The organism is Candidatus Palauibacter sp., assembly GCF_965222475.1.
Taxonomy (GTDB): Bacteria; Gemmatimonadota; Gemmatimonadetes; order Palauibacterales; family Palauibacteraceae; genus Palauibacter.
The window spans coordinates 519045-634387 of sequence record NZ_CBDCUB010000008.1; the positions used below are offsets into that span (position 1 = coordinate 519045).

Annotated in this window: 105 protein-coding genes, 1 tRNA gene and 3 pseudogenes (2 of these 109 cut by a window edge); 60 read left to right on the forward strand and 49 right to left on the reverse strand. The window is 69.1% G+C overall.

The window, feature by feature from the left end; genetic code table 11:
• On the reverse strand, positions 1-838 hold the 5' portion of the coding sequence (locus ACOQPP_RS17720) for a saccharopine dehydrogenase family protein (protein WP_419167449.1). Its footprint begins 236 nt before the window's first position; the window shows 838 of its 1074 coding nt (coding positions 1-838); it begins with the start codon at positions 836-838; its stop codon lies off the left edge, out of view.
• 76 nt (positions 839-914) lie between these two features.
• On the opposite strand from ACOQPP_RS17720, the gene ACOQPP_RS17725 reads away from it, so the two are divergent.
• The 7 genes from ACOQPP_RS17725 (at position 915) to ACOQPP_RS17755 (ending at position 8594) form a co-directional block, all read left to right on the forward strand.
• Positions 915-1517 (forward strand): metallophosphoesterase family protein, encoded by a 603-nt coding sequence (locus ACOQPP_RS17725; RefSeq protein WP_419167448.1) that lies wholly within the window; start codon positions 915-917, stop codon positions 1515-1517.
• 203 nt (positions 1518-1720) lie between these two features.
• Positions 1721-4219, forward strand: coding sequence for a DNA gyrase subunit A (gyrA, locus tag ACOQPP_RS17730; RefSeq protein ID WP_420637109.1), 2499 nt, complete (start codon positions 1721-1723; stop codon positions 4217-4219).
• Positions 4216-5214 (forward strand): threonine ammonia-lyase, encoded by a 999-nt coding sequence (locus tag ACOQPP_RS17735; protein WP_419167446.1) that lies wholly within the window; start codon positions 4216-4218, stop codon positions 5212-5214. Before gyrA ends, ACOQPP_RS17735 begins: the two co-directional genes overlap by 4 nt.
• Positions 5214-5927 carry an HAD family hydrolase gene (locus tag ACOQPP_RS17740; protein WP_419167992.1) on the forward strand — a complete coding sequence of 238 codons (714 nt, stop codon included), beginning with the start codon at positions 5214-5216 and terminating at the stop codon, positions 5925-5927. The genes ACOQPP_RS17735 and ACOQPP_RS17740 overlap by 1 nt, the downstream gene beginning before the upstream one ends.
• A complete protein-coding gene (locus tag ACOQPP_RS17745; protein ID WP_420637110.1) occupies positions 5924-7336 on the forward strand; it encodes a hypothetical protein in 1413 nt (470 codons plus the stop codon). The genes ACOQPP_RS17740 and ACOQPP_RS17745 overlap by 4 nt, the downstream gene beginning before the upstream one ends.
• A gap of 53 nt (positions 7337-7389) precedes the next feature.
• Positions 7390-8157 carry a DsbA family protein gene (locus ACOQPP_RS17750; RefSeq protein ID WP_419167444.1) on the forward strand — a complete coding sequence of 256 codons (768 nt, stop codon included), beginning with the start codon at positions 7390-7392 and terminating at the stop codon, positions 8155-8157.
• Positions 8154-8594, forward strand: a complete 441-nt coding sequence (locus tag ACOQPP_RS17755) for a vitamin K epoxide reductase family protein (RefSeq protein ID WP_419167443.1) — start codon at positions 8154-8156, stop codon at positions 8592-8594. Before ACOQPP_RS17750 ends, ACOQPP_RS17755 begins: the two co-directional genes overlap by 4 nt.
• A gap of 156 nt (positions 8595-8750) precedes the next feature.
• On the opposite strand, the gene ACOQPP_RS17760 is transcribed toward ACOQPP_RS17755, so the two are convergent.
• From ACOQPP_RS17760 to ACOQPP_RS17770, 3 genes are all read right to left on the reverse strand, one after another.
• Positions 8751-8912, reverse strand: coding sequence for a hypothetical protein (locus ACOQPP_RS17760; RefSeq protein WP_419167442.1), 162 nt, complete (start codon positions 8910-8912; stop codon positions 8751-8753).
• Between the two features lie 89 nt (positions 8913-9001).
• On the reverse strand, positions 9002-9928 hold the full coding sequence (locus ACOQPP_RS17765) for a creatininase family protein (protein ID WP_419167441.1): 927 nt from the start codon (positions 9926-9928) through the stop codon (positions 9002-9004).
• A 40-nt stretch (positions 9929-9968) separates the two neighbouring features.
• Positions 9969-11555 carry a M20/M25/M40 family metallo-hydrolase gene (locus tag ACOQPP_RS17770; protein ID WP_419167440.1) on the reverse strand — a complete coding sequence of 529 codons (1587 nt, stop codon included), beginning with the start codon at positions 11553-11555 and terminating at the stop codon, positions 9969-9971.
• A 55-nt stretch (positions 11556-11610) separates the two neighbouring features.
• Here ACOQPP_RS17770 and ACOQPP_RS17775 point away from each other — a divergent pair, with 55 nt between their 5' ends.
• On the forward strand, positions 11611-11970 hold the full coding sequence (locus ACOQPP_RS17775; protein ID WP_420637111.1) for a hypothetical protein: 360 nt from the start codon (positions 11611-11613) through the stop codon (positions 11968-11970).
• A gap of 24 nt (positions 11971-11994) precedes the next feature.
• On the opposite strand, the gene ACOQPP_RS17780 is transcribed toward ACOQPP_RS17775, so the two are convergent.
• From ACOQPP_RS17780 to ACOQPP_RS17800, 5 genes are all read right to left on the reverse strand, one after another.
• The gene (locus ACOQPP_RS17780; RefSeq protein ID WP_419167438.1) at positions 11995-12885 is read right to left on the reverse strand and encodes a sigma-70 family RNA polymerase sigma factor; all 891 of its coding nucleotides are present in this window, start codon (positions 12883-12885) and stop codon (positions 11995-11997) included.
• A gap of 160 nt (positions 12886-13045) precedes the next feature.
• Entirely contained in the window at positions 13046-13198 is a 153-nt protein-coding gene (locus ACOQPP_RS17785; RefSeq protein WP_419167437.1) for a heme exporter protein CcmD, read from the reverse strand.
• Positions 13195-13869, reverse strand: coding sequence for a cytochrome c biogenesis protein CcsA (ccsA, locus tag ACOQPP_RS17790; protein ID WP_419167436.1), 675 nt, complete (start codon positions 13867-13869; stop codon positions 13195-13197). Before ccsA ends, ACOQPP_RS17785 begins: the two co-directional genes overlap by 4 nt.
• Positions 13870-13921: 52 nt before the next feature.
• The gene (locus tag ACOQPP_RS17795) at positions 13922-14602 is read right to left on the reverse strand and encodes a heme exporter protein CcmB (protein ID WP_419167435.1); all 681 of its coding nucleotides are present in this window, start codon (positions 14600-14602) and stop codon (positions 13922-13924) included.
• The gene (locus tag ACOQPP_RS17800; RefSeq protein WP_419167434.1) at positions 14599-15249 is read right to left on the reverse strand and encodes an ABC transporter ATP-binding protein; all 651 of its coding nucleotides are present in this window, start codon (positions 15247-15249) and stop codon (positions 14599-14601) included. Before ACOQPP_RS17800 ends, ACOQPP_RS17795 begins: the two co-directional genes overlap by 4 nt.
• A 104-nt stretch (positions 15250-15353) precedes the next feature.
• Between ACOQPP_RS17800 and ACOQPP_RS17805 the strand changes: the two genes are divergently transcribed.
• The 9 genes from ACOQPP_RS17805 to ACOQPP_RS17845 all read left to right on the forward strand — a co-directional run bounded on the left by ACOQPP_RS17805 (position 15354) and on the right by ACOQPP_RS17845 (position 25579).
• On the forward strand, positions 15354-16559 hold the full coding sequence (locus ACOQPP_RS17805) for a 2,3-bisphosphoglycerate-independent phosphoglycerate mutase (RefSeq protein WP_419167433.1): 1206 nt from the start codon (positions 15354-15356) through the stop codon (positions 16557-16559).
• Between the two features lie 276 nt (positions 16560-16835).
• Positions 16836-18152, forward strand: coding sequence for a hypothetical protein (locus tag ACOQPP_RS17810; RefSeq protein ID WP_419167432.1), 1317 nt, complete (start codon positions 16836-16838; stop codon positions 18150-18152).
• Positions 18153-18865: 713 nt separating this feature from the next.
• Positions 18866-20467 (forward strand): DUF6850 family outer membrane beta-barrel protein, encoded by a 1602-nt coding sequence (locus tag ACOQPP_RS17815; RefSeq protein WP_419167431.1) that lies wholly within the window; start codon positions 18866-18868, stop codon positions 20465-20467.
• Between the two features lie 91 nt (positions 20468-20558).
• Complete coding sequence (locus ACOQPP_RS17820; protein WP_419167430.1) at positions 20559-21698, forward strand: hypothetical protein; 1140 nt, start codon at positions 20559-20561, stop codon at positions 21696-21698.
• Positions 21699-21831: 133 nt separating this feature from the next.
• A complete protein-coding gene (locus ACOQPP_RS17825; RefSeq protein ID WP_419167429.1) occupies positions 21832-22434 on the forward strand; it encodes a hypothetical protein in 603 nt (200 codons plus the stop codon).
• A gap of 20 nt (positions 22435-22454) precedes the next feature.
• The gene (locus tag ACOQPP_RS17830) at positions 22455-23543 is read left to right on the forward strand and encodes a hypothetical protein (protein WP_419167428.1); all 1089 of its coding nucleotides are present in this window, start codon (positions 22455-22457) and stop codon (positions 23541-23543) included.
• A gap of 131 nt (positions 23544-23674) precedes the next feature.
• A complete protein-coding gene (locus ACOQPP_RS17835) occupies positions 23675-23923 on the forward strand; it encodes a hypothetical protein (protein WP_419167427.1) in 249 nt (82 codons plus the stop codon).
• Complete coding sequence (locus tag ACOQPP_RS17840) at positions 23908-24933, forward strand: hypothetical protein (RefSeq protein ID WP_419167426.1); 1026 nt, start codon at positions 23908-23910, stop codon at positions 24931-24933. The genes ACOQPP_RS17835 and ACOQPP_RS17840 overlap by 16 nt, the downstream gene beginning before the upstream one ends.
• 307 nt (positions 24934-25240) lie before the next feature.
• A complete protein-coding gene (locus tag ACOQPP_RS17845; protein ID WP_419167425.1) occupies positions 25241-25579 on the forward strand; it encodes a hypothetical protein in 339 nt (112 codons plus the stop codon).
• A 27-nt stretch (positions 25580-25606) separates the two neighbouring features.
• Here the strand turns inward: ACOQPP_RS17845 and ACOQPP_RS17850 are convergent, their stop codons facing one another.
• From ACOQPP_RS17850 to ACOQPP_RS17860, 3 genes are all read right to left on the reverse strand, one after another.
• On the reverse strand, positions 25607-25948 hold the full coding sequence (locus ACOQPP_RS17850) for an SPW repeat domain-containing protein (protein WP_419167424.1): 342 nt from the start codon (positions 25946-25948) through the stop codon (positions 25607-25609).
• An 89-nt stretch (positions 25949-26037) separates the two neighbouring features.
• Positions 26038-28347 (reverse strand): heavy metal translocating P-type ATPase, encoded by a 2310-nt coding sequence (locus ACOQPP_RS17855; protein WP_419167423.1) that lies wholly within the window; start codon positions 28345-28347, stop codon positions 26038-26040.
• 15 nt (positions 28348-28362) lie between these two features.
• On the reverse strand, positions 28363-28668 hold the full coding sequence (locus tag ACOQPP_RS17860; RefSeq protein WP_420637112.1) for a metal-sensitive transcriptional regulator: 306 nt from the start codon (positions 28666-28668) through the stop codon (positions 28363-28365).
• A 143-nt stretch (positions 28669-28811) separates the two neighbouring features.
• Here ACOQPP_RS17860 and ACOQPP_RS17865 point away from each other — a divergent pair, with 143 nt between their 5' ends.
• On the forward strand, positions 28812-29480 hold the full coding sequence (locus ACOQPP_RS17865) for a hypothetical protein (protein ID WP_419167421.1): 669 nt from the start codon (positions 28812-28814) through the stop codon (positions 29478-29480).
• Between the two features lie 57 nt (positions 29481-29537).
• Positions 29538-31037 (forward strand): sodium:solute symporter family protein, encoded by a 1500-nt coding sequence (locus ACOQPP_RS17870; protein WP_419167420.1) that lies wholly within the window; start codon positions 29538-29540, stop codon positions 31035-31037.
• Between the two features lie 30 nt (positions 31038-31067).
• Here ACOQPP_RS17870 and ACOQPP_RS17875 read toward each other — a convergent pair whose 3' ends face one another.
• Complete coding sequence (locus ACOQPP_RS17875; RefSeq protein WP_420637113.1) at positions 31068-32102, reverse strand: potassium channel family protein; 1035 nt, start codon at positions 32100-32102, stop codon at positions 31068-31070.
• Positions 32102-33613, reverse strand: coding sequence for a DbpA RNA binding domain-containing protein (locus tag ACOQPP_RS17880; RefSeq protein WP_419167418.1), 1512 nt, complete (start codon positions 33611-33613; stop codon positions 32102-32104). The genes ACOQPP_RS17875 and ACOQPP_RS17880 overlap by 1 nt, the downstream gene beginning before the upstream one ends.
• 241 nt (positions 33614-33854) lie before the next feature.
• Between ACOQPP_RS17880 and ACOQPP_RS17885 the strand changes: the two genes are divergently transcribed.
• A complete protein-coding gene (locus tag ACOQPP_RS17885; protein WP_419163165.1) occupies positions 33855-35195 on the forward strand; it encodes an alanine/glycine:cation symporter family protein in 1341 nt (446 codons plus the stop codon).
• Positions 35196-35207: 12 nt separating this feature from the next.
• On the opposite strand, the gene ACOQPP_RS17890 is transcribed toward ACOQPP_RS17885, so the two are convergent.
• From ACOQPP_RS17890 to ACOQPP_RS17905, 4 genes are all read right to left on the reverse strand, one after another.
• On the reverse strand, positions 35208-35492 hold the full coding sequence (locus tag ACOQPP_RS17890; RefSeq protein WP_419163166.1) for a hypothetical protein: 285 nt from the start codon (positions 35490-35492) through the stop codon (positions 35208-35210).
• A gap of 13 nt (positions 35493-35505) precedes the next feature.
• Positions 35506-36174, reverse strand: coding sequence for a hypothetical protein (locus tag ACOQPP_RS17895; protein ID WP_419167417.1), 669 nt, complete (start codon positions 36172-36174; stop codon positions 35506-35508).
• A gap of 212 nt (positions 36175-36386) precedes the next feature.
• Positions 36387-37472, reverse strand: coding sequence for a hypothetical protein (locus ACOQPP_RS17900; protein ID WP_420637114.1), 1086 nt, complete (start codon positions 37470-37472; stop codon positions 36387-36389).
• Between the two features lie 113 nt (positions 37473-37585).
• On the reverse strand, positions 37586-38035 hold the full coding sequence (locus ACOQPP_RS17905; protein ID WP_419167415.1) for a hypothetical protein: 450 nt from the start codon (positions 38033-38035) through the stop codon (positions 37586-37588).
• A 317-nt stretch (positions 38036-38352) separates the two neighbouring features.
• On the opposite strand from ACOQPP_RS17905, the gene ACOQPP_RS17910 reads away from it, so the two are divergent.
• Genes ACOQPP_RS17910 through ACOQPP_RS17925 form a run of 4 tightly spaced genes read left to right on the forward strand, consistent with a single transcriptional unit; the run spans position 38353 to position 41869 of the window.
• Positions 38353-39453 carry a pyridoxal-phosphate-dependent aminotransferase family protein gene (locus ACOQPP_RS17910; RefSeq protein WP_419167414.1) on the forward strand — a complete coding sequence of 367 codons (1101 nt, stop codon included), beginning with the start codon at positions 38353-38355 and terminating at the stop codon, positions 39451-39453.
• A complete protein-coding gene (gene serA, locus ACOQPP_RS17915; RefSeq protein WP_419163169.1) occupies positions 39450-41060 on the forward strand; it encodes a phosphoglycerate dehydrogenase in 1611 nt (536 codons plus the stop codon). The genes ACOQPP_RS17910 and serA overlap by 4 nt, the downstream gene beginning before the upstream one ends.
• Before the next feature lie 48 nt (positions 41061-41108).
• Positions 41109-41456, forward strand: coding sequence for a hypothetical protein (locus ACOQPP_RS17920; protein WP_419167413.1), 348 nt, complete (start codon positions 41109-41111; stop codon positions 41454-41456).
• On the forward strand, positions 41453-41869 hold the full coding sequence (locus tag ACOQPP_RS17925; RefSeq protein ID WP_419167412.1) for a type II toxin-antitoxin system VapC family toxin: 417 nt from the start codon (positions 41453-41455) through the stop codon (positions 41867-41869). Before ACOQPP_RS17920 ends, ACOQPP_RS17925 begins: the two co-directional genes overlap by 4 nt.
• A 42-nt stretch (positions 41870-41911) precedes the next feature.
• Here the strand turns inward: ACOQPP_RS17925 and ACOQPP_RS17930 are convergent, their stop codons facing one another.
• From ACOQPP_RS17930 to tdh, 6 genes are all read right to left on the reverse strand, one after another.
• A complete protein-coding gene (locus tag ACOQPP_RS17930; protein ID WP_419163172.1) occupies positions 41912-42844 on the reverse strand; it encodes a cobalamin-binding protein in 933 nt (310 codons plus the stop codon).
• Positions 42844-44028, reverse strand: a complete 1185-nt coding sequence (moeB, locus tag ACOQPP_RS17935) for a molybdopterin-synthase adenylyltransferase MoeB (RefSeq protein ID WP_419167411.1) — start codon at positions 44026-44028, stop codon at positions 42844-42846. Before moeB ends, ACOQPP_RS17930 begins: the two co-directional genes overlap by 1 nt.
• 7 nt (positions 44029-44035) lie before the next feature.
• Positions 44036-44713, reverse strand: a complete 678-nt coding sequence (gene rpe / locus ACOQPP_RS17940) for a ribulose-phosphate 3-epimerase (protein ID WP_419167991.1) — start codon at positions 44711-44713, stop codon at positions 44036-44038.
• A 66-nt stretch (positions 44714-44779) separates the two neighbouring features.
• Positions 44780-46009, reverse strand: a complete 1230-nt coding sequence (locus ACOQPP_RS17945; RefSeq protein ID WP_419167410.1) for a glycine C-acetyltransferase — start codon at positions 46007-46009, stop codon at positions 44780-44782.
• Positions 46010-46026: 17 nt separating this feature from the next.
• A complete protein-coding gene (locus tag ACOQPP_RS17950) occupies positions 46027-46683 on the reverse strand; it encodes a hypothetical protein (RefSeq protein ID WP_419167409.1) in 657 nt (218 codons plus the stop codon).
• 10 nt (positions 46684-46693) lie between these two features.
• Positions 46694-47725 (reverse strand): L-threonine 3-dehydrogenase, encoded by a 1032-nt coding sequence (gene tdh / locus ACOQPP_RS17955; RefSeq protein WP_419167408.1) that lies wholly within the window; start codon positions 47723-47725, stop codon positions 46694-46696.
• Positions 47726-47907: 182 nt separating this feature from the next.
• Between tdh and ACOQPP_RS17960 the strand changes: the two genes are divergently transcribed.
• The 3 genes from ACOQPP_RS17960 (at position 47908) to ACOQPP_RS17970 (ending at position 52314) form a co-directional block, all read left to right on the forward strand.
• A complete protein-coding gene (locus tag ACOQPP_RS17960) occupies positions 47908-48591 on the forward strand; it encodes an energy transducer TonB family protein (protein WP_419167407.1) in 684 nt (227 codons plus the stop codon).
• A gap of 1668 nt (positions 48592-50259) precedes the next feature.
• Positions 50260-50571: a hypothetical protein gene (locus ACOQPP_RS17965; RefSeq protein WP_419167406.1), complete on the forward strand. Its 312-nt coding sequence runs from the start codon at positions 50260-50262 to the stop codon at positions 50569-50571.
• Positions 50572-51216: 645 nt separating this feature from the next.
• Positions 51217-52314 (forward strand): carboxypeptidase regulatory-like domain-containing protein, encoded by a 1098-nt coding sequence (locus ACOQPP_RS17970; RefSeq protein ID WP_420637115.1) that lies wholly within the window; start codon positions 51217-51219, stop codon positions 52312-52314.
• Positions 52315-52932: 618 nt separating this feature from the next.
• Here ACOQPP_RS17970 and ACOQPP_RS17975 read toward each other — a convergent pair.
• The 3 genes from ACOQPP_RS17975 to ACOQPP_RS17985 are packed head-to-tail and all read right to left on the reverse strand — an operon-like array spanning position 52933 to position 56103.
• On the reverse strand, positions 52933-53928 hold the full coding sequence (locus tag ACOQPP_RS17975) for a tyrosine-type recombinase/integrase (RefSeq protein ID WP_419167404.1): 996 nt from the start codon (positions 53926-53928) through the stop codon (positions 52933-52935).
• Entirely contained in the window at positions 53921-54874 is a 954-nt protein-coding gene (locus ACOQPP_RS17980; RefSeq protein ID WP_420637116.1) for a tyrosine-type recombinase/integrase, read from the reverse strand. Before ACOQPP_RS17980 ends, ACOQPP_RS17975 begins: the two co-directional genes overlap by 8 nt.
• Positions 54871-56103 carry a tyrosine-type recombinase/integrase gene (locus ACOQPP_RS17985; protein ID WP_419167402.1) on the reverse strand — a complete coding sequence of 411 codons (1233 nt, stop codon included), beginning with the start codon at positions 56101-56103 and terminating at the stop codon, positions 54871-54873. Before ACOQPP_RS17985 ends, ACOQPP_RS17980 begins: the two co-directional genes overlap by 4 nt.
• Positions 56104-56319: 216 nt before the next feature.
• Here ACOQPP_RS17985 and ACOQPP_RS17990 point away from each other — a divergent pair, with 216 nt between their 5' ends.
• From ACOQPP_RS17990 to ACOQPP_RS18105, 24 genes are all read left to right on the forward strand, one after another.
• Positions 56320-56763, forward strand: coding sequence for an energy transducer TonB family protein (locus ACOQPP_RS17990; protein ID WP_419167401.1), 444 nt, complete (start codon positions 56320-56322; stop codon positions 56761-56763).
• 85 nt (positions 56764-56848) lie between these two features.
• Positions 56849-57574 carry a ComEA family DNA-binding protein gene (locus ACOQPP_RS17995; protein ID WP_419167400.1) on the forward strand — a complete coding sequence of 242 codons (726 nt, stop codon included), beginning with the start codon at positions 56849-56851 and terminating at the stop codon, positions 57572-57574.
• Positions 57571-59151 carry a GspE/PulE family protein gene (locus ACOQPP_RS18000; RefSeq protein WP_419167399.1) on the forward strand — a complete coding sequence of 527 codons (1581 nt, stop codon included), beginning with the start codon at positions 57571-57573 and terminating at the stop codon, positions 59149-59151. Before ACOQPP_RS17995 ends, ACOQPP_RS18000 begins: the two co-directional genes overlap by 4 nt.
• Positions 59148-60269: a type IV pilus twitching motility protein PilT gene (locus tag ACOQPP_RS18005; RefSeq protein WP_419167398.1), complete on the forward strand. Its 1122-nt coding sequence runs from the start codon at positions 59148-59150 to the stop codon at positions 60267-60269. The genes ACOQPP_RS18000 and ACOQPP_RS18005 overlap by 4 nt, the downstream gene beginning before the upstream one ends.
• Positions 60266-61384, forward strand: coding sequence for a type II secretion system F family protein (locus tag ACOQPP_RS18010; protein WP_419167397.1), 1119 nt, complete (start codon positions 60266-60268; stop codon positions 61382-61384). Before ACOQPP_RS18005 ends, ACOQPP_RS18010 begins: the two co-directional genes overlap by 4 nt.
• A gap of 58 nt (positions 61385-61442) precedes the next feature.
• Entirely contained in the window at positions 61443-61883 is a 441-nt protein-coding gene (locus ACOQPP_RS18015; protein WP_419167396.1) for a hypothetical protein, read from the forward strand.
• 117 nt (positions 61884-62000) lie between these two features.
• Complete coding sequence (locus ACOQPP_RS18020) at positions 62001-62411, forward strand: type IV pilin protein (RefSeq protein WP_419167395.1); 411 nt, start codon at positions 62001-62003, stop codon at positions 62409-62411.
• A gap of 152 nt (positions 62412-62563) precedes the next feature.
• Positions 62564-63001, forward strand: coding sequence for a GspH/FimT family pseudopilin (locus tag ACOQPP_RS18025; RefSeq protein WP_419167394.1), 438 nt, complete (start codon positions 62564-62566; stop codon positions 62999-63001).
• Entirely contained in the window at positions 62998-63390 is a 393-nt protein-coding gene (locus tag ACOQPP_RS18030; protein ID WP_419167393.1) for a type IV pilus modification PilV family protein, read from the forward strand. Before ACOQPP_RS18025 ends, ACOQPP_RS18030 begins: the two co-directional genes overlap by 4 nt.
• On the forward strand, positions 63387-64238 hold the full coding sequence (locus tag ACOQPP_RS18035) for a PilW family protein (RefSeq protein ID WP_419167392.1): 852 nt from the start codon (positions 63387-63389) through the stop codon (positions 64236-64238). Before ACOQPP_RS18030 ends, ACOQPP_RS18035 begins: the two co-directional genes overlap by 4 nt.
• A 1-nt stretch (position 64239) precedes the next feature.
• The gene (gene pilM / locus ACOQPP_RS18040) at positions 64240-65370 is read left to right on the forward strand and encodes a type IV pilus assembly protein PilM (RefSeq protein WP_419167391.1); all 1131 of its coding nucleotides are present in this window, start codon (positions 64240-64242) and stop codon (positions 65368-65370) included.
• Complete coding sequence (locus ACOQPP_RS18045) at positions 65367-65981, forward strand: PilN domain-containing protein (protein WP_419167390.1); 615 nt, start codon at positions 65367-65369, stop codon at positions 65979-65981. Before pilM ends, ACOQPP_RS18045 begins: the two co-directional genes overlap by 4 nt.
• Entirely contained in the window at positions 65981-66571 is a 591-nt protein-coding gene (gene pilO, locus ACOQPP_RS18050) for a type 4a pilus biogenesis protein PilO (RefSeq protein ID WP_419167990.1), read from the forward strand. The genes ACOQPP_RS18045 and pilO overlap by 1 nt, the downstream gene beginning before the upstream one ends.
• Positions 66568-66993 (forward strand): hypothetical protein, encoded by a 426-nt coding sequence (locus ACOQPP_RS18055; protein WP_419167389.1) that lies wholly within the window; start codon positions 66568-66570, stop codon positions 66991-66993. The genes pilO and ACOQPP_RS18055 overlap by 4 nt, the downstream gene beginning before the upstream one ends.
• Complete coding sequence (locus ACOQPP_RS18060; RefSeq protein ID WP_419167388.1) at positions 66990-68774, forward strand: secretin N-terminal domain-containing protein; 1785 nt, start codon at positions 66990-66992, stop codon at positions 68772-68774. The genes ACOQPP_RS18055 and ACOQPP_RS18060 overlap by 4 nt, the downstream gene beginning before the upstream one ends.
• Before the next feature lie 134 nt (positions 68775-68908).
• Positions 68909-70147 carry a chorismate synthase gene (gene aroC, locus ACOQPP_RS18065; protein ID WP_419167387.1) on the forward strand — a complete coding sequence of 413 codons (1239 nt, stop codon included), beginning with the start codon at positions 68909-68911 and terminating at the stop codon, positions 70145-70147.
• Positions 70148-70149: 2 nt separating this feature from the next.
• Complete coding sequence (locus ACOQPP_RS18070; RefSeq protein WP_419167386.1) at positions 70150-70710, forward strand: shikimate kinase; 561 nt, start codon at positions 70150-70152, stop codon at positions 70708-70710.
• A gap of 57 nt (positions 70711-70767) precedes the next feature.
• Positions 70768-73326 carry a type I DNA topoisomerase gene (gene topA / locus ACOQPP_RS18075; protein ID WP_419167385.1) on the forward strand — a complete coding sequence of 853 codons (2559 nt, stop codon included), beginning with the start codon at positions 70768-70770 and terminating at the stop codon, positions 73324-73326.
• Positions 73323-74276, forward strand: coding sequence for a tyrosine recombinase XerC (locus ACOQPP_RS18080; protein WP_419167384.1), 954 nt, complete (start codon positions 73323-73325; stop codon positions 74274-74276). Before topA ends, ACOQPP_RS18080 begins: the two co-directional genes overlap by 4 nt.
• Positions 74273-74842, forward strand: coding sequence for an ATP-dependent protease subunit HslV (gene hslV / locus ACOQPP_RS18085; RefSeq protein WP_419167383.1), 570 nt, complete (start codon positions 74273-74275; stop codon positions 74840-74842). Before ACOQPP_RS18080 ends, hslV begins: the two co-directional genes overlap by 4 nt.
• 54 nt (positions 74843-74896) lie before the next feature.
• Positions 74897-76369 carry an ATP-dependent protease ATPase subunit HslU gene (gene hslU, locus ACOQPP_RS18090; RefSeq protein WP_419167382.1) on the forward strand — a complete coding sequence of 491 codons (1473 nt, stop codon included), beginning with the start codon at positions 74897-74899 and terminating at the stop codon, positions 76367-76369.
• 32 nt (positions 76370-76401) lie between these two features.
• Positions 76402-77319, forward strand: a complete 918-nt coding sequence (argF, locus tag ACOQPP_RS18095; protein WP_419167381.1) for an ornithine carbamoyltransferase — start codon at positions 76402-76404, stop codon at positions 77317-77319.
• Positions 77316-78932: a glycine cleavage system aminomethyltransferase GcvT gene (gcvT, locus tag ACOQPP_RS18100; RefSeq protein ID WP_419167380.1), complete on the forward strand. Its 1617-nt coding sequence runs from the start codon at positions 77316-77318 to the stop codon at positions 78930-78932. Before argF ends, gcvT begins: the two co-directional genes overlap by 4 nt.
• Positions 78932-80542, forward strand: a complete 1611-nt coding sequence (locus ACOQPP_RS18105) for a sigma-54 interaction domain-containing protein (protein WP_419167379.1) — start codon at positions 78932-78934, stop codon at positions 80540-80542. Before gcvT ends, ACOQPP_RS18105 begins: the two co-directional genes overlap by 1 nt.
• Positions 80543-80568: 26 nt before the next feature.
• On the opposite strand, the gene ACOQPP_RS18110 is transcribed toward ACOQPP_RS18105, so the two are convergent.
• From ACOQPP_RS18110 to dnaK, 11 genes and pseudogenes are all read right to left on the reverse strand, one after another.
• Positions 80569-81009 (reverse strand): SRPBCC domain-containing protein, encoded by a 441-nt coding sequence (locus ACOQPP_RS18110; RefSeq protein WP_419167378.1) that lies wholly within the window; start codon positions 81007-81009, stop codon positions 80569-80571.
• A 46-nt stretch (positions 81010-81055) separates the two neighbouring features.
• The gene (locus ACOQPP_RS18115) at positions 81056-82096 is read right to left on the reverse strand and encodes an SDR family NAD(P)-dependent oxidoreductase (protein ID WP_419167377.1); all 1041 of its coding nucleotides are present in this window, start codon (positions 82094-82096) and stop codon (positions 81056-81058) included.
• Between the two features lie 59 nt (positions 82097-82155).
• Positions 82156-82917: a DUF1295 domain-containing protein gene (locus ACOQPP_RS18120; protein ID WP_419167376.1), complete on the reverse strand. Its 762-nt coding sequence runs from the start codon at positions 82915-82917 to the stop codon at positions 82156-82158.
• Positions 82914-83711 (reverse strand): SDR family NAD(P)-dependent oxidoreductase, encoded by a 798-nt coding sequence (locus tag ACOQPP_RS18125; protein WP_419167375.1) that lies wholly within the window; start codon positions 83709-83711, stop codon positions 82914-82916. The genes ACOQPP_RS18120 and ACOQPP_RS18125 overlap by 4 nt, the downstream gene beginning before the upstream one ends.
• Positions 83711-84331, reverse strand: a complete 621-nt coding sequence (gene yihA / locus ACOQPP_RS18130; protein WP_419167374.1) for a ribosome biogenesis GTP-binding protein YihA/YsxC — start codon at positions 84329-84331, stop codon at positions 83711-83713. Before yihA ends, ACOQPP_RS18125 begins: the two co-directional genes overlap by 1 nt.
• Positions 84332-84337: 6 nt before the next feature.
• Positions 84338-85582, reverse strand: a complete 1245-nt coding sequence (gene clpX / locus ACOQPP_RS18135) for an ATP-dependent Clp protease ATP-binding subunit ClpX (RefSeq protein ID WP_419167373.1) — start codon at positions 85580-85582, stop codon at positions 84338-84340.
• A gap of 124 nt (positions 85583-85706) precedes the next feature.
• Positions 85707-86294, reverse strand: a pseudogene (locus ACOQPP_RS18140) (ATP-dependent Clp protease proteolytic subunit); the annotation flags it as partial.
• 34 nt (positions 86295-86328) lie between these two features.
• Positions 86329-87597 (reverse strand): trigger factor, encoded by a 1269-nt coding sequence (gene tig / locus ACOQPP_RS18145; RefSeq protein ID WP_419167371.1) that lies wholly within the window; start codon positions 87595-87597, stop codon positions 86329-86331.
• A 55-nt stretch (positions 87598-87652) separates the two neighbouring features.
• A tRNA-Leu gene (locus tag ACOQPP_RS18150) sits at positions 87653-87735 on the reverse strand.
• Positions 87736-87850: 115 nt separating this feature from the next.
• Positions 87851-89419: a S1C family serine protease gene (locus tag ACOQPP_RS18155; protein WP_419167370.1), complete on the reverse strand. Its 1569-nt coding sequence runs from the start codon at positions 89417-89419 to the stop codon at positions 87851-87853.
• 215 nt (positions 89420-89634) lie between these two features.
• Complete coding sequence (dnaK, locus tag ACOQPP_RS18160) at positions 89635-91584, reverse strand: molecular chaperone DnaK (RefSeq protein WP_419167369.1); 1950 nt, start codon at positions 91582-91584, stop codon at positions 89635-89637.
• Between the two features lie 313 nt (positions 91585-91897).
• Here dnaK and ACOQPP_RS18165 point away from each other — a divergent pair, with 313 nt between their 5' ends.
• On the forward strand, positions 91898-93340 hold the full coding sequence (locus tag ACOQPP_RS18165; protein WP_419167368.1) for a NupC/NupG family nucleoside CNT transporter: 1443 nt from the start codon (positions 91898-91900) through the stop codon (positions 93338-93340).
• The gene (locus ACOQPP_RS18170; RefSeq protein WP_420637117.1) at positions 93337-94203 is read left to right on the forward strand and encodes a purine-nucleoside phosphorylase; all 867 of its coding nucleotides are present in this window, start codon (positions 93337-93339) and stop codon (positions 94201-94203) included. The genes ACOQPP_RS18165 and ACOQPP_RS18170 overlap by 4 nt, the downstream gene beginning before the upstream one ends.
• 424 nt (positions 94204-94627) lie before the next feature.
• Here the strand turns inward: ACOQPP_RS18170 and ACOQPP_RS18175 are convergent, their stop codons facing one another.
• Positions 94628-95980: a transposase gene (locus ACOQPP_RS18175; RefSeq protein WP_420637118.1), complete on the reverse strand. Its 1353-nt coding sequence runs from the start codon at positions 95978-95980 to the stop codon at positions 94628-94630.
• Positions 95981-96009: 29 nt separating this feature from the next.
• A complete protein-coding gene (locus ACOQPP_RS18180; RefSeq protein ID WP_420637119.1) occupies positions 96010-97170 on the reverse strand; it encodes an IS30 family transposase in 1161 nt (386 codons plus the stop codon).
• A gap of 665 nt (positions 97171-97835) precedes the next feature.
• Here ACOQPP_RS18180 and ACOQPP_RS18185 point away from each other — a divergent pair.
• Positions 97836-98399: a hypothetical protein gene (locus ACOQPP_RS18185; RefSeq protein ID WP_419167365.1), complete on the forward strand. Its 564-nt coding sequence runs from the start codon at positions 97836-97838 to the stop codon at positions 98397-98399.
• A gap of 207 nt (positions 98400-98606) precedes the next feature.
• Here ACOQPP_RS18185 and ACOQPP_RS18190 read toward each other — a convergent pair.
• Positions 98607-98879: pseudogene (locus ACOQPP_RS18190) on the reverse strand (IS1380 family transposase); the annotation flags it as partial.
• 132 nt (positions 98880-99011) lie between these two features.
• Between ACOQPP_RS18190 and ACOQPP_RS18195 the strand changes: the two are divergent.
• Positions 99012-99941, forward strand: coding sequence for a hypothetical protein (locus tag ACOQPP_RS18195; RefSeq protein ID WP_419167364.1), 930 nt, complete (start codon positions 99012-99014; stop codon positions 99939-99941).
• Between the two features lie 241 nt (positions 99942-100182).
• Here ACOQPP_RS18195 and katG read toward each other — a convergent pair whose 3' ends face one another.
• Complete coding sequence (gene katG / locus ACOQPP_RS18200; protein WP_419167363.1) at positions 100183-102312, reverse strand: catalase/peroxidase HPI; 2130 nt, start codon at positions 102310-102312, stop codon at positions 100183-100185.
• A 172-nt stretch (positions 102313-102484) separates the two neighbouring features.
• On the reverse strand, positions 102485-102781 hold the full coding sequence (locus ACOQPP_RS18205) for a HigA family addiction module antitoxin (protein ID WP_419167362.1): 297 nt from the start codon (positions 102779-102781) through the stop codon (positions 102485-102487).
• A gap of 316 nt (positions 102782-103097) precedes the next feature.
• Here ACOQPP_RS18205 and deoC point away from each other — a divergent pair.
• Together deoC and ACOQPP_RS18215 are read left to right on the forward strand one after the other, a co-directional pair.
• Positions 103098-104049, forward strand: a pseudogene (deoC, locus tag ACOQPP_RS18210) (deoxyribose-phosphate aldolase).
• Between the two features lie 40 nt (positions 104050-104089).
• Complete coding sequence (locus ACOQPP_RS18215) at positions 104090-106495, forward strand: aldehyde dehydrogenase family protein (RefSeq protein WP_419167361.1); 2406 nt, start codon at positions 104090-104092, stop codon at positions 106493-106495.
• Between the two features lie 7 nt (positions 106496-106502).
• Here ACOQPP_RS18215 and thiD read toward each other — a convergent pair whose 3' ends face one another.
• A complete protein-coding gene (thiD, locus tag ACOQPP_RS18220; RefSeq protein ID WP_419167360.1) occupies positions 106503-107300 on the reverse strand; it encodes a bifunctional hydroxymethylpyrimidine kinase/phosphomethylpyrimidine kinase in 798 nt (265 codons plus the stop codon).
• An 87-nt stretch (positions 107301-107387) separates the two neighbouring features.
• On the opposite strand from thiD, the gene ACOQPP_RS18225 reads away from it, so the two are divergent.
• Positions 107388-108155 carry a TrmH family RNA methyltransferase gene (locus ACOQPP_RS18225; RefSeq protein WP_419167359.1) on the forward strand — a complete coding sequence of 256 codons (768 nt, stop codon included), beginning with the start codon at positions 107388-107390 and terminating at the stop codon, positions 108153-108155.
• The gene (locus tag ACOQPP_RS18230) at positions 108152-108916 is read left to right on the forward strand and encodes a prepilin peptidase (protein ID WP_419167358.1); all 765 of its coding nucleotides are present in this window, start codon (positions 108152-108154) and stop codon (positions 108914-108916) included. Before ACOQPP_RS18225 ends, ACOQPP_RS18230 begins: the two co-directional genes overlap by 4 nt.
• Positions 108917-108998: 82 nt before the next feature.
• Here the strand turns inward: ACOQPP_RS18230 and ACOQPP_RS18235 are convergent, their stop codons facing one another.
• The 5 genes from ACOQPP_RS18235 to ACOQPP_RS18255 all read right to left on the reverse strand — a co-directional run bounded on the left by ACOQPP_RS18235 (position 108999) and on the right by ACOQPP_RS18255 (position 114738).
• Positions 108999-109703, reverse strand: a complete 705-nt coding sequence (locus tag ACOQPP_RS18235; protein WP_419167357.1) for a hypothetical protein — start codon at positions 109701-109703, stop codon at positions 108999-109001.
• 166 nt (positions 109704-109869) lie between these two features.
• A complete protein-coding gene (locus ACOQPP_RS18240) occupies positions 109870-110895 on the reverse strand; it encodes a hypothetical protein (RefSeq protein ID WP_419167356.1) in 1026 nt (341 codons plus the stop codon).
• A gap of 186 nt (positions 110896-111081) precedes the next feature.
• The gene (locus ACOQPP_RS18245) at positions 111082-111984 is read right to left on the reverse strand and encodes a hypothetical protein (protein WP_420637120.1); all 903 of its coding nucleotides are present in this window, start codon (positions 111982-111984) and stop codon (positions 111082-111084) included.
• A 64-nt stretch (positions 111985-112048) separates the two neighbouring features.
• Positions 112049-113713, reverse strand: a complete 1665-nt coding sequence (locus tag ACOQPP_RS18250; protein WP_419167354.1) for a hypothetical protein — start codon at positions 113711-113713, stop codon at positions 112049-112051.
• Between the two features lie 470 nt (positions 113714-114183).
• The gene (locus ACOQPP_RS18255; RefSeq protein ID WP_419167353.1) at positions 114184-114738 is read right to left on the reverse strand and encodes a transporter associated domain-containing protein; all 555 of its coding nucleotides are present in this window, start codon (positions 114736-114738) and stop codon (positions 114184-114186) included.
• A gap of 136 nt (positions 114739-114874) precedes the next feature.
• On the opposite strand from ACOQPP_RS18255, the gene ACOQPP_RS18260 reads away from it, so the two are divergent.
• Positions 114875-115343: the 5' portion of a prepilin peptidase gene (locus tag ACOQPP_RS18260; RefSeq protein ID WP_419167352.1), read on the forward strand. 239 nt of this gene lie beyond the right edge of the window; 469 of the gene's 708 nt are visible here — the first part of the coding sequence; it begins with the start codon at positions 114875-114877; the stop codon falls past the right edge of the window.

Sequence of the window (115343 nt, forward strand, 5' to 3'; positions counted from 1 at the left end):
CATAGCTCCCGCGGCGCTCCGATTCGCTCGGCCCCTCGGGGGCGAGGTCGACCAGGCGGTTCAGCAGGCGCTGTGACATGCGCCGCGAGAGCAGCGGCCCGAACCTGCGGCTGATCCGCGTCATGCGCCGGAAGCCGCGGCTCGCCTGGCCATAGCTCTCGATATTCGCGATCCCGGTCGACCGCCACGCGGTCGAGACGTCGCCCAGGACGCTCACCAGCGCGGCAGCGGGGGCCGTTCCGAAGTCGAACTCGTGCCGCAGCTGGCCGGGCCGGACCCTCGTGATCGCGCCGTTGCGCCGGATGCGAAGGTTGTCGGCGCCCTCGAGGATCGTGCGGGCGGTACCCCGCGACACACGGCTACGGGTCGCGAGGCCGAGCCTCACACGGCGACCCCCGGGATGTCGCGCGGCCAGATCCGCGATCAGGCAGTCGCTCGGGACGACATCGAACCCGACCCCCGGCAGGAGCATGACTCCCGCCTCGCGCGCCGCCGCATCGCGGGCCGCGAGCGCCTCGAACACATCGATTTCCCCGGTGATGTCGAGATAGTGGACGCCCACCTTCAGGCAGGCCTCACACATCGGGAGGGCCGTGCGCGAGAACGGACCGGCGCAATGGAGGACGACGGCCACATCCCCCAGGGCCGCGGCGAGCGGCGCCGGGTCATCCAGCCCGAAGACCCGTGTCTCCAGGCCGAACGTCCGCGCCGCGGCGGCCAGCCTGGAGGGATCCCGTCCAGCCAGGACGGGCCGCAATCCGGAGCGTATCGCTTCGGCCGTGACGAGCCGTCCCGTATAGCCGGTGGCGCCGTAGATCAACAGCTTCGATGGATGCATGGCAGCTTCCCTGTACGCGGGTCGGCGCATACTAATCGATGCGAACCCGAACCGCCCCGTAACCCGGACGTACGCCATGCGACTCCTGCTCGTCAGCGATCTGCACACCGATCTCGAGGCGGCGGCCGCCATCGTCGCGAGGGCGCCCGACTTCGACGCCGTCGTGGGGGCGGGCGACTTCGCCGTGAAGCGACGCGGCCTGCGGAAGATCATCCCGGTCCTCGCCGCGATCGAAACCCCGACCATCCTCGTCCCCGGAAACGGCGAATCCGTCGAGGAACTAGCCGGCGCGTGCGCCGGCTGGCCCGCCGCGCACGTGCTTCACGGGGACGGCGTGGAGCTTGGCGGGATCCCCTTCTTCGGGCTCGGCGGGGGCGTGCCCGTGACCCCGTTCGGCGCCTGGAGCTACGACTTCACCGAGGACGAGGCGAGCGGCCTCCTCGCGGACTGCCCCCCCGGCGCCGTGCTCGTGACGCACTCCCCTCCGCTCGGCCACGCGGACGTCGATCGCGCGGGGCGTCACATCGGCAGCCTCGCGGTGCTCGAGGCGGTCGAGCGAACGCGCCCGCGGCTGGTCGTGTGCGGGCACATCCACGACTCCTGGGGCGTCCGGTCCCGGGTCGGCGACACGCCCATCGCGAACGTCGGCCCCCGGGGGACCGGGTGGCCCCTCGAGTGAGAGGATCGCCCTCCCGCGAACCGGCCCCCGGCGCCTGCGGGAACGGCGCGCGGAGAGTCGCGCAGAGGGTCGCGCGGAGAGTCGCGAGAAGCCCCGGAAACCCGTAAGTTGTACGGGCTTTCCGAGCGTGGCCGGGCTCCTCCGGAGACCCGTGGCCGCCGCGCCCGCAGGGATCCCGAAAACCCCGATTCCAACGGGAATTCATGACTACCGACAGCGTGGAACGCGTCGAGCCGCGACGGCTCGAAGACGAGATGCGCGACTCGTTCATCGACTACTCGATGAGCGTGATCGTCCAGCGTGCCCTTCCCGACGTCCGCGACGGTCTGAAACCCGTCCACAGGCGGATCCTGTTCGCGATGCACGAGGCGGGGCTGGGTCCGACACGGCCCTATCGAAAGAGCGCGACGGTCGTCGGCGACGTGATCGGAAAATACCACCCGCACGGCGATGGGGCGGTCTACGACTCGCTTGTCCGCATGGCGCAGGAGTTCTCGCTCCGGTATCCGCTCGTCGACGGCCAGGGCAACTTCGGGTCGATCGACGGCGACTCCGCGGCCGCGTACCGATACACGGAGGCTCGGCTGGCGGGCTTCGCGAGCCAGATGCTCGGCGACATCGACAAGGACACGGTCGACCACACGCCGAACTTCGACGACCGCCTGCGCGAGCCGACCGTGCTCCCCTCGGCGCTCCCGAACCTGCTCGTCAACGGGTCATCGGGCATCGCCGTCGGCATGGCGACCAACATCCCGCCGCACAATCTCCGCGAGGTCGCGGCCGCGTGTCAGCTGCTGATCGACGAGCCCGAAACGACGCTGGATGAACTCACGGACATCATCCGGGGCCCCGATTTCCCCACCGGGGGGACCATCTTCGGCGGCGCGGGGATCCGCGAGGCCTACCGCGACGGCCGGGGCCGCATCGTCATGCGCGCCAAGGCGGAGGTCGAGGAGGGAAGAGACGGCCACGACCGGATCATCGTGCGCGAGATCCCGTTCATGGTGAACAAGACCCGGGTGATCGAACAGATCGCCGGGCTCGTGCGCGACAAGAGGGTCACGGACATCCGCGATCTTCGCGACGAATCCGACCGCGACGGCATCCGCATCGTGATCGAACTGAAGCGCGACGCCGTGCCGCAGATCGTGCTCAACCAGCTGTACAAGGGCACCCAGCTGCAGTCGACGTTCGGCGTCATCATGCTCGCGCTCGTCAACGGCGAGCCGCAGGTGATGGATCTCAAGACGATGCTGGAGCACTTCCTCGAGCACCGTCACGAGGTCGTCGAACGTCGCACCCGGTTCGAGTTCGAGGTGGCGAAGGACCGGGAGCACGTCCTCGAGGGCCTGAAGATCGCCGTAGACCACATCGACGAGGTCATCCGGATCATCCGCGCGTCGGCCGAGACCGAGGTCGCGTCGGCCCAGCTCCGATCAGCGTTCGGACTCAGCAAGCGCCAGGCCGACGCGATCCTCAACATGCGCCTCGCGCGCCTCACCGGCCTCGAGATCGAGAAGCTGGAGGAGGAACTGGGACAGGTTCGCCGCCGAAGGAAGGAACTCGGGGGGATCCTCGCGTCACGGCCGCGGCGGATGGAGATCGTCGGCCAGGAACTGTCCGCGCTCGTCGACAAGTTCGGCGATGAACGCCGGACGCAGATCGTGCCCGACACCTCGGACCTCACGGACGAGGATCTGATCGCCGAGGAGCGCATGGTGATCACGGTCTCCCACGCCGGGTACATCAAGCGCATCGAGCGCCACGTCTACCGCGCGCAGCGGCGCGGCGGCCGCGGGATCGCCGGCATGGGGACGAAGGAAACGGATTGGGTGGAACATCTCTTCCTCGCCTCGACCCACGACTACCTCCTCATCTTCACGCGGGACGGCCGGTTGTACCGGCTCAAGGTGTACCAGATCCCCCCCGCCAGCCGGACCGCGCGCGGGAAGCCGATCGTAAACCTGCTGAGGATGAACAAGGGCGACGAAGTGGCGTCCATCGTGCGGGTGCGGGAGTTCTCCGCTGACCGGTTTCTCATCTTCGCCACCCGCAAGGGACTCGTGAAGAGGACGATCCTCGCCGCGTATCGGAACGTGCACGCGGGCGGATTGCGGGCGATCAACATCCGCGAGGACGAGGATGACCGTCTGATCGACGTGAAACTGAGCGATGGCTCGAACGACGTCATTCTCGCGACACGACGCGGGATGGCGATCCGTTTCTCGGAAGGAGACGCCCGCGAGATGGGGCGCGTAGCCCAGGGCGTGCGTGGCATCAGGCTCTCGAAGGACGATGCGGTCGTCGGGATGGTGGTCGCGCGGCGCGGAGGCTCGCTCCTCACGGCGTCGGAACTGGGGATGGGCAAGCGCAGCGACGTGGACGACTATCGAATCCAGAAGCGCGGCGGGAAGGGCCTGATCAATCTCAAGACGACGGCGAAGTCGGGACGGGTGGCGGCGGTCCGGGAGGTGACGGACGATGACGAACTCATGTTCGTGACCCGGAACGGCGTCATCAATCGACAGTCGGCGGACGAGATCCGGGTGATCGGGAGAAACACCACGGGGGTCCGGCTCGTCGCCCTCGACGAGGGAGACGAACTCGTGGATGTCGCGTGTCTGATCGATCCCGTCGGGGAAGCCGGGAACGCGGGCGAAGAACCGGAGGACGGATCCGGGACCGGCGAGGAAGCGGAGTGAATCGCGCGGCCACGGCCCTGGTCTCGCTCGGCGACGTCGAGGCTGCCCACGACAGGATCCGCGGGGCGGTCCGGCGCACCCCCCTGATCCCGGCACCCGTGCCGCGGCCCAGAGGGCGCGCCGCCACGGACGGCCCGGACGCGCTCTGGCTCAAGTGCGAGAACCTCCAGAGCGTGTCGGCCTTCAAGGCGCGCGGCGCCTACCACTTCGTGAGCCGGCTGTCGCCGGAGGAGCGGGCTGCCGGGCTGCTCACCTACTCCTCGGGCAACCACGCGCAGGCGGTGGCCTGGGCCGCTCGCGCCTTCGGGGTGCCGGCGCGGATCGTGATGCCCGTCGACGCTCCCGAGGTGAAGCGCGGGGCAACGATCGCGCTCGGCGCCGAGGTCCAATTCGAGGGCACGACCTCGGGAGAGCGCCAGGCGCGGGCCGAGCAGATCCAGCGCGAGGAGGGCGGGACCATGGTGCCGCCGTTCGACGATCCCCGCATCATCGCCGGGCAGGGAACGGTCGCGCTCGAGATCGCCGAACAGCTCGCCCCTCGCGAGCCGGGGATGGTCCTGGCGCCCGTCGGAGGGGGCGGACAGCTGGCCGGCGTCGCGGCGGTCATCCGGCGCCGCTTTCCCGAATCCGAGGTCATCGGGGTCGAGCCCGAGGGGGCTGCCTCGATGCTCCGCTCGCTCGAGCGCGGAGCGCCGGTGACGCTCGACCGCGTGTCCAGCGTGGCCGATGGCCTGAAGCCCGTGCGGCCGGGCGACCTCACCTTCGCGCACTGCCGTGATCTGGTCGACCGCGTCGTGACCGTGGACGATGATTCGATCCGGAACGCAGTCCGTTGGCTCTTCGGCCTGCGGCTCGTGGTGGAGCCGTCCGGGGCGGTCACTGTGGCCGCCCTGCTCAGCGGCCGCGTCGAGCCCGCCGCGGCCGGCGAGACCGTGGCCATCCTGTCGGGAGGGAACATCGAGCCGGCGCTGCTCGCCGAGTGGACGCGCCCTTGATGCTACCCGCGGACGGCCGGGCCCCGATGCTGGTGCTGTTCGACATCGACGGGACCCTCGTGCACTCCGCCGGCGTCGGCCGCGCGGCGATCGCGGGCGCCATGACCGACGTGTACGGAACGCCCGGCCCGATCGATGAGCTTCCGTTTGACGGGATGACGGATCCGCAGATCGTACGCACCCTGCTGCGCGCGATCGGCTTCTCGGACGACAGGATCGACGCGGGCCTCGACCGGCTGTGGACGGCATACGCCGCGGGGCTCGAAGACGAGATCGCCGATCGACGCGCGCGGATGCGAGCGGCGCCGGGTGTGCCCGCGCTCCTCGACGCCCTCGAAGAGACCGGTGCGACGCTCGGGCTCGTGACGGGCAACATCGCGGCCGGCGCCGAGGGCAAGCTCTCGGCCGTCGGCCTGTGGAACCGGTTCCCGTTCGGCGCCTTCGGGTGCGACGACGCGGACCGGAACGCCCTCCCGCCGATCGCGCTCGAGCGGGCCTTCCGCCACACGGGCACCCGCTACGCGCCGGGGCGGACCTGGGTGGTCGGCGACACGCCGCACGACATCGCGTGCGCGCGGGCGTCGGAGCTCCCGGTGCTCGCGGTCGCCACCGGGCGTTTCTCGGTGGACCATCTCCGCCGCGCGGGCGCGAACGAGGCTCTTCAGTCCCTGGGGGACACGGATCGGGTGATGTCGGTGCTCGCATGCGCATGAGCCGCGGCGCGAACGCGCCCCGCGAGTTCCTGTTCGACGTTCTCGTCGCCGGGGAGCCGGCGCGGCGCCAGGTTCCGGTCGCCTGTTCCCCCTCGGGTCTCTGGTTCGACGGTGAGCAGGTGGAGCTGGACTCCATCTTCTGGGTGTCGAGGCGTGCCGGCCTCATCCTGCTGTTCTCCCGCCGCCACACGCTCGCGTTCTTCGGGGACGGCGGCGATCTGCAGGAACTCGCCCGCGCCGTCGAACGCGGCACGAGCGGGGACACCCGGCGGTCGATCCTCCAGCCGCTGGCCTCCGAAGTCGTCGTGTGCGCCGCCGGGACCGCGGTCACCGGCGAGATTGCCGGCGAGCCGGTCAACGGACTCTACCTCGCGGTGTTCACGCGGCAGGGTCTACACCTCTTCGCGGGGGAAGGGAAGCACCGCGTGCGGTGGCCCGTCGAGTGCGCGGAAGGAGCCACCGTCTCGACCGGAGGCGCGAGCCGGCCCGGGCTGCACCTGGCGGCCGGCGACACGTCCGTGACCATCCGCTACCTGTTCCCCGAGGAGATCCAGGCCGTCCTCAGGGTCGCGCGGAAGACGCCCGCGCCACCCGACCCCGGCGGCGCGCTCGAGATGTTCGCCAAGGGCGAGGTCACGCGGCCGCTGCCGGCGCGCCTCCCGGAGTTCTCCGAAGCCGCGGACACGCTGCGGAGCGCCTGCGATACGGCGGTCGAACGGGTGAGAATCGACGCCTCGATCGGCGAGCGCTTCGATCGGGTCTACTTCCAGCGTCACTTCCAGGCGCTGGGCGAGATCGCGCTCGGCCCCCTGATGCTCCGGCGGTCGGCGGCGCTGAAGGCGGGCTCCCTCATGAGCGCCGTCGAGGCCATGGACGCCGAGCAGATGAGACAGGACGCGATCGCCGCCTTCCGCGGCGTCGCGGAGGAACTGGCGCGGGTCTACGGGAACGAGGTCCGCCACTTGGTCCGCGCGAAACGTCTCGATCGCGAGCACGGCGAGAGGGCGTTCGCCCAGATGGATGGACCTTCGCTGTGGGAGGCGATGTCGAGGCGGATCGAAACGCTGGACCCCGTCTTCGACGCCGTCCTGGCGAGACAGCAACTGCTGTGGCAGAGGCTTCACGCGCGCGACCTCGCCCCTCCGGAAACGGAAGAAGCGGGCGTGGAAGAGGCGATCGTCGCCTGGAACGAAGAGGTGACGAGGCTCGATGCCGCCTACGGGGCAGCGGGTGGTGAGGTGCTCATGGAAATCGCCGCCCGCTGGTCCGACCGGCTGATTCCCGCCCTCCGCGGCCTGACCGCCCTGCGCGGCCGCCGCTTGTCCGACGGCTCCCGATTGACGATTCTCGCCATCGTGACGTTCTTCGTCGTGGCCGCGCTGGCCTGGTTGGCCCGAGGGTTGCTCTGACCCGCCACGGACACGATGACGCATGGGCTGCCAGGCCCGGGAGAGGTTGACAGATGGCAAGGAAGACGGCACCGAAGAGGGCACGGACGACCCCCGCTCCATCGCGGCCGAACTGGCTGTTCCGAGTCGGCCTGATCGCGATCGTGGTCGTCGGCGCAGGCTGGCTCCTGCTGGGTGGGGGACAGGGCGGATCGGGCCCGCCGCCGACGCCCGCCGAGTTGGCGGAAGTGCTTGCCGAGGCGGAAGCGGATCCCTCTGCCGGCATCTCGCTCGGCCCCGAGTCGGCCCCGATCACGATCGAGGAATACTACGATCCCTCCTGTCCCGCCTGCGCGAACTTCTCCGGCTTCGCCGGGAAGCTGATCCGCCAGAACTACGTAGAAACTGTCGACGCCCCGGTCCGCTGGGTCTCGTACAACTTCATTCTCGGCACCTTCCCCAACTCGATCGCGGCCGCCCTCGCCGAGCGCTGCGCGCACGAGCAGGGGCGCTACTGGCCGATGCACGACCTCCTGCTCGCCCGGCAGACACGCTGGTACGTGGAGCAGGATCCCGGTGGCGCGATCGCCGAGATCGCCGATCAGGCGGGTGTCGATTCCGGCGACTTCGAAGCGTGCATGCGCGACCGCCGGCACCTCGACGGCATCGCAAGCGCACATAAGGTGGGCGAGACGCGGGGCGTGAACTCCACGCCCACGCTGTTTGTAGACGGGCAACGCGTGAGCCTGCAGGGCGTGGACCCCTACACGCACCTCGAGGGCCTCATCCAGGCCCGGCTCGCCGCAATGAATGAGAGCAGCGAGGGAACGCCGCAACCGTGAGCGGACTCAACCGGCGCCGGGGGATCGCGCTCCTGGCGCTGGCCGGCTGCTTCCTCTCCACCTACCTCTTCCTGTACGCGCTCGGCTATTACGGCGAACTCGCGTGCGGGGCCGGTGGAGGGTGCGACCTCGTGCAGGGATCGCGCTGGGCCCGCTTCCTGGGTTTCCCCGTGGCGGGCTGGGGCGTCGGCTGGTACGCGGCCGTGTTCGCCGTCTCGATCCTCGGGACTCGCGATGGGGCGGGCGCAGCGCGCTGGATCTCTCGAGTCCTGGCCGTGCTCGCGCTCGGCGGACTCGGATTCTCGATCTACCTCACGGCGCTCGAACTCTGGGTCATCCACGCGATCTGCCGCTGGTGCGTGGGCAGCGCCGTCATCACCGTCGCGATCTTCCTCCTCGCCCTCCCCGAGTTCCGCGCTTTTTTTCGACGGACTTAGGAAGCCGTTTCCTCACGATCACGCTGGTCGAGGATAAACTGCTTGAACTTGCCGGCGGTGTTGTCCGAGGTCAGCACCGCCTCGACCACGCGATCCAATACCATGCGACGCATCCGCTGTTTGCTCGTGACCTTCCGCGGCCGAGTTGGAATTCGATCACCCGTCGTAGGTCACCGGCACGCCCCGCTCCAGCAGGCTCCGCCGGTCGACGAGATAAAGGAGCTTGATGAGCTTCATGTAGCTCATCCGCCCCCCTGCAAGGCGCAGGAATTCGCCAGCGAGTTGCGTCGTCTTGGCCTGTTTGTATCGCGGGTACATCGGAGTGCGGCTCTCCCCTTCGACCGTCTGCCCGTCCGTACGGGAGGATAAGGTTACGCCGGCTCCACAGCCACGTGAGGCCGGCCGGATCAGGTGCCGGAAGGGCGCAGTTCGTTCCAGCGTTCGATGAACGCGACCGCGGCGTCGACCATCACCTCCGTCGCGACCCGTCCCCGCTCGAGCGTGGCTTCGGCCGGATCGCGCGTGCCCCACACGCCCGTGGACGACATCTCGGCGGACGATGTCCCCTTGCCCGTCGACTCGTCCTTGAGGCCCTCGGCCAGGAACACGGCGAGGGCCGTCGGGTCGCCGGCCAGCACGTCCGGCAGCATCGCCTCCAGGTGGGCGGGCATCGTGACCTCGGCCGGGACCGCCGCGTCCATGTCCACCAGCGTCGGCATGAGGTAGAGCGAACTCGACGTCTCGGGCGTCCCCCCGTGACGGTCGAGAACGTCCGGCGGCGGGGTCGGGACGGCTGCCATCCGGCTCCGATCCCGGAACGGCCCCGAGGCGGCGCCCAGGTCCACGGCGATGCCCGCCGTCTCCTGGTTGATGCGGTCGACGATGAAGGTCGTGATCGCCCGGTTCCCCCCGTGCGCGTTCATGATGAGGAAGCGCTTGAAGCCGTGCGCGATGAGGCTCTTCACGGCCTCGACGTACACCTCCTGGACCAGCGACGAGGGCAGGGTGATCGTGCCCTCGAACCCCATGTGATAGGGCGACTGCCCCGGCAGGAGGATCGGGGCCACGAGCACGTCGGCCCGCTGCGCCACGAGCTTCGCCTGCTCGACCCCGTTCAGGTAGTCCGTGCCGATCGGCAGGTGGTTGCCGTGCTGCTCCAGCGACGCGACCGGAATCAGCACCATGTCGCTGCGCGTGAGGAAGTCGCGCACCTCCGGCACGGTCATGTGCGGCAGGTAGTTCTTCACCTCCTCCTGCGTCCACAGCGGGTTCGTCTGCGCGGACGCCACCGGGGCGATGGCGAGGAACAGGAAGACGGGCAGGGATCGTCGCATGGGACCGGCTCCTGTCGGAAGGGTCGGACGGGTCGGAACGTCAGAAAGCCGTAATGGGCATCGTGAGCAGCGCCGCGTAGAGGTCGATCGCGTACCACAGGTTCGCGATGCGGAGGTTCTCGTCGGGCGCGTGCTGGTTGTTGTCGTGGTTCGCCACGGGGACGTTCACGGCGGGCTTCCCCGCCACATCCGTGAACAGATAGAGGGGCAGGGTGCCGCCCAGGCCGGGAGCGAGGACGAGCGAGCCCGGCCCGAACGCGCGATCGGCGGCGGCCGCCGCCGCGCCGATGATCTCCTGCACGAACGGGTTGTCCATCCCCGTCCGGGCCGCGGGGTAGCCGCCCCCGCCCGTGACCTTCGCGATGCGGGGATACCGGAGCCGGGTCTCCATGTCCGGATCCTCGGACACCACGTGGAACCCCTGGCCCTCGATGTGTTCGACGACGAGCCGCCGCAGGTGGTCCGCCTCGTTCCCCTTGACGAGCCGGATTCCCAGCGCGGCGACCGCCGTGTTGGGTATGATATTCCGGGCCAGAGCGCCGGTGTTGCCGCTCGTGATACCGCGGATGTTGAGCGCCGGGAGGAGGATCCGCTCGGACAGCGTCTCCGGTTCTCCCTCGGTCCACACGAGCCCCAGTTCCCGCTTGAGCGCTTCGTCGACCGGGGGCATCGCCTCCAGCGCCGCGCGCTCCTCGGCCCCCAGCGGTTCGACCGTGTCGTACCAGCCGTCCACGAGCACCCGGCCCGTGTCGTCCTTCATGGAGGCGAGGAGCCGGGCCAGGATGTTCCCGGTGTCGGGGGTCCAGTTCCCGTAGTGGCCGGAGTGGAGATTGCGAGTGGCCCCGTAGACCGTGACCTCCATCCCCATGGACCCGCGAACGCCGAACGTCAGCTGCGGCCGCCCGCTCTGGTGCGCGGGCCCATCGAAGAAGAGCCACACGTCGATGTCCGCGATCCGGTCCGCCGCCATCTCCATGTACCGGCCCAGATGACGCGAGCCCGCCTCCTCCTCGCCGTCGAAGAAGAAGACGAGGTTGGACGTGGGCTGGACGCCTTCTTCCCGGAACGCGCGCAGGACGGGCAGGATTGCGGCGATCGGCGCCTTGTCGTCACCGGCCGAGCGGGCGTACAGCCGCCACTCCGGGTCCACCGGATCCCCCGGCTCGGGCATGGAGCGCGGCGTCCCGCCCGCCTCCATCGACGCGGTGTAGAGCGTGGGTTCGAACGGGGGGTGCGTCCAGTTCAAGGGGTCGACGGGCTGGCCATCGTAGTGGACGTAGATCCCGAGGGTCCGCTCCGCGTCCGGCACCCGGAGTTCCCCGTACACGAGGGGCGCCACGCCATCGATTCGGATCAGTTCCGAGGTGACGCCGACCGCCTGCAACTCGTCGCGGATGTACTCCGCCGCCCGCGTGACGTCCTCCAGGTCGCGGGCCCGGTTCGGATAGGTCAGGAGTTCGGCGAAGTCCCGCACGATCTCCGCCTCGTGCGCCTCCCGGTACGCCCGCGCGACATCCGCCCCCGACTGCGCGGCCGCCGGTTGCGTCACGAGGAGCCCCGCGACCACGAGCGCCAGGATCCGAAAGGCGAATCCCGGGTTCCATCTGGCAGTTGCGTTAGTATTCATGATGGCATCATGCCAGGATGCGGAAACCACCGGCAACCCGAGCCGCGAGGTTCGCGTGAGAGAAAGTTCTCGACGGTGGATGATCGCCGTCTCGGCAGCCGCCCTGCTCGTCCTCGTCTCGGGAACGATCTGCCTGTGGCGCTTCGGCGCCGATCAATCGGCAACAGCAGGCGTGGCGGCGGGCATGACGATGCAAGACAGCGCCGGGATCCGGATCGTTACCAACCATCGGACTGCGGATGTAAGCCAGCGTCGGGTCGAAGACACACCGTTCACGCCGGTGGGCGTACTTGAAGAGCTGGTGCTCACGCCCCCGGACGTGAAGGTGACCGACGCGGGGGAGGACTGGATTCCGGGGGTCTGGAAGGACGAACTCGACATCGAGTACGTGAGGAAGTACCACCTGAGGCGATAGTCACACGCCCCAGTCTCGGAGATATCAGGCGGTGGCGCGCCAGAAGCCTTCGAGCGCCTCCCCGTCCGGCGAAGCGCGGAGCTTGTCGAAAGCCCGGTTCCGGATCTGCCGGATGCGCTCGCGGGTCACGCCGAGGAGCGAACCGATCTCCTCCAGCGTCATCTCCTCGCCATCGTCGAGGCCGTAATAGAGGACGAGGATCTTACGCTCGCGCTCGGTCAGGTAGCGCTCGAACATCCTCTCGAGGAACTCGCGCCGGGCCTGGTCCTCGACATCCTCCTCGATGTCGGCGTCGTCCATCCCCGAGAAGCGCTCGCCGAAGGAGGCGCTGTCGCGGTCGGACTTGTCGAGCGGCGCGTCGAGGCTGAGTTCGGCGGAGGCGACGCGGCGCAGCGCCCGCACGGTCTCGACCGGCTCCTCCATCTGCTCGGCGATCTCCCGGTCCGTGGGCGAGCGCCCCAGCTTCTGGGTGAGCGCCGTCTCCGTCCGGGACAGCTTGACCAGGTTCGAGTTCTGGTTGAGCGGGATCCGCACCGAGCGCGTCTGCTCGGCCAGCGCCTGGAGCACCGTCTGCCGGATCCACCACACCGCGTAGGAGATGAACTTCACCCCCTTGTCGGGATCGAACTTCTTGACGGCCTTGAGCAGGCCCTCGTTCCCGATGCACACGAGTTCGGCGAGGTTCAGTCCCCGGCCCTGGTACTTCTTCACGTACGAGATCACGAAGCGCAGGTTCGCCGTGACGAGGCGCTCCGCCGCCTGGCGGTCGCCGGCACGGGCTTTGCGGGCGATCTCGCGCTCGATCTGCGGGCTCTCGATGAGCGGATACCGCTCCACGTCCTGCAGGTACTGATCGAACGAATCGAGCGCGTACGTGTCGAAGAACATGTGTCGGCTTGCAGCCGTCTTCGCCATATGAATCCGAATCCTGACTCGGGTCGGTCGTCTACAAATCAGCGGCCCGGGACGGGCCAACCGGAACTCCGCCCCGTCACGGTTCGCTCCGGTCGCTTTTGATACAAACTTGAAATAATAGAAGAAACCGGTACGATCCGCACCTTTTTTCCGACTCCTTCTACCCCGGACCCCTCCCTTGGGCTCCCTCGCCGCTCCGGGCCGAATCCGCCCGCGCGGCGCGCTCCCGGCCGCGAAGTCGGAGGACGTACCAGACGAGGGCGGCCCACGTGATCCCGTACCCGGCGCCGATGAAGAGCCAGTGTTCGTTCATACCCCGTTGAACCCCTCGTCTTCTGGACCCGACAGTTCGAGTTCGAGTTCCGTTGCAGCCACCCTGTAACGCCGGAGCCAGAGATACGTGAAAGCGATCGCGTACGCGGCGAACCCGAGCAGCATCACGAGCCCGTACGCGCTCGCCATCGAACGGGGCGACGACGGGGGCTGGTGCAGGCTCCGCCACCAGAACACCGACAGGTACACGATGGGTACCTGGACGAACCCGATGACGCCGATCACGGCCGCCCAGCGCGCGCGCCGGTCCGGATCCTCCGTCATCGAACGCACGACCAGGTAGCCCGTGTAGATGGGTACGAGGAGCGCCGTGGTGGTGATTCGCGGGTCCCATGCCCACCAGATCCCCCATGTGGGCCGGCCCCACAGCGTGCCGAGGATGAGGGTGAGGACGGCGGCGAGCACCCCCAGTTCCGCGGCGGAGACCGCCAGGAGGTCCCACTTCAGCTTCCGCTGCACGAGATAGAGGATGCTCATGAGGAAGACGACGAAGAACGCGAGCATCATCACCCACGCCACGGGGACATGGACGTAGAGCAGGCGCTGGACCTCGCCCTGGAGCGCGTCGGCGGGCAGTACAAGGAGCCCGAGTACGCTGCCTGCCCCGATGAGGGCGAGCGCCAGCCAGCCCAGCGTTGTCAGTTTGGTCATCGGATTGGGCATCGCATGGTCACCGAAGGGTTCATCAAATCCTCATCTCTCCTCACTCCTCGAGGACGACGGGGAAGATCCAGACGCAGACCACGAACAGTATCACGTCGTACGACGCCAACAACCTCAGCCATCCCCCGGCGCGGCCGAGCGGGTCGCCGGCCAGGAACGCATCCGTCGCGCCCACGCTCCCGAGCACGACGGGAACGAGGGCGGGGAAGAGGAGGAGCGGGAGCAGGAGTTCGCGCGCCCGGAGGTGTACCGTGAGGGCCGAGAAAAAGGTCCCGATCACGGAGAAGCCGAACGTGCCGAGGGCGGCCACGAGGAGGAGCGGGCCGGCGTGCGCGGCGAAGTCGACCTCGTACAGGATGGCGGCGGCGGGGAAGAGGAGGACCTCGAGCGCCGCCAGCACGACGAGGTTGCCCGCCAGCTTGCCCAGGTAGATCGCGCGTACGTCCCCGGGATAGAGCCGCAGGAGCCGCGTCCCGCCCGCCAGTTCCTCGTTCTGGAACGTCCGGCCGAGCGACAGCGTGCCGGTGAAGACGATCGCCACCCACACGAGACCGCCGGCGAGCCTCGCGAGCAACTGGTTGTCCGGGCCGATCGCGAAGCTGAACAGGAAGAGGACGAGCGCGGCGAAGGAGAGCATGGCCGTGAACCCCTGACGGGTTCGGGTCTCCGAGAGGATGTCCTTCCACAGGATGGCGGCGGCTCGCCGCGCGAGCGCGCTCACCCGGCGTCCGCGGCGACCCGGCCGCCCTCCAGCCGCACGACCTCGTCGGCGTGGCGCGTCGCGTCGTCGACCCGGTGCGAGGCGATGAGCACCGCTGCGCCGGCGTCGCGCCACCCGAGGATCGCCGCGTGGACGAGCGCCACGCCGTCCTCGTCGAGGCTCACGAAGGGCTCGTCGAGCAGCACCAGTTCGAGGGGGCGGATCCGGAGCCGCGCCAGTTCGAGACGCTTGCGCATCCCGGTGGACCAGCCCCGCACGGGGACGTCGGCTGCCCCGCCGAGATCGACGGCTGCCAGCGCCTCACGCAGGGCGTCGGCCGGGACGTCCGCGTCCGACATGCGGGTTGCGAAGCGGAGGTTCTCGACCCCGGTCAGCTCCTCGTAGGCGTGTCCGCCGGCGGTCATGAACGCGGTCCGGGCGCGGATCGCGTCGCCGCCCGCGGGGAGGATGTGGCCCAGCACCTCGACCCGGCCCGCGGTCGGCCGCAGCAGCGTGGAGATCACGCGCAGGAGCGTCGTCTTGCCGGTCCCGTTCGCGCCGAGCAGCGCGACGACCGCCCCGCGGGGGACGGCGAGGTCGATTCCGCGCAGCGCCCAGCGGCGGCCGAAGCGACGGGTGACGCCCTCTGCCGCGACCGCGAAGCTCACCGGCCGGCCCCGCGGCCGCGGCCCTCCGGCCCGCCGCCCGGCCCCGCTCGCCGGCCCTCTCGGGCTGCTGGCCCGCCGTCGGGGGCGCCAATACGTTCCGCCGCATGGAACTCGACCGGATCGCCCGTCTCGCCGGAGGCGGGGGCGGCAAGGTGCTGCTCTACGTGCTCGACGGGCTGGGCGGGCTCCCCCGCGAGCCGGGCGGCCCCACCGAACTCGAGGCCGCACGCACCCCGCACCTCGACGAACTGGCCCGCGGGGGCACGTGCGGCCTCCACGACCCCGTTGCGCCGGGCATCACGCCGGGGAGCGGGCCCGGCCACCTGGCCCTGTTCGGCTACGACCCCCTCGTGTACGAGACCGGCCGCGGCGTGCTCGAGGCCCTCGGCATCGAATTCCCGCTCGGACCGGGCGACATCGCCGTGCGGGCCAACTTCTGCACCCTCGACGCCCGGGGCCGGGTGACCGACCGCCGCGCGGGCCGCATCTCGAGCGAGGAAGCTACCCCCCTGGCCGGGCAGCTCGATGGCATCGAGTTGGACGGCGCCCGCTGTTCCGTCCGTCACGTGAAGGAACACCGCTTCGTCCTCGTGCTGCACGCCGACGCCGCGTCGGGCGACGCCGTGGACGACACCGATCCCGGGCAGACCGGCCAGCCGCCGCACACCCCGTCGGCCCGAAACCCGGCGTCGGAACCTACGGCGCGGCTCCTGGAGGCGTGGCTCGAGGTGGCCGCCGAGCGGCTCGCCGGCCAGCCGCGGGCGAACATGGCGCTCCTGCGCGGCGTCTCCAGCCAGCCCGACTGGCCGCTGTTCGAAGACGTGTTCGGGATGCGGGCCGCCGCCGCCGCCGCGTACCCCATGTACCGCGGCGTCGCCCGCCTCGTCGGCATGGACGCACGGACGGCGCCCGCCGGCGCGCCCCCGCTCGTTGACGCCCTGCGGGCGCGGCTCGCCGAGCACGATTTCTTCTTCCTCCACTTCAAGCCTCCCGACAAGGCCGGAGAAGACGGCGACTTCGACCGCAAGGTAGCCGCCATCGAGGAGGCCGACGCCATCGTCCCGCAACTCGTCGACGCGGGGCCCGACGTCATCCTCGTGACCGGAGACCACTCGACCCCCTCGATCGTGCGCAGCCACAGTTGGCACCCGGTGCCGTTCCTCATCCACGGCGGCCCGGCACGCAGCGACGCCGCCACCTCATTCGGCGAGACCGCCTGCCGCACCGGCGCCCACGGCCGCGTCCGGGGGTGTGACCTGATGCGCCTCGCCGCCGCGAGAGCCGGCCGCCTCGCGAAGTTCGGAGCCTAGCCCGGGCGCCTGATTCCGTACAGGCCGGAGGGTCATCTTCGGCCCCGACGCCCCGCAACCACTTCCATCGAGTGGTGTGACGTTTGGCGCTCTCGGTACGCGAAAGATGCGGCGGCGAGTCTCAGGTGTTCGGAAGAGTCGGGATGCTCAGGGATACTGGTAGGCGAGTCGTACCCCGCCGCGGCCATCGTCCTGTGCCACATCTCACTAGCGTATACGTTCTTCTGGCGAAGCGTTGTTGTAGTACCGGCTCCGCGCCGGTGATCGGAGGTTTGCATGCCAGGTGACGAACGAATCGCGGCCAAGCCTCTCGCAAGCGTTCCGGTGGGGCTTGTACTTGTCATGCTCGGGCTCGCGGCCTGCGGGACCGAGCGGGGCATCACCGGGAGAGAGCCGGACCAGCCGGGGATCCCCTTGGCGGTCTTGACCGTTCATGTGCGCCTTCAGCCGTCCGACACGGCGCTTGCCTCAGCACTGGACTGGGAGAGCGGCGTGCCGGGCGCGGAGGTGAATCTTCTCAGGAATGGGACCGAAGACTGGATTCGCCTGAGGACGGACCGGACCGGTCGAGCGCGAGCGGTCGATCTGCTGTCCGGGCTGTATTTGGTGTACGCGGGCCGGATCCTGACGCAGGCGGAGGCATCGGCCGCCGAGCTTCCGATCCGGAGCTTCGGCGACGGGATCACCACCGAGCTCGCGGACAGAGGCGAACAATCGCTGGAGTTCGAGTTGTCGTCGGATGTGCCCGGCTCGCTGGTCATCAGCGAGATAAGCGGCTGGGGCCCGCCGTCTTGGGAAGTGGGGGGGTCCTACACCGACCACCATTACTTCGAAGTCTACAACAACTCCGCCCGCACCCTGTTCCTGGACGGAATGGTCTTCGGCGCGACGGTAAGAGGCGATGACAACATCTTCGGACACTGTGCACACAGTCAGGCCGTGCGCTCCGATTCGCTGGGGGTATACTCGCTAGCGCTACTCCAGTGGCCGGGAGCGGGCGGCGAGTACCCGATCGGACCCGGGGAGAGCAGACTGGTCGCCATGTCGGCGATCGATCATACGGCGGTCCACCCCGAGCTCCCCGATCTTTCCCACGCGGATTTCGAGATCCGCGGGGCGCGGGCTGCGGACAATCCCGCGGTGCCGGACATGATCGATGTGGGGCTGCGGCCCTTCGTAACGCGGCTAGGGGGCGCTGCGCTCAGCGATCTGCTTGCGGGGAATGTCGGTTTTTTCGTTGCCCGGCCCCTGGATCCTGGCGAGCTTCCCATCATGTACCGGGACTTCGCGGGCCAAAGTTACCAGCGGATCCCCCGCGACCTGCTGCTGGACGTGGTCGGTCGAGCCCAGGTACTAGCAGACCTCCAACGCGAGAGCCCGCCCTGCGTGCCGCTTCTACATCCGGATTTCGATCGCTACCCGGGCGGATTCTACACGATTGCCCTCGGAGCGGAGGACCGGCGCCTGTCCTTTCAGAGGCAGGGGCTCCGGAGCGAGGGAGGACGGGACATCCTGAGCAATTCGAACACGAGCGCCGTGGACTTCGTCTTGGCCGATCTGACTCCGGGGGGCCCGCTCTGGCGTGAGAGGTGACTCCGGCCAGGAGGCACTTCGACGGAGGCTGGTCGATCATGGCAGCGGGGTCGCTCGCGATTCTGCTTGGTCTGCTGCCTTTCTCGACCGCGCTGCACGCACAGAACGGGACCATTTCGGACCGCGTGCTGGAGTCCTCGACAGGGCGGCGATCTCCGGCGGCACCTCGCCCGCACGCGTGTCGACCACGACGGAGCTTTTCAGATCCATGAACGCGACGAACGCCATCCGTTCTGGGATCCCGCGCTGGAGTTCGGGAAGACGGCGATGGTCACGTACCGGGCGATTCACCATCAGCCGGAGCTGGGCCTGGTTCTCACTGCGACGATTCAACACAACATCACGGATGAGTTCGTTGACGAGGCCGCCTACGACTCCCTGGCCTTCGTCGGCTACATCACGCGACGGGGGGAACTGGTGCGGGTCCCGAAGGCGGATCGCGGTCTGCCGGAGTATCAGAATCTGCGGGTCCCGAGGGCGGGGACGGTTCGGACGAGGCGGGCGAGCCCGGCCGATTGGATGCTGAGCTTTCAGGTCCAAAGACCCTGCCCCTCAACGGACAGATCAACTTATGGTTCTTCAACGCTTTCGATCGCAGGGGGGTGGGCGGACCGGGCGTACGCCCCCGGCTGTATCCGGACGTGCGGTTCGGACTCGAGGTGCTCCTGCCTCTCCATGGCGTCTTTCCGGCTTTGGGCGGGGGCGGTTAGGCGGTGACACGGTTCAGAGGCGTCACGCGGGCCGGTTGGGGCGACATCGCTGTCGCGAGCGTCCTCGGTGCACTCGGCATGGGCGCCACGGGGCCCGCGCCGGCGGCGGGCCAGGCTGCCGAAGCAGCGGCCGCGACCCCACGCGCGGAACAGCCCTGGCTCGCGCGGTGGCGGCCGCTGGAAGTCCTCGGAGACCTGCCCCGGACGTTGCCCGGCTCCGAGAGCCCGTTCCCGGCCCTGCTGGCGCTTCCGGCTCCCCGGGTCGGCACACTGTGGACGGTCGGTAATCCGGCCGCCCTGCCGTTCGAACTGGAGGACCGGCGCACCGATTTCTCGATCTCGCGCGAGAACCGGTCCGGAGGCTATCGGCGTCCCCTCGACCCCACGGAGGTTACGAACGGCACCCTCACCGGTTCGGGGTGGCGGCCGCTGTCCGAGCGCGCGGCGGTCATCGGGCGCCTGGTCGTTCAGCGGACCGGTCTCGGCGACGGCGCCTTCTCCGACCAGCTCATGCCCTACGGAACGAGCCCCTTCGCCGTGTTCGACACGACCGGCGAGGCTCAAACCCGCACGCTGGTCCGCGTTGAAGGAGCCAGCGGATGGCGATTCGGACGTCTCGCCCTGGGACTCGCCCTCGGATACGAGTCTCAGCGGACGTTCACCGATGATGCCAGAGTGCCGCGCCTGAACCGGACCGCGACTCCCGGCGCGACCGTGGGTCTCGCATGGGTGTCCTCCTCCGGTGGCCTCACCATCGGTGTTCTCGGCGGCCTGCAGGAGACCGCCCAAACCTCAACCATCCACTCAAGGGCTGCCGCATCCCGCGCCTACACGCCCGAGGGATATGGGCCGCTTGTCGCGTTCGACCTCCTCGCGGCCGGTCTTCGACGCCGGTTCGAGCGCGACGCGAAGGGACTCACCGTCTCGGCGAGCGGGCGCGCGGGAGCGGTGAAGTGGGTCGTCTACGGCCGACGCGAAGCGCTTACCGAAAGCCGCTTCACGACGTTTATTTTTCGGGAGCTCGCCGACGACTGGGATACGCGCGGCTGGACGCTCGGTGGAGCGGGCTCGCTCTCCTCCGGCTCCCTCGACCTTGCGCTCGATGCCCGGTTCACGACGCTGGTCGGCAGGGGCTTTCGGGGCGATCTCGATCTCGAACACTTCGAGTCCACGGATCGGAGGCTCCGGATCGAGGCCGATGGAAGGTGGAAGCCCCTGGGCGGATGGGAGGTGGGCGCCCGTCTCATCCTGACGAGGAACACGAGCGACCGCTGGGACCGCCTCAGCCGGACGGGCTCGGAGTTCTCGTCATGGTCCCCCGCGCTCGGGATCGAACTTGCGCGGCGCCTGTCCGGGCAGATGGCGGTGTCGCTGGGGAGTGTGGTGTCGACGTACGGCGTATCCTCAACTACGCCCCCGCCCGGCCAATTCGGTTCCGCGTGGGAGAAGTGGATCGCCCCGGAACTCGGGCTCATGGCCACGGGAGCCACCGGCTGGGCGGCGCAGGCCACGCTCCTCATCGGGTCGAACGACAGCAGGACGGTCTGGCTCCGCGCCCAGTACGGGCGTGGCCAACCCGCCACTCCTGCGGAACTGCACGTATGACCGGCGGAGGGGTACGACGGGGTGAGCGAAGGACGCTGGCAAGTTGGTACTTGATATGAGGCTGTGTATAGCCAGCCGCAGTACGGCGGCGATGGTCCTGGTCAGCACTGCGTGCGGCTGGGGCTGTGACCTGTCGAGCGGGAACCCGCCCACCGCGTCGGTCGCCCCCTCCGCGGCCTCGGCGGCCGGCTATCGCGTCCTGGAACCCGGCGCGTTCATTGCGGGTTTCCCTCCCGATCCTCTCGACATGCGATCGGAGTTCCTGATCGAGCGGGGGTGGGATCTCGCCGTCGGTGCCGCCGGCGCGGACGAGATATATGTCCTCGACGTGTTCGCGAAGCGTGTTCTCAGTCTCGACCGGGACGCGAAGCTGCGAGCCGTGATCGGAGGTCCGGGCGGCGGCCCCGGTGAGTTTGAAGACCCGCATTCGATCGAGGCCGATCCCCGAGGCGGCGTGTGGGTAGCCGACCTCCGGCTCGCCCGCCTGTCGCGGTTCGATCCTGACGGACACTTGCTGGAGGAGGTGCGGGTTCCGCAATTGGTGCGGGGCTTCGCCGTGCTGCCGGACGGCGCGGTACTGTACCGAAAGGTCGGCCGGCAAGTCTCGCTGACCGTCCAGACCGGCGGCGACGAGGTGGATCTCGCCGGAGAACTCCCCCCGGAGCTGGCGCCTGACGACTTCCGGTCACTGTGGGCGGAGCACGACTTGGAGTTCGCGGTCGTCGCGCCCGACACGGTCGTCGCGTTTCGGAACACCGATGTCCGGGCCTACGGCGCGTGGCGGATCGCGCTGGACATCGCAGCGGCCCGGATCACCGACATCACCCCGCTCGCCTTTCCGGCGTGGCTCACCGAGGCGCTCGCCGCCGACGCGGAGGCGATCGAACGGGAGTCCCGCGAGACCGGCGGGCGGGAGGGGGTTCCGCGGTACGCGGTACGCTCGGTCATCCCGTTCTCGCGGGGCGTGCGGATGTTGCTGGGCGATCTCTGGGTAACGCCGTATGCGACCGGCCACCTGGCTCTCGCCACGACGATCCCTCTCTCGACCGACGATTCGGTTTCCGTCGTTGCTCGCGGGGGGCACCAACGCCCCTCCGGTTGTTTCGGAGTGGACTATGCCGTTGTCGGCCGGCGGCTGGTAGAACTCTGCATGGACCAGGTGCGCGTCTATGAGCTGCTTCCGGCCGAGCCCGGCCTGCTGCCGTTCGCCGCCGCCCCGCTTGATCCGTGACGGAGTGAATTCCCCCCGGGTCCGGCCGCACGCTCTCAGCCGGCGCGTCCTGCTGTCGTTCGATGCGGTGGCGGAAGAGCCAGTGTGGAGGCGTGCGCTGGTCACATACGTTTTCGCGAGTGCATGTCTGTGGATGATTGCCGGACTGGTGCATCACGAGTACGGAGTCGCGTCCTGGCCGGCCTTCGCTCTCCCGGTTGTCGTAGTCGCGAACGCTGTCGTTTCCGTGGTCCGCGAAGTCCTCATCACTCCTCTATATTTCGCGGCACTGGCGGGCATTCTGTTGGCTGTGTCTCGGCTCACGCCCGGGAAGAGAGTCTCGTTCCGACAACTCTTCAGCGTGACCGTGCACACCGGTTACATCTTGCTTGCCGGCCACGCGCTCCGGATTGTCCTGGCGGCGGGTGGCGTAGACCTCGCTGGGGCTGCGGCGGCCCTGCTGCCGGATCCCGATGCAATGTTCCTGGGGGATACCACCCCCGCCTTGCTGGATCCCCCCCCGCCGGGCGTCGTGGTGCATGCGACCGCGATACCACTTTCAACGTTCCCTCGGTCCCCGGCCGACATCCCGGCCGTGGGAGTATTCGATACGGCCTTTCACGCGCTGCTCGGCGTCGCGTATTGCCGCCTCCGCGGCGACAAGCGCCTAATCGTTGGGGCGGCGTGGGGGTGTGGGCTCTCGCTCTTGGCCGACCTCCTCTGGCTGCTCCTGGGTATCGCGCGTCTGGCGATCTGAGGTTGCGTCATCGGCGGGCTGTGTTCGTCGCTGTCACCCTGCTCGCCGCCGCGTGTGGCGAGCAGGGTGATTCCGCGTCGCCATCGGTCCGGTTCGAGCCGTATGCCTCCGTGGTGTCGCCTCCGAGCATGCGCGATGAGATCGTCTTGCTGGAGGTCGGTCCGGTGTGCGTCATCGATACGTACTGGTACCGCGTCGTCTGTACCGATCCGGGCGGTGAGTCTTTCACGTTCGGTAACGAAGGTGAGGGGCCGGGTGAGTTCACCGACCCGAGGGAGATTCTTCGTGGACCGGCCGGGAAGATCGGCGTCGTTGATGGTCGAATGCAACGTCTCTCGGTGTTCTCCAGATTGGGTGAGTTCCTGACCTCGACTCCGGGTATCCCGAGGGGGTTGTCGGGCAGCGGTCCGGCCATGGATGGGACGCTGGCGGGCAGCTACCTGAAGCGCGACCCGGCGGGCAGCCCTTACTTCGTGAACGCGGAGATCGACACGGCCACGGGTCGTGTGGTACGGGAGCGGGCGTTCCCCGACGAAGCGGATGTCGTGGATTGTTCTACCCCGACGCCGGGACCGCGTCGTCGGCAGCTTGGGTTGGGATATCGGGAGGCGGGCGGCGGTCTTCTATTCGTTACGTGCTACGGCGAGTTTCTGGTGTGGTACGCCGACCGGGATGCGGAGGGCCCGACGGCCATCGTGCGGTCAACGTATGTCGAACGGTATCCGACGGAGGAGGATGTGGCCGCGTCGCTAAGGCTGCTGAATTCGATTCCGGCGGGCGGCTTCCGACCCAACCTCGACGAGGAACAAATCCGGGCGAGACCCAAGGTCTGGTACGGCGCGCGGGTTGTGGACGACCAGCGTCGGTTCTGGGCGGTGTCACACTGGAATGCCGAGGATGTGATCCCCGACCTCAGCCATATCGACATGTACCACCTCACCGATACCGGTCCCGAGTACGCGCTGACGCTACAGGTGGCGGACAAGGTCGTGGGGATGGATGTACTCGGGAACACGCTCGCGGTCCTGGTGGAACGGGACACCGGAGGCGTGATTTCGGAGCGCCGCGTGGACTGGTTCGACGTGACCCCCCTGACCGCTCGACGCTGACTGCCGCACCGGCCCATCGCTCTCGGCTTCGTGTAAGGTCTGACCCTCTTCCAGCATCCAGCGCACGGGGGACTATGCCCCGCTGCGTCCGGAAACAGTTCGGACGGTACACGAACCACGGGAGAGAGCCCATGCGACGACCACGGCGTGCGTTCACCAGCTTGATACTGATGTTTGGGATGGCGCTGCCGCTCGCGGGGCAGGTCGAGCCGGACGCGTGTACGGCCTCCTGCCACAGCCACGCGATGGATACCTGGAACAGCTGGTACGATGGCATGATCGGCCAGGCCGCGAGCGAGAGTATCGCGCGCGGGTGGGCCGACACAGAGGGCGCCAGAGTCTTCCGGGACTGCATGGGAGACCAGTGCGGCGTTCAGTAGGCCTCCTGGCTGCGGCTCTCCTCCTCGCGTGCCGCGGGGAGGAGGCGGCCCCCGGCGTGACGGTCAACCTCGAACCGTTCGCATCGGCCAGCCTTCCGACATCGCTTCTGGGCGCGGTTCTGATCAGCCCCGACACGGCCTGCGTCGTCGATCGGTACAGGATCCAGGGCTACTGCGTGGACGTACGCGGGGACTCGCTGACCTTCGGGCAACCGGGCGAGGGCCCGGGGGAACTGGTGATGCCGACCGCGATCACCCGGGGGCCGCACGGAGACATCACGATGAGCGATACACGCCTGAACCGGATGTCGCGGTTCACACCCGAAGGCGTGTTCGTATCGAGTGCCCCGACGGGCGGCATGACCATAGGTCTCAGCGGGCTGACGGACAGCACGGCCCTCACCAGACACATGGCGCGTGGCGACCCTGTAGACGCCCATGCGGAGATCCACCTCGGGACGGGCGAAGTCCTAAGGAAGTGGCTGCCCGATCCCTCGGTCGTGGCGTGCCGGACGCCCCCCGGGCCCGGCCAGGACAAGATCGGCGCCGCCTTCCCGGCCGGCACCGGCATCGTCCATGTGGCCTGCTTCGGCGAGTTCCTGCTCTGGCATCCGTCCGGGTCGGGCGAGGCCGTCGTGATCCGGTCGCCGACCTACACGGAACGGTTCACGAGCGAAGAGACGATCGCGAACATGGTGCGGGCCCGAGAGAACAACCCGGGCGGCTTCGATCCGGGATACACCGCCGAGGATTACCGTGCGCGCGCGTCTCCGTGGTACGGCTCCGCGGGCGTCGATCCGGAAGGCCAACTGTGGATCCTGCGGCTGAGGGAAGACGAAGGCGCCTACGCGGACATCTACGACCTCGCGTCAGCCTCGTTCACGGGGACCGCGCAACTCCAGGGCGACGTGAGCATGATCGATATCCTCGGCAACCGGCTCATCGCGCTCCGCCGATCCGACGGCCTCACGGACAATGAGGTAGATTGGTACGAACTTCCCGAGGATTGATGAGGCGTTCCCTGCGCATACTGGCACCTTCCAGAATCGTGCTGCTCGCGGGTCTCGCGGCCTGCGGGCCTACGGGCCGGGGCCGGATACGGATGGGACCATCGTCTGGCTCCGGTCGTTCGGCGCGCTCGCCGATCCTCCAACCGCGATCATCGAGGGCGCGAGTCCGGCGGAGCGCCGGGCCCGGCAAAGGCGCGCCCTTGGCGGCTCCAGCCGCCTCGCCACGGGTGGAGAACTGATCCTGCTCCACCACGACGCCAGGGATCCTCCCGAGACGCTTACCCTGGCATGTCCCGATTATCGGCTGGTGGCCGTGGACACTGTCCCCGAGTTCGCCGATCCCGGCCCGACCACGGAACAGCGCGGCGGCAATGAAGTCATCCGGCAGCTACCGCCCGTAATCTTCGTCGGAGCGGCCATCCTCGATCAGACTCGCATCCTTTCCGCTTGGGTCAGCGGCGAGTCCGGGACGCGTTTCGTTCCGCTGGACGAAGACGCGGCGGCCTTCCACACGAGCAGCCGGGTGGCGCTGCTGGACGCCCGACCCGGCCGTTCCGTACTCCTCGAAGCCACCACGCCCGTGCCGCATGTGGCGCTGGTGGACTACGACGCATTCGCCCGCGCGCTGGGTCTCGATCCGAAGTAGAGAACGTTCCCGCGGGAACGTCGGGGGTCAGGCCGTGCTGTGTGCCTCGTCGGCGTGTTCGATGCCCGCCCCGCCCATCGCGATGCCGGTGCCCACCGTGACCACGCCGAACATGAGGTCGTTGAAGAAGGCCTGCGCGTTGGGCAGATACCCGTGGATGAAGGGCGACAGCATGCTGTAGGCGCCGAGCGCGATCAGGCCCCAGCCGCTGATCCGGTTGATCCCGAGATTGAACGTGATGGTGACGACGAGGATCGAGCCCCCCAACACCACGCTGTGCCACCACAGGAAACCGAACGGATACGCCCAGATGAAGGGGGCGCCCAGATACCAGAGTCCCAATCCGAGACCGACCCAGCGTGAGGCCATCGAACCTCTCTTGGAAGAACCGGATGAATCAGAAGAACCGGCGCCTATGATGCGCGCCCGCACGGACGAAGGCAAACCTTGGCGGGCGGCTACAACCGGGCGCGGCGCAGGCGGTTCGCGTTCGTGACGACGGAGATCGAGCTCAGCGCCATCGCGGCTTCCGCGATGACGGGGTGGAGGAGACCCAGGAACGCGACCGGGATCGCGACCACGTTGTAGACGTAGGCCCAGAAGAGGTTCTCGCGGATCTTGCGGAAGGTGGCGCGGGCGAGCTTCGTCGCGCGCAGTACGGAGCGCAGATCTCCCTGCACGAGGGTGATGTCCGCGGCTTCGATCGCGATGTCGGTGCCGGTGCCCACGGCGAGGCCGACGTCCGCCGCCTTGAGCGCGGGGGCGTCGTTGATCCCGTCGCCCACGAACGCCACGGTGTGGCCTTCGGCGCGGAGCTTCCGGACGGCCTCGACCTTCTGGGCGGGGAGGAGCCCGGCCTGGAAATGGTCGATTCCGAGTTGCTGCGCGACGGCGGCCGCCACGGCCTCGCGGTCTCCGGTGAGCATGACGGTCCGGAAGCCGCGGCGGCTCAGCTCGAGGAGGGTTTCGCGCGCGTCTTCCTTCACCGGGTCGGCGATCGCGATCGTACCCCGCAGCCGCCCGCCGCCGGCCACATGGGCGACGGTGCGCGAGTCGGACCCGAAGCGTTCTTCGAGCCCCGCGATGTCCTCGCCCGAGACGCCCGCCTCGCCAAGCAGCCGCGTGTTCCCGACGACGACCCGCTCCCCGTCGACGACGCCGACGATCCCCATGCCGACCTGGGCCTCCACGTGGGTCGCGCGTGCTATCGCGACGCCCCGGCGGCGCGCCTCCCCGACCACGGCGCGCGCGAGGGGATGCTCCGACGCGTCCTCGACCGAGGCCGCGAGCGCGAGCACCCGGGCTTCGCCGGTCCCGGGGTCGGCGTTCTCCGCCGCATCGCCGGGCGGGGGAGCCGCCACGTACACCGCCACCACGCGCGGGGCGCCGCGGGTCAGCGTGCCCGTCTTGTCGAAGACGAGCGTGTCGGCCCGGTCCAGCGTCTGGACGGCCGCCCCGTCACGGATGAGGACGCCGCGGGTCGCTCCGAGGCCGGTGCCGACCATGAGCGCGGTGGGGGTGGCGAGCCCGAGCGCGCACGGACAGGCGATGACCAGTACCGCCACCGCCGAGAAGAGTGCGAGCGAGAGCGGGCCCAACTCCGGGTTCACCCACGGCAGGAAGCCCGAGGCCCAGCGCGCGGCATCGGTGAAGACGCCGGGCAGGGCGAACCAGCCTGCGAAGGCGGCCAGCGCGACGACCAGAATCACGGGCACGAAGATGGCCGTGACCCGGTCGGCGAACTCCTGGATCGGGACCTTGCTCGCCTGCGCTTCCTCCACCAGGCGGATGACGTTCGACAGGAACGTGTCCTCGCCCACGCCCGTCGCCCGCACCCGCAGGGCGCCGGAGTGGTTCACCGTCGATCCGAGGACGGCGTCCCCCGCCCCCTTCTCGACCGGGATCGATTCTCCCGTCGCGAGCGACTCGTCCACCGCGCTCCGTCCCTGGAGGACGACGCCATCGGTGGGGATCTTCTCGCCCGGACGGATGATCATCACGTCGCCCACCCCCACATCCCGCGTCGGCACCTCGAGTTCGGCGCCCGCGCGTTCGATGCGGGCCGTCGGAGCCTCGAGCGAGAGCAGGGCCTGGATCGCGGAGGAAGAGCGGCCGCGCGCCTTGGCTTCGACGAAACGTCCCGTGAGGTGGATGGAGGCGATCATCGCGCCCACGGGCGCGAAGTTCATGATCATCGGGGCGAAGCCGAGCACGTGGAGGACGGCCCAACCGCCGGTGAGCACGGAGACGCCCGCCCCGAGCGCGATGAGCACGTCCATGTTCGGCATCCCGCCGCGCGCCGAGCGCCAGGCACTGCGCAATGTCTCCGCCCCCGGGCCGGCGAGGACGGCGGCTCCGAGCGCCGTCACCCCCAGGTCGAAGACGAGCGGCGACGGCCAGCGCAGCCCGGCGAACATCTCGGGCAGCATCCACACCATGGCCGGGGCCGTGAGCGCCCACGCGGTCCACATGGTCCGCCACGCCCGGCGTGAGCGCGCCTCCGTGTCCGCGAGGCGCCTGCGCTCTGCTTCCCCGCGGTCCACGTCCGCCAGGGGCTCGATCCCGTAGCCCGCCTGCCGGACCGCCGTGGCGAGTTCGTCGAAGCCCACCTCACGGGTCAGGGCAAGCGTGGCGGACTCCGCCGGCAGGCTCACCGTCGCCTCCACGCCGTCGATCGCGTTCAGGGTCTTCTCGACCGAGCCCACGCAGCCGGCGCAGTGCATGCCCGTGATCCGGTATGTCTTCTTCAGGGGGGGCGCGTTCGACATCGGGTCGCCTGCCGTCTACTTGCCGGCGAAGCGCATGAAGAGGTCCGCGATCTCCTCGCGCACGCGGACCGCGGCGTCGCCTCCTTCGGCGATTGCGTGCGTGGCGCAGCGTTCGAGGTGGTTCATCAGGAGTTCCTTCTCGGCCGATCGAAGCGCGGAGTGAACGGCGGCGAACTGCTGCAGTATGTCAGGACAATATCGCTCGTCCTCCACCATGCGGGCGATGCCCCCGACCTGTCCCCGAATCCGGGCCAGCCGACGGTCGAGGTCGCGCTTCGTCCCCTCCGCGATCCCCATCGCATGCGCCCCCGCATCGCTCACCGCCATTCACTCCGTACGCTCTCCACGCTCCGCCAGCCATCGACGATCTTCAGGGATAAATACTATACAAGGGTATGGTATATGCCGCAAGGCAAGGTAAGATCGGTGGCGGCGTTTCGCCGGGGGCTGCTAAACTCAGGGCCATGTTCAGAAAACTCAGGCAGATGGTCGACGATGCGCTCGACCGCATGGAGGCGAAACAGGACGGCGTCTCGGAAGACGACATCGACCGCGTCATCCACGCCATGCGCGAGGAACTCGTCGAGACGCGTGCGCGGATCACCGAACTCGAGACGCTCCTCCAGTCGCTCGTGCGTCAGGCCGACCAGGAGAAGAACGCGGCCCGGACCGCCGAGCGGCGGGCGGCGAAGGCGGCCGAGATCGGCGACACCGAGACGGTCGAGGTGGCGAACCGGTTCGCGGGGCGGCACCGGCAGCGTCTCGAAGTGCTCGTCATCAAGGCCGAGGCGACCCAGGCCGAAATCCTCCAGCACAGGGACGAAGCCGCGCAGGGCGCTGAGCAGTTGAAGAGCGCGATCGCGCGCCGGGACTCGCTTTCCGTCCAGCAGCGCCGCGCGCGGGCGATCGGGCACTCCGCGAGCCGTTTCGACTCGGTCGATGCGTTCGACCGCATGGCGGACAAGATGGAAAGCCGGACCGATCTCGACGAAGCGCAGCGAGAGGTCGAGAGCGAGTTGAACCCGTCCGCCGGCACGCCACGGCGGGACTTCGCGGCCGAACGGGAACTGCGGGAGGCGCGAGCCGATGCCATGCTCGAGGAGTTGAAGCGCCGGATGTCCAAAGGGAAGTAGCGGAACTGGAAGTAGCGGAACTGGAAGTAGCGGATTCCCCCGGAAGGCGGAGGACCGATGGACCTGCTCACGATCGCCGTCTTCGGCTATCCCCTCATCCTGATCGGAATCGGGCTGTGGCGCTCCCGGCAGATCAAGAGCCACGCGGACTTCATGGTCGCGGGCCGCAACGTCCCCGTCGCCCTCCTCGTGGGGACGCTCGTCTGCACCTGGATCGGGTCCGGGTCGCTGTTCGGCGGGGCGGGGCTGGCGTACCGCACGGGCATCGCGGAGTTGTGGTTCTCCTTCGGCGCCTGGGCCGGGCTGCTCGTCGCGTTCTACCTCGCCCCCCGCGTGCGCGCGATCGCGAAATACACGGTCCCGGACCTGCTGGAGCAGCGCTACAACGCGGCGGCGCGCGTCCTCGGCACCGTCGCGATCATCCTCGCCTACGTGACGATCGCCGCCTACCAGTTCCGGGGCGGGGGCTGGATCCTGAGCATCGTCACCGACGGCGCGATCTCGCCCACGACAGGGATGATCATCACGGCCATCACCATCGTGACGTTTACGGCGCTCGCGGGGATGGTGTCCATCGTCTCCGTGGACCTGGTGAACGGGATCATCATCACCCTCGGCATCGTCATCGGCCTCCCCTATCTCGTCCTCTCCAACGGCGGGGTCGGGGCGATCGCGGCCGGGCTGCCCGAAGGGCATCTGACGATGCTGGGGGGACACAACATCCTCTGGGTGCTCGGCGTCGCCATGCCGACGTTCCTTCTCATCCTGGGCGAGAGCGGGATGTACCAGAAGTTCTTCTCGGCCAAGGACGCAGGGTCGGCCAAGAAGGCGGTGGTCGGGATGTTCGTCGGCGTCGTCTTCATCGAAACGACGCTTGCCCTCATCGCGATCGTCGGACGGGCCGTATTCCCGGAACTGGCGGATCCGGAGCAGGTCTCGCTCGTCGGCCGGGCCGCGTCGGAGACGGTCATCCTCTACATCGCCGCCAACGGGCTGCCCGTCATCGGCGGGGCCATCCTGCTCGCGGCGGCGGTCGCCATCGTGCTCTCGACCGGCAACACCTTCCTGCTCGTGCCGTCCACCAACGTGAGCCGTGACCTCTACGAGCGTTTCGTCGATCCGGACGCCAGCGAAGCGAGGAAGCTGGGACTGCAGCGTCTTTGCATCGTCCTGTTCGGCGGCCTGGGGCTCGTGCTGCTGACGCAGTTCGACACCGTGCTCTCGATGGCGCTGTACGCCTACTCGCTCGTGGGGGCGAGCCTGACCCCGGCGCTGCTGGCCGCCTTCCTGTGGCGCCGCGTGACGCCGCAGGGGGGTGTGGCCTGCATCGCGGGCGGGCTCGGGAGCATCGTCGGGATCGCCGTTCTCTCCCGGCTCGGCGTGAGCTTCAGCGCCACGCTCGGGGGCATGGAGTTCGACTTCGCCTCCAGCGACTACATCGTGATCCCCGGCGTCCTCATCTCGCTGGGACTGCTGATCGTGGTGAGCCTGCTCACGCCGCCCTCGCCCGAGGAGAAGTGGGCGCCCTTCTTCCAGAAGAACCCGGAACGGCTCTAGTCCTGCAGCGATCGTGAAGCCGGGACCTCCTCAGGCGAGCAGGCGGCGGAGGTCGTCGAGCTTGTCCGGAGGGCCGAGCACGACGAGGTAGTCGCCGGGTCGCACCCGTTCCCCCGGACCCGGGTTGTAGAGGAAGGACCCGTCTCCTTCGTCCGGTTCGCCTCGCTGGATCGCCACGACGAGTGACCCGGTTCTGGCCGGAATCGCGGCTTCGGCCAGCGAGAGCCCGGCAAGTTCCGAAGTCGGGGACACGAGTACCTGCTCGAGAAGCAGCTCCAGGCCGTCTTCCCCCGCCACGTCGACGAAGAGCGTCACGTCCGGACGCAGGACGAGCGAAGCCATCTGGACGCCGCCGGTCGCGTTCGGAGTGACGACGCGGTCGGCGCCGGCTTTCTTCAGCTTTCCGACCGAGTCCTCCGAGCGGGCGCGGCCCACGATGGTCAGATCCGGGTTCAGCTCCCGCGCCGCCAGACAGACGAAGGCGTTGTCGGTGTCCGCGCTGAGTGCGGCGATGAGCCCCCGGGCACGGCCGATGCCCGCCGCCGCCAGAGCCTCGTCACTCGTCGCATCGTCTTCGATGATGAGTGCGTTCGGGTCCAACTGCCGTGCGTCCGCGATCTGGTGGGGGTCCCTCTCGATGGCGACGTAAGCGTCGCCACGGGTGACAAACCTCTTGATCACGTGGAGTCCGGTACGGCCCGCGCCGCACAGGATCACGTGGTCCTTGATGCGCTCGATCCTCTTCATCGTTTTGCGTTTCGTGAATGCCTGGTCCAGGTCAGCCTCGACGAGTGTCGCGGTAATGAAGGCGAACCAGATCGCGAGCGTGACGATGCCGCCCCCGATCAGGAAACTCGCAAAGAGGCGGCCGCCGGGCGTCAGGGTCTGGATCTCACCGTATCCGACCGCCGAGACCGTAATCGCGGTCATGAAGAAGGCGTCCGACAGGTTCCAGCCCGGCATGAGGGAGAAGCCGATCGTCCCGACCACGACGAGGCCCGCCGTAAAGAAGACGGCCCCCAGCAGGCGGTTCCTGAAGCGGGAGAAGTCCGGCAGGCAGCACATCAGCCGCGTGCCGCGCCACGGTCGAGTCGGGCCACGACCTGTCGGCCCTTGATCATGCGGCCGTCGAGACCGCGGACGACCTCGTCGGCCACGAGCGAATCGACATCGACGAGCGTGAAGTTCTGGTGGATGTCGATGCGCCCGATCTGTCCGCCGGCCGCGCCGGTCTCGCCCGTGATCGCGCCGACGAGGTCGCCGGGGCCGGCGTCGTCCCGCTTGCCCACGCCGACGAAGACCCGGGTCCAGGTCGGACGGGTCGCGCGTTCGGCGCTCGCGTCGGAGCGGGGGGCAGGGCGGTCGGCCGCAGGGGCTTCAGCGCTCGTGTCGGCGCGGTCCGTCGCACGGAGCAGGCCGGCGAGGGCGCCGGCAACGCGCGGGGCTCCGTGCGCTTCGATCAGCGGCGCGAGCAGCAGGGCGCCGCTGGCCAGGTCCTGCTGCTCGATGGCTTCCGAGACGCGGGCCCGGAAGGCCGCGACCTCGTCCATCAGATCGGGATCCGCCCGCTCGGCGAAGGGCGTCACGGACCGCCCGGCCCGGGCCACGGTCAGCTCCAGTTGCCGCTCGTGCAGCGTGTCGACGATGGCGTAGCAGCGATCGGCGCCCTCGACCGCGCGGGCGAGGAGCGCCGGCGTGGGCGGCAGCCCGAGGACGACCGCGTCCGGGGCTGGCTCGACCTGGCCCCACGCGCCGATCCGCACGGGGTGGTCGACGCCGGCTGCGGGCACATCGATGCCGGCCACCGAGAGGGCTGCGCGTACCTCGTCGATGGCGGCGGGAGCCGTTTCGACGCTGACGGCGGTCCCGGCGTCGGCCCGGGCGATGTCGTGGAGCAGCTCGGCCAGGCGGGCCAGTCGCCCTGCTCGCGTAGCCCGGCTCGCGACGGCGATCGGCCCGCCGGACACCCGGCCCGCACCCGGCGCCGTGGCGCCCGGCTCTCCGAACAGTTCGTTCGGCCACCGGCGCGCGCGCGGCAACCGGCGGACGATCAACTCGTCGAACGCCGCATCGCGGGCGTGGGTCGTCGCGATCCGGCGAGCCCCTTCGTCGGAGGCCTGCAAGATCGCCTCGACGGCGGCCCGCGCCGGCTCCAGCGCCCGCACGTCGTCGAGGACCAGGGTGCAGATCGCCGACGCGGGGATGTCACCTTTCCGGACCGCCTCGAGGAGTGGGGCCGGCGGCCCCACGAGGACAGGGGCCTGGTGGGCGGCGTCCGGCGTGGACCCCGGCGCGACGATCACAACGTTGTGCCCGGCTTCTCGAACCGCCTCGTACATGCGAGCCGCGCAGCGCCGCGCGCGGTCGACGGATGCGGTGAGCACGAAGACGCGCCCATCGGCGGCCGCGGACTCCAGGTCTCGCGTCGCGGCCGCGGCATAGAGCTGCGCGAGCCCCGCGCCTTCAGCGGCGACGAGCGCGAGGTGGCGCCCGCGCTCGACCGCCGCCGCGAGGGCCTCGAGCGCTTCCGGCGCCGCGACCGTCTCGACCGAATCCTCCGACTGGTCCTGATTCAAGGGCGGGATCTCGCGAAGAAGGTGGACAAGGGTCGTGAGTGGGCTTCCGTCCGGATCGCTGGCAAGGTACGCAAGGCGTCGATCCGCCCAAAGAGTGCCTCGGCCCGACGATGCCCCTCGGAGGCCCTCCACGTTGACGTTGACGTCGGCGCCGACGCTGGTCTAACGTCACCCCTCCACGCGCCGCGGCCCGCCCGCGGGCTCTCTCTGGATTTCTCAGCACGAGGCGAACGCGATTCCCGTGATCCAGGCCCTGGAGACAATTCAGGCGTGGGTATGGGGGGTGCCGCTCATCATCCTCCTTCTCATGACGGGCCTCGTGTACACCTTCCTCCTGCGGGGCCTCCAGTTCCGCCGCCTGTGGCATGCGCTCTGGCTCGCGCTCGTGAAGCGACGCGAGCCCGATGGCGAGGGCGACATCTCACACTTCCAGGCGCTGATGACGGCCCTCGCCGCCACCGTCGGCACCGGCAACATCGTGGGTGTCGCGACCGCCATCGGTGCCGGAGGCCCCGGCGCGCTGTTCTGGATGTGGGTCACGGGGCTGCTCGGGATGGCGACGAAGTACGCGGAGGCGGTGCTCGGCGTCCGCTACCGGGAGACGGACGCCCGGGGCGAGAAGGCCGGCGGCCCCATGTACTACCTCGAACACGGGCTGGGCCGCGGTGGGCTGGGCCGGGGCCTGGCCATCGCCTTTGCCGCCTTCGCGACGCTCGCCGCGTTCGGGATCGGCAACGGCGTCCAGTCGCAGGCGGTCGCGGACGCGATGAACGAGTCGTTCGGCGTTCCGCACTGGATCGTGGGCCTCGTCACCGCGGCCGCGGTCGGCCTCGTCATCATCGGCGGCATCCGTTCCATCGGCCGTGTGGCGAGCGTGATCGTGCCGACGATGATCGTCCTCTACATGGGCGCCGCCGGTCTCGTGCTCATCTCCAACGCGGCGGAGATCCCGGCCGCTTTCGGGCTCGTGTTCGAGCACGCCTTCGGTGGGCGGGCGATGGCGGGTGGCGCCCTCGGCTACACCGTCCTGCAGGCCATGCGGTTCGGGGTCGCGCGCGGGATCTTCTCGAACGAGTCGGGGCTGGGGACGGGGGCCATCGTCGCTGCGGCGGCCCAGACCCGGGAACCCGTACGGCAGGCGCTCGTGTCGATGACCCAGACCTTCATCGACACCATCGTCGTCTGCACCCTCACGGGACTCGCGATCCTCACCACGGGGGCGTGGAGCTCCGGCGCCGAGGGCGCCAACATGACGCAGATGGCCTTCGACACGGGTCTCCTCTCGGGTGCCGGAAACATCGTGGTGGCGCTGGGTCTCGCCACCTTCGCGTTCAGCACGATGCTCGGGTGGTCCTACTACGGGGAGCGGAGCTTCGCGTACCTGCTCGGCGAGCGCGTGATCAAACCGTACCGTCTGGCCTTCGTGCTCGTGGTGGGTTTGGCCGCCGTCGTGGAACTGGATGTCGTGTGGCTGGTCTCCGACATCCTCAACGGCCTCATGGCGGCTCCCAACCTCGTGGGCCTGCTCCTGCTGTCAGGCGTCGTGTGGCGGGAGACGCGGAGCTACTTCGGCCGCAGATAGCAGCCCGTGGGGTCAGCCCATGAAGGGCGGGTAGTGGCCCAGATCGTAGGCCCGGATCGACAGGACCCCGCGCGGCGACACGCCCACATCGGTCAGCGTGCGCGTCTCGTCCCGGATCCGGCGCTCGGCGTACTCGGTGTAGAAGTCGGCGGGGTCGTCCGCTGAGCGCTGGAGCATCTCACGGATCCCGAACGCCTTGGCCGCGGCCACGGTGGTGTCGGCCGGCAGTTCGGCCACGTGCTCGAGCCAGCGGTCGGGCATGATGAGACGAACCGTGATCCGTTCTCCGGCGTTCATCCCGTACCCGGTCTCAGTGGAGGTTGCGGAGGGTGTAGAGGAAACGCTTCGCGAGGTCGGTCACATCGAGTCCCACCACGCGGTCCGTCTCCACGCGTACGTTGGTGTGACCTCCGGCGCGGTCGACGGCGAACCGAGCCAGCCCGATCTCGCCCGTGAAGGTGACCGATGCCTCCGTCTCCTCCCGCACCTGAAGCCCGGAATGTTCGCCGAAGAAACGCTTTGCGCGTTCGAGGACGTCTTCCGGAGAAAGGTCGGTGATGGTGACGTAGCGCATGTGAATTCCGGTTCGGCGATCACGGCCCGGGGGCGGCTCCGGCGGAGCGACGCGCCCTTGATCGGACCGCAAGATCTTGCGCTCCCAGCGGCGCGTCAACCGAATCATTGGCCCCGCGGCCACCGGCGCGCACGGCAGCCCGCGCTCGACCAGTTCGTCGAACGCCACAGCGCGGGCGTGGGTCGTCGCGATCCGGCGCACCCCCTTGTCCGACGCCTGCGGCACCGCCTCGACGGCCGACCACGTCGGCTCCAGCCCCGGGACATCGTCCAGCACGAGCGTTCTCAGCGCCTTGGCGGAGACATCGCCCTCCGTACGGTATCGAGCGGCGTGGCGGGTGGCCCGACGAGGATCGACGCCTTGCTCCGCAGCCTCGGCGTCGCACCCCGGTGTGACGCCGACCATCGCGTGCCCCGTCGCCCGCGGCGTCGTACATGCGGTACGCGCATAGAGCTGCGCCAGCCCGGGCCCCTCGGAAGCGACGAGCGCGAGGAAACCGATGGCACTTCGCCGGCGAAGGTTCGCACTCGGCGAGTCCCGACGCCCCCGCGCAGCAGGGCCCGGCGTACGCGGGCGTACAGTTGGGTCATCCGTGGTCGGGATGGTGGGGGCGAACGTTAGATGCGCGTGTCCGATGTTGAAAGCGAAGCGGCCCATCCACGGCCATGACGCCGTCGGCCCGCATGGCGCCGCCCCGCCCTACCGCCGCGTGCAGGACCCGGTTGACAGGGCGCGGCTCCTCCCGTGTCCCGGATCGGCCTTAACCATATGCTGCTCGTAGACGTCGTTAGGACCGTCACCATTCGACCATCGAGTTCGCGCTCGATCCGGTCCCGTTCGTACATGAGCGCACTGTCGCGGTAAACGCCCATGAGTTGCCGGGAACGGTGCCCATCCTCCTCGTCCACAATCAGGGAGTAGCATCCGGTGCCGGGGTCAATCGCGGCACCTGCAAACTCGTGCGCACGCAACGACAATTGAATTAGCACGATCCTCCCGCGGTCATCGCTCGACATGCTGTGATACCAGCTGGTGTAGGTACCCGATCCCTCGCGCGGCTCCGGCCGTGATCTGCGGGCATCCTCGGCAAGCGGGGTCGGGATCGGAAGCTCGAACACGGCCCCATTCAAGGAATACGCCATGATTCGGTTACCCAACTGCACGTACGCCACATCGTCGGCGCAGGCGATGTTGGAGGCGATGATCTCCATGGCGATTTCCTCGGCCGCCTCCGGGTCATCTCGGGGCAGCAGCCTCTCCAGCGGGGGCAGATTCGCCGGAATCGTGGAGATCCCCCCGTCCGGCGGTCGGAATGCGATCCCGCCCAGGACCGGCGTCGCTGGTTCACTGCGGAGTGAGCAGATGCTTGGCACACCGGGTACGGACGGCCGCCACGACGCAAGCAGGTTACCCTTGGAATCCCACCGGAGCACACGGCCGTGATCCGCCACCAGCACGCCGTCATCGACGGCCGCAACCGCGACGACGCCGCGCAACTCTCCGGGACCGTCGCCTTCCCCGGCGCCGAACGCCTTCAGCACCCTGCCGTCGGAAAGAGATAAGGCCTGAACGCGGAACGGGTCGGCGCTCTCAACCACATACAGCACTCCACGCGCATGGTCCAACGCGTTCCCGCCAAACGTGGTGAACGCATACTTCATGCCTCCCACGATCATCCTGCCCCCGCGGGAGTCGATCTCCATTCTCTCCTGGCCCGGTAAAGGCGAAGCGCTCGCGGCTAGTCCGGCCAGGAGCACGACAGCCAGCCCGAAGATACGGCCGGGCGCAGGGGAACGTGCCGCCTTGCACATCACCATCAGAACTTGATGTGCTCGCCGCACCCGCCGTAATGGCAGTGCTGTTGGCATACTTGGATGATGACGAAGTCCCAGCACCAATAGTGCGATGAGGTCAATCTGCACCACACGACTCCGATCCCGGGGCCCTCGTATTCGGCCCAAATCCCGGACTCGCAGGGGCCCTGCTGCGCCGAAGTCGCCGGAGCCTTCACGTCGCGGGCCACGCTCTCGGAGGCCGCGGACACAATGTCCGAACCGTTCAAGCTGCCACCGGGAGCCGGGTTTTCCTCACAGTTTGCGGTGGCGTCCCCGGAATCGTCCGCAATCAACGCAGGCACGTTCCCGGCGAGGTGCATGATCGCTTCGGGTGGTGGATCGTTCTGGGCATTCACGGCCGACGGCAAAGCCAAAAGCGTGATGACGACGGCCAGAAACGCGGGAAACAAAGAGGGCCTGCGGTGGGACATTGGAGCCTCCCGGATATGAATGGGACTCGCTCCCGGGACTCGCTCCCGAATCTCTTAACATCTGTCGTGCGTTTCCGCAAGGCTGCCCCAAAGGGTTGTGTGTTGTGTAGGGAGCAAATGAAGTTGTCCGGCTTGGTAGCACGTAACATGTCCGGTTCCGGTTCGGAGCGGGCTCCGAACGCCGCTTCACACGCCCTCCCGGGCTCCGTTGGAGGCTTGGCAGCGGGCGGCCCTCCCGGTCGTAGATCTTGCGCTCCCAGCGGCGCGTCAACCGGATCATTGGCCCCGCGGGGCCGTGGGCGATACCATCTCCCGCCATGAGCTCCGAAATCTCGTTCGGCCGCTTTTTCCTCCCCGGCCCGACCGAAGTTCCGCCCGATCTGTTCGACGCCATGCGGCGACCCGTCGTGGGGCACCGGAGCCCGGAGGTGTCGAGGCTCATCGAGGAGATGCAGCCCGCCGCCTCGCGGCTGTTTCAGACATGGCGGCCGGTCTATCTCTCGACCTCCTCCGCCACCGGGATGATGGAAGCCGCGATCACGAACCTCACGCGCCGCCGCGCGCTCTGCCTCACCAACGGTTCGTTCAGCCAGCGATTCCACGCCATCGCCGGGGCTACGGGACGCCCGGCCGATACGCTCGAGGCGAAGTGGGGTGAACCCAACCTGCCGGACCGACTGCGGACCGCGCTGTCCGAAGCGCCCGGCCGCTACGACCTCGTCACGTTGGTGCATTCCGAGAGTTCGACGGGTGTCCTGAATCCGCTCGAGGAACTGGCCGCCGTCGTGCGCGAATTCGATGATGTGCTGATCGCGGTGGACACCGTCTCGTCGCTCGCCGGTGCGCCGGTGCGGACCGACGACTGGGGTCTGGACTTCGTCCTCACGGGTTCCCAGAAGGCGGTGGCTCTGCCCCCTGGCCTGGCGCTGGCCGTGGCGTCGGAGCGGGCGCTCGCCCGCGCCCGGGAGGTCGAGCACCGTGGCTTCTACTTCGACATCCTCAAGTTCGAGAAGAACCTCGAACGCTGGCAGACCCCGAACACGCCCGCGGTCTCGCTGCTCTTCGCCCTCGATCGGCAACTGGCCCGCATGATGGAGGAGGGGCTGGAGGCGCGGTGGCGACGGCACGACGAAATGGCGCGCCGAACCTATGAATGGGTGGAACGAACGGCCGCCCGTACGGGCCAGCCGTGGCATGTGCTGGCGCCGGAGGGCTATCGGTCGCCGTGCGTAACGGCCATCGTGCTTCCCGACGGCCTGACCGGGCCCGAAGTCGCCTCGCGCGCCCGGGCGCATGGATACACGGTTGCCGCAGGCTACGGGCCGTTGAAGGAATCTTCGTTCAGGATCGGACACATGGGGGAGCACACGCTGGACGAACTGGAGGCGCTCCTGGCGGTACTCGACGAGGTGCTGTGAGCGGTTCGACCGAGGGCGCCCAGCGCCTGATCATCGCCGATCCACTTCTCCCGGACGGGCTGGAGACGTTGCGTGCCGCACCGGCCCTCGTCGTCGAGGATCTCAGCGAGGCGGATCGCCCGACGCTCCTGGCCGCGCTGCCGGGTGCGTCTGCGCTGATCGTCCGCAGCCGCACGAAGGTAGACGCGGAACTCCTCCGGACCGGCGACTCGCTCCGGGTTGTCGGACGTGCGGGCGTCGGCGTGGACAACATCGATATCCCGGCGGCCACCCGGCGTGGGATCGCGGTGCTGAACGCTCCGGCCGCGAACACCCAGTCGACCGCCGAGTTGGCGTTCGCCCTTCTCCTTGCTGCCGCCCGCCGGCTGCCGGAGGCGGACGCGAGCATGCGCAACGGGGAATGGAAACGTACGGAGTTGCGGGGCATCCAGCTCAGCGGGAAGACGCTGGGGGTCATCGGACTCGGCCGGATCGGGGCGGAGGTCGCCTGGCGGGCGCGAGCGTTCGACATGCGCGTGGTTGGCCACGATCCGTTCGTGAACGCCGAGCGAGCCAGCGATCTGGGCGTCGAACTCGTCGACCTCGCCACTCTTCTGCCTGCGTCCGACGCGATTACGCTGCACGTCCCGCTCTCGGCCGAGAATCGAGGATTCATCGGACGCAAGAAGATCAAGGCCATGCGGCCGGGCGCGATCCTGATCAACGCGGCCCGGGGCGGCCTGGTGGACGAAGCCGCGTTGGCCGAAGGGCTCACCAGCGGCCACCTGGGCGCCGCCGGCCTCGACGTGTTCGAGACCGAGCCGCTTCCCGCCGACAGCCCGCTCCGGCAAGCGCCCCGGCTCGTGTTCACGCCCCATCTCGGCGCCTCGACGTTCGAGGCCCAGCGACAGGTCTCCCGGCAGATCGCCGTGTCCGTGCGCGACGCGCTGCTCGAGGACGACTACAGCCTTGCGCTCAATGCGCCGTTCGAAGCGGAGGACCGGGACGGCGCCGGGCCCATCATGGACCTGGGTCGCTGTCTGGGTCGCCTGTTGGCCGGGCTCGCCGACGCCGCGCCCCGCCGCATCGAGGTCCGGTACGGCGGGCCTCGCGATGGTGTGCTGGGACCGCTCGCGGCGAGCGTGGTCGTGGGTTTCCTCGAGCGCCGGGTCGCTCCCCCGCTCAATGTCGTGAACGCGCTGTCGATCGCGGCCGAACGCGGCCTGGAGATCACACGCGTCCGTACCCAGGCCGAGGGCGACTACACGAACTACGTCGAACTCCGCGTGGCTTCCGGCCGGACCGGGCACGAGGTGGTGGGAGGGGCGCTCATGGGGTCCCGGATGGAGCCTCGGATCGTGCGCGTCGGGACCTTCCGTGTGGACACCGAACCCAGCGGGACCTGTCTCCTCATCCGCAACCACGACCAGCCGGGCGTAATCGGCGCCGTCGGGACCGTGCTCGGCGCCGCGAACGCGAACATCGCGGAGTACCACCTCGCACGGCGTAGAGGCGGGCGCCGCTCCCTGGGGGTGGTGCGCATCGACGGCGAACTCCCACCCGAGGTGCTGCGTGGTCTGAACGACCTCGACGCTGTGGAGGAAGTCCGCCAAGTCAACTTCGACTGAACCCAGCCCGTGGTTAGCATCCCGGCGGTCTGCATCGTATCATGAATCATGACAGCAATTCATGATCACGAGGGCAAAGGGCGGCGAGTCTCGGAGCCGGTCCAGGTCTATCTGGCGGCGACGGAGCGCGATCGGCTCGAACGTCTGAGGGTCACGCTCGACACGACGAAGTCGGACGTTCTGCGGAGAGGCCTCGAGGCGCTGGAGTTACAGCTCTCGGACCCGGATCTTCACCCCGCGCTGTCGATCATCGGTATCTTCTGCGGGACGCGACCACCGCCGGGGGAGCCGCACGCCGATGTAGCGCGCGATCACGACGAGTTCCTCACCGCCGGCGAAATCGATGCCTGGCCGCTCGATTCGCCGGACGAGCCTCGTGGCGGCGCCTGCGGGTGAGGGCGCTGTTCGTCGATACGAGCGGATGGTATCCGGTGTCTGACCGCGCCCACCCGGACCACAAGGCGGTCGCCGGGGCCCTTCGGGTTCGAGTCCGGTCGGGTTGGGCAGTCGTTACCACAAACCTCGTGGTGGCAGAGACTCATGCCCTCCTGCTGCGTCGAGGTGGACGGCGGGCCGCGCTCACCTTTCTGGAGGCGATCCGGCAACCTCCAAATCGAGTCGAGTACGTCACGAGTGAGCGGGAAGCGGTGGCCGTAGCCCGGTGGCTCCGGCGCTTTTCCGACCAGAGCTTCTCGCTCGCCGACGCGGCGAGCTTTGCCATCATGACCGAATTGGGTATCGAAGAAGCGCTGACGCTGGACCGGCACTTCGGAACGGCCGGCTTCGTGATGGTTCCTGCGGCGGCCTGAACCGGCCGGCGGTCGCTGGCAGCGGAGTTTCACCACGGGCTGCTAACGTCGCGTCGCCCAGACCGAGGCGTGCTCCGAAGCGGGCGCGGGGAGGAGGTCCGGGTGCAGCAGTCCGCCGAGGATCTCGACGCCCGTCACGAAGCGGGGACCCGAGCGGTTGAAGTACGAGGAGGCGTCGACGACCCATGCCCGGCCCTCCGCGATGGCGCGCGGCGCGACCCGCCGCAGGCGCTCGGCATGGGCGTCGGCATCGGCCCGGGCCCCTTCGAGACCGTATCCGCAGGGCATGATGAGCAGCGCGTCCGGGTCCAGCCCTTCCAGCTCGTCCCACCGCACCTCACGGGAGGGGCGACCCGCCTCGCCGATCAGGTTCCGACCCCCGGCGAGGTCGATCATCTCCGGTACCCAGTGTCCGGGTGCGAACGGCGGGTCGAGCCATTCGATGCCCAGCACCCGAGGACGCTCGGCGCCGCGCACGACGTCTCGCACGGCGTCAAGTCGCCCTCTCAGCGCCACCGTCGCGCTTCGCGAGGTCTCTGCATTTCCGGCGGCGCGTGCCACCTGCGCCACCGAGGCGAGAATGTCTTCGATCGTGTGCGCGTCGAGCGATACGATCTCGGCCTCGATACCCCGCGCGCCGAGGACCTCCCGCACGCCGCCGGTCGGCACGGCGCAGACTTCGCAGACGGCCTGCGTGATGATGATGTCGGGGTCGAGGTCCTCGAGGACGGGTTCGTCGATCTCGTAGACGCTGCCGTACTCCGTCATCGCCCGTCGCACCGCCGCGTCGATCTCGCCGCTGGACAGGCCCCGGGGATCGAAGCGCGGTCGGCTGACCCGTGGGCGGTCGAGCAGGTGCGGCGGGTGATCGCACTCGTGAGAGATGCCGACGAGGTACCCATCGAGACCGAGGGCGTCGACGATCTCCGTCCCCGACGCGAGCAGGGAGACGATGCGCGGGGTCGGCGGTGTCATCAGTACTGCGGCATTCCGGGTTCGATCTCCTCGGCCCAGGCGAGAATGCCGCCCGCGAGGTTCACCGCATTGTCGTACCCCATCGCGCGCAGGTACGCGACGGCCCGGTCTCCCCGGGGCCCTGAGCGACAATGGATGATGAGCGGGGCCGCCCGATCGAAGCTCTCGACGGCTTCCGGAAGCGTGGCGAGCGGCACGAGCCGTGCCCCCGCGTGCGCCAGGTTGCAGATGTCCCACTCGTAGTATTCACGCACATCGACGAGCTGGAACGTCTCCCCGTCGTCGACGCGGCGTTTCAGTTCATGTACGTCGATCTCCAGCTCTTCCATGGCTTCCTCGGTGTCCTCCGTTTCCGCGGGGCCAGCGTCCGCACCGTCCAACGGCCCCCCGCAGAAGCGTTCGTAGTCGATGAGTTCCGTCACGCTCGGCTTCGGCCCGCATACCGCGCATTCGGGGTCCGGCGTGATGTTCAGCGAACGGAACTCCATCCGCAGGGCATCGATCAGGAGCAGGCGTCCGGCAAGTGTGTCACCGATCCCGGCCAGCCATTTGATGGCCTCATTCGCCTGGATCGACCCCACGATGCCCGGCAGGACTCCGAGCACCCCCGCCTCCGCGCAGTTGGGCACGAGATCGGGCGGCGGAGGATCCCGGAACAGGCAGCGATAACAAGGGCCGCCCGGGGCCGCGAAGACCGACGCCTGGCCCTCGAAGCGGAGGATGGCCCCGTACGCGAAGGGCGTCCCGAGCATCACACAGGCGTCGTTCACCAGATACCGGGTCGGGAAGTTGTCGCTTCCGTCGACCACGAAGTCCCACCCCGCGAGGATGTCCAGCGCATTGCCGGAATCCAGACGGGTCTCGAACGTTTCCACCGCGACGTGCGGGTTCAGCCCTTCGAGCCGCGCCCGGGCGGAAGCGAGCTTGGACGTGCCGACCGCACGCGTGTCGTGAAGCACCTGACGCTGAAGGTTGGAGAGTTCGACGAGGTCGTGGTCCACCAGCCCGAGCCGCCCCACTCCGGCGGCGGCGAGGTAGAGGGCGGCGGGGGAACCGAGACCGCCCGCCCCGACGATGAGGACGCTCGACGCCCGTAGCCGCCGCTGCCCTTCCAGGCCCACTTCCGGGATGCTGACGTGGCGCCCGTACCGGACCAGCTCGTCACGCGAAAGCTCGTCGCTCACGGCACCCTCAGACGTGGACGGCGAGTGACGCGCGCAGCGCCGCCATGTTTGCGGCGATCCCCGGCGCCCACCGGAACACGGAGGAGCCCGCCACGAACGACGACGCCCCGGCGGCGGCGCAGACGGGGGCCGAGGTCGGATCGATCCCTCCGTCGACCTGAATGACCGGCGGCCCGATGCCGCGGTCCGCGGCCATCCGGAGGACGGTCGAGATCTTCGGCACCGCCTCGCGGATGAAATTCTGTCCCCCGAACCCGGGGTTCACCGTCATCACGAGGACGAGGTCGACGGAGCCCAGTACTTCCGACAGCGTCTCGGCGGGGGTGGCCGGGTTGAGGGCCACGCCGGCATGGCACCCCAGCTCCCGGATCCGGTGAAGGTCTCCGTGCAGGTGCGCCGAGGCCTCCTGGTGGACCGTGATCATGTCGGCGCCGGCCGCCGCGAAGGGTTCCAGGAACTCGCCCGGGTTGTCGATCATTAGGTGAACGTCCAGGAACGCGTCCGTCACCGCGCGCAGCGATTCGAGCACCGGCAGCCCGATCGTGAGGTTCGGGACGAAATGCCCGTCCATGACGTCGAGCTGGAACCACTCCGCGCCCGCGGCCTCCGCCTCGGCCACCTCCGCGCCCAGCCGCGCGTAGTCGGCGGCCAGGATCGAGGGCGCGATCACCCGTCCGCCCGGCATGTCCCGCTTCAGTCCGCGTTCCGTCACGATCCCGTGCTCCCGGTGGTTCGGCTGGTTCAGCCGGGTTCAGATGAGTTGGAGACGCCGGCCGACCTTCTTCAGCGCGGCGAGGGCGGCGTCGATGTGTTCGCGCTCGTGCGCGGCGGACAGCTGACACCGGATGCGGGCCTCGCCCCTCGGCACGACCGGATAGCCGAACCCGATGACGAAGACGCCTTCGCGGAGCAACTCGCGGCTCAGCCGGATGGCGTCCGCCGTCCTGCCGATGATCACGGGGACGATCGGCGTGCCGCCGGGGATCGGCTTGTAGCCCAGTTCGATCAGACGCTCGCGGTAGTACTCGGTGTTGTCGCGGAGCTTCGCCACGAGTTCCGGGTGTTCCTCCAGGTGATCGATCGCGGCCAGCGCGCCGGCCGCCGAATGGCAGGGCAGGGCGTTCGTGAACAGCTGCGTCCGCGAGGCCTGGATGAGGTAGTCGATCACGGCGTCCGAACTGGCCGTGAAGCCGCCCGCCATGCCTCCGAGCGCCTTTCCGAGCGTCGAGGTGACGATGTCGACCTCGCCGTGCATGCCCCAGTGCTCCGGCGTCCCCCGGCCCGTGTCGCCCAGAACCCCCGTGGCGTGCGAGTCGTCGACCGCCATGATCGCGTCGTAGCGGTCGCACAGTTCGCGGATCTCCGGGAGCGGCGCGATCTCCCCCTCCATCGAGAAGATGCCGTCGGTGATGACGAGCCGGTGCCGCGCCTCCCGTGAGGAGTCCAGCGCCTCGCGCAGCGAGTCCATGTCCATGTGGTCGTAGATGAACCGGCGGGCCTTGCAGAGGCGGATGCCGTCGATGATGCAGGCGTGGTTGAGACGGTCCGAGATGAGCGCGTCCTCCGGTCCGAGGAGGGGGGCGAAGAGGCCTTCGTTCGCGTTCCAGGCCGAGGTATAGGTGAGCGAGGCCGGCGTCTCGAGGAAGTCCGCGATCCTCGCCTCGAGTTCGCGGTGAATGTCGAACGTGCCGCAGATGAATCGCACCGAGGACGTCCCCGCCCCGTACTTGTCCGCCCCCTCCTTCACCGCCTCGATCACGGAGGGCTCGTCGCACAGTCCGAGGTAGTTGTTCGAGCACATGTTGATGGTCTCGCCCAGACCATCGATGTCCACCACGGGCGCCTGGCGGCCCATGATGTGGAGGAGTTTCTTGTGAACCCCGTTCTCCTTCATCTCCCCGAGTTCGGTCGCCAGCCGGCGCTCGAGACCGGGGTTCACGTTCGACATCGTCACGTCCCGTTCCTCATAGAGTGTCATCATGGAGAATGTAGCGTCCTTCACGGGTACAGGTCGCCGACGCGCTTGTCCGTGGCCCACGCGGTGTCGACCCGGATGCGGGGCCGCGAGCCCCAGTTCCCGCACGAGATGAAGCCGCGCAACTGTCCCCTCACGTAGATGACGCGCTCGGTGCCGACTTCCTGAAGCTCGGGAGCGAGGCGGTCGAGCGCGAATATGCGCTGGCTCCCGATCCACCCGGGGCCGAACAGCCAGCACCCGGCCGCCTCGCGGATCGTGCCCTCGCCCCAGGTGCGGACGGCGGAGAAGCGGCCGGTGTCGGTCACCACGAGCGTGCCCAGATCGATCGCGCCCGAACCCCGCACGCGGTATTCGCCCGGCGTGGCGATCCGGAGCGGTCGCGCCTCGTAGAAGCTGACGTTCTGCGGCGAGCACATGGTGCGGAAGGTGCTGCGCCGGGCCGCGAGTTCGATCGAGGCGTCGGTGACCGCCAGGGTGGCCGTGTCCAGCCGCCCGCACTGGTCGGGAGACACGGGGCCGCCGAACTCGAAGGAGAAGGGTTCGTCCACCCGCACCGTCTCGGGGTAGGCGACCCAGGTGACGAGCGCATCGCTCTGATGGGCCTCGCCGATCCGCCAGCACCCGGCCGCAAGGAGCACGGTGAGCGCTAGAGCGGCGAGGTACGGCGCTCTTCCCACGGGCCCGTCGCTAGTCCAGCGCGAGGACGACCTTCGCCGCCTCGCCGGAGTTCATGGCCTCGATCCCCTCCTCGAAGCGGTCGAACGGAAGCCGGTGCGTGATCACCGGGTCGATGTCGAGGCGCCCGGCGGCGAGGAAGTCCCGCATCTCGATCCACGTCCGGTACATCAGGCGTCCCACGACGCCGTAGACGTGGAGTCCCTTGAAGATGACGTCCCGCGCCAGGTTGACTTCGACGGTGTGCTTCGGCAGCCCCAGCAGCCGGACATGGCCCCCGTTGCGGCACATGCGGAACGCGGAGCGCACGCCTTCGGGGTGCCCGCTCATCTCGCACACGACGTGCGCCCCGTAGCCGCGGGTGAGTTCCGCGACCCGCGCCGCGACCCCGCCCTCCGTCGGGTCGAGGCAGTCGTGCGCGCCCATCCGGGCGGCGAGTTCGCGACGGCCCTCGTGCGGCTCGATCGCGATGACCCTGGCCGCGCCCGCCACCCGGGCGATCCCGACCGCGAACAGACCGATCGGTCCGCACCCGACCACGGCTACGACCCGCCCGGCCACGTCGGTGTGCAGGACCGTGTGAAACGCGTTCCCCAGAGGGTCGAACACGGCCGCATGATCGTCGCTGATCGATTCCGGGATGTGGATGATGTTCGCCGCCGGGATGGAGACGTACTCGGCGAAAGCGCCGTCCCGGTCGATCCCGATGATCCGGGTGTCCCGGCACACGTGCGCCTGTTCCGTCCCGCAGAACTCGCAGTGGCCGCACACCAGGTGCCCCTCCGCCGACACGCGGTCTCCCACCTCGATGTTCTCGACGAGGCGTCCGGTCTCGACGACCTCTCCCATGAACTCGTGTCCGAGGATGAGCGGCGGGTTGACGCGGTTCTGCGACCAGTGGTCCCATTGATGGATGTGCAGGTCGGTGCCGCAGATCCCCGCGCGTCGCACCTTGATCAATACGTCGCCGGAACGGATCCCGGGCGTGGGCGCTTCGCCGAGGGTGAGGCCGGGGGCCGGCCCGGGTTTGAGGATCGCTTTCATGGAGAGCGGCGAGGGCTCCTGACCGGGGAGGTGCGTCGGACCGCGCTCCGGCGGCGCATCGGTGGCGCACAATGTGCCGGAGCGGCGGACGGGGCGGCAAGCGCGGGAACACGGCGCGACCGCCCGCCGTAAGATTCCCCGTGGGCGAGTCCGCGACCCGGAGCCGGGAGCCGAGACGGATCGTGCGTGAGAAGGTGACAGGGGACGGCCGGACGAATCGGCCGCCGGCCGGCGTGTCCGCGCTCCGGCGGCGCCGGGACCGGGCCGCGTGGTGGGGCGGCATGCTCGCCTCCGCGCTCCTGCATGCCCTCATCCTGTTCGGCCCCGCGGGCCGGGCGCCCGAGTTCGCGCGCCTGGCGTCGCGAGGGACGAATCCGGAACTCCGGGTGGGGGGCGGAGGCCTGCAATCGATCCAGGTCTCCGTGCCCCGTCGCGTCGAGATCCCGCCGCCTCCGAGACCCGTGTTGGCCCTGGACGCGCCGGAAATCGAGTTGCGCGAGGCCGTCCCCGAGATCTCGGCCGACCTGCTCCCTGTGGGCGCCCCCGCGCCACCCGCCGGACGCGGCGCCGCCGCGGGACCGGGCGAAGGCGAGGGAGGGGGAGGCGCGGACGGCTACATTTCGCCGGTGCCGCGCTCCGTCGTGCCGCACTGGGATCCGCCCGGCTCCGTGCGCGGCATGGAGGTGACCGTCCGCGTCTTCGTCGACGCCACCGGCCGTCCCAGCCTCGTGGAACTGCACCCCCCCACCCCCGATGAGGGCTTCAACCGCGACATCGTGCGACAGGTGCGGGCCTGGGAGTACCGCCCCGCCCAGCGCGACGGGACCGCGGTCGAGGGCTGGGCCGAGATCACGTTCATCTTCTGAGCCTGTCCCAGGTCCCGCCCGGGCGCTCTCCCCGGTCCCGCCCAGGTCCCTTCCCCGGGGCCTCCCCCGAGCCTCTCCCGCACCTCCTCCTTGGGGATGGCGACGTCCCGTTGGCGGTTAGCGCTTCTTGATGCCGCCGCGGGGGCCTTCGACCTCGGAGGGGAAGAGGCAGGGCCGGCGGAAATTGAGGAAGGGGCAGAGGTGGTCGCGCGGGAAGTCGTTGACGGCGGGGGCGCACCCGGCGGGGATGCGGGCGCGTCCGAGCCACCCTCTGTTGTCGTCTAGCTTAGCTATAGCTAGCGCTGGTCAGATATACTGAATGGTTCAAGGTGGAGCAGGGAGGCTTGGACAACCCCGATGTTCTCGACGAGACCGGATGCCGGTTCGTGGCGCACCGGGCGTGCGTCCGGGATCGGGATCATCGTTCGCCGGGGGGCGGTCGCGGCGACTCGCGAGCCGATCCGTGCGCTTCGGTCTGCTTTTGCTATTCCTCTCACTTGTTCCCGGCCCGGCGGTCGGCGGCGCGGCCCGGATCGACCAATCAGCCGGCGATGACCAGCGGCTCTGCCTGTCGCAGGTCGGGGAGCTACCCCTGCCCGCCGACTTCGAGTTCGTCGGGCTCACGGCATCCGAGGATGTCGGGCCCGATCCGGCGATCACACTGTGGTCCCAGACGGCCCTCCTTGTTGCGACGCTATCTTCCGAAACGGCGGCGAGCCTCGTGGCCCGCGTACCGTTGACCGATGTCGTCCCGCTCTCGGCGGCGCTGGCCGGGTGGCGTGATGGCGGACCCATCGTAAAGCTGTTCGACCCACGGGACGGCGCGCAATGGACCGTGACCGGGGCTAAGCGCGAAATGGTTCGGGGCACGACACCGGCGGGCTCGCCCGAGGCGGCTAGCGCCCACAGGACTGAGTCCGGCTGGGTTTGGGCGCAGCGGCTTCTGGACCCGCTCGCTATCCTGTCATCGAGTGTTTCGACTATCTCGTCGGGACGGATAACTGCTTCTTCGGCAGGGGCTGGTGTTTCACCTTCGGCGATCCGTGCGAGTGGATCATGCACTTGGATTTCGCAGAGGACGGTGCCGCCTTCGTGCAGCGAGAGCCTGCTGTCCCGGCAGCTGGAGAGTCGGCGGTGGTGTTCGGAACTGCCGAAGCGGAGTCCCGAACGGTGCCCGTGTCCCGAACTTGCGACGGAGTGCTGATCGGCCTTGCCGCGACCGGGGGGAGGGACGCGTCAAGTGACGCGCCGCTCAACCTCGAGCTGTAAGTGAAGCAGCCGCGCACATGAGGGCCTCGTCTACCAACGACGGAATGGTTGCCCAACGAGACGTCCGGGGTGTCCGTCGCGCTGCTCGGCGGGCACCCCCAAGCGATAAGAGTCGGGCAAGCGTACCGGTTGCGGGCGAACAATGCTCGGTGCGTTGGCTTCGATTGGTCTTCGTGGTGTGTTGCGTCATGGGCCAAAGCCTTTCCACCGCGGCTGCGTCGGCGTTGCAGATTGAGGACACGCCGGACCCCTTCGCGGGAGCCCCGCTGTCGCTCACGGCGGCGGTGACAATACAGGCGTCCGTCGCCGGCGATCCGCAGCTAACGGCCCCCCGGGCGGTTCTGGCGGATTCGGGGAACATTTTCATTCTCGATCCGCCGGTTAACGGCGTCCATCGGTTTGATCGCACGGGCGAGTGGGCTGGATGCCATCGGGGGCGAGGGCGACGGTCCCGGCGAATTCCTGCGTGCAGCGGACATGGGCTGGTTTTCCGACACGCTCTGGGTATCCGATCCCGCGGCCGGCCGAATGTCGTTTTTCGACAGGCGCAGCGGGGACTTCGTTCGATCATTGCAATTTCGGTTCGCGTCGGATCAGAGCATCACCGTGCCGCGCCGAATGTTTGGTTCGTCGATCCTCAGCGTTCCGCAGTACGCGAGCGGTGTGGCGGCGGACATGGGATTCGGTTCCCGTTCTTCTGCTCGAGCATGATGGGGCGCTCCGCGACACGCTGGCGTGGAGAGTTACCGGTCGCGAAACTGCCTCCATACTGGTCGAGATGACCTCGACGGATGGCGGTTTGAGCCACGGAACGCTTACGGTCCGCCATCCGTTCGATACACGGAGTCTGTTCGCTGCCGATCTGCGGGGTCGCTGGGTTTACGTCGGCACTTGGCGTGCGGGCGCGGATCGCGCCCACCGTTTCGAGTTACTTCAGCTGGCCAGCTCGACGGACACGATGGCGGTTGCGTACTTGCCGTTTCCCCGCCCTCGGGTTGCGAGGAGCGACATTGAGGCACACGCGGAGCGGGTATACGCGGACCTGCCGGAGAACATTCGCTCTCGGTTGTCGGAGCGCGAGCTGGTGGAGCAGATGGTTCGCCAAGTGGCGCGTCCTACGCGATCCGTGATAGACGCGATGGTGGCGGGTGACGACGAGACGATCTGGTTCCGGCAGAGGACCGGAGACCGGAAAGGAGCATCATCGAAGTGGGCGGCTTACCGCTTCGGAGAGGGGTTCGTCGGAGTCGCCGTTCTGCCCGAGGGGCACGCGCTGTTGGCGCAGTCTGGCGGATTGCTGTGGACAACAAGCCGCGACGCTTTGGGGTTGCCTGCGGTCACGGGATGGAGCGTATCGTGGTCGAAGGGCTCGGAATGACGGGTTCGAGTACATGCGCCGGCTCCTTGCGGTTCGCCAGGGTGGTTGTTGCGGCGCTCGGAACGGTCGCCGCCGGGGCCGCGGATCTCTTAGGCCAGGAGCCGGATTGTGGCGGGCGCGGCGTGCTCCGGGTGGTGGTCTTGGACCAGTCCGGGTCGGTTCCGATCCCCGGTGCGACGGTGGTCCTGCGGTGGACCGACGCGGAGCGGGCGCGAAGGCCGGTGCGAGAGGACGCCGGACCCGGCGGGCAGCTTGTCCTGTGCGCCCCGCGCGACGCCCGCCAAGCCACGCTGTGGGCAGAGTTGGGGGACGCGTCGAGCGAGGAGGCCGTGGCTCCCATCGCCGCCGGGGCGTCGCGTGATGTGAGACTGCTGCTTCGTTTGGCCGAGGTGCGGACGGGCCGCCTGATCGGCGACGTGCGCGACGCTCTCACGGACGATCCGGTGGCTGTGGCGGCGGTGTCGGTGCTCGGGGGGACGGTGGTGGCGGAGACCAACCGCCGGGGCCGGTTCATCCTGAGCGGCGTACCGGTCGGGGTCCACGAGCTTTCGGTGCGGCATCTGGGGTATGCGCCACTCTCCCACGCAGTGACAGTTTCGCGCGGCATCACCACGGAGGTCGAGGTCGGCCTGGTGCCGGAGCCCGTTGAGATGGTGCCGATCGTGGCCACGGCGGCGAGGCCGCGCCGACTGGAGATCAAGGGGTTCTACGAGCGAAAATACTGGGGTGAACTCGTTAGCGGGGGCACCTTCCTCACGGCCGCCGACATCGAGCGCCGCAGACCCATTCTCATCTCGCACATGATCGCCGACGAGATGGGAATCTACTTGGACTGCGGCCTTAGGCAGTCGAGTTGCAAGATACTGAACAGGCGGGGCTCCTCGGGGTTCGTACCCGGTGGCTGTGAGATGAGCGTCTGGGTCGATGGCGTTAGCATCGGAAAGGGCGGACCTGACAGCGTTGTGAGGCCGGTCGAGATCGCGGGAGTCGAAATCTACAAGGGACCCGCCTCTCTTCCGGCCGAGTTCGGCGGATCCGATTCCGGGTGCGGGGTCGTCGTCATCTGGACGAAGTAGTCCCGCCGGAAGCCAGCCCGTCGAGAGCCCCCTGCTCCTCACCAGTCGGCGCCGCTCCGGTGAGCTTGCGGCCCGCCCTTCGATGATGGCCTCCGGCACGCCGAAAGGCGATGCCCTCCAAGCTTGGCCACGGCTGTGCGCGTCTTGGTCAGTACAGCGCCGAGTTCGCCGATTCTCCCGGCAGACGCCCTTGATCTCGGTTCGCGACTCATTGCGGACGCCGAGGATCTTCTCTGCGGAACTCGACTCGCACCTTGTCGCACCTGCCGACGATCTCGCCCTCCGGTTCCGTCACGCACGCCCGCGAAGTCATCGGCTAGGCTGTCTTGAGCCAGAGTCGTTACGACACGTTCACCGGCCTGACCAAATCTTGTTGGCGCCGATGACTTCCATCGGCGTCCGGCCGCGAGTCCAGCGCCCCGTGTGGACGCGTTCGACTCCGCGCCCCTCTCCCCCGAGGTGTGCCATTTTCGATGCCCAAAAGTGTGATTTTTTCGATGTTATGTGGCACGCAACATAACATCGAAGATGTTGCGGCCCGGGTTATGTGGCGGACAGTCCGTATCGTCCCGCCGGACCTGAGAACGCGCCGTATTCCGGCAACATAATCTCCTTCACTCAGAGCGCATCCAGGAAGGCGATCAGTCCCGTGTTTGCCCTCCACGGGCGATCCGATCCGGGCTGGGCGGCATCGCAAAGCGCCATGGCCTTGGCCTTCATCTCCAGGTCGATCTCGGCGTGGATGTTGGTGGTGTCGAGGCTGGCATGACCGAGCCAGGCGCGGATGGTGTTCAGATCGATGCCGGCCTGGAGCAGGTGACAGGCGCTCGTGTGACGGATCGTGTGAGGCGTGATCCTCCTTTCGGCGAGCGACGGCACGCCGGCCGCGGAGCGCTCGACGAGCCGATAGATCCCGAACCGCGTATAGGACCTTCGCTGCCGGCTGAGGAAGACGGCATCTTCGGCTGCCCGCCCCTGCACGAGCGCGGCGAGCGCGGCCTCGGTTCGGGGCCACAGCGGACACTGTCGGTGTTTTCCGCTCTTGCCGTGGATGTTTACGAGCGCGTGCCCGCCGTCGCGTCGTCCGATTTGCAGATCGCTCACCACGAGCTGCGTCGCTTCGGAGACACGTGCCCCGGTGTTGTGGAGGAAGAGGAGCACGGCGTGTTCAACCCGGCCTCTCGGCGTTCGGCGGTCCGGGACCTCGAGTAGTTCCTTCATCTCGGACTTGGTGAGCCAGCCGATCGGCTTCGGCGCTGCCTTCTTCGACGCAATCGCACGGATACAGCCGCTCCACTCGATACGTCCGGGATCGCGGCTGGCGATGAAGCGCGCGAAAGCGCGGATCGCCGACAGCCGCTGGTTGCGGGTCTGCGCGGAGCAGCCGCGGTCATCCTCAAGATGGTCGAGGAACTGGCGCACACGTCGTGCCGTGAGGTCCCGCACCGCAAGCCGGTCGACCGGCTTGCGGGCCCTCGCGCGGAGGAACGGGAGAAGGAGGGCGAAGGTGTCGCGGCAACTCTTCTGCGTGTTGCGGGCGAGGTTGCGCTCGGTGACGATATATTCGGCCAGGAAGCGGCGCAGCCAGGGGCCGAGCGTGCGGGGATCACTCATGGTTTCCTCCTCTGTTGACGTAGGCGTCGAAACGGATGGAAGCCCGATGCGGTAGTTCGGGCGTCATCGACAGATAGATCCGGGTGCCGTTGAGATCGGTGTGGCCGAGCCAGATGGACAGCGTCGGCAGCAGTCGCTGGACATCGGCGCCCTGCCGGTACCGGGACTCCAGCCGGTGTACGGCTGCGGCATGGCGCGGCGAATGAGGGCACGGAGTTCGCCGTCCGTCGTTTCCGCCTCCGATTCGGGCGTCCCTCAGCAGCTTGGTGAAGGCGTGCCCAGCGGTGCGCTGGACCACGGGCGTACCGTCGCGGTTGGCGAGGAAGGTCGAGGCCGTGCCCTTGGGGAGGGGGCGTTCCGCGCGCTTGGCGGCATAGGTGTTCAGCGCGTCGGCAAGTTGCCCGCGGACGGGAACGAGTCGGGTCTTGTAGAACTTGGTGTTGCGTATGGTCAGCAGCGCATCGGGCAGGTCCACATCGCCGAGGGTCAGGCGCTGGGCCTCGGCGAATCGCAGCCCCGCGCCGTAGAGAAGCAGCAGTAGCGCCCGCAGAGTGTCGGCGTCGAGCTGGATCGAGCGTTGCCGACTGACATCGATGGCGTCGAACAGGCGTTGCAACTCGTTACGGGAATATACGTAAGGTGGTGACGACCGCGGCCGGGCCGGCTCATCATCGCGCGCCGGAAGCGGCGAGCGGATCACGTAGCCGCGGCTGATCGCATAGCGGTAGAAGCCGGCCAGGGCACCGTACTTGCTGGCCCGATACCGGGTGAGCGGACCTTTCCCGGCAAGGAAGTCGAGAACGTCGGCCTGGGAGACGGCATCGCACCTGGCGCTCCCCCCGATATGCTTCAGGAACCGGTGCAACAGGTATGCGCCGGCGTCGAACTTGGCGCCATGGGCCTGACGCCGGTCGATATAGTTGTCGACCGCATCCCGGAGAATCATGCCAGACCCTCCAGATCTATGTCGGCGACCTCGCGAAGGGTGCTTAGCCGTACCTTGGCGTACACTGCGGTAGACGAGGTGCTGCGATGGCCCAGGTAATCGCCGGCCTCCTTGAGGGAGAGGCCGTGGTCGAGCAGGTGCTGCGCGGCAGCATGACGAAGCGCATGCGCACCGCGACGCTTGCCGCTGATACCGAGCCGATCGAGGCGTGTCCTGACGACGTTCGAAACTGCCTGCCGGGTCACCGGACGGATCGGAGCTATCAGCGTGAGGAACAGCGCCCTCTCCGGGCGCGGAGGACGAACCTCGGTGAGGTAACGCACGATCGCCTGCCCGACGCCGCGGGAAAGCGGATAGCGATGGGTGCATCCCGGCTTGGGACGGCGTACCCGCAGCGTCTCTTCTTCCCGGTCCAGATCATCGAGCCGCAGGCCGGCGACCTCGCTGGCACGCAACCCGTACGCGATCGGCACCATCAGGATGGCACGGTCGCGAAGGTCGGCCTGCCGGTCGCCCTCGGAAGTTGCAAGCAGGCGTGGCACCTCGTCCCGGTTGAGCCCCTTCGGGAGCGTCTCACCCGGATGGAACCGCACAGGCACGATCCCGTCAGCCAGCCCCGGTGTACACCAGCCCTGACGTTCGGCGAACCGAAAAAAGGTACGCGGACGGTGTCCGTAAATGCGGATCGTGCTCCGACTGCATCCGCGGGCGTGCCAGCGCACGACAGCCCGGTCGATGTCGGCGACTACGACCGCATCCAACGCAATGCCCCACTCGCCGAGCCAATCGAAGAAGTGGGCGATCGTATTGCAGCAATTGCGGATCGTCGACTCGGACCATCCGCGCTCTTTGCGCATCCACTCCTTGAAGACCGCGACCTCGGAGACCTGAGCGTGCCGTTGCCGCACCCTACGGGGCTCATCGAGCAAACCCGCAAAGCGTAGCCATCGCACCGCGCGGCTGACGAAGCTCCGATGCGCCCTCGGTTGCGCCGGGGGACTCGATCGACGGTTGGCCGCCGCCTCGATCCGGGGCACGCCGACGCGCTCCCCTTCGCTCAAGTCCAGCAGACGAATCAGGGTGACCTGAGCGGCTGCGATCATGCGTAATGTGAGCGGCCGCGCGCCCTGCTGCGCGCAATGCCTCAGGTAGCTCAGCCGTTCCTCCAGCAGCGGTTCGCAGCGATAGCGGGCTATCGTGTCGCGGTCGATGAACAGGGCTTCGAACATGATTGTGCCTCCTTGTGGGGTGAAGACATGATGGCCGAACGACTGCCAGTCAGATAATTATGTTGCCGGGATACGGCGCGTTCTCAGGTCCGGCGGGACGATACGGACTGTCCGCCACATAATCCGGGCCGCAACATCTTCGATGCCCGTTGACACCCCGGGTCGAATCCGGATCTCCGGGTGGGGGGCGGAGGCCTGCAATCGGTCCGGGTCTCCGTGCCCCGACGCATCGAGATCCCGCCGCCTCCGAGGCCCGTGCTCGCCCCGGACGCGCCGGAAATCGAGGTCCGCGAGACGGCCCCGGAGATTTCGGCCGACCTGCTCCCGGTCGGCATCCCCGCCCCGCCCGCCGGACGCGGCGCCGCGGTGGGCCCCGGCGAAGGAGAGGGAGGGGGAGGCGGGGACGGCTACGTGTCGCCGATGCCGCGATCCGTCGTGCCCCACTGGGACCCCCCCGGATCGGTGCGCTGCATGGAAGTGACCGTCCGGGTGTTCGTCGACGCCACCGGCCGCCCGAGCCTCGTGGAACTGGACCCCCCCACCCCCGATGAGGGCTTCAACCGCGACATCATGCGACAGGTGCGGGCCTGGGAGTACCAGCCCGCGCGTCGCGACGGGACTGCGGTCGAGGGCTGGGCCGAGATCACGTTCATCTCTTAGGCATGTCTTCGGCATCGTCCGTTTGACGGCCGGTTGACGCCGCCCCCCACCCTCGTTGCAGTGGGCTCGAACGGGGAGGTGCGGGGTGTGGGATCTGAATCGCGCCGAACGCAAGGCGCTCGGCACGGCGCTCGTGCTGATCGGGGTGAGTCTCATCGTCCGAACGGCGCTCGCCCCCGATCCCGGAGAAGTGGACGGGATCGAGGGGATCGATCCGGCGCGAGACCTGCAGGGCGTGGGGGGGGACGTCCTCTCCGCGCTGATGCGGGAGCAGCGCGCGCAGACGCCGCTTGCCGATGGTGAGCGGATCGAGGTGAACCGGGCGTCGGCCGACGAACTGCGCCGACTTCCCGGAGTCGGCCCGAGCCTCGCGCGGGCCATCGTCGAGGAGCGCGACCGCGAACCGTTCCGCGAGGCGGCCGACCTCGAGCGCGTGGCCGGGGTGGGAGAGGTCACCGCGGGCCGCCTCGCTCCCTGGCTCCAATTCGATACGGCGATCCCGCGTCCCGGTCTCGTCGCGCCCTCGGGGCGCTCCGACTCGCGGCCCCCCGCGCTTCCGGCAGCGGACCGGCTCGTCCCCCCCACGGGGGCGGGGTGTGCGCCGGGCGGGGAGCGGGTCGATGTGAACCGGGCCGGACGGGAGGAACTCGAGAGCCTGCCCGGTATCGGGTCCGTCATCGCGGGCCGCATCATCGAGGACCGGACCGCGAACGGGCCGTTCCCGAACCCCGGGGCGCTCACGCGCGTCCGCGGCATCGGGGAACGTTCGCTCGACCGTCTCGCCGGTCGCGTGTGCGTGGGGGCGCCTTGAGTTCCGCTGAGGCGCGCGTAACGGTCCCGGAACCGGCTCCCGAGTTGGCGCGGCCGCCGGAGGGCAGGGTCCTGAGGCTCGTCCCGGCCGACTTCGCGAGCCGGCATCTCGTGCTCCCGCTGCGCCGTGCGGGTCGCACCCTCACCGTCGCCATGGCGGACCCCGGCGACCCGAACGTCATCGAGGACCTGAAGTTCCTCACCCGGTTCGAAATCGAGCCGGTACCGGCGGGGGAGTACACCCTCCGCCGGCTCATCGACCAGAGCTACGGATCCGCCGCCGAACCCGGACGAACGCGGAGAGGACGCCCCCGGGAGCCGGACCGGGAGGTCGAAGTCGTCGAAGGCGCCGGAGCGGCCGCCCGGGACGACGACGCCCTCCGGGCCGACATCGAGGATGAGCCCGTCGTGAGGCTGATCAACTCGATTCTCCGGGACGCGGTTCGTCGCGGCGCCTCCGACATTCATCTGGAGCCCTACGAGAGCGAACTGCGCGTGCGCTACCGTCTCGACGGGCACCTGCGCGAGATCATGCGGCCGCCCTTCCGGATGACGGCCGCGCTCACGTCGCGCCTCAAGATCCTCGCCGACCTGAACATCGCCGAGCGCAGGGTTCCCCAGGACGGGCGCATGAAGATGAGGGTCGGCGGGAAGGTCATCGACTTCCGCGTCTCCACCCTCCCCACGCTGTTCGGAGAGAGGATTGCCCTCCGGATCCTGGACAAGGGGAAGCTGGCCTTCGACCTCGAGTCCTTCGGCATGGAGGAGCGCGCGGAGCGGCGCTTCCTGGAAGCGATCGCGAACCCGACGGGCATGATCCTCGTGACCGGGCCCACCGGATCGGGAAAGACGACCACCCTCTACAGCGCGCTCGCCCGGCTCAACCGGCCGGAGGTCAACATCCTGACCGCGGAAGATCCGGTCGAGTACAGCGTGCGCGGGATCAACCAGGTCCAGGTCCGGTCGAAGATCGGCCTCACCTTCGCATCGGTCCTGCGCGCCTTCCTCCGCCAGGACCCCGACATCGTCATGGTCGGCGAGATCCGGGACGCGGAGACCGGCGGCATCGCGGTCAAGGCGGCGCTCACCGGGCATCTCGTCCTCTCGACGCTCCACACGAACGACGCGGCGTCGACCACGACCCGGCTCGTGGACATGGGGATCGAGGCGTTCAACGTCGCCGCGGCCGTCACGATCATGACGGCCCAGCGTCTCGTGCGCCGGATCTGCGCCGCCTGCAGGGTCGAGACGAGCTATCCGCGCGAAGTCCTCCGTTCCGCGGGTATCGAAGATCCCCGGGGTCCCGAATACACGTTCCATCGCGGCGCCGGCTGCGACGCGTGCGGCGGGTCGGGATATGCCGGGCGGCAGGGCCTCTACGAAGTCCTCCCGATGTCGTCGGCGATCCGCCGCATGGTCCTCACGGGCGCGTCCGCCGAAGAGGTCGAGAGACGGGCGGTCGACGAGGGGATGGTCACGTTGCGGCAGGACGGGCTGATCAAGGTCGGGAAGGGGATCGTCACGCTGGAAGAGGTGCTGGGAGAGACTTCGGCCCGGAACCCCGGGGAGGGGAGATGATGGCCGGGACTCCCGTCACTGATGCGCGCCTGCGGGCGCTCCTTGACGAGATGGTCGAGCGTGACGCGTCCGACCTGCACCTCACGGTCGGCGGTACGCCGAAGCTCCGCATCGACGGACGGATGACGGACTGTCGAACCGAAGGTGTGCCGGGGTCCGTGCTGGGGTCCGGGGACACCGCCGCGCTCGGCCGTTCCCTGCTCACGGAGCCGCAGAGGGCGCGCTTCGCGCGGGACCACGACATCGACTTCAGCTTCTCGGTGGGGAAGCTGTCCCGCTTCCGCGTGAATCTGTTCCGGCAGCGGGGCCACGTGGCCTGCGCGATTCGCCGCGTCCCGGTCCAGATCCGAGACCTGCGGGCACTCGGCATCCCGTCCGTCGTCGCGCGCCTCACCGAGAAGCCGCGCGGGCTCGTGCTCGTGACGGGGCCCACCGGCTCCGGCAAGTCGACGACCCTGGCGGCGATGGTCGACCGCATCAATACGCAGCGGGCGGGCCACATCATCACCATCGAAGACCCGATCGAATTCGTGCACCCCCACAAGGGCTGCATCGTGAACCAGCGCGAGGTCGGACACGACACGCGCAGCTTCGATACGGCGCTCAAGTACGCGCTCCGACAGGATCCCGACGTCATCCTGATCGGCGAAATGCGGGACGCGGAAACGATTCAGGCGGCGCTCACGATCGCGGAGACCGGCCACCTCGCGCTCGCCACGCTCCACACCAACTCGGCGCCGGAGACGATCAACCGCATCATCGACGCCTTCCCCGCCCACCGGCAGGAGCAGGTCCGGGCTCAGTTCGCCCTCGTGTTCGAGGGGGTGGTGACGCAGGCGCTGCTCCCGCGGGCGGGCGGCAGGGGGCGCGTCGCCGCCTGCGAGATCCTCATCGCGACCCCTGCCACCCGGGCGCTGATCCGGGAGGCGAAGGTTCACCAGCTCTGCTCGGCGATGCAGGCGGCCCGGAAGTTCGGGATGCAGACGCTCAACGACGCCCTCTTCCGGCTCTACGTACGGCGCCAGGTGGCGTTCGAGGACTGCATCCGCGTCACGTCGGATCCGGCCGGATTCCGCCGCATGACCGGGACCTCGCTGCCCGCGGGGGCCGCCCGGTGAACCGAGCGGGCGAGACCGGCCGCCGGCACAGGTGGGGAGTGGATGATGCGGGGGCTGGCGGTCGGTCCACCCTCTTCTCGAGGGTCCGCCCCCGCGAACTCGTCGTCTTCACGCGGCAGTTCGCCACCATGATCCACGCGGGGCTGCCGCTGACGCGGGCGCTGGAGATCCTCTCCCGCCAGGCCCGGAGCCCCGCGCTTCGCGCCGCCATCGAGGAATCGCTCTACGAGGTCGAAGCCGGAAGCACCCTCGCCGACGCGCTGGGACGGCATCCCGCGGTGTTCACCAGCCTGTACGTGAACATGGTCGCCGCCGGTGAGTCCGGGAGTCTCCTCGACGCGATTCTCGAACGTCTGGCCACCTTCCTCGAGAAGAACGATCGCGTCCGGAGGAAGGTGAAGGGCGCCCTGCTCTATCCCGCCGTCGTGCTGGGGGTGGCCGTGGCCGTGATCGCGACCCTCCTCTTGTTCGTGATCCCGACGTTCGAGTCCGTGTTCGCCAGCTACGGGGCCCTGCTGCCCGTCCCGACCCGCGCGGTCATCGGGCTCTCCCGGGTCGTCCAGAGCTTGTGGTGGGCCATTCTCATCGCGACGGGCGGGGCCTTCTTCCTCCTGCGCCGCTGGGTCGCGACCGATGCCGGGAGGTCGCGCGTGGACCGCTTCCTGCTCCGGCTCCCAATCTTCGGATCGCTGTTGCGGAGGGCCGCCGTGTCGCGTTTCACGCGGACTCTCGGCACGATGCTCGCCTCCGGCGTTCCGATCCTCGAGGGGCTCGAGATGACGGCGCGGACGGCGGGGAACCGCGTGATTCACGACGCCGTCATCGAGAGCCGCGACGCGATCGCGGGCGGGGATTCGATCACGGGGCCGCTGGAGATGACCGGCGTCTTTCCTCCCATGGTGTCCCAGATGATCCACGTCGGCGAGGAGACCGGAGACCTGGACGGGATGCTGTCGCGGATCGCCGATTTCTACGACGACGAAGTGGATGTGGCGGTCGAGAGCCTCCTCAAGGTCCTCGAGCCCACCCTCATCGTGATCCTGGGGGGGATCGTCGGCGGGATGATCATCGCCATGTACCTGCCGATATTCGATCTCGTCAACGCGATCCAGTAATGCGCCGTCGCTCCGCCCGCGGCTTGCGGTGCGGGTGCCCGGCGCTCCACTTGCCGGCATGGCAGCGCACGAAACCGATCCGGGGCCGGAGGCGCGCCTCGACGTGCGGGATCTCCTCGGGGAGTCCGCCGAAGCCGTCTGCGAGCGGTTCGGCCGGCCGGCCGTGGACCGGTGGACCGGCGGGGACCGTTGGCTGCGGTTCGAGGGGCCCGACTGGTCGCTCCGCGCCCGGGCGAGGCCGCGGGGGAGCGGCAGGGCCGCGCGGATCAGGTCGTGGACGGTCGCGTTTCCGAAGGGGTTCGACACTCTGGGGGATGCGTTGCGCGCGCTCGGCCTCGGAGATGCCGCGCCGGGACCGGAGACCCGAGAACTCCGCCTCCCGCTGCGCGATGGAGCCGGACGCCTGCACTCGCTCACCGCCTCGCGGCGCGGCGCGCGCATCCACTCGGTGTCGGCCTTCGATGAGCCCCCGGACTGGGAAGACCCGACTGCGGGATGAGCGGTGGCCGCCGGATCGTGGTTGATGCTCCGTTGAGAGCGGAGCGCCTTCTGGGTGTGGAAGCCGCGGGCGAGCCGGACCCGCGATGACGAGGCACCGGAGGTGGAGGAGGAGAGGATGAGGAGAGAAGAAGGGTTCACCCTGATCGAACTGCTGATCGTGGTCGTCATCATCGGCGTTCTCGCCGCGATCGCGATCCCGCAGTTCACGAACACGAAGCAGAAGGCGTTCGACGCGGCCGCGCAGAGCGACATCCGCAACCTGATGACGGCCGAGGAGGCATACTTCTTCGGTCGCCAGGCCTACGCGGCGAGCACGGTGGCGGCGGGCGGCACGGCGGATCTGGACGCCGACGGGAACTCGGACTTCCAGGCCAGCATGAACGTCTCGCTCACGGCGACCGCCTACACGGACGGCTACCGGATCACGGCGAAGCACGCTTCCTCGAACCAGACGTGGTGCGTGAATTCGTCGCCGTCGAACGCGGTCGGGGCGATCGGCCAGATCGTACAGGGAACCAGTTGCTAGCAGTCCGTGGCGATGGATCGCCGCTCGAATGCAGCGGGGCTTTTGCCACGGGCTTGTCTATTACCGTCCAGAGCCGATGAGACGCCCTTGAGAGGGGCAGGGACCCTTCGTGAGGAAGCTGGAAATGCTTACTCGACGAAGGGAGGAAGCCCATGGCGAGAGTGGCGGGAAACGGATTCAGCCTGGTCGAAGTGGTGGTTGCGATCGCCATCGCCGGCATCGCGGCCACGGCCGTCATGTCACGCGGGGCCTTCGACCGCTTCAGCCTGACGCGGGCGGCCCGCCTGGCGGAATCGCAGCTGGTGCGTGCCCGTCTTCACGCCGTCGCCACCCACGCCCGGACGGAGGTGACGCTCGCGGGCACCCGACTCGAGGTGGCGCGGCGCGGCGGTCCGCCCCTGTCTCACGTCGATCTCGCGACCCACGGACTCGGACGGCTCGATTCGGTCCGCTTGCGACCCGCGACGATCCGGTTCAATGCCCGGGGCCAGGGTTCGCCCGGGAGCGTCTACCTGTATCGCGGTGGCCGCGGGGTTCGCCTCGTGTCGAACTTCGTCGGACGGGTACGCGCCGTCCCGTTCGACTATTGAGCGCCGCCGCGAAGTTCCCGGGTGGGTCGGCTGGATTCGGCCTCATCGAGGTCGCGCTCGCGGTCACGGTGGCCTCGATCGGGATCCTCGGCGCGGCGGGGGTGGTCGTGGGCATCGGCTCGCAGGCCCGCCTCTCGGCGCGGGATACCGATCGCACGCTGGCGGGCCGCGGCGTCATGCAGGGCCTCGTCCGCGAAGGGCATGCCGCCGCGATGTCCGGCACGGGAATCGCGGAGGTCGGCGGGCGGCGGCACGATGTCACCCGCGTGGTCACGACGCGCTCACCGCGGCTCCGGCACGTCCAGGTGACCATCACGCCGCCCCTCGGCCCGGACGCCGCGTTCGAGGTCCTGCTCGCGCGCGAACGACCGATGCCGGTGACGCCGTGAGCCGCCCGCGAAGGCGCCGCGTCGTCGCGGGGAGGCGGACCGTCGGGTTCACGCTCACGGAAATGCTCGTCGCCCTGGTGGGCGCCGGCCTCCTCGGCGGCGTGCTCATGGCGCTCATCGTGAGCCAGAGCCGCTTCCACCTGCGGAACGAGGACGCCGTCCAGGCCGCGCAGACGACGCGCGCCCTGTTCGACGGGATGGGGGCCGAAATCCGGGGGGCGGCGCCTGACGACCTCCTGAACGCGACGCCGGACACGGTGTCGATTCGGCTCCCCGTGCTGAGAGTCGTCGTCTGCGACAGCGTCGGCCCCGGGACCGCGGACATCTTCGTGTACGACTCCGTCCCGGCGACCAACCTGCGGTCCCCGTGGCGCGGCACGGCGCTCTCCGAACCGTACGGGGCCGCCTTCCGCTACGAGGACGGATTCACGACCGCGTCCGCGGTGTCGGCGGTGGCGGAGTCGTCGTGCCGCGCGGCGGGGGCGGACCGCGCCGGCCTCGCGCCCCCGACGTGGTTCCGCCGCACGAGCGGCTGGGCCGGTCGTTTCGGCGCGACGCCGCGGCGGGGCGCGCTCGCCCGCATCTACGGAAGGCTGACCTACTCGATCCGCTCCGCGAGCACGGAACCCGGCGCCGTCGCGGTCCGGCGCAACGGCCAGGAATTCGCCACGCCGTTGGCGCCGGGTGCCGTCTTCGAATACGGGATGGACGACGGGTCGACGCGGGCTCGGGTCGTCCCGGCCGATCTCGCGCAGGTTCGTGAAGTCCGTCTGGTCGCGGAGGCCATCGGACGAAACCGCCTCGGGGATGTCCGACGGATCGTCTACCAGATGCCGTTTCGGAACTGAGATGCGACGGCGCGATGAGAACCCGGCGGTCGCCGGGCGGGGGCGCGTGACGGCGGGGCTGAGGTTCCGGCCCCGCGAGGTCACGGTCGGGCTGGACATCGGAAGCGCTTTCAGCAAGGCCGCGGTCATCGATCACTCGGGCGACGCCCCTCGACTAGTCCGGATCGCCGTCACCCCGAACAACCCGAACGGGGAAGCGGACGACACCCCGCACCCCGAACGCGCGGCGGAGGCGGTCGCCTCGATGTTCGCGCGCGAGCGGATCGAGGCGGGCGACATCGTCATCGGCGTGGGAGGACGGGACGTGGTGAGCAAGCCGATCGAGGTGGACCGGATGGCCGAGAGCGAGGCACGCGCGGTCCTTCCGTGGGAGGCGGAGCAGCACGTGCCGTTCGACATGGAAGGCGTTCAGCTGGACTTCCACATTGCGGATCCCGAGGACGACGCTCCCCGCATGACCGTACTGCTCGCGGCCGCGAGGCTCGAGTTGATCGAGTCCCGCGTCTCGCTGCTCCGGCAGGCGGGGCTGCACCCGGCGGCGGTCGACGTGGACGCGTTCGCTCTCCACAACGCCTTCGAGGTCAATCATCCGGACGCGATGGCCGGGGTCACGGCGCTGGTCGACATCGGCAACGAGTCGACGACGGTGAACGTGCTGGACGACGGTCTTCCCGTCCTCGCCCGCGACCTGCGTTTCAGCACGGACACGCTGGTTCGGGCCCTCCAGCGAGACCTCGACCTCACGGCCGGGGAAGCCGCCGCGGTGCTGCGCGCCGAGGTCGCGAACCCCGGCCTGGGCGACTCCCTCGCCGGCCACGCCCGACACATTGCGGAGGGGATCGAACGCGCCGCGAGGCTCGTCGAAACGCAGGACATCGGGCTCGGGATCGCCCGGGTCTACCTGTGCGGAGGGGGTGCCGGCATCCCCGGACTCCCGGAGTGCATCGCGGAACGGCTGGGCGTCGAGATCCACGTCGCGAACGCGGTTGAGCGTCTGCGGGCCGGCCCGGAGGTGGCGGACTACCCCGCACTGGAAGAAGTGTCGCCCATGCTGATGCTGGCGATCGGGCTGGCGCTGCGAAGACCTTCCGCGGCGCGACGGCCGGGGGCCGGGAGGATGCCACGCCCATGATCGAAGTAGACCTGCTCCCCGAGTCCCTCCGTCCGCGCGCGGTGGCCGGTTCGCCGCGGGGCGCCGGCGGTCGCGGCATGGCGGGCATCGATCCGTGGGGTACCGCCCTGCTCGTCGCCGCGCTGACCATGCTGCCGGGGGCGGCGTTCCTCTGGTGGACGCAACGCTCCGAAGCCGAGACGCTCCACGCGAGGCTCGAGGCCGCATCGGCGGATTCGGCGCGTCTCGCCGAACTCCGCGCGGTCAGCGACAGCCTGGCGGCGAGATTCGGGCAGATCCGGGAGCGCGTGGCGCTGGTGGAGCAACTCGACCGGAACCGCTTCGTGTGGCCCCGCATCCTGGACGAGATCAGCCGGGCCCTGCCCGGCTTCGCCTGGCTGATATCGCTTCGCCAGCTCTCGCCGGTGCCCGACGTCACGGTCGAACTTCAGGGGATCGCGGCAAACCCGTTGGCGATCACGGAATTCGTGCGGAAGCTGAGCGCCTCGGACCGTGTCGCGGAGGTCGCGATTCTCGGGAGCCAGAAACAGGGGCTCCCGTCCGAAACCGGCTCGCGACACGCCTTCACCCTGGTTCTCCGCTTCGCCGAACCGCCCGAGGTTCGGGAGTGATGGCGCCGCTGCCGCGAGCCCCTCGCGACCAGTACCGGCTCCTCGCCCTCGTCATCCTCCTCGGGCTCGGGGCCGTCTTCCACCTGTACCTGTGGACTCCGCGGCGCGTCGAACTCGTTGAACTGGAGCAGCGCGTTCGGGAGGCCGAGGAGGCGAACCGGCTCGCGGAGACGCGCACCGGCGAACTGGACCGCGTCCGGGAGGAACTCGAACTCGGCGAGCGAGAGTTCGCCTTCCTGCAGCGACTCGTTCCTGCGGAGGGGGAGGTGGCGGCGATCTACGAGGCGATCGCCTCCGAGACGCAGTCGCTCGGGCTCGAACTCGTCCATGTGATTCCGGGCGATCCGACGCCCGACTCCGCCGGCTATTTCATGCGACAGCACTGGGCGATGCAGGTGGAGGGCGGATACCACGATATCGGGCGCTTCCTCGCTCGCGTGGCGGGCTTCACCCGAATCGTGCGGCCGGAGGTCGAAGAGATCCTGCCCGCGCGGATGACGAACTCGGGGCGTCAGCTCGTCCACGCCCGCTTCCGTCTCGAGACCTTCGTGCTCCCACCGGGCGAGAACGTCTCGCCGGACGACGGATGATGGCGAGGGGAGCCTTTGCCCACGGGCTGCTGGCCATCGTCCTCGGGTTCGCGGGGGGGACGAAGCTCATGGCCGTCCAGGCCTCCCTCCCCGTCTACGAGCGCGAGGTGTTCACGTATTCCGCCCTGGGCCGGCGCGATCCGTTCCAGCCTCTGGATGTCGGGGAACGGGAGGGCCCCCGCTTCGCCGACCTCACGCTGTCGGGCGTGCTGTACAACCCTGAAGTCGGGAGCGTGGCAACGCTCACGGACCGGCGGACGGGCCGCCGGTATCGCGCCCGGGAGGGCGATCTCCTCGGCGAGGCCCGAGTGGAACGGATCCTTCAGGATGGAGTGGACTTCGTGATCGCGAACTTCGGCGTGCGGCGCAGGGAGACGCTATGGGTGCGGAGAGAGCGGAGAGAAGGGAGGGAAGGAGGATGATCTGCGGCAGCATCGTCTCCACACTCGGGGTGGTCGTGGCGGCAGGGCTCGGGCAGGAGACCGAGGTCCGGGAAGTGCGGATCGCGACCGCCGGGACCGATACCGAGATCACGGTCGTGGTCGGAGGTGAGGTCACCGCGCGGCACCTCATGATTCAGGACCCCCCGAGGCTCATCCTCGACCTCGAAGGCGCCGTCCTCGGCCTCGGTCGGGACCGCTACGAGGGGATCGGCCGCGGCGGCGTCATCCGGATGCGTTCGAGCCAGTTCCAGCCCGACATCGTTCGCATCGTCTTCGATCTCGCCCTGGACCTCGACCATGACGTCGTGACCGACCCCGGCGCGGTGCGCGTGACGTTCCCGAACCGGGGACCCCCGTTCCCGCCCTGGTCGACGGCGGCCGAGACGACGGCGGCGGCGGGGGCGGAGGCGGGGGCCGGGCCGGGGGAGCCTTCCCCCACGCTCGCCGCCGTCCGCCGGGAGGAACCCCGGATCTCGGTCGTGTACGACAGCGCGAGCATGCTCGATGTGCTCGCCGGCTTCTCGGAGTTCGCGGACATCTCGGTGGTACCGAACGGCGAGGTCGCCTCCGTCGTGGTCCGCGGCATCGACATCCGGGCCCAGCCGTGGGACATCGCGTTGAACGCGATCCTCTCGGCCCACAACCTCGGCTGGCACACGACAGAGAGCGGGATCATCGTCGTCGACTGGATCGAGAACCTGCAGGCCCGCGACCAACTGCTGAGCGAGACGCGCGTCATTCGGATCAACTACGCGCGCGCGGACTCCGTCGCCGAAGCGCTCCGCCACCTCGCGACGCCGAACCGGGGCCAGGTCGTCGCCTTCTCGGGCAGCAACACGGTCATCGTCACGGACGCGCCGTCGGTCGTGGCGCGCATGGACACCATCGTCGCCTCTCTGGACCGACGTCTTCCCCAGGTAGCGATCGAGGCGAAGATCGTCTTCGTCGATCGGACCGATGTGCAGCAGCTGGGGATCGTCTACGACCTCAAGGAACGCGACGGCGCCTTCGTGGAGCAGGGTCTCAACGAACTGATCGCCGCTCCCGATCCGAATGAACCGCCGCAACTCGTCGACTACGACGGCGACGGCGTCCCCGATGAGGCGTTCTTCAGGCAGACGAACGAGACGCTCGTGAATCTGGGCGGTGACGCGATCGCGGCGCTCGCGAACGCCAACGATCGGCCCCTCCTGCCCGCGCTCCAGATACTGACCTCCGTCGCGTTCGGCGAGTTCTCGCTGTTCGCGTTCCTCGAGGCCCTCGAGTCGCACCAGCTCTCCGACGTCCAGGCCGCGCCATCGATCCAGGTGGTGGACAACGCGCACGCGCGAATCCAGGTCGGCGAACGCACCCCGATCCGGGTCCTCGAAGCGGGGGCGCAGACGGAGGCGGCCCGCGTCAACGTGCAGTTCGAGGACACCGGGATCATCCTCGACGTGACCCCGCACGTGACGAACAACAACCAGATCCGTCTGGAGCTGATGGCCGAGCGCTCGGGCCTCAAGCTCGGCCTGTCGGACGTCGGATTCGTGTTCGAGAAACAGATCGGCGAGACGACGCTTCTCCTCGAGGATGGAGAGACGGCGGTCATCGGCGGCCTGACGCTCAGTGAAGCGAGCCGCAGCGAGAGCGGCATTCCCGGCCTGATGCACCTTCCGTGGATCGGGGCCCTGTTCCGCAGCACGAAGGAGAATGAAGTGAAGCAGGACCTCATCATCCTCGTCACGCCGCACATCATCCGCGGCCCCCGAGGGGGCTAGCGCGACGTGTCCGCGCCCTCACCGGCCGCGCCGCCGGTTGCGGCCCCGGCCCCCGGCGAATCCTTTTCTTCGCCATCCGCTGGCCATCGACTGGCCATCGGAGGCCCAACCGACATGAGGAGTGAATCCGCGCGATGCTGAGGTGCCTGAGGTTGACCACGGCCGGCGAGTCCCACGGGCCGGCGGTCGTCGCCGTACTGGAGGGGATCCCCGCCGGCCTGCCGCTCGATGCGGCCGCCGTGGCGGGCGAACTGGCTCGCCGCCAGGGCGGACACGGTCGCGGCGGCCGCATGCGGATCGAGAAGGACGCGGGCGAGATCTTCGCCGGCGTGCGGCTCGGGGAGACGCTGGGCTCTCCGATCGCGATCCGCATCCCCAACCGCGACTTCAGGAACTGGCGCGAGGCGATGGCGATCGCCGCGCCGGATGTCGAGGACGTCGAGGTCCTCCGGCGCGTGTACCTGCCGCGCCCGGGACACGCGGACCTCGCGGGCATGCTCAAGTACGACCGGGAGGACGCGCGCGACATCCTGGAGCGGGCCAGCGCGCGCGAGACCGCGGCCCGGGTCGCCGCGGGAGCGGTGGCGAAACGGCTGCTCGGCGAATTCGGCGTCCGCGTCGAGAGCCACGTCGTGCGCATCGGTCCCGTGGCGGCGCCGGCCGGGGAGCCGCTGCCGGACGATCTGACCGCGGCGGCCGACGACTCGCCCGTGCGGTGCATCGACCGCGGTGCGGCCGCCGCCATGGTCGAGGCGATCGACGCCGCTCGGCGTGACGGCGACTCGCTGGGCGGCGTGTTCGAGGTCGTCGCGCGCGGGGCGCCGGTCGGCCTCGGGAGCCACGTCACCTGGGAGACCCGGCTGGGCGGCCGGATCGGCGGAGCCCTCATGTCGATCCACGCCATGAAGGGCGTCGAGATCGGCATGGGGTTCGAGGCCGCGCGGACCCGGGGCTCCGACGTCCACGACGAGATCGAGCGGGACGCGGAACGCCGCGGGAGCGGCGGTTACCGTCGGCGTCGGAACAACGCGGGCGGGCTCGAAGGCGGGATGACGACGGGGGGGACGATCGTGGCGCGCGTCGCCATGAAGCCCCTCAGCTCGCTGCGGCGCCCGCTCGACAGCGTGGACACGCGCACGGGGGAACCCGCGAAGGCCATCCGCGAGCGGAGCGACGTGTGCGCCGTGCCCGCCGCCGGCGTGGTCGGCGAGGCGATGATGGCGCTCGTGCTGGCGGACGCGTGGATCGAGAAGTTCGCCGGCGACAGCCTCTCCGACATGCGGCGCAACGTAGAGAGCTACCTTGCCCGCCTCGGCGACAGCGGCCTCACCGACGCCGACGGCGGTCGGGATAGCGGAAGGGGAACCGGATAGGCGTGGAGGGCGTACCCCGAAGGATCTGGCTCGTGGGGCTCTCGGGGGCGGGCAAGAGCACGGTAGGGCCGATCCTCGCGCGACGTCTGGGGTACACTTTCCTCGACCTCGACCGACTCATCGAGGACTTGGCGGGGGAAACGATCCCCCGGGTGTTCCGTACGGGCGGGGAAGCCGAGTTCCGGCGACTGGAGGCGCGAGCCGCGGCGCGTGCGGCGTGCGAGACGGAGGTGGTCGTGGCGACCGGCGGCGGCTGGATGGCGCGGCGCGACATCGACCGGTCATCCGGTGGACGGGTCCGTATCTGGTTGCGCGTCCGTCCCGAGACCGCGATCCATCGCCTCGCGGGAGATGGCACGGAAGCTCGTCCTCTGCTGGCGGGCCCGGACCCGGGGGGTGCCCTCGCCGCCCTGCTGGAGGAGCGCGAAGCCGCCTATGCGGAAGCGGAGTTGATGCTGGATACCGATGGGCGGGAACCGGAGGGAATCGTGGAGTTCGTCCTCGAGCGTCTGCGCGGGCTCGCCGCCCGTTCGGACGCCGGGGACACGGAAGAAGAACGGTAGAAGAGAGACAGTGTCGGAGACGATGACCAGGACCATGTCGAATTCGAGGCACCTCGCGTGAACCTCGTGATCGTGGAGTCGCCCGCGAAGGCGCGCACGCTGAAGTCCTATCTCGGCGACGGGTTCAGCGTGGAGGCATCGGTGGGGCACGTCCGGGATCTCCCCAAGAGCGGACTCGGCGTCGATGTCGAACGGGGATTCGAGCCCGAATACGTGACCATCGAGGGAAAGGGCCCCGTGCTGAAGAAGCTCGGGGCCGCCGCGCGGAAGGCGGACTCGATCCTCCTCGCCACCGACCCCGACCGCGAGGGCGAGGCGATCGCCTATCACATCGTCGAAGCGCTGAGCGGCGGCAATCGGAAGCTCCGCGAGCGCTTCCGGCGCATCACGTTCAACGAGATCACGAAGTCCGCCGTGCGCGCGGCGATCGACCGGCCGGGAGAGATCGATCTGCCGCGGATCGAGGCCCAGCAGGCTCGGCGGATTCTGGATCGCCTCGTCGGGTACAAGCTTTCCCCCCTCCTCTGGAAGAAGATCAGGAGAGGCCTCTCCGCCGGTCGCGTACAATCCGTCGCGGTCCGGCTGCTCGTCGAGCGCGAACGGGAGCGTCGCGCCTTCCGCAGCGGAAGCTGGTGGAGCCTCCGCGCCCACCTCGCGGTCGACGGACGCGCCTTCACCGCGGGTCTGGCGACGCTGGAGGGCGTGGCGGTCGCGGCCGGACGCGACTTCGATGAACGGACAGGTCGGCTCAAGCCCGGCCGCGAGGTCGTCCTCCTCGATCGGGAGCGGGCGGAGGCGCTGCGCGCTTCGCTGGCCGACGCGGTCTTCACCGTCGCGAAGCTCCAGGAGAAGCGGTCCACGCGCAGCCCGTATCCTCCCTTCACGACGGCCACCCTGCAGCAGGAGGCCAACCGCAAGCTGAACCTGGGGGCCCGGGAGACGATGCGGATCGCGCAGGCCCTCTACGAGGCTGGACGGATCACCTACATGAGGACCGACTCCGTGACGCTGTCCGAAGCCGCGATCTCGGCGATTCGGACGCGCGTGGAAGCGAAGTACGGAGCGGAATACCTGAGCCCCCGGCCCCGGCGGTACAGGACGAAGTCCCGCTCCGCCCAGGAGGCGCACGAGGCGATTCGTCCCGCCGGAGTGGAGATGCCGACGGCGGCCGAACTCGGGCTCCGCGGCGGACAGAAGGCCCTCTACGATCTGATCTGGAGGCGCGCGACCGCGACCCAGATGTCGGATGCCCGTCTGAGGCACCTGTCCGTGCACATCGAGGCGGGGGACGCCCGTTTTCGCGCTTCGGGCAAGGTGATCGAGTTCCCCGGCTTCTTCCGCGCCTACGTCGAGGGCTCCGATGACCCGGAAGCGGCGCTCGAGAACCAGGAAGTCGTGCTCCCGGACATGCGCGAGGGGCAGGAACTCGCGTGCCGCAAGCTGGAGAGCCGCAGTCACGAGACGAAGCCGCCGCCGCGCTACACGGACGCGGCGCTCGTGAAGGAACTGGAGGCGGACGGGATCGGCCGTCCCTCGACCTACGCGTCGATCATCTCGACGGTCCTCGATCGGGGGTACGCGGTCCGCCGGAACAAGCAACTCATCCCCACCTTCATCGCCTTCGCCGTGACGGCCCTGCTGGAGGATCACTTCCCCAACCTCGTCGACACGGGCTTCACTTCCGAGATGGAGGAGGCGCTCGACGAGATCGCCCGCGGGAATGTGGACTGGCGAGCGTATCTGGAGGGTTTCTACAGCGGACGGGACGGTCTCGAGGCGCGACTGCTCGAGCACGAAGAGGCGATCGATCCCCGCGAGGCCTCGACGGTCCGCCTCGGGAATCTGACCCCCCGCGTGCGGATCGGCCGCTACGGGCCGTTCCTGGAGCTGGAGCGCGACGGCGGACGGCTGACCGCGTCGATCCCCGACGGCATCGCCCCCGCCGATCTGGGCGACGAAGAGGCGCTCGAACTCCTCGAGAAGAGCGCCGAAGGACCCGACCGGCTCGGAGAAGACCCCGAGTCGGGCGAGACGATCTATCTCATGGAGGGCCGCTTCGGCCCCTACGTGCAGCGCGGCGAGGCGGCCCGGGGAGCCGCAAAGCCGAAGCGGGCCTCTCTTCCCGGACACGTCCGCCCGGAGGAGGTCACGCTGGCGACGGCGCTCAAGCTGCTCGCCATGCCGACCCCGCTCGGGATGCATCCCGAGAGCGGCGAACCGGTGAAGGTCGGCATCGGCCGCTACGGCCCGTACGTCGTGCATCAGTCCGACTTCCGCTCGCTCGTTGGCGGCGACGATCCGCTCGACATCACCTTCGACCGGGCCATGCAGCTGCTCTCCGCCCCGAAGACGCGGGGACGCCGCGCCTCGGCCAAACCGATGCGGACCGTCGGCGACCACCCCGAGGACAAGCAGCCGATCGCGATCTACAAGGGACGGTACGGCCCCTACGTGAAGCACGGCCGGATGAACGCCTCGCTCCCCAAGGGCGTCGAGCCCGACGACGTGACGGTGCCCCTGGCGCTGGATCTGCTCCGCAAGCGCCGGGAGCGGGACGCGGCGAAGAAGGCGGGGGCGGGGCGCGGCGGCGCCCGAAGGAAGGCGTCCGGAAAATGACTGCGACCGCCGCGCCCGCCGACCCGCGGGCGCGAGCCCGCGCCGAATGGGTCGAGGACTTCCTGCGATACGCGAGCGCGGAGCGCCGCCTGTCCGCCCACACCGTCGCCGCCTACCGCCGCGATCTGGCGCAGTTCGACGCCTTCGTGTGCGCGTATGAGGGCACGAACGACTGGGGCTGGGCGGACGTGCACCGCGTGTCCATTCGCTCCTTCCTGGGAGACCTCCAGCTGCGGGGCCTCAAACGGTCCTCGATCGGCCGCAAGCTCGCGGCGGTGCGCGCCTTCTACGCATTCCTCCAGCGCACGGACCGGATGGAGGCGAGCCCGGCCCGCCTGGTCCGGACCCCGCGGCGCGAGCGGACGCTGCCCTCCTTCCTGAGCGAGGAACAGGCACGAGACCTGCTCGACTCCACCGGCGAGGCGGCCCGCCGGGACGGATCGGTCCTGGCCCTGCGCCGCTGGGCGCTCCTCGAACTCCTCTACTCGTGCGGGTTGCGGCTCGCGGAGGCGCACGCCCTGAACGTGATCGATGTGGACCGCGGGATCGAACAGCTCAGGGCATTGGGCAAGGGAGGCAAGCAGCGCGTGGTTCCGCTCGGGCGCCCGGCCGCCGAGGCCCTCGCGCTCTACCTCGACGCCCGCCCGACCGGGGAGTCCGACGCCGTCTTCCACTCGCTCCGCGGCACCCGGCTCTCGCGGCGGCAGATTCAGCGCGACATCACCGCCCAACTCGCCGGCGTCGCCGACGGCGACCGGCTCACGACGCACTCGCTCCGCCACTCGTTCGCGACTCACCTCCTCGACCGCGGCGCCGACCTGGTTTCGGTGAAGGAGATGCTGGGGCACGCCAGCCTGAGCACGACCCGCATCTACACGCACACATCCGTCGACCGCCTCAAACGCGTACACTCCCGGGCCCATCCTCGCGGAGGAGGCGAAGGAGAATGATGGAAGGGATCCACGCGCCGTCGGGGCGTATGCGAGCGACCACGATTCTGTGCGTCCGCGTCGGCGAGGACGTCGCCATGGCGGGCGACGGCCAGGTGACGATGGGCGACACCGTGGTCAAGGCGAAGGCGACCAAGCTCCGCACGATGCGTGAGGGCCGAATCCTCGCGGGTTTCGCGGGCGGCGTCGCCGACGCGCTCACGCTGTTCGAGAAGTTCGAGGCGCAGCTCGAACGCCACCCGCGCAACCTCACCCGCGCGGCGGTCGAGCTGGCCAAGGAATGGCGGAGCGACCGCTATCTTCGGCGCCTCGAGGCGCTGCTCGCGGTCGCGGACCTGGAGAGCAGCCTGCTCATCGCCGGAACGGGAGAGGTCATCGAACCCGACGACGGGATCCTCGCCCTCGGTTCCGGCGGTCCGTACGCGCTCGCCGCCGCACGCGCCCTGGCCCTCCGTACCGACCTCCCGGCCGCGGAGGTGGCGCGGCAGGCGCTCGAGGTCGCGGCCGGGATCTGCGTGTACACGAACGACGAAATCACGGTCCTCGAGCTGTCCGCGCACGAGTGACACAAGAACAACTGGCGAGAATAGAGCGAGAATAGAGATAGCGAGAATAGAGAGATGAAGACGAGCGACGGCCATCCGGTGGCGAAGCGTCCCGACATCAGCCCCGCCCCGGCGTCCCGCGAGGCCGGGATCGCCGAGGCCCTCACCCCGCGGCAGATCGTCGAGGAACTCGACCAGTACATCATCGCGCAGGACGAGGCCAAGAAGGCCGTGGCGATCGCCCTCCGCAACCGCTGGCGGCGACAGAACGTCGACGAGGGCATGCGCGAGGAGATCCTCCCCAACAACATCATCCTCATCGGACCGACGGGCGTCGGGAAGACGGAGATCGCGCGGCGGCTCTCGAGGCTCGCGGGCGCGCCCTTCATCAAGGTCGAGGCCTCGAAGTTCACCGAGGTAGGCTACGTGGGCCGCGATGTCGAGTCGATCATCCGGGATCTCGTTGAAATCGCGATCAACGTGGTGTGCGAAGAAGAGGAGGCCCGGCACGCGGAGACGGCCGAACAGCGGGTCGAGAGTCGCCTGCTCGACCTCCTCCTGCCCCCCGTGGCCGAGAAGGAGCCCGCTGGGGAAGAGGGACGGCGGTTCGTCGTATCGCTCTCGGGCCAGGCCTCCGAGACACCCCCCGCCGGACCCTCCGAAGAACGCAAGCGTCGCACCCGCGAGAAGCTCCGGGCGCTCCTGCGCGACGGAGCGCTCGACGAGCGGGAGGTCGAGGTCGAGGTCAGCGAGAACCCGATCCCGATGCTCGACGTCGGCGGAGGCATGGACGGTCTCGACTTCAACGTCGGAGAGGCGCTCAAGGGGATGCTCCCGAAGCGGACCCGGCGGCGGCGGGTGAGTATCGCGGAGGCCCGCCGGATCCTCCGTTCCGAGGAACTCGCGAACCTGGTCGACATGGAGGAAGTCACGGAGAGGGCCGTGCGGCGGACCGAGAGCATGGGGATCGTCTTCCTCGACGAAATCGACAAGGTGGCCGGGAAGCGCGGCGGAGCCGGACCCGACGTTTCGCGCGAGGGCGTGCAGCGCGATCTGCTCCCGATCGTCGAGGGATCGACCGTCCAGACCCGTCACGGGATGGTGCGCACGGACCACATCCTGTTCATCGCGGCGGGCGCGTTCCACGTCTCGAAGCCGTCGGACCTCATCCCGGAACTCCAGGGGCGGTTTCCGATCCGGGTGGAACTCGAGAGCCTGGACGCCGAGGCGTTCGCGCGCATCCTGCGGGAGCCCCGATACGCGCTGCTGAGCCAGTACCAGGCGCTCGTCGAGACCGAGTCCGCCCGCCTGGAGTTCGAGGACGAGGCGATCCGGGAGATCGCCCGCATCGCCAGCCACGTGAACGAGCGCACCGAGAACATCGGCGCCCGTCGCCTTCATACCGTGCTCAGCACGCTGCTCGAGAAGATCCTGTTCGATCTCCCGGAAGCGGGCGTGAACGAGACGATCACCGTCGATGCCGCTTTCGTTCGGGACCGTCTGTCGCGGATCGCGGACGACGAAGACCTGAGACGCTACATCCTCTAGCCGCGGCCGCCGGCCCGTCGACACGGACTCCCATGGATCCCAACGGACACTTCCTCTCGATCGCGAACTGGTCTCCGCAGCGGCTGCGCGAGGCGCTCGATCTCGCCGACCGCCTGAAGGCGGACCCGAAGGCCTGCGGCCGCCCGCTCGAAGGGAAGACGCTCGCGATGATCTTCACCAAGAGTTCGACGCGCACCCGGGTGTCGTTCGAGGTCGGGACGCACCAGTTGGGAGGGCAGGCGCTCTTCCTCTCGTCGCGCGACATCCAGATCGGGCGCGGCGAACCGATCGCGGACACGGCCCGCGTCCTCTCCCGCTACGTGCACGGGATCATGATCCGGACCTTCGCGCAGGCGGATGTCGAAGGGCTCGCGCGGTACGGGTCGATTCCCGTCATCAACGGCCTCACGGACCTGCTGCACCCCTGCCAGATCATGGCCGATCTCCAGACGGTGCGGGCCGAGTTCGGATCCGGGTTGTCGCGCCTCGTCGTCGCCTGGATCGGGGACGGGAACAACGTCGCGAACTCGTGGCTCAACGCGGCGGCGAAGCTCGGGTTCCGGGTACGGCTGGCCTGTCCCCGAGGCTACGATCCCGACCCGGCGGTATTCGCCGCGGCAGAGGCTGCGGGCGCGGTGGAGTTGTTCCGCGCGCCGGCCGAGGCCGCCGCAGGCGCCCACGTCGTCACGACGGATGTGTGGGCCTCGATGGGGCAGGAGGAGGAGGCCGCGGAACGCGCCCGCGCCTTCGAGGGCTACTACGTCGACGCGGGGATCATGGCGCGCGCCGCCGATGATGCGATCTTCCTGCACTGCCTCCCCGCGCACCGGGGCGAAGAGGTCGCGGCCGGGGTCATCGACGGTCCGGCGTCGCGCGTCTGGGACGAGGCGGAGAACCGGCTTCACGCGCAGAAGGCCATCCTCACCATGCTCATGGGATCGACGTCGTGAAGGACCTGAAAGAGACTCCGCTCCTGGAGGAGCACGTCCGCCTCGGCGGCAAGATCGTCCCCTTCGCCGGCTACGCGATGCCGGTCCAGTATCCCACCGGCATCCGGGCCGAGCACCAGGCCGTGCGCGAGGCGGTGGGCCTGTTCGACGTCTCCCACATGGGGGAGTTCCGGGTCCGCGGCGAGGATGCGCTCGCCTTCGTCTCCTACGCGACGACGAACGACCCCTCGCTGCTGGGGCCGGGAGACGCCCAGTACAGTGCCATGTGCCACGAGACCGGCGGCGTGATCGACGATCTCATCGTCTACTGCATGGGCGAAGGGGACTACCGGCTGGTCGTAAACGCGGCGAACCTCGCCAAGGACTGGGCTCATCTCGCCGGACTCGCGGAGGCGTTCGCCGTCGAGCTGACGGACGAGAGCGACGAGATCGCGCTCCTCGCCCTCCAGGGTCCCCGGGCCGAGGTGCTGCTCGCGAACCTGACGGAGGCGCCGCTCGCGGAGATCGGGTACTACCGGTTCGCCGAGGGAGATGTCGCCGGCGTCCCGTGCCTCATCAGCCGCACCGGATATACCGGCGAGGTCGGTTTCGAGTTGTACCTGCCCGGCGAGCACGCCGTCCGGATCTGGCGTACGCTCCTCAGGGCCGGAGCGGTCCCGGCGGGCCTCGGCGCGCGCGATTCGCTCCGCCTCGAGATGGGCTACGCGCTGTACGGGAACGATATCGACGACGGGACGACGGCCCTGGAAGGCGGGCTCGGGTGGCTCGTGAAGCACGGCAAGGGCGATTTCGTGGGTGGGGAGGCGCTCGCCGCCCAGCGCACCGCCGGGCTCACACGGAAGCTGCGCTTCCTGCGGCTCCTCGAGCGCGGCTTCCCGCGCCCGGGGTACGACGTGCGCTTCGGCGGCGAGTCGGCCGGCAAGGTGCGGAGCGGTACCGTGAGCCCGGCGCTCGGTCACGGGATCGCGACGGCGTACCTCCCGGCCGCCGCGAAGTTCGGGGACCCGGTCGAGATCCTGGTCCGCGGGAAGGCGATCGCGGCCGAGGTGGTGCGGCCGCCCTTCTACACGCGGGGATCGCTGCACCGCATCGCGCCGCGGATCGCCGTCGTGACCGTGTCGGACGGGGTATGCGCCGGGGAGCGCGAGGACGGGTCGGGCGAGCGGATCCGGAAGTGGGTCCGGGGCCGCGCGTACACGCTGGCGGGCGCGGATGTCGTGCCCGATGAGAGCGCCGCGATCGCATCGCGGCTCCTGTACTGGTGCGATGAACTCGGTGTCGACTGCGTCCTGACGACGGGCGGGACCGGGCTGGCGGCGCGGGACGTGACCCCCGAGGCCACGCGGACGATCCTCGAGCGCGAGGCGCCGGGTATCGCCGAACTGCTGCGCCGCAAGGGCACGGAGTCCACGCCGTACGCCGCGCTCGGCCGCGGGCTGGCGGGGATCCGCGGCGAGACGCTCGTCGTCAACCTGCCCGGCAGCCCGGGCGGCGTCGCGGACGGACTCGCCGCGCTCGAACCCCTGATCGACCATGCGGTCGATCTGCTGCGCGGCCATACCGCGCACGCCCCGCCGCCACCTCCGAGGCCTGCCCCCCGGCCCGGCGGCTGATGGCGCGCGTCTTCGTCGACGGCCGCGCGCTCGAGGAAGCCCTCGCGGTTCGGGCGGCGATCGAAGCGGACGGCCACGAAGTCGAGCTTGTCGAGTCCCTGCGCGAGATCGAAGGACGGCTCGGCGGCGCGGCCGACGTGGCGCTCGTCCTCACCTGCGCCCCCGACGAGCCCCGCGCGGCCGCCATGCGCGGCCTGTTCGAAGCCGAGATCCCGCGTCCCCCCGTCCTCGGGCTGACGGAGGAGACGAACCCCGACGCCCGGCACCGCCACGCGCAGTCCTTCGACCTCGACGAGGCGCTCGCGCTCCCCGTCGATCCGGACGAGATCCGCGTGGTCCTCCACTCGCAACTCCACCGCTACGACCTCCAGCGGCGGACCGGCATCATGGGCCGGACGGACGCGGTGCGGGAGATGCTCGAGCGGGTCCACATGATCGCCCCCGTCATGAGCACCGTCCTCATCACCGGCGAGAGCGGGGCGGGGAAGGAACTCGTGGCGCGCGCCTTCCACCGGCTCTCCCCGCGGCGCGGGCGGGCGTTCATCGCGGTAAACTGCGCCGCCCTGCCCGAGTCGCTGCTGGAGTCGGAGTTGTTCGGGCACGAGAAGGGGGCGTTCACCGGGGCCACCTCGCTGCGGCGGGGGATGTTCGAACTCGCCGACGGCGGGACGCTGTTGCTCGACGAGATCGCCGAGATGCCGCTCCCCACCCAGACGCGACTCCTGAGGATCCTCGAGAGCCGCCGCTTCATGCGGGTCGGCGGCGACCACGAGATCCGGGTGGACGTCCGCGTCGTCGCCGCCACGAACCAGGACATCCGGCAGGCGGTCGAGGCCGGAGAGTTCCGGCGCGACCTCTACTACCGCCTCAACGTCCTCAGCGTCCACGCCCCGCCGCTCCGCGAGCGGCGCAAGGACATCCCGGTCCTCATACGCCGCTTCATCGAGGAGTTCAGCCGCCAGCACGACCGCGAGTTTCGCGGACTCGCCCCCGAGGCGCTCCGGATCCTCCTCGACTACGACTGGCCCGGCAACGTCCGCGAACTCCGCAACCTGATCGAGTCGATGGTCGTCCTCGCCCCCGGCGCGGTCATCCGCCCCGAGGACATCCCCCCGGAGATCCGCTCCGGCGGCGTCAGTCTCCTGCCCGCGCCCCGGCTCGACCCGGCGGCCGTCGAGGTCGGCGGCGGCCACATCCCGAGTTCACCGCAACTCGAGTTCGTCTTCCGTACCCTCGTCGACCTCAAGGTGGATATCGAAGACCTGAAGCGGGAATTCGAGGCCTATAAAACGGGCGTTCGCCAGCTCCCGCCCGGCGCGGACCGGCCCAGGGCGGGGGAGGCCGTCGAGATCGACATCACGGACGCGGTCGAGAGCGCGGTCGAGAGCGTGGCCGCCGACAAGCTCCCTTCGCCCGACCTCGTACCCGACCCGGCCCCGTCCGTCACGATCACCGTCGAGCCCGGGACCACGATGGCCGACATCGAGCGGGAAGCGATCCTCGCGATGCTGGCGAAGACCGGCGGCAACCGCCGGGAGGCCGCCGAGGCGCTCGGGATCGGTGAACGGACGATCTACCGCAGACTCAAGAAGTACGGCATCGACTTCTAGCGCAGCCGGGCTCTTGCCACGGGCTGCTACCCGGCCTCGGCGCGCGCCTTCAGCCCCCGCGCGACTGAATTGAAGCCACGGCGCACCAGCCCGCCGAAGAAGAGCGCGACGAGGGGTGTGAGGAGACCGGAGAAGGCATCTGTCGTCCGGTAGCGGCAGCGCCCCTCGCCCGCAGTCTCCAGAAGTTGTTCCCGTCGGGCGAAGAGCAGGAGGCGGTGGCCCATCGTCGTCGTCCAGACCAACCGGTGCGGCGGATCGGCGACTTCGATCCGCTCGACCTGTTTCAGCGCAACCGGCCCAATCATGGCGTACAGATCGACGCGGGAGCCGATTCCGAAGTCCGTGGCGACCCGGGGCGTGAAGGGATTCCACTCACCGTAGCGCTCGACATCCACGAGGATGTCCCACGCCCTCTGGACCGGCGCGTCGATTTCCACGGTATCCGAACTCAGCAGGTGCTTGAACACGGGGATCCCTCGCTATGCCTGGGTGGTGCCTCGTTAGCCGCACGTGTTAGCCGGACGCGTCCGCCGCGTCGCGCGCCGGGTGCCTCGCCAGCAGCGCCCGGCTCGCCCGCCACAGTCTCGCGCCGGCCGCCTCGTCCATGGCCAGCGGGGACGGCGTCTTCTCCCGCATCAGGTGGAGGTAGGCGCCGCTGCGCCGGCCCATCTCCTCCGCGCAGCACGCATGGGTGACCGGCGCCGCGGCTTTCGCGGGCGTCGCGAAGAACAGCCGCATGACCGGGGTGAGCAGCGGCTTCAGGAACCACGGCGCTTCCCGCGCCAGGTCGGAACTGACCGCACCCGGGCAGAGCGAATGCACCGCGGCCCGGATCTCGTCGTCCGGGTTCAGCCGGCGCGAGAGTTCCTGCGCATAGGTGCACAGGTGGAGCTTGCTCGACGCGTAGTGCTTGAGGCCGTCTCTCGGACCGTAATCCGCGAAGGCCCCGAAATCGTCGAAGTCGATCGGGTCGGCGGACCGATGCGTTTCGGACGCGACGAACACGATCCGGGGCGTTTCCCCGGGACGGGCGGACGGCCGGACCGTGCCGTCGGCCAGGAGCCGGTCGATCAGGACCCGATTGGCCAGGAAGTGCACGGCGAACATCAGTTCGTACCCCTGCGCCGACCTTCGCGCCTCCAGCGGCATCAGGCCGGCGTTCAGGACCGGGATGTCCACCCGGTCGCGGTCGCGCTCGAGCCTGTCGCAGAGCGCGTGCACGGACTCCAGATCGGCGAGATCCACCTTCAGCATCTCCACCGCGTCGGATCCGGACAGGCGCCTGACGTCGTCACCGGCCTCCGGATGCCCGCTGCGGCAGGCCATGAGGACGCGCCCGCCCCGCTTCGCGAGGTCGACCGCCACCGCCTTCCCGAGTCCCCGGTTGGCCCCGGTGATCAGGCACACCTTGCCGTCGATGCGGGCGCGCTCCGGCACGGGGCTCAGCCTTTCCCGTCGCGAGAACCGGTCCGCGATCGCGCTGGATACCGCGCTGCCGATCCTGTTGTATCTCGCCGTCCGCCTATCCCTCCGACGCCCGTCGCGAGCCGTCACGGAATCTCCCGAGCTTTCTCATCGCGCTTCGTGCTCCCTCGTTGCGCACCCCGACGGCTTCAATAGACCCCGGGCACGATGCGCCACGGCACCATCTCGCGGTACCGCTCCCGGAGCGGACCGTACTTCGCCGCGCAGCGCCGGCCGTCGTCGCGCTCGCGCGGGAAGAGCAGCGCCACGTAGTACAGGGGATACAACCAGGCTCCGAGCGCCGACGGCCGGCCCAGGGCGAGCGCCAGGCCGGTGGCCATGAGGATCTCGCCCAGGTAGTTGACGTGCCGCGACAGACCCCAGAAGCCGCTGCACAGCACGCGACGTTCGCCGTCGGAGAGCGCCCGTGGAACCAGGCCCGAGAAGGCCCGCTCGGGGTCCCGCTTGAAGCTGAACTTCTGCAGGTTCGCGCCCCGCGACAGCGTCCACCCGGCGAAGAAGACGAGCGTGGCGACGACCCCCGGCCACGCGGGCGCCTGCGGGTTGGGGAGGTCCGCCACGGACCACAGCCCCACCGCGTAGAAGTACGGATACCAGGACAGGCAGCCCCACACGAGCTTGAACCCCACGCGTTCCGCGAAGAGATCGTAGGTGTAGAGGTGGACGCGCTCGAAGACGAGGTAGTCGCACACGAACCAGCTGAACAGCGCCACGTGCAGCACGACGCCCGGCGACGGGTCGCCGCCGTGGGCGAGAAGGTGGTGGGCGGCGAAGGAGAGCAGGTTCAGCTGGAGCAGCGTGGCGCCCGCCAGGTAGAGGAACATCTTCGCGTCCGCGCGCCCGTTGAACACGGCCCGGGGCGCGAAGAAGCCCATCGGCAGATCGCTCACGACACGTGCTTCGTGCTTCTGGCGATGAGTCGGATCGCCGCCCGGCGGGGCAGGAGGCGTCCCATCAACTGGGCCGAGATCCGGTTGATCAGTCCCGGTATCACGCGCGGTCCCCGGCCGAGCCCATCGAGCGTTCGGCGCGCCGCTTCATCCGGGGACAGCATGCCGCGTACGTCGCGGTCGAACGACCTCGCGTAGCCCGGGGTGCGCATCGCGCCGGCGCAGCAGACCGCGACCTCGACGCCGTGCGCGCGCAGTTCGTACCACAGACCCTCGGCGAGGATGATGTTGAATGCCTTGGTGGCGGCGTAGACGGAGACGTGGGGCGCCCCCTGCAGCCCCGACAGCGATGACATCAGCACCACGGCGCCCCTGCCACGATCGCGCATGCCCGACAGCAGCGCCCGCAGCAGCCGGAGCGGCCCCCGCACGTTGACGTCCACCGCCCGTTCAAGCGCGTCGTCTTCGGCGTCGAGGAACGGGCCCGCGGGCACATGCGCCGCATTGTAGATGACGACCCCGAGGTCCAGCCCGGCGACCGCGTCAGCCAGCTCCCCGGCGAACTCCGGGTCGGCCAGATCCAGGGCCAGACAGCGTATCCGGACCCCGTATTCTGCGGCGAGTCGCTCCCCGAGCTCCGCCAGGAGGGGGCCGCGGCGCGCGACCAGCACGAGGTGCATGCCCCGTTCGGCCAGCTGCGCGGCAAAGGCGGCCCCGAGCCCTTCCGAGGCGCCCGCCACCAGGGCCCACTTCCCGTAGCGGGTCGTCAGGGAGTCGACCCGCCGGCGTGGCATCAGCGCGTCTCGGTCTGAGCGACCAGGGCGGTGATGCTCTCGAGGAGCGTGTCGACGCCGGCGCCGGTCCGCGCGGAGGTCTCGACGAGCTGATCCGCATCGAGGCCCATGGCGTCCCGCAGACCTTTCGCCGCCCGCCGGCGCCCGGACCGGTTGAGCTTGTCGGTCTTGGTGAGCGCGAACAGCGTCGGCGTCCCCATCGCCTCGAGGAACTCGATCATGCGGTGGTCGTCCGCCGTGAGCCCGCGTCGCGCGTCCACCAGCAGCACGAGCCCCGGAAGGCGAGGCGTCCCGCGCAGGTAGGCGTCGATCAGGCGCCCCCAGCCCTCGCGCACCGTCTTCGGCGCGCGCGCGAAGCCGTACCCCGGCAGGTCGACGAGCAGATATCGGTCGTCGACGAGGAAGAAGTTGATCTCCTGCGTGCGCCCGGGCCGCTTCGACGTCCGCGCGAGGCTCTTCCGACCCACGAGACGGTTGAGGAGCGACGACTTGCCCACGTTGGAGCGGCCGGCGATCGCGATCTGGGGAAGGTCGAGCGGCGGCTTCTGTCCCGCCGCGCCGACAGCGCCGACGAATTCGGCCGTCCTGACGCGGGTGACGACCCTCGCAGCCCGTGGCACAGGCTGCTACGCCTCTCTTCGCTTGACCTCGGGTACGAGGATGAGGAGCGGCTGGTTGCTCTCCTCGACGGTCTCGCGCGTGACCACGACCTCGCGGATGTCCATGCGGCCCGGAAGATCGAACATCACATCGAGCATGAGGGACTCCATCACGGCTCTCAGGCCGCGCGCCCCTGTTCCCCGCGCGATCGTCTTGCGCGCGATCGCCCGCAGCGCTTCCGGATCCAGCGTGAGCCCCACGCCCTCGAGTTCGAACATCTTCGTGTACTGCTTGAGGAGCGCGTTCCTGGGCCGCTGGAGAATCTCGACCAGGGCATCCTCGTCGAGGTCGTGCAGCGCCACGAGCACCGGCAGCCGCCCCACAAGTTCCGGGATGAGCCCGTAGCGGAGCATGTCTTCAGGCTCGACGTGGGCGAGGATGTTGTCCTCGTCGCTCACGCCGTCCGACCGCACTCGGTCATCCAGGAAGCCGATCTGCCGCCGGCCCTGCCGCTCCTGGATGATCTGCTCGAGGCCGTCGAAGGCGCCGCCGCAGATGAACAGGATGTTCCGCGTGTCGATCTGGATGTACTCCTGCTGCGGGTGCTTCCGTCCGCCCTGGGGCGGCACGGACGCCACGGTCCCCTCGAGGATCTTGAGCAGCGCCTGCTGCACGCCCTCCCCGGACACGTCGCGCGTGATCGAGGGGTTGTCGGCCTTGCGCGCGATCTTGTCGATCTCGTCGATGTAGACGATGCCGCGTTCACATTCGCCCACGTTGTACTCGCCCGCCTGGAGCAGCCGCACGAGGATGTTCTCGACATCCTCGCCCACGTACCCCGCCTCGGTGAGCGTCGTCGCGTCCGCGATCGTGAACGGGACCTTCAGGATGCGCGCCAGCGTCTGGGCGAGGAGCGTTTTCCCCACGCCCGTGGGGCCGAGCAGGAGGATGTTGGACTTCTCGATCTCGACGTCGTCGACGAGACTGCGGTGGTTGATCCGTTTGTAGTGGTTGTAGACAGCGACCGAGAGCGTCTTCTTGGCCACTTCCTGCCCGATCACATACTCGTCGAGCGTGGCCTTGATCTCCGAAGGGGTCGGGATCTCGGTGAACCGCCCGCACTGCTCCCGTTCCTCTTCCTCGGCGAGGATCTCGTTACAGAGCGAGATGCACTCGTTGCAGATGTAGACGTTGGGCCCGGAGATGAACTTCTTGACCGCGTCCTTGGATTTCCCGCAGAAGGAACAGCGCAAGTGCTTATCGCCCGGCATCGTCGCCCTCCTTCTCCTCGGTGTGGTCCGTGCGCGCCGCGACCCCGGCGGCGGTCTCCTCTATCCCCTGCTTGTATCCCCTACTTGGCGACAGCGGGCCCGGGGCGACCGTTGCTCCCGGGACCTCCTCGCGGCGCTCGACGACCTCGTCGATGATCCCGTACTCCCGGGCCTCCTCGGGGGACATGAACCGGTCGCGATCGACATCATCCGCGATCCGCTCGAACTCCTGTCCCGTGTGCCTCGCGAGAATCCGGTTCAGCCGCTCGCGGGCGTCGAGGATCTCCTTCGCCTGAATCTCGATGTCGGCCGCCGTCCCGTACGAGCCGCCCGACGGCTGGTGGATCATGATGCGCGCGTTCGGGAGCGACCGCCGCCGCCCCTGCGTACCCGCGGCGAGCAGGAACGCGCCCATCGAAGCGGCCATGCCCATGCAGATCGTGGCCACCGGGGAGTTCAGGAACTGCATCGTATCGTAGATGGCCAGACCGGCCTGAACGTTACCGCCCGGCGAGTTGATGTAGACGTTGATCTCCCGCTCGGGGTTATCGGCCTCGAGGAAGAGGAGCTGGGCGATCACGACGTTCGCGACCTCGTCGTTGATCGGCGAGCCCAGGAAGACGATCCGGTCCATGAGCAGTCGCGAGAAGATGTCGTAGGTGCGCTCCCCGCGGCTCGAGCGTTCGATGACGTACGGTGCGAATATCGGCATGTGCCCAGTCAGTCCCTTGGTTGTTCCCGCCCGATCAGCTCACATCCGAACGGTCGATGAGAAACCGGAACGCCCTCTCGATGGCGAACCGCCGGCGCAGGGGGTCGAGTTGCTTCTCCCTCGCGAGCTCCCGCCGGATCTCCAGCCGGCTCTTGCCCCTCGCCTCCCCCAGCTCGGACAGGCGCTCGTCGAACTCCTCGCTCGACAGATCGAGCCCCTGATCCTCGATCAGCCGCTCCAGAACCAGATCCCGCTTGACCTGACGCTCCACGGCGGGCGCCACGGATCTGCGGGCGCCCTCCATGCGGTCGGGGTCGGCTCCCTCCGGCACTTCGATCACACGGTCAAGATAATGCGACACGAGACTTGGGGGCACCTCGAACGCGTTTGCCTCGATCACCGCATCGAGGAGCTTCTCGCCCACCTCTTCGTCGGCCTCGCGTTCTCCCCGCGCCCGCAGCTCCTTCCCGATCGCCTCGCGCAGCTCCTCCAGCGTGGTGAAGTCCCCCACCTGGCTCGCGAACGCATCGTCGAGTTCGGGCAGCAGACTGGCTTGCACGTCGTCGAGACGGACGCACAGCGAGCGGGTGGTTCCGGCCAGCTCGCTCGAGCCGAAGTCCTCCGGGTAGGTGACCGTGAACGTCCCTTCCTCCCCCGGCGCGAGCGTGAAGATCGCCGCTTCGACATCGGGAATCGCGTACCCCGCCCCGAGCTCGAAGCGGTACGGCTTCTCCGGCGCGTCGCCGCCGCCTTGCTCGCGGATCGTCACGGATACCACATCCCCGTTCCCGGGTGCGCGATCCGCCGGCCGCAGCACCGCATGTTCCTTGCGGAACCGCTCGATGACGGTGTCGATGTCGGCGTCCGCGACCTCGACTTCGGGACGCGCCACGCGGAAGCCCCCGGTCCGGGCGAGTTCGATCTTCGGCAGCACCTCCACATCGACCCGGAAGGAGAGCCGCTCTCCCGGGCGGTAGTCGACCTCGCTCACGACGGGCTCGCCCACGGTCGACAGTTCGTGCTGTCGGACCGCCTCCCGGAACCCGCGATTCACGAGCGCGTCGATCGTGCGCTCGTCGATCCGGGGGCCGTAGCGCTCTTCGACGATGCGGACGGGGACCTTGCCCTTCCGGAATCCCTTGATGCGGGTGGTCTTCCGGACCTTCGCCGCCTCGCGGCGCCGGGCCGCGGCCACCTGCGAGGGTGCGACCGTGACCTCGAGACGGCGCAGGTAATCGTTCTCTCGCGTGATCGCGACGTCGAACGGATCCGTCGCGGCGGCGCGTGTGTCGGCTGCGTTCAAGGGCGGTATGGCTCCGGCTCCGCGTCCCCGGACGGGCGAACGGTTCGTTTTGAGGTGCGAAAGGGGGGATTCGAACCCCCACGGCCATGGGCCACCAGCTCCTAAAGCTGGCGCGTCTGCCAGTTCCGCCACTTTCGCGCGCGACGCCGGGCATTCGCACCCGGCGCCCGATGCGGCGGGAATGTCGGGACGGATCAGAACGGGGGCAAGCAACGGCGCACCGCCGCTGCCGGCCCCTGCGCCGCGTCCCGGCTCAGCGTTCGGGGATCACGATGCTCCGGATCCCCTCCTGGCGGCCGGACTGCGTCCGGAAGCTGAACCGCACGCTCAGCGCATCGCCCGGGCGCAGTCCGGACACGATCCGGTCGTAGTCGGCCCGTCCCTGCATCTCCTCGCCGTTGATGTCGAGGATGACGGCGCCCGCCGGGATCGTGCCGATCTCCCGGCCCACGGCGCCCCGCGGGTTCCCGCCCACGATCACGATGCTCCCTATGGCGGGCGTCACCGCAAAATCCCGACGCTCCGCGCCGGAGAGTTCCCCGACTTCCTTCACCTCGAGGCCAAGCTGGTCGCCGGTCTCCGGCTCGGGTCGCGCCGCGAGCGGCGGAGGCGAATCTTCATCTGCGGAGATCAGCCGCACCTCCGCCGACTCGCGCTGGAAGGTGGAGCGGCGGACGATGTCGAGCCTCACGGTCTCTCCCGGCTCGAAGCCGCGGATGCGGCGCTGCAACTCCGACACGCCGCCCACCGGTTCACCGGCGACGCCCACGATCACATCACCCTTCTCCAACCCGGCGAGTCGCGCCGGACTGTCGTCGAACGAGAAATTCTGGATCAGTGCCCCCTCGACCCGCTCGAGCCCGTAGTACTCGGCATCGGCCGCGTCGACGTCCGTGATCGCCACGCCGATCAGGGCCCGCCGGACCTCGCCGAACTCGATCAGGTCGTCGACGACCTCTCGCGCCAGTTCGATCGGCACCGCGAAGCCGTACCCCTCATAGCTTCCCGTCGATGAGACGATCGCCGTGTTGATCCCGATCACCTCGCCCGCCACGTTCACCAGCGGTCCGCCGGAGTTGCCGCGGTTGATGACCGCGTCCGTCTGGATGAAGTCCTCGATCGCGAGACGGTTCTGCACGCGGAGGATGTCTATGTTGCGGCCCTTGGCCGAGACGATCCCCGCCGTGACGGTCGTCAGCAACGGGGTCCGCGCCTGCCGGAATCCGGGACTGCCGATCGCCAGCACCCATTCGCCGACCGCCGTCGCGTCGCTGGAACCGATGGGCAGCACGGTCAGGTCATCGGCCTCCACCCGCAGCAGGGCGACGTCGGTCTGGGGGTCCCGCCCGACGACTTCCACCGCGTTGAAGCGCCGGCCATCCTGGAGTTCCACGTCGACCTGGTCCGCGTCCGCGACGACGTGGTTGTTCGTGACCACGTACCCGTCCTCGGACACGATGAAACCGGACCCGCTCCAAACGTCGCGTCGTGTGCGTGGCTCTTCCTCCTGCTCCTCGGGATCCGGCTCGAAACCCGGCGGCAACAGGAAGGGATTGAACGACGGCACCTGCCGTTCCCCCGTCACGTAGAGTGTGACGACGGCCGGCGAGACCCGTTCCGCCACCTCGGCGAAGCCGTTCTCCATCGTCGGGTCCGCGGCGGTCGGCGCTCCGATGACCCAGCCGGCGTCCGTGTCCTCCGCCGCGATCGAGATCGGAGTCAGATTCAGCGCCGAGGCCAGCCCGAGGCCGAAGGCGAACGCGATCGCCGTCGCGATCAGCAGGTTCAAACGAGTACGCAACGAATCGCTCATCCGCTTCATCTCTTTCCCCTCCCGGCCCGGCCGCGTCCGCGCGCCCGGGCCCTATGTCGACCAACAGGCATTGTAGCGTTCCAATCCGTCTCCCTCCAAGGACCGCGGCCGGTCGGCGCGGGTCACCGGGGGGACGGCGGGGCATAGGATGAACGGGCGCGACCCGGGGTTGCCCGCGGAGGGGCCGCCCCCGGTCGCGCCCGGAAGGGTCGCTCGGGGCGGCGCTACTTCTCGTCCTCCGAATCCTCGACGATCTCGTAGTCCGCCTCCACGACCTCTTCCTCGCCGGCGTCCTCGACCTCGACTCCGGGATCCGCGCCGTCGGCGTCCGCGCCCGGCATGTCGCCCGGTCCGGAGCCCTCTCCCATCCCGGCCGCGGCGTACATCTTCTGGGCGGCCGCCCCGACCGCCTCCTGGATCGCCGTCGTGGCCGCCACCACTTCGTCGTGATCGTCCTGCTTGAGCGCGGCGCGGCCCCGCTCCAGCGTCGTCTCGATCGCGGTCCTGTCCTCGTCGCCGATCGACTCCTTCCAGTCCTCGAGGTTTTTCTCGGTCTGGTAGACGAGCGAATCGAGCCGGTTCCGCGCCTCGACGGACTCGCGCCGCTCCTGGTCCTCCGCGGCGTGGGACTCGGCGTCTCGCACCATGCGGTCGATCTCGGCGTCGGAGAGCCCCGAAGAGGCCTCGATGCGGATCTTCTGCTCCTTCCCGGTCGCCTTGTCCTGGGCGCTCACGTGGAGGATGCCGTTCGCGTCGATGTCGAAGGTGACCTCGATCTGCGGCACGCCCCGCGGCGCGGGCGGGATGCCCGTGAGCTGAAAGCGTCCGATCGTCTTGTTGTCCAGCGCCATCTTCCGTTCGCCCTGGAGCACGTGGATGTCCACGGTGTTCTGGTTGTCCTCCGCGGTCGAGAAGATCTCCGACTTCTTGGTCGGAATCGTGGTGTTGCGCTCGATGAGCGAGGTCATGACCCCGCCCAGAGTCTCGATCCCGAGCGAGAGCGGCGTGACGTCGAGGAGCAGGACGTCCTTCACGTCGCCGCCGAGGACGCCGCCCTGGATCGCGGCGCCGATGCCCACGACCTCATCCGGGTTCACGCCCTTGTGGGGGTCCTGCTTGAAGAAGTCCTTGACGACCTCCTGGATCTTCGGGATCCGCGTCGAACCGCCGACCAGGATGACCTCGTCGATCTCGTCCACCGAGAGTCCCGCGTCGGCGAGCGCCTTCTCCATCGGCGGGATCGTGCGCTGGATGAGGTCGTCCACGAGCTGCTCGAACTTCGCCCGCGTGAGCGCGAGGTTGAGGTGCTTGGGCCCCGTCTGGTCCGCCGTGATGAAGGGCAGGTTGATGTCGGTCTGCATCGTCGAGCTGAGCTCGATCTTCGCCTTCTCGGCCGCTTCCTTGAGCCGCTGCAGCGCCATCGGGTCCGCCGACAGATCGATCCCCTGGTCCTTCCGGAACTCATCCACGAGCCAGTTGATGAGGCGCTGGTCGAAGTCGTCCCCACCCAGGTGCGTGTCCCCGTTCGTGGCCTTCACCTCGAACACGCCGTCGCCGAGTTCGAGGATCGAGATGTCGTAGGTGCCGCCGCCGAGGTCGAACACGGCGATCTTCTCGTCCGACTTCTTGTCCAGGCCGTACGCGAGCGCCGCCGCGGTCGGCTCGTTGATGATGCGCCGGACCTTGAGACCGGAGACCCGGCCCGCGTCCTTCGTCGCCTGCCGCTGCGCGTCGTTGAAGTAGGCGGGGACCGTGATCACGGCCTCCGTGACTTCCTGCCCCAGGTAGTCCTCGGCCGTCTGCTTCATCTTCTGGAGGACCATGGCCGAGAGTTCGGGCGGGGTGAAAGTCCGGCTCGCGTGCGGGATGCCGACCTGCACGCGGTCCTGGCTGTCGCCCTGAATGTCGTACGTGATGAGCTTCATCTCCTCGCCGACTTCGGACCGCTTGCGGCCCATGAAGCGCTTGATCGAGGCGACCGTGTTGCGAGGGTTCGTGACGGCCTGCCGCTTGGCGACCTGCCCCACGAGGCGCTCCCCCTCCTTCGTGAAGGCGACCACCGAGGGCGTCGTACGCGCGCCCTCCGCGCTCGGGATGACGACGGGGTCTCCACCTTCCATCACGGCGACGACCGAGTTCGTCGTCCCGAGATCGATGCCGATGATCTTGCCCATGGTTTGTCCTCTGGGTTGTCGCTCGAGTTATCCCTGATCCGCTGTTTCGCGTCCGGTTGAATCCAGCGGGCCGCGTGCCGACCTCCGGCCGGGCGCGCCGAACGGGGGGAAGGGATCGCAAGCTCCGTGCCCGCCGTGGATCGGCAGCGGGATCCGAAACGGCCGACCGTCACGACAAAATGGCACCGTCACGCGCTCCAGGGCGGCACAGTACGCCAGATTGGCAGCTCTCCGAGGGCCGTGGCGCGTCGAACGTCGCGGGATATGTTCCCCGGGTCCCGTCATCCCCAACCGTCAGCCGCGGAGGGCGCCGATGCCCGTGCATCGCCACGAACCCCAAGCCGTCCCCGCCGCGGTGGGGCGCGGGCTGCTTCGGGGCCTCCCGGTCGGCGTCGCGCTCTGCCTCTGTCTGGCGGGGCTCCCGGAGTTTCTGGCCGCCCAGGGCCTCGAAGGGGTCGGGGGGACGATCGACGAACCCTTCCTCTCGCGCCTGGTGCGGGGGCTGCTCGGCATCGCCTTCCTGCTCGCGACCGTATGGGCCTGTTCGGCGCACCGCAGGTCGATCCGCTGGCCGCTGGTCGCGAAGGGGCTCGGGCTCCAGATGGTATTCGCCCTCCTCGTCCTCAAGACGGGGATCGGGCGGGGGTTCTTCAGCGCGGTCAACGACGTGTTCGTGGCGCTCATCGGATACACGAACGCCGGTTCCCGCTTCCTCTTCGGGTCGCTCGTGGACGCCGCGACGCCGGTCGAGGGCGGTGGGGTCGGCCTCGTGAACATCGGGGCGACCTTCGCCTTCAGCGTCCTCCCCACGATCATCTTCTTCTCGTCCCTCATGGCGCTCGCCTACCACCTCGGGTTCATGCAGCGCGTCGTGCGGCGCGTCGCGTGGGCGATGCAGCGCACGCTGGGGACGAGCGGCGCCGAGACGACCTCCGCCGCCGGCAACATCTTCGTCGGCCAGACGGAGGCGCCGCTCCTCATCCGCCCCTTCGTGGACCGGATGACGAAGTCGGAACTCAACACGGTGATGACGGGGGGCTTCGCGACCGTGGCGGGCGGGGCGCTGGCCGCGTACGTGGCGATGCTCGTGGGGGTGTTCCCGGACATCGCGGGCCACCTGCTTGCGGCGAGCATCATGGCCGCGCCGGCCGGGATCGTGGTGAGCAAGATGCTCATGCCCGAGACGGATGAACCCGTGACCCGGGGCACGCTCGAGATCGAACTCCCGAAGACGCACGCGAACGTGATCGACGCGGCGGCCGGCGGGGCGGGGGACGGGCTCAAGCTCGCCCTCAACGTGGGGGCGATGCTGCTTGCCTTCCTCGCCCTCATCGCGCTGGGCAACGGTCTTCTCGGCTGGGTGACGGGCCTGTTCGGGGTGGAGGGGATTACGCTCGAACGGATCTTCGGCTGGGTCTTCGCCCCGGTGGCGTGGATGATCGGCGTGCCGTGGGCCGACGCGGTCGAGGTCGGGACGCTGTTCGGGGTGAAGATGGTCGCCAACGAGTTCCTCGCCTTCACCAACCTCGGGGCGGGCCTCGCCGGCGACCTTCAGCTCTCCAACAAGTCGCTCATCATCTGCACGTACGCGCTCACCGGGTTCGCGAACTTCAGTTCGATCGCGATCCAGATCGGCGGCATCGGCGGCATCGCCCCCGCGCGCCGCGCGGATCTCTCGAAGCTCGGCCTGCGGGCCATGCTCGGAGGCACGGCCGCGACGTGGATGACCGCGACGCTGGCCGGAGTCCTCGCGTGACCGGACCCGGCGAGATCCAGGCGCAGGTCGAGGCGGCGGCGGCCGCGCTGCGGACGCGAATTGAAACCCGGCTCGGCGGCGAGACGCCTGCGGTTGCGATCGCGATGGGTTCCGGGCTCGGCGGCCTCGGCGCGGAGATCGAGGATCCGGTGCGGGCGCCGTACGAGGAGTTGCCCGGCTGGCCGCGTCCCACGGTGATCGGCCACGCCGGCCACGCGCTCATCGGGACCCTTGGCGGCCGACCCGTGCTCGGCCTCAGCGGGCGGGTGCATCTCTACGAGGGCGGGGCGCCGGGGCGGGTCGCCTTCTACGTGCGGGTCGCGGCGGTGCTCGGTATCCCGAACCTCTTCCTCTCCAACGCGGCCGGCGCGATCCGGGCGGGATGGCACCCCGGCGAGCTGATGCTGGTCTCCGACCACCTGAACCTCACCGGAACGAGCCCGCTCATCGGGCCCGTGGTGGGGGCGGAGAACCGATTCCCGGACCTGACCTTCGCCTACGACCGGGACCTGCGGACGATCGTGCGCGGGTCCGCGGCCGAACTGGGCCAGACGCTGCACGAGGGCGTCTACGCGGCGATGCACGGCCCCGCCTTCGAGACGCCGGCCGAGATCCGCATGCTGCGGACGCTGGGCGCCGACGCCGTGGGCATGTCGACGGTCCCCGAGGTGATCACCGCGCGGGCGCTCGGTATCCGCTGCGTCGCGGTCTCCTGCCTCACGAACTACGCGGCGGGAGTCCTCGACGAGCCCCTCAACCACGAGGAAGTCCTCGAAACGACGAAGCTCGCCCAGGCCGGCTTCCAGCGCCTCGTCGCGGAGTCGATCTCGAAGTTTCGGTACGGCCTCTTCGATGTGCCGTGACGTGGCGCTCGCGAACGCCGGTCAAGGTTCGGAGATGCATCGAAGCCTCCGGACGGGCCCATAGCGCGTCACGTGCTGGAGCGGGCTGAGGTCCGGGCGAGGCTCGCCCTTGTAGGCGAGGCCCGAAACGGGAGTGTCGGTAGAAGCCGGTGGAACCGTTAGCCGAGTCGCTTGACGATCAACTACGTTCAAAAAGTAGTGGATTTGTATCAACCCGGATCCTGCGTTGGCGCATAGTCGGGCGGCCTGAGGGCGATTATGACCGGCGGTTGTGGCGACTTGGCGCGGGCGGTGGCGTTTTCGGGGCCGGACCGGGCCTCGGTGGGGGGCCGGCGGGGCTCGGGAGGGGTTCCGAACGGCTCGCGGAGACACGGGGAGGGGGCGCCGCCGCGCGGCGCCTTCGGAAGGCCGGGGCCGGGACCGGTCAGGCGGGCGCGGGCGGCGCGAGCCCCGTCGCGATGGTTCGGAGCGCCCGCCGCAGGAGGCCGAGGGCCGGTTCGGCGCGCGCGAACCGGAGCGAGGTTCGGCGGGCGTGGGAGGTGATCCTGGCGGGGGCGCGCAGCAGGCGCAGCCGGATGCCGCGCGGCTGCACGGCGCGCCAGCGGCCGCCGAGGCAGTTCGCGCGCAGGACGTGAAGAAGCTGGTAGGCGAGCGCGGCGAGGCCCCACGGGAGGGCGTTGCCGCCGAGGTCGTCCACCGCGGTGCGGCCGGCCGAGAGCTGGCCCAGCTCGCCGATCCGCTGCTCGACGACCGCGCCCGCGTTGTAGGCGCGCCACGCCTCGACGGGGCCGATGCTCCCGATGTTGGCCGGAACGTCGGCGCTCATCGTGGTCTCCCACGCCGCGAGATCGAGTTCTCCCTCGTCCGGCCCGACCCGTCTCCGCCTCTCGACCGAGAGAAGCCTGGTCCCCCACAGCTCGCCGGAGGCGGTCCTCAGCTCCCGGCCCTCCGCCTCGTCCGCGGCGGCGGTCTCCCAGACGCCCCGGAAGCCGCCGAGCCAGGCGTGCCGCGGCACCTTGAGCAGATAGGACACGCCGAGCGCCTCCATGCGCCGCGCGATGGACTTGGAGAAGAACCCCTTGTCCAGCCGCACGGCGATCCGCCGCACCCCCGCCCCCCTCAGGCGGGCCACCAGCCCGGCCAGCCACGCCTCCGCCCCCCGGGCCGTGTGCGCGCCCCCCGGCCGCCAGCGCACCCCGAGGCAGTCGCCCGTCTCCAGGACGTGGGCCGGAAGCGGGTGGTGCGAGGGACGGCCCGGCTTCTTCGGGTTGTAGCCCCGCTCCGCCCCCGCCCGCTTCAGCCCGTAGCGCACCGCGACCGTCGAGTCCATCACGATCGTCGCCGACCGGGGCGCCCCGCCGGCCAGCTCCCAGCGCCGCCGCACCATCCGCCACAGCAGATCGTCGAGCAGGGGGGACATCACCGCGGCCGAGCACCGCGGCCAGCGCCCGAACGTGGCCGGGTGCGGCACCCGCGCCCAGCCGAAGATGCGGCGCACGCCCCGCCGCTCCAGAAGCGGCAGGTCGTCCATCGCCCCGCCGCCGTACAGGAGCAGCACCACCCACGACTCGACCATCAGCGACGGCCGGTAGCGGCCGGGGACCTCCCCCGCCCGGGCGTCGATCCAGCCGCCCAGCCCCAGCGCGTCCCACAGCTTCCGAACCACGACGAGGCCGCCCGCGTCGGTGATCCGCCCGCCGCCCCCGCGGACCCTCAGCGCGGCCGCCGATCCTTGCACGTGCGGGCGCGGTCCGGTATAGTCGTTGCCACGCACCATTCGGGTGTCCTCCGTTCCGGGGGGCGGTCTCAAGCGGTCAACGCAACGGTCCTGGCGAAGACCTCACATGGTTTCAGCCAGTCGAGGGTTTGTCGAGGGCGGCCATTGAGCTGCCGGGCGACGGCATCGAGGTCAGGCTGTGAGTGGGCGGAGAGATCGGTGCCCTTGGGGAAGTATTGGCGGAGCAGGCCGTTGGTGTTCTCGCTGGTCCCGCGCTGCCAGGGGCTCCTCGGATCGCAGAAGTAGACCGACACGCCGCTCTCGATGCTGAAGCGCACATGCTGGGCCATCTCCTTGCCCTGGTCCCAGGTGAGCGAGCGCCTGAGCTGGTCCGGCAGCGTGACCATCCGCTCGACCAGCGCGCGGCGCACATGCGGAGCGGTCCGCCCGCCGGGAAGGTGCAAAAGGAACACGTAGCGGCTGCGGCGCTCGACGAGGACTCCGATCGCGGAGCGTCCCAGCTTGCCCAGGATCAGGTCCCCTTCCCAGTGGCCCGGTACGGCCCGGTCCGCGGCCTCGGCGGGCCGCTCGGAGATGGAGACCATGTCCTTCAGCCGCCCCTCTCCGGGCCTGTGCCTCGGGGATCGTCGTCGCGTCCGGCCGGTGCGCAGGCAGGCCGTGAGTTCCTTCTTGAGTGCGCCTCGGGTCTGCACGTACAGCGACTGATAGATCGTCTCGTGAGACACGCGCATCTCGGGATCCGAGGGGTGATCGAGCCGAAGGCGATGGGCAATCTGCTGTGGAGACCGGCGCTCGGCGAGCAGGCGTTCCACCTTCCGTCGCAACCGGGGGCGCCGGGCGAGCTTCGCCACCTTTGGGCGCCGTGCCTTCCCGGCAGCCCGTCGCTCCGCCCTCCAGGCCCGGTATCGCTCTCTCGAGCCATTGGCGGCGACTTCGCGCGAGATCGTTGAGGGCGCTCTGCCCAGACGCCCGGCGATCGCCCGGTACGAGTCTCCCGCCGTCAGGCCCCGGGAGATCTCCTCTCGCTCGGCAACCGTAAGGTGGTGCGGCGAACGATTTCGACCCCGGGGCGCCAGTCCGCCGGTGCGTATCAATAGCCGTTGGATCGACTTGGTCGAACACCCGACCGCCGCGGCGATCTCGGCGTGTGTTTGCCCGTTCTTGATCCGGTCCCCGATCTCAAGCCGGTCCGCTTCGCTCAGCCTCCCGTACTTCTCCCGTTGGCGCATCGCATACCTCCCGGCAGTTGAACAGCCGCTGCCAAGATGTTGCGTTGACCGGTTGAGACCGCCGGGGTGAACTCTGCTCAAGTCCCCTTGAACGTAGGGCCCCGGGCGGTGCTTTTCCATAGTCCGGCACTATGTTTCCACTATCCCGTCCCCGGCCGCGGCCACCCTCTCCGGGCCAGCCCCGCGCCGACGATCGCAGGATCCGGGATGACATCCTGTTCCAGTGGCTCGACGCGATATTGGGACCACCTGAGGGACAGGTGGGCTTGGGACTACTGGTGCGACCTCGGCGGAATGGAATGTCAAGCGCTGATGATGCTGGACATCTCGGAAGACGGCACGGTCGAGCTAAGCGGCAGCAGCGAATATGTCGTCCAGGGGGGTGTTCCCGATTCTAGCGAAACTCGCCGAACCTGTGACGGAGTGCTGCTCCGCGGGCACAGCACAGTAGCGTACAGCGATGTGTCTCATGCCGAGGTCGACGTAGGTCTCACGCTGGCGCTCTGAGGCGGACTACTTTGACGACAGGAGTTGCGTTCACGCGGGGGGGGGTCCAAGCTCGTAAGCCTCAGGCGAAGCACCGTCCGGTCGGGTTTGTCGCTCGAGTGCGCGCATGCGGCCGGAGGGCTTGGACCTCCCCCAATGCCCGGTGGGTTTGGGCCGGAGTGGCGGTCGTCGTAGCGGTCGCGACCAAGGCCGACGCCTTGGTCGCCAACCAGGATGTCGGTCGCTTCGATCCGCCCACCGGCCCCCTCATTGCATTGCGAAAGGAAGTTGAGCTTCGGGCTGCCGTCGGCGACGGCCCGCATTTGACGGACCCGTGGCTGGTGTTGGCTGATTCAAGTCACATCTACGTGCTGGACCCACCCGCGTTCGGTGTGCATCACTTCGACCGTTCAGGAGAGTGGTTGAAGACCATGGGGGGCGAGGGTGAGGGGCCCGGCGAGTTTCGGCGTCCGGTCGCGATGGGCTGGGTGTCCGACACAATGTGGGTGGCGGATCGCGGCCTGAGCCGACTGTCGTTCTTTGGTCGGCAAGGGGAGTACGTACGCTCCGTGCGATTCAGCGTGATGATGGGTTCTGCAGTACACATGCCTGGGCGGGCCTTGAGCGGCGGCGGGATACTTAGCATGGAGTACGTCTCCGCATTCCGGCGTCGTCAAATGTCAGAAGGGGGAGGCTGTTTTTCGCCGGAGCGGTTTGCTACTAGGCCTAAAACAAACGAGTAGGGCTCCCGAGGCGTCACTATGACTGTGGGTCGCGGATTATGGGCCGAAGAGTGTGCCGGAAAGCCGTTTCCGGGTGGTGCCGGGGCGGGGATGCGGGGTTCTTGGCTCGGCGGTCGGGGCTTTGGGGGGCGTGATTTGGCGCCGGGAGACACCGGTCCCGGGGATTCGGGTGGAGGCGTGGGACGAGCGGGAGAGCCGGGGGCGGCGTCAGCCGAAGCCGGTCTGGAACGCGGTCCGCTCGATGGTGCGCCAAGCGCTGAACAGCCGGTCGGTGGTGGGTTGCCAGCCGATGATCCTGAGCGTGGTCCGCCGCGCCCGGCGGATGACTTGGCAGGGCACGAGGATCATCTCGCGGACGAAGCGCCCGAACTCTATGGCGATGTACTTCCGGCGGTCGGCCTTGAGGTGCATCATCATGGCGAAGAAGCTCTTGAGGTTCCACGCCAGGGCCGCCATCACCATGTAGGCCCAGTTGCTCAGTGCGCCGTGGAAAGGCGCGCTTTCCTGGTGGGTGCGAATCCCACCCAGCATCTGTCGCTCCGGCTGGTAGCGGCCAGGGCGGTCCATGGAGGTAACGACATGGATTGAAGCACTCTGGAGAGAAGGCTCGCCTTGGGCGGCTCAGCGAACAAGCTCGATCCGCTCGCCTCCGCGCCGTCACCGCCGAGCGTATCCGGTGAACTCACTCTCTTGGCCGGCGGGGCGGCATGCGTCATCGATTCGTACCGGCACCGCGTCACCTGCATCTATCCCGGCGGGGAGTCCGTCGAGTTCGGTGCTGAGGGCGAAGGGCCGGGCGAGTTCGAGTTTCCGACGTTCGTACTCCGCGGCGCGTCGGGTACGATTGGGGTACTCGATTCGCGACTGAACCGCCTCTCGATGTTCTCCGCGTCAGGGGAGTTCCTCGCTTCCACGGGAGCGCTTCCCGGCCAGTTCTTTGCCAGCCGCCCCGAGGTGATGGACGGGACGGTGCTTGGTTGGTATCGGAGGCTCGACCCAGACGGCGACCAGCCTGGCGTGCAGGCGGAGATCGATGTTGCGACGGGTCGCGTCGAGTGGGAGGGGGTGTTCCCGTACGAAGGGGATGTCGTGAGCTGCTCGACACCTTTGTGGAGGATCAGCCGGCTCCTGTCCGCATACGGGGATGGAAGTGGCGATTCTCTGTTCGTGGCCTGCCACGGCGAGTTCCTGGTCTGGTACGCGGATCGGGACGCGGAGGAGCCCGCCGTGATCGTGCGGTCCGCCACGTATGTTGAGCGATACCCGACCGAGGAGGACGTGGCGTCGGAGCTACGGACGCTGGGGTCGGCGCCTTGGGCTCCCGACGAGGAGGAGATTCGGGCCAGACCGAAGGTGCGGTACGGGCCGAGGGTCGTGGACGACCGGCGGCGGTTTTGGGCGGCGTCGCATTGGAACGCGGGGTCCGATGTGATCCCCCGCCTCAGCTACATCGACATGTTTCGCCTCACCGATGACGGCCCCGAGTACGCGCTGACGCTGCAGGGTGGCCGACAAGGTCGTGGGGATGGATGTCCTCGGTAACACGCTCGCGGTTCTCGTCGTGCGGGATGCCGGCGGCGTCATACCGGAGCGCCGCGTGGACTGGTACGACCTCTCCGGCGCGGCTGACCCCGCAGTAGGCAAGCCGACGAGTGGGAGCCCGTGACGCGACCGGGCGTAGCAACGCATAGCGCGGTAGACCCCTATCCGCCCGGGGGCAGGGGCGGACAGGGTCGTCGCTACGGAGCGAGACACGCCTTGGTCGGCTGTCCTGGGGTTGCGCTCAGTCGAGGTCGTAGCGGTCGAGGTTCATCGCCTTGGTCCAGGCTGCGACGAAGTCGTGCACGAACGCCTCTTGGCCGTCGTCGCAGGCGTAGACTTCGGCGAGGGCTCGGAGTTCCGAGTTCGAACCGAACACCAGGTCCGCCTCGGTGGCGGTCCACCTGACGTCGCCGGAGGCCGCGTCTCGGCCCTCGAAGGCGCCATCGGTTGAGGACGCCCGCCACTCGGTGCTCATGTCGAGAAGGTTCACGAAGAAGTCGTTCGTCAACGCTCCCGGCCGGTCCGTGAACACGCCGTGTGAGGACTGACCGGTATTCGCGTTCAGAACGCGCATGCCGCCCACCAGCGCCGTCATCTCGGGCGCGGTCAGCGTGAGCAGGCAGGCCCGTTCCACCAACTGCTCCGCCGCTGAGGCGTTGTTTCCGTCCTTCACATAGTTCCGGAAACCGTCGGCGATGGGTTCGAGTACGGCGAACGATGCCGCGTCCGTCCACTCCTCCGGCGCGTCCGTGCGCCCGGGTGCGAAGGGGACATGCACGTCGTGCCCGGCATCGCGTGCCGCCTGCTCGATGGCCGCACACCCGGCGAGGACGATGAGGTCGGCGAGCGAGACCCGTTGGCCGCCGGTCTGCGCGCTGTTGAACGCCGCCTGGATCTCCTCCAGCGTCTGGAGCGCCTCCGCCAGTTCGGCCGGGTCGTTCGCTTCCCAGTCCTTCTGCGGCGAGAGGCGGACGCGGGCTCCGTTCGCGCCGCCGCGCTTGTCGGTGCCTCGGAACGACGACGCCGACGCCCAGGCGGTCGAGATCAGCCGGGAGACGGACAGGCCGGAGGCGAGAACCCTGGCCTTGAGGTCCGCGATCTCCTGCTCATCGATCGACTCGTGGTCGACATCGGGCACGGGATCCTGCCACAACTGCGGCTCCGCGGGGACCAGCGGTCCGAGATACCGGCTGCGCGGCCCCATGTCGCGGTGAAGCAGCTTGAACCACGCCTTGGCGAAGGCCTCTTCGAGGTCCGCCGGATTCTCGAGGAAACGCTTGGCGATCGGGGCGTAGGCCGGGTCCACGCGCAGCGAGAGATCCGTCGTGAGCATCATGGGGGCGTGCTTCCTGGACGGATCGTGCGCATCCGGCACGGCGGCGACCTCGGATGCGTTGACCGGGGTGTACTGCGATTTGCCGGCGGGGCTCTTCGTCAGCTCCCATTCGTGGTCGTGCAGGTTCTCCATGAAATTGTTGTCCCACCGGGTGGGTTCGGTGGTCCAGGCACCCTCCAGGCCGCTGGTGATCGTGTCGCCGGCCTTGCCGCTGCCGTGGCTGCTCTGCCAGCCGAAGCCCTGTTCCTCCAGGCCGGCGCCCTCCGGTTCGGGACCGACGTGCGATTCTGGGCCGGCGCCGTGCGCCTTGCCGAAGGTGTGGCCGCCGGCGATGAGCGCGACCGTCTCCTCGTCGTTCATCGCCATGCGGGCGAAGGTGGTGCGAATGAACTTCGCGGCCGCTGCGGGGTCGGGGTTCCCGCCCGGTCCCTCGGGGTTCACGTAGATCAGACCCATGTGGTCGGCGCCGAGTCCTTCCTCGAGTTCCCCGTCATCGTCGTGGCGCTCGTCCCCGAGCCACTCGGTCTCGGACCCCCAGTCCGTCTCGTCCGCCTCCCACACGTCGGGGCGGCCGAAGCCGAACCCGAACGTCCTGAACCCCATCGACTCCAGGGCGCAGTTGCCGGCGAAGATGATGAGGTCGGCCCACGAGAGGCTGCGGCCGTACTTCTGCTTGACCGGCCACAGCAGGCGACGCGCCTTGTCCAGGTTCCCGTTGTCGGGCCAGCTGTTGAGCGGCGCGAAGCGCTGGTGGCCCGAGCCGCCTCCGCCCCGGCCGTCGGTGATGCGGTAGGTGCCCGCGGCGTGCCACGTCATGCGGATGAAGAGCGGCCCGTAGTGGCCGTAGTCCGCCGGCCACCAGTCCCGGGAGGTCGTCATCACGCGCTCGACATCCTTCTTCAACTCGGCAACGTCGACGTTCCTGAACGCCTCGGCGTAGTCGAAGTCCCCGCCCATCGGGTCCGAGGCGGGAGAGTTCTGCCGAAGAGCCTTCAGGCTCAGCTGGTTCGGCCACCAGGTCTCGTTCGTCGTCATGGGGTTCTCCGGATGGTCAATCGTCAGGTCGTGATCCGTCACGGTAGCGGGGCGCAGGCTGGAGGCTGCGGAATAAGGCAGCGCCCGGCCGCGTGCAAGGGCGTCTGCTTGAGACTACCCCGGAACGCTCGGGGTGCGCCGGCCACAGCTTCGGCCCGCAGGCGGCCGAACGTCAAGGAGCCGTCGGCGCCTCGTAGCGCTCGACCTCGATCTGGTCCTCCCGCGCCCGGGCCCGGGCCACGTCGAAGGCGGCCTGAAGTCGAATCCAGGTTCCCGTCGTGGAGCCGAAGGCCTTCGCGAGCCGCACCGCCATGTCCGTCGAGATGCGCGCGTGGCCGTTCACGAGGTTGGAGAGCGCCTGCCGGCTCACGCCGAGCACTCGCGCGCCTTCCGTCACGCTGAGGCCGAGGGGTTCGAGGCAGGATACGCGAACCGCCTTGCCGGGGTTCGGCGGGCTCTTCATCGGCATCGTGGTTCTCCGTTCATCCAGTGGCAATCGAGGCTGCGGTCGTCGCGTTCATGGAAGCGCTTCAGCCCACGATGCCGGAAGCTCCGTATCATCGACCGTAGTGTAAAGTGTCTAGCGACACTAGGCAATTTGTCCAGGGTGTGTATTCGCTTGGGCTCGACGTCCGTACGATATTCTGCCGACGCTCGTCCTCCAGCGATCATCGGAAAACCATGGACGATTCATGACCAGTGCGCCGACACGCGGGATCCCGCCGGACGGGGCCCCTTCGTACTCCCGTCGACTCCGGCCCGGGACGGATGCCGACGTGGTCCCCATGCGCGGGCGCAACGCGGGGGTGCCGCTCGACCTCGATCTGATCCGGGCGCAGGCCGCCAACCGGAGCGCGATCGAACGCCGGGCCGCGACGCTGGGGAAGCGCCGCAGCATTAAGAAGGAGTGGCAGGCCGCCTGGCTCCTGCGCGCCGTGACGATGATCGACCTCACGACGCTCTCCGGCGACGACACCCCGGGGCGGGTGGCTCGCCTCGCCGCGAAGGCCCGCCAGCCCGTGCGTCCCGACCTGCTGCGCGCGCTGGGGGCTGAAGATCTCGGCCTGCGCGTGGCCTCCATCTGCGTCTACCCGACGATGGTGCCCGGCCGTCGTGGAAGCGCTCGCGGGCGACGACATCCCGGTGTGCGCGGTCGCCGCCGGCTTCCCTGCGGGGCTCACGCCGTTCAAGCAGCGCGTCGAGGAGATCCACGAGGCCGTCGAGGCCGGGGCGCGCGAGATCGACATCGTCATCACCCGCCGCCACGCGCTCACGGGCGACTGGGAGGCGCTGTACGACGAGGTCCGCGTCTTCCGCGAAGCGTGTGGCGGGGCGCACCTGAAGACGATCATGGCCACCGGCGAACTCGGCAGCCTGCGCAACGTCGCCCGCGCGAGCTGGACCTGCATGATGGCCGGGGCCGACTTCATCAAGACCTCGACCGGCAAGGAGAAGGTCAACGCGACGCTCCCGGTCGGACTCGTGATGGCGCGGGCGATCCGGGCCTACCGGCAGCTTTCCGGCTTCCATGTGGGCCTGAAGCCGGCCGGCGGCGTAGGGAAGGCCAGGCAGGCGCTGGAGTGGCTGATTCTCGTGAAGGAAGAACTGGGTGGAGCATGGCTCGACCGGTCGCTGTTCCGCTTCGGCGCGAGTTCGCTGCTCGCGGACATCGAACGCCAGCTGGAGCATCAGGTGACGGGGCGCTACTCCGCGTACCACCGGCACCCGCTGGGATGAGACCGGCGGTGAGGGTCGGGTTGAGAGAGGGTTGAGGGGAATGCCGAAGATCGCGGAACTGTTCGAGACGATGGAGTACGGTCCCGCCCCGGAGGCCGCGGACGAGGCGTGGGCGTGGATCTCCGAACGGGGTCCCCGCTTCGGCCACTACATCGGCGGGACCTGGTGCGAGCCCGCGGAGAGGGAGTTCTTCGCGACCCTCGATCCGAGCAACGAGGAGCAACTGGGGGAGGTCGCCCGGGGCGGCCCCGCCGATGTCGACCGCGCGGTGGCGGCGGCGCGGGCCGCGCAGAGTGCGTGGGAGGAGCTCGGGGGACACGGGCGGGCGCGCTATCTGTACGCGATCGCCCGCCACCTGCAGAAGCACTCCCGGCTCTTCGCCACGCTCGAGACGCTCGACAACGGGAAACCCATCCGCGAGTCACGGGACATCGACATCCCGCTCGTGGCGCGACACTTCTACCATCACGCGGGCTGGGCCCAGCTCATGGAGTCGGAACTGGCCGGCTACGAGCCGCTGGGGGTCGCGGGCCAGATCATCCCCTGGAACTTCCCGCTCCTCATGCTGGCGTGGAAGATCGCCCCCGCCCTCGCGACCGGGAACACCGTCGTCCTCAAGCCGGCCGAGTTCACCTCGCTGACCGCGCTCCGCTTCGCCGAACTCTGCGAGGAGATCGACCTGCCTCCGGGGGTCGTGAACATCGTGACCGGCGACGGCCGGACGGGCGCCGCCATCGTTGAACACCCGGACGTGGACAAGGTCGCCTTCACGGGCTCGACCGAGGTCGGGCGCATCATCCGGGAGACAACGGCGGGGACCGGCAAGAAGATCTCGCTCGAGCTGGGAGGGAAGTCGCCGTTCGTCGTGTTCGACGACGCGGATCTCGACAGCGTGGTCGAGGGCGTGGTGGACGCGATCTGGTTCAACCAGGGCCAGGTGTGCTGCGCAGGCTCGCGCATCCTCGCGCACGAGGGGATCGCCGACGCGCTCGCCGACCGCCTGCGCGCCCGCATGGAGACGCTCCGCATGGGCGATCCGCTCGACAAGGGCGTCGACATCGGGGCGATCATCGCGCCCGTCCAGTTGCAGAAGATCGAGTCGCTGGTGGAAGAGGGGCGGGAAGAGGGCGCCACGATCTGGCAGCCGTCCTGGAGCGTCCCCCGGGACGGATGGTTCTACCCGCCGACCCTCTGCACCGACGTGTCGCCCGCGGCGCGCATCGCCCAGGTCGAAATCTTCGGTCCCGTCGTGGTGCAGATGACGTTCCGGACGCCCGCGGAGGCCGTCGCGCTCGCAAACAACACGCGCTACGGCCTCGCGGCGAGCGTCTGGACCGAGAACGTGAACCTCGCCCTCGACATCGCCTCGCAGATCAAGGCCGGGACGGTGTGGATCAACTGCACGAACGTATTCGACGCCGCGTCGGGGTTCGGCGGCTACCGCGAGAGCGGGTTCGGCCGCGAGGGCGGTCGGGAGGGGCTCCGGGAATACGTCCGCCAGCGTCCGGAGCCCGTGGAGTCGGGCCCCGGGGACGACCCGGTGTCGCTGGGTGGCGGCGATGAGGGGGACTCGGACGAGGGGGCCCCCCGCCGCGCGCCGTCGGCTGCGGTCGACCGGACGGCCAAACTCTACATCGGGGGCCGGCAGGCCCGGCCCGACGGCGGGTACAGCCTGAAGGTCCTCGACCATCGGGGGCGCGCCGCGGGGGAAGTGGCCCGCGGGAACCGGAAGGACGCCCGTAACGCGGTGGAGGCGGCGCTCGCTACGGAGTGGGCGCGCACGACGGCCCACCTTCGGGCACAGATCCTCTACTACGCGGGCGAAAACCTCGATGCCCGCCGGGCGGCGTTCGAGGATCGGCTGCGCGCGCTCACCGGCTGCGACGCGGAAGCGGCGCGGCGCGAGGTCGAGGCGTCGGTGCGGCGCCTGTTCAGCTATGCTGCGTGGGCGGACAAGTGGGACGGCGCGGTCCACCGTACGCCCTTCCGCAACGTGACCCTCGCGATGCCCGAGCCTCTGGGCGTGATGGCGGTCGTCTGCCCGCCGGAGCCCGCCCTCCTCGGTTTCATCTCCGCCGTGATTCCGCCCGTCTCGCTGGGGAACTCCGTCGTCGCCGTCGCCTCGGAGCGCTGGCCCCTGCTGGCCACCGACTTCTACCAGGTGTTGGAGACTTCGGATGTGCCGGGAGGCGTCATCAACATCCTCACGGGTCTCGAGGAGGAACTGCGGCCGACCCTCGCCGCCCACGACGCGGTGGACGGGATGTGGTATTTCGGGACGCCGGACGGGGCCGCCGATGTGGAGCGGCGTTCGGCCTCCAACCTCAAGCGCACGTGGGTGAGCGCGGGTCGGGGTCGGGACTGGTTCGGGGCCGGGGCCGAAGGGCGCGAGTTCCTCCGTTACGCCTCGCAGATCAAGAACATCTGGGTCCCTTACGGAGAATAGGAGTCGTCTACGGATCGGCCCAGTGATCGAGGGGGCCGCGGCCGGAGCCGAGACCCGGCGCCTGGGCGATGGCGGCGTGCGTGAAGGCGAGTCCCCGCTCGATCGCCGGCTCGAGCGCGATTCCCGAGGCCAGCCCCGCCGTGATCGCGGCCGAGAGCGTGCAGCCGGTTCCGTGGGTTTCCGTCGTCGGAACGCGGGGGGTCCGCCACACCCGCTTGCCTTCTCCGTTCCGGAACAGGTCCACCACCTCATCACCCGCCAGGTGCCCGCCCTTGACCAGCACGGCGCCCGCTCCCCGCGCGAGGATGGCCGCGGCCGCCGCGGACATGTCGGCTTCGGTCCTGACGGGTTGTCCCGCGAGGATCTCGGCCTCGGGCAGGTTGGGCGTGACGAGAGCGGCGAGGGGCAGGAGTTCTTCCAGGATGGCATCGACGGCGGCCGGGTAGAGGAGCCGGTCGCCGCTCGTGGCCACCATCACCGGGTCGACGACCAGCGGTGCTTCGAAACCGTGCAGGCCAGCGACGACGGCCCGCACGATGTCCGCGTTGGCGAGCATCCCCGTCTTCGCGGCCGCCGGTGGCAGATCCGCCCGCACCGATTCGATCTGGCGCCGTACGATCGGCGGGTCGAGCGCCTGTACCGCCTGAACCCCGATCGTGTTCTGCGCGGTCACGGCAGTCACCGCACTCGTCCCGAACACGCCGAAGGTGTGGAAGGTCTTGAGATCGGCCTGGATCCCGGCTCCGCCCCCCGAGTCGCTCCCCGCGATCGTGAGTGCGGTGGCCCGCGCTGGCTTCTTCGGCATCACGTATCCGCTCCGCTTGGTTCGCTCCGGTGCGCCGGTTCCGCCGGCGCGATGACACTGCGTTGTGCCTCGCCGTAAAATAAGGGTATGCCGACGCGCGCGGAGATTAAGGCCTGGCGGTCGCTGCACCGCGGAAAGGGACGCCGGGAAACCGGGTGTTTCCTGGCGGAGGGGCGGCGGCTCGTCGGCGAGATGCTCGAGTGGCCGGGCCGCACGGTTGCGGTGCTGCACGCCGATGCGGCGGGCGGCGAACCGGCACTGGAGGTGCTGCTCGCGCACGCGGTGACGCGGGGTGTACGTACGGAAGCGGTGCCCGAAGCGATCATCCGGACGCTGGCCGATGCCGCCACGCCCCAGCCCATTCTCGCGATCGGCGAGGTGCCGGCGTACAGCTGGGATGACGTTGGCGGCGGCGCGATCGTGCTTCTCGACGGCGTGCAGGATCCGGGCAATGTCGGCACTCTCGTGCGCACCGCGCTCGCGCTCGGGGCCGCCGCCGTGATCGGCGTCGGGGAGGCCGCCGATCCCTGGGGGCCGAAGGCGCTGCGGGCCTCGGCGGGAGCGTCGTTCCGCGGCCCCGTCTTCCGGACGGACACCCGGGATGCCGTGGAGCGGCTGGCCGGGCGCGGGATCCCGATCTGGGTCGCCGCGGCAGGCGCCCCGCCGCTCGAGCGTCCACCGTCCGGGTCGGTTGCTCTCGCGCTGGGGAGCGAGGCGCGCGGCGTCTCGGCTCCCCTCCTCGCCGCCGCCCACCGCGTCGTCTCCCTGCCGCTCGCCCGGGGTGTGGAATCGCTGAACGTGGCCTCGGCGGGCGCCATCCTGCTCGATCGCATGCTGAGGCGGACGCCCGATTGACTGAAGCCGTGACCACGGGCGTGGCCGCACTGCTCGGCGCGGTGGCCGGCTCTTTCCTCAATGTGTGCATCGCGCGCATGCCCGCCGGGGACAGCGTCCTGCGCCCAGGCAGCCGTTGCCCGGCGTGCCACGCGACGATCCGCTGGCGCGACAACCTCCCCGTCCTCTCCTGGATCCTGCTGCGGGCGCGCTGTCGCGACTGCGGCGGCCGCATCTCCTGGCGCTACCCCGCGATCGAACTTGCAACGGCCCTCGCCTGGGGTGGCATGGTCTGGATGTACGGCACATCCGTCACCGCCCTGACGGGTGCGGTCCTGTTCACGCTCCTCCTCGCGATCGCGGTCATCGACGCGCGCCACTACGTGATCCCCGATCCCCTCTCGCTCGGCGGGTGCGCCGCGGGCCTCGCCCTCTCGGCGCTTCCGGGGTCGACGCCGCCGCTCGGGGCGATCGCGGGCGCGGTGCTCGGGTTCGGACTTCTCTACGTCGTGGCGTGGCTGGGCGAGAAGGCGTTCCGGAAGCCGGCGCTCGGAGGCGGCGACGTGAAGATGATGGCGATGGTGGGGGCGTTCCTCGGCCCCGGCGGCGCACTCCTCACGATCTTCCTGGGGTCCCTCGCCGGGTCCCTCGCCTTCGGTCCCGTCTCACTCAGGACGGGAAAGCCCGTGCCCTTCGGGACCTTCCTCGCGCTCGGCGCGGCGGTGGCATTCCTGTTCGGCGGCGTTCTCTTCGATTGGTATCTGCGCCTGTCGACACCTTGAGACGGTCGCGCGCGGAACACCTGTGTCCCTTGCTTGGGCGCTCTCTTCCCCGCACACCTGCTCGGCCGGCTGGTCTACTCGCTCATCGGCCAGGCCGACGCGGGGGGTAGCCGCGGGGAATGCTGCCCATGAGGCCACACAGGTCATGGTAGGTGGCGGAGTCCACCGGCAGCGTCCGCAGCGCCGCGTCCGTCGAGGCCCCGTCAAACTTGGCTTCACCGTAGATGATGTCGTTGACCACGCACCAGGTCGATGCCTTCCCGGCCTCCCGGGATGCCGGCGGGCCGGCTGCCTCCATTGCGGCGAGGAGGTAATCCAGGCCCCGGCCCTCGGGATCCGCCAGATAGATCGCGTATAGGTCTGAGCTGGCGCGCGGTCCGCTGGGCATGGATTCGTCAAAGTCCGCTGCTTGGGAGCGGGTGTAGATGGCGGCGATCGGATCGTTCGTCTCGTCCCCTGCCAAGCCGACCATGTGCCTCTCGTACAACCCCACGAGAAGGTCGAACGCGGGCTCGTATGGGACCCCCTCCTCCGGCACGACTGCCCGAATCAACGCAGAACGCGCATCGAACCGAACCCCAAAAGGGTATCCCGTGTCCGCCGCCAGGCGGACCAGCGACTGCGCGAGCGCGTCCAGCTCGGCTTGGGGCCGGGGCTCGAAAAGCTGCGTAAGCACGGCCGCGACCGGCGCGGCGGGGGAAGCCTCCGGATCGCGGCGTTCGACGAGCTGTCGGAGCGCGGTCTCCGGCGTCGGGATGCGCAGCTCTCCGCCCTCGTCCAGAACCATGGCCCACCGCTGGGCCCATGACTGAGGCCTGGCGTCCCCATCTCGCGCCTGTGCCGCAGCGGGCCACGGCGCCAAGGCGCTTTGGAGCACTGCCACAACCAACATCGCATCTCGCCTCATGCCTCAGCTCCTCGTCTACTGCAGAGAATCCCTCGCGCCGGACCCGTCACGGGCACGCCGTCCCGGTGTGGCCCAGAGCCGTCGGTCTGTCGAGCACCCAGCCTCCCGCCCATCGGTAGTGCCAGAACGGCGCGGCTGCGGTCGCCTCAGACACGTTGAAATCCATCCCTTCGCGCATAGCTCTCTCCACTTCGGTCAAGAGCATTCTAGCTTGCTCCGTGGCGGTTTCGAGTAACCCTTCGAGCCTTTCCAACTTGTCTCGAATATTCTGGGAGGCCCGGCAGCTCTCATACCTCGATGCGTGCTGCTCCTCGTGCTGCTTAACGGGATCATGGAACGACGAACGGGCCGTCCCGGTGCCACATTCCTCGTTCACCTCGTAAACCGTGGCCGGATCGCCCAGTTGCGCGTGGTTCCCGCAATGCTGCCGGAGTTCGTGCGCCGTCACGACGCCAGTAGTCTCATAAGCCCAGGGTCGTTCCGGGTTGGTCGGCTTAAGATCCGGATGTATGTAGAACTGCGCGACTATGGTCTCCGCCGGCCAGGAGATGTAGCGCGTGCCCTGCCACGGTCCCGTTCCCGAGCCCGCAACCAGCCCCGGGATGTTGACGGCGAACCGCCCCCATTCGTCACTTGCCCAAGATTCTGTGTGCGGAGTAGCGTACACAGGAATGGTACCTGCAGCAGGAAAGGCCCACATCCCTGCCCCCACCTCGACGATCCCGGTCATCGTCGTGTCGGCGACTTCCGGTCCCGAGATGCTGACGGTCATGCTGATCGTGCTCGTGGCCGTTCCCTCCCAACTGGTGAAGTCCTCTTCGGTATCGGCGGGGCGCGCCACGCCCGCTCCCGTCACCCAGGCGTAGTTGAGGTCGGAGAGCGTCACGGCGGTGTCGGTCGTCGTCACGTAGCAACCCCCGGTTGAGCCACGCGGCGGTGAGTTGCAGTTCAAGTTGAACGCCACCACCCTGGATCCCTCGTCGCCGTCGTCGCCGCCCTTGGGGTTGGTCCCGCCGAGACCGATGGGGAAGCCCGTGCCCTTCGGGACCTTCCTCGCCCTCGGCGCGATCATGGCATTCCTATTCGGGGACACCCTCTTCGATTGGTATCTGCGCCTCCGGATTCCGATGGCCAATCCGTCGTAAGATTCCGGGTCTCTCTCCGGCGTCCCGGATCTGGAGGCGAAGATGCAGCCAGCTAAGGCGCGTGACGGGGCGCTGGTCCCCAATAGGGTCTGGGCCCGCAACCAAGCCGCATCTTACATGATCCCAGGATAACAGAGCTCCTTGAACACCTCGGGATCGGGCGGATCGGCGACGTCGTCGGGCCTGCGGGGGCGGGTGGCTCCGGGCTCGTACATGAGGAACCGTCCCGCCTCGCACCACACGGACGGGTTGTAGGGTTTCGGGCACTCCGGCAGCGCGAGCCACGCCTCATGCCCCTCCTTGGAGCTAGCCGTGATCTCCCCATCCGGGCCCATGACCAACGGGACCAACCCCCGGCGGCACACTGGGGGCGGAAGCGGCTCGCTCGCCTCGAACAGGGCGCGCACGTAGTCCCGGCCCCGCCCCTCGGGGTCAGCCGAGTAAACACTGATGAGGGCCCCAACCAGTCCGGAAGCGGCGAGCGCGGGGCCCGTGCGATAAGCCTCGCGGAACGGATCGTCCCCGCCGCCGGCCAGCAGCCGGGCCGCGCGCGTATCGTAAACGCGCACCAGCGCGTCGAACGCCTCCGGGTAGGGCGTGCCCCGCAGGTAGGATGCGTGGCGCTGCGCCGTCGACAGCGTGGCGTAGGCCTTGGATCGGACCAGGTACTGGTCGGACGAGTACTCCGCGTCGATCAGCAGAATGTCGGCGAGGGCGTCCACCAGCGCCTCCTGCTCCGCCTGCGTGCGGGGACCGTGCTCCTCCCTCAGCAACGCGACGGCGGGCGAGTTGTCCGGGTCCGGATCGTTCAGCAGGCTCCAATCGCCGCGTAGCGCCCGCAGCGCCTCGTCCGTGGTCGGCACCCGCCAGCCTCCTCCCTCGTCCAGCACGAGCCCCGGCGCCCACGCCCGCCCCCGCTCCCCGGGCTCCCGCTCCTGCGCCGGTAACGCTTCCGGCGCGAGAAGCCCGGTCCACGCGACCGCCGCCAATACTCTCCAAATCGATCCCGTAGCCATGTGCCCTCCTCCTCCGAATGGTCCGCTGGTCGCCGGCGCCGAAGTGCACTGCGGAGACTTCGGACTACCGGCAGGGACCCGCACGGTGCCCTTGGATGGGGAGCGTGAGGTACACCCAGGTTGTCCCGCGGCCGCCGCGCTGCGTGGGGGTTACGCCCGGCGTATAGTCCCAATAATCCCACACGAGCTGGCTGGTGAAGCCCGCAACGGCGCCGCCAGTGGAGCCCAAGACCTTGTCCCTATAATACGTGCGCCATGCACGCTCCAAGTCCTGTTTCAACGTCTGCCGGTCGCCGCTTACGAGGGTCTCCATGTCCGCTTGGTCCCCTCTCGCCGCCTGGGCGCTAAGGCAGGCGGCGATGGCGTCTTGGTGGTCATTCTCGTGCCCGATCAAATCCCTCTCGAACGCTGTCAGGTTCGGCCCCGAACCGCAATTCGTGTTCACCGTGACGAGGTTCGCGCGGGCGGGCAGGGCAGTGGCATGGCAATGCTGGTTTGCGGGGAGCAGGTTCGCGCCCGGGTATCCACGGTCCTGCGGGTCCAGGTCGTTGTGGACTACGATCGTGGCCGGAATCGTCAGGCTGCCCACGCCATGCTGGCCGGCCCACGGACCGCTACCGTCAAAGACGGCGTCGTCGGTGAGCGCCGACGTGTGTGTGGGGGGTTCGTACATGCCGAACGTGCCGTCCGTCCAGGTACCCGTATACGAGACTGAGGAACTCAGCGACACCACCGACGAGGTGCGTGCAGTCACCTCGACGATCCCGGTCATCGTCGTGTCGGCGACTTCCGGTCCCGAGATGCTGACCGTCATGCTGAGCGTGCTCGTGGCTCTTCCCTCCCACCTGGTGTAGTCCGTTCGGCCCCCTATGGGGCGCGACACGCCCGCTCCGGTCCGCCAGGCATAGGTAAGGTCGGCAAGCGTCACGGCCGTGTCGGTCGTCGTAACGCGGCAACCTCCGGTCGAGCCACGGCTCGGTGACGAGCAGTTCAATCGGAACGCCGCGACCCTGGATCCCTCGTCGCCGTCGTCGCCGCCCTTGGGGTTGGTCCCGCCGAGACCGATGCGGCCCGTGCCCGGATTCCGGGGAGGGATAAGGGTCCCCCATTCCGTGCCCTCGCCGACGAAGTTTAGCACGCAGTCGTCTTCAAATACATCATAGTCCAACCCGACCGGGCACGTCCGTCCCGTCGTCACGAGGATCTCCTTCATCTGGGCAGGTTCGCACTCCGTTTCGGGTTCGGGGTCGTAGCAGCCCTCGCGCTGCGCCGCGAGCAATGATCGGGGCGCGGCCCAGCCCGACGCCAGCCTCCAGAGCTCAGCCCACGGTCCGCCCCCCGACGGTCGCGCCGAGGCCCACACCTTGTCGGGCAGCGGAATCCCCACGTCCTTGAGAATCGCCTTCACGCTCCCGGTCGCCTCCTGACTCGCGCGCTCGGTCCCGGGGAGCAGGCAAACGGCCAGAACGGCCACCCGCTCGGGAAGCACCTCCTTGCCACCGTCGGACTTGGGCCGGCTCACGGTAACCAGCACCTTGTATTGCTGGCCCCACACCTCGTCGGTGTCACCCTTCGCCTCGGGGCTGAACTCCAGCACGTACTTCCGGGAGACGTAGCTTCCCGTGGCGGTCCCGAAGTAGAACTCGCACCCCGGCCCGCCGATCCCCTGGATGACCGTCTGCCACGACGGCAGACTGTCCACATCGGCGCTGAGCCCGGCCTGCGACACGACCGGTGCCCGGGCCGACGCATCCCCACCGGTGGGGGCGGGCTCCCAAAAAAAGTCGGAGCACCCCAGGAGTCCTGCCCCCGATGCTCCCGCCACAAGGAATGCCTGCCCGATCCGCAGCCTGAAACGCGGAGGCGCTTCTCGTGGCACTGAAAGTCGGGAGGGACGACGGCGAAACGACGAGGAGAGACCAGCGCGCGGCCACCTGAACATCCATCCTCCCGGGCAGAAGGGGACTCACGCCCGGGACTCACGCCCGGGACTCACGCCCGGGACTCACGCCCGGGACTCACGCCCGGGACTCACGCCCGGGACTCACGCCCGGGACTCACGCCCGGGACTCACGCCCGGGACTCACGCCCGAAGATGCTGCGACAGGCCCCCCTCAAACAAGGGAACGGACAGGGGACGACCGGAGCGGGATCGATGAGAAGACCAGGTGGGCCGGGATCCGCCGGACGGATGCCGCGCTAATCGCGGCGGATCCGGGCTCGCGTCACCTGCGTGTCGGTGCTCGCCACGACCTGGATCCGCACATCGCCGTGCTCGACCACCTCTCCCGCCTCGGGCACCCGGCCCAGCTCGCCCAGAAGGAAGCCGTTCAGCGACCGGTGCTCGGCCACGGGGAACGACGTGTCGAAAAAGTCGTTGATCTCCCGCAGTTCGGCGCCGCCATCCACCGCGATCTCGTCCCGCCGCAGCTGGATGATGGGCTCCGGCGGTACATCCGTTTCGTCGACAATGTCGCCGACCAGCTCCTCGAGGATGTCCTCGAGCGTCACGAGCCCGTCGAGCCCGCCGTGTTCATCCACCACGAGCCCCATGTGCACGCGCCGCGCGCGGAACTGCTCGAGCAGTTCGATGAGAATGATCGTGTCCGGCACGAAGTAGGGTTCGCGGGCGAAGCTGGAGAGCGTCAGGTTCCGCCGGCCGCCGAGAAGCGCTTGGTACGCCTCGGTGCGGTACAGCACGCCGGTCACGTCATCGAGCGACTCGCCGTACACCGGGATCCGGCTGAAGCGCACGTCCGCCAGTGCCTCCGCGATGTCTCCGAGCCTGCGCGAATCCTCCCAGCCAGGATGTCGACGCGGGGCGTCATGATCTCCCGGGCACGCAGACGGTCGAGAGTGAACACCCGGTCGATGAACTGCCGTTCTCAACGTGTGCATCTCCCGCATGCCCGCCGGCGAGAGCGTGGTCCGCCCGCGCAGCCGCTGCCCGGCCTGCGGCGCGACGGTCCGCTGGTTCGACAACATCCCCGTCGTCTCCTGGGTGCTCCTGCGCGCGAGGTGCCGCGACTGTGCGGCCCGGATCTCCTGGCGCTACCCGGCGGTCGAACTCGCCACGCTGGGCATCTGGGTCGGCATGGCGTGGCAGTACGGGGCGTCGGCCGCCGCCCTCGGCGGCGCGGTCCTGTTCACGCTGCTGCTCGGGATCGCGGTCACCGACGCCTTGCACTACGTGATCCCCGATCCGCTCTCCCTCGGCGGGCTCGCGTCGGGGCTCGCCGCGTCGCTCCTGCCGGGCCTCACGACGCCGCTCGCCGCGGCCGGCGGCGCGGCATTCGGCTTCGGGCTCCTGTTCGTCGTGGGACGCCTCGGCGAGAAGGTTCTCGGAAAACCCGCCCTCG

What these genes read in the sequence shown, in the direction of transcription:
- ACOQPP_RS17725 (WP_419167448.1), top strand. Translation starts at nt 915, where the DNA reads ATGCGACTCCTGCTCGTCAGCGATCTGCACACCGATCTCGAGGCGGCG.
- gyrA (WP_420637109.1), top strand. Translation starts at nt 1,721, where the DNA reads ATGACTACCGACAGCGTGGAACGCGTCGAGCCGCGACGGCTCGAAGAC.
- ACOQPP_RS17740 (WP_419167992.1), top strand. Translation starts at nt 5,214, where the DNA reads ATGCTACCCGCGGACGGCCGGGCCCCGATGCTGGTGCTGTTCGACATC.
- ACOQPP_RS17745 (WP_420637110.1), top strand. Translation starts at nt 5,924, where the DNA reads ATGAGCCGCGGCGCGAACGCGCCCCGCGAGTTCCTGTTCGACGTTCTC.
- ACOQPP_RS17750 (WP_419167444.1), top strand. Translation starts at nt 7,390, where the DNA reads ATGGCAAGGAAGACGGCACCGAAGAGGGCACGGACGACCCCCGCTCCA.
- ACOQPP_RS17760 (WP_419167442.1), bottom strand. Translation starts at nt 8,912, where the DNA reads ATGTACCCGCGATACAAACAGGCCAAGACGACGCAACTCGCTGGCGAA.
- ACOQPP_RS17765 (WP_419167441.1), bottom strand. Translation starts at nt 9,928, where the DNA reads ATGCGACGATCCCTGCCCGTCTTCCTGTTCCTCGCCATCGCCCCGGTG.
- ACOQPP_RS17770 (WP_419167440.1), bottom strand. Translation starts at nt 11,555, where the DNA reads ATGAATACTAACGCAACTGCCAGATGGAACCCGGGATTCGCCTTTCGG.
- ACOQPP_RS17780 (WP_419167438.1), bottom strand. Translation starts at nt 12,885, where the DNA reads ATGGCGAAGACGGCTGCAAGCCGACACATGTTCTTCGACACGTACGCG.
- ACOQPP_RS17785 (WP_419167437.1), bottom strand. Translation starts at nt 13,198, where the DNA reads ATGAACGAACACTGGCTCTTCATCGGCGCCGGGTACGGGATCACGTGG.
- ccsA (WP_419167436.1), bottom strand. Translation starts at nt 13,869, where the DNA reads ATGACCAAACTGACAACGCTGGGCTGGCTGGCGCTCGCCCTCATCGGG.
- ACOQPP_RS17805 (WP_419167433.1), top strand. Translation starts at nt 15,354, where the DNA reads ATGGAACTCGACCGGATCGCCCGTCTCGCCGGAGGCGGGGGCGGCAAG.
- ACOQPP_RS17810 (WP_419167432.1), top strand. Translation starts at nt 16,836, where the DNA reads ATGCCAGGTGACGAACGAATCGCGGCCAAGCCTCTCGCAAGCGTTCCG.
- ACOQPP_RS17820 (WP_419167430.1), top strand. Translation starts at nt 20,559, where the DNA reads ATGGTCCTGGTCAGCACTGCGTGCGGCTGGGGCTGTGACCTGTCGAGC.
- ACOQPP_RS17825 (WP_419167429.1), top strand. Translation starts at nt 21,832, where the DNA reads ATGATTGCCGGACTGGTGCATCACGAGTACGGAGTCGCGTCCTGGCCG.
- ACOQPP_RS17835 (WP_419167427.1), top strand. Translation starts at nt 23,675, where the DNA reads ATGCGACGACCACGGCGTGCGTTCACCAGCTTGATACTGATGTTTGGG.
- ACOQPP_RS17850 (WP_419167424.1), bottom strand. Translation starts at nt 25,948, where the DNA reads ATGGCCTCACGCTGGGTCGGTCTCGGATTGGGACTCTGGTATCTGGGC.
- ACOQPP_RS17855 (WP_419167423.1), bottom strand. Translation starts at nt 28,347, where the DNA reads ATGTCGAACGCGCCCCCCCTGAAGAAGACATACCGGATCACGGGCATG.
- ACOQPP_RS17865 (WP_419167421.1), top strand. Translation starts at nt 28,812, where the DNA reads ATGTTCAGAAAACTCAGGCAGATGGTCGACGATGCGCTCGACCGCATG.
- ACOQPP_RS17870 (WP_419167420.1), top strand. Translation starts at nt 29,538, where the DNA reads ATGGACCTGCTCACGATCGCCGTCTTCGGCTATCCCCTCATCCTGATC.
- ACOQPP_RS17875 (WP_420637113.1), bottom strand. Translation starts at nt 32,102, where the DNA reads ATGTGCTGCCTGCCGGACTTCTCCCGCTTCAGGAACCGCCTGCTGGGG.
- ACOQPP_RS17890 (WP_419163166.1), bottom strand. Translation starts at nt 35,492, where the DNA reads ATGAACGCCGGAGAACGGATCACGGTTCGTCTCATCATGCCCGACCGC.
- ACOQPP_RS17895 (WP_419167417.1), bottom strand. Translation starts at nt 36,174, where the DNA reads ATGGTCGGCGTCACACCGGGGTGCGACGCCGAGGCTGCGGAGCAAGGC.
- ACOQPP_RS17900 (WP_420637114.1), bottom strand. Translation starts at nt 37,472, where the DNA reads ATGGAGATCGACTCCCGCGGGGGCAGGATGATCGTGGGAGGCATGAAG.
- ACOQPP_RS17905 (WP_419167415.1), bottom strand. Translation starts at nt 38,035, where the DNA reads ATGTCCCACCGCAGGCCCTCTTTGTTTCCCGCGTTTCTGGCCGTCGTC.
- ACOQPP_RS17910 (WP_419167414.1), top strand. Translation starts at nt 38,353, where the DNA reads ATGAGCTCCGAAATCTCGTTCGGCCGCTTTTTCCTCCCCGGCCCGACC.
- ACOQPP_RS17920 (WP_419167413.1), top strand. Translation starts at nt 41,109, where the DNA reads ATGACAGCAATTCATGATCACGAGGGCAAAGGGCGGCGAGTCTCGGAG.
- ACOQPP_RS17930 (WP_419163172.1), bottom strand. Translation starts at nt 42,844, where the DNA reads ATGACACCGCCGACCCCGCGCATCGTCTCCCTGCTCGCGTCGGGGACG.
- rpe (WP_419167991.1), bottom strand. Translation starts at nt 44,713, where the DNA reads ATGCCGGGCGGACGGGTGATCGCGCCCTCGATCCTGGCCGCCGACTAC.
- ACOQPP_RS17945 (WP_419167410.1), bottom strand. Translation starts at nt 46,009, where the DNA reads ATGATGACACTCTATGAGGAACGGGACGTGACGATGTCGAACGTGAAC.
- tdh (WP_419167408.1), bottom strand. Translation starts at nt 47,725, where the DNA reads ATGAAAGCGATCCTCAAACCCGGGCCGGCCCCCGGCCTCACCCTCGGC.
- ACOQPP_RS17975 (WP_419167404.1), bottom strand. Translation starts at nt 53,928, where the DNA reads ATGAGTGATCCCCGCACGCTCGGCCCCTGGCTGCGCCGCTTCCTGGCC.
- ACOQPP_RS17980 (WP_420637116.1), bottom strand. Translation starts at nt 54,874, where the DNA reads ATGATTCTCCGGGATGCGGTCGACAACTATATCGACCGGCGTCAGGCC.
- ACOQPP_RS17985 (WP_419167402.1), bottom strand. Translation starts at nt 56,103, where the DNA reads ATGTTCGAAGCCCTGTTCATCGACCGCGACACGATAGCCCGCTATCGC.
- ACOQPP_RS18005 (WP_419167398.1), top strand. Translation starts at nt 59,148, where the DNA reads ATGATGGCCGGGACTCCCGTCACTGATGCGCGCCTGCGGGCGCTCCTT.
- ACOQPP_RS18015 (WP_419167396.1), top strand. Translation starts at nt 61,443, where the DNA reads ATGGCAGCGCACGAAACCGATCCGGGGCCGGAGGCGCGCCTCGACGTG.
- ACOQPP_RS18020 (WP_419167395.1), top strand. Translation starts at nt 62,001, where the DNA reads ATGAGGAGAGAAGAAGGGTTCACCCTGATCGAACTGCTGATCGTGGTC.
- ACOQPP_RS18025 (WP_419167394.1), top strand. Translation starts at nt 62,564, where the DNA reads ATGGCGAGAGTGGCGGGAAACGGATTCAGCCTGGTCGAAGTGGTGGTT.
- pilM (WP_419167391.1), top strand. Translation starts at nt 64,240, where the DNA reads ATGCGACGGCGCGATGAGAACCCGGCGGTCGCCGGGCGGGGGCGCGTG.
- ACOQPP_RS18045 (WP_419167390.1), top strand. Translation starts at nt 65,367, where the DNA reads ATGATCGAAGTAGACCTGCTCCCCGAGTCCCTCCGTCCGCGCGCGGTG.
- pilO (WP_419167990.1), top strand. Translation starts at nt 65,981, where the DNA reads ATGGCGCCGCTGCCGCGAGCCCCTCGCGACCAGTACCGGCTCCTCGCC.
- ACOQPP_RS18055 (WP_419167389.1), top strand. Translation starts at nt 66,568, where the DNA reads ATGATGGCGAGGGGAGCCTTTGCCCACGGGCTGCTGGCCATCGTCCTC.
- ACOQPP_RS18060 (WP_419167388.1), top strand. Translation starts at nt 66,990, where the DNA reads ATGATCTGCGGCAGCATCGTCTCCACACTCGGGGTGGTCGTGGCGGCA.
- aroC (WP_419167387.1), top strand. Translation starts at nt 68,909, where the DNA reads ATGCTGAGGTGCCTGAGGTTGACCACGGCCGGCGAGTCCCACGGGCCG.
- ACOQPP_RS18080 (WP_419167384.1), top strand. Translation starts at nt 73,323, where the DNA reads ATGACTGCGACCGCCGCGCCCGCCGACCCGCGGGCGCGAGCCCGCGCC.
- hslV (WP_419167383.1), top strand. Translation starts at nt 74,273, where the DNA reads ATGATGGAAGGGATCCACGCGCCGTCGGGGCGTATGCGAGCGACCACG.
- hslU (WP_419167382.1), top strand. Translation starts at nt 74,897, where the DNA reads ATGAAGACGAGCGACGGCCATCCGGTGGCGAAGCGTCCCGACATCAGC.
- argF (WP_419167381.1), top strand. Translation starts at nt 76,402, where the DNA reads ATGGATCCCAACGGACACTTCCTCTCGATCGCGAACTGGTCTCCGCAG.
- ACOQPP_RS18105 (WP_419167379.1), top strand. Translation starts at nt 78,932, where the DNA reads ATGGCGCGCGTCTTCGTCGACGGCCGCGCGCTCGAGGAAGCCCTCGCG.
- ACOQPP_RS18125 (WP_419167375.1), bottom strand. Translation starts at nt 83,711, where the DNA reads ATGCCACGCCGGCGGGTCGACTCCCTGACGACCCGCTACGGGAAGTGG.
- clpX (WP_419167373.1), bottom strand. Translation starts at nt 85,582, where the DNA reads ATGCCGGGCGATAAGCACTTGCGCTGTTCCTTCTGCGGGAAATCCAAG.
- ACOQPP_RS18155 (WP_419167370.1), bottom strand. Translation starts at nt 89,419, where the DNA reads ATGAAGCGGATGAGCGATTCGTTGCGTACTCGTTTGAACCTGCTGATC.
- dnaK (WP_419167369.1), bottom strand. Translation starts at nt 91,584, where the DNA reads ATGGGCAAGATCATCGGCATCGATCTCGGGACGACGAACTCGGTCGTC.
- ACOQPP_RS18165 (WP_419167368.1), top strand. Translation starts at nt 91,898, where the DNA reads ATGCCCGTGCATCGCCACGAACCCCAAGCCGTCCCCGCCGCGGTGGGG.
- ACOQPP_RS18175 (WP_420637118.1), bottom strand. Translation starts at nt 95,980, where the DNA reads ATGGTGCGTGGCAACGACTATACCGGACCGCGCCCGCACGTGCAAGGA.
- ACOQPP_RS18180 (WP_420637119.1), bottom strand. Translation starts at nt 97,170, where the DNA reads ATGCGCCAACGGGAGAAGTACGGGAGGCTGAGCGAAGCGGACCGGCTT.
- katG (WP_419167363.1), bottom strand. Translation starts at nt 102,312, where the DNA reads ATGACGACGAACGAGACCTGGTGGCCGAACCAGCTGAGCCTGAAGGCT.
- ACOQPP_RS18205 (WP_419167362.1), bottom strand. Translation starts at nt 102,781, where the DNA reads ATGCCGATGAAGAGCCCGCCGAACCCCGGCAAGGCGGTTCGCGTATCC.
- ACOQPP_RS18215 (WP_419167361.1), top strand. Translation starts at nt 104,090, where the DNA reads ATGCCGAAGATCGCGGAACTGTTCGAGACGATGGAGTACGGTCCCGCC.
- thiD (WP_419167360.1), bottom strand. Translation starts at nt 107,300, where the DNA reads ATGCCGAAGAAGCCAGCGCGGGCCACCGCACTCACGATCGCGGGGAGC.
- ACOQPP_RS18225 (WP_419167359.1), top strand. Translation starts at nt 107,388, where the DNA reads ATGCCGACGCGCGCGGAGATTAAGGCCTGGCGGTCGCTGCACCGCGGA.
- ACOQPP_RS18235 (WP_419167357.1), bottom strand. Translation starts at nt 109,703, where the DNA reads ATGGTTCTGGACGAGGGCGGAGAGCTGCGCATCCCGACGCCGGAGACC.
- ACOQPP_RS18240 (WP_419167356.1), bottom strand. Translation starts at nt 110,895, where the DNA reads ATGATCGCGCCGAGGGCGAGGAAGGTCCCGAAGGGCACGGGCTTCCCC.
- ACOQPP_RS18245 (WP_420637120.1), bottom strand. Translation starts at nt 111,984, where the DNA reads ATGGCTACGGGATCGATTTGGAGAGTATTGGCGGCGGTCGCGTGGACC.